This is a genomic window from Sheuella amnicola, assembly GCF_010499255.1.
Lineage (GTDB): Bacteria > Pseudomonadota > Gammaproteobacteria > Burkholderiales > Burkholderiaceae_B > Zwartia > Zwartia amnicola.
In genome coordinates this window covers 57672-163732 of the sequence record NZ_JAAGRN010000008.1, presented here as the reverse complement: position 1 = coordinate 163732, position 106061 = coordinate 57672, and the positions used below count along the sequence as shown (strand labels likewise).

Sequence of the window (106061 nt, the reverse complement as noted above, 5' to 3'; positions counted from 1 at the left end):
TACTCTCTGTATGGCTAAACCAGGTAAGCCTAGGATAGAATCGACTTGGGACATCGGTATGATCTCCATTAAAGATGTTTCTTCGCAAAAACAAGTTTAATGAATACCGTTGTCCCCCGTTAATGATGAAGAGCCATTTTCCTTTTCTTTCTCGCGCTGCTTGGCGGATGCGCTGTGACGCCCAAACCGATCACACTTGAAGAGCAGAAAGAGCTCTTGCAAGCGGATCACTTGAATGCCCGAATCAATGTCGAGCCTGTTGGCAAACACCTCGGGTTAAACGAAGCGGTTGCGCGGGGGTTGAAGCACAACCTTGACTACAGATTGAAGCTTATGGAGCAGGCAATTGCGTTTGGTATCGCAGATTTGTCCAACTATGACATGCTGCCTAAGCTCGCTGCCAATGCTGGATATAACTATCGCAACAATTATTTCATCACTTATGCGACGGGCGCCGAAACAGGTAATCCATCATTATCCGAACCGTTTATTTCATCAGCCAAGGATTACGCCATTGGCGGATTATCCCTCTCGTGGAATTTGCTCGATTTTGGAGTCAGTTATTTCAACGCACAGCAAAATGCAGACAAGATTCTGGTCGCATCCGAGCGCCGAAGAAGGTCAATGCATTTGCTTATTCAAGATATTCAGGCTGCCTATTTGAGGGCGGCCAGCGCACAGCACATTCAGTCTCAACTATTAAAAACAATTTCTGATGCAAATCAAGCACTCGGTAATTCTAGAAAAGGTGAGCAAGACGGATTGAAGAGTCCGTTAGAGGCGTTGAAATTTCGTAAATCATTGCTCGATAACGTCAAGATTCTTGAAACGATTTCCCAAGAGTTGGCATCGGCAATGGTGGATTTGAATCAGTTGATCAATCAGCCTCCGAATGCTGCTTATGCACTTGAGAATCCAGATGAAATTGTTCCTCCATTCGCCTTCAAGCAAACGGCGATTGAGGAGTTTGAAATTAGGGCTCTCGCGCACAATGCAGATTTGAAGGAAAGTATTTACAACGCGCGTATCGCAGTGTTGGAAACGAGAAAATCTTTACTTAAGTTATTACCCGGGTTGAATTTGAATATTGGTCCGCAAGCATCCAGTAACACCTACTACATCAATAAAAACTGGGTGGAAGGTGCTGCTCAGCTTAGTTTCAACTTATGGAATTTGGTAACCGCACCTGCTGCAAAGAGATTGTCCGAGGCAAATGAAGAATGGGTAAAGCACAAAAGGATGATGGTACAAATGGCGCTGATTGGTCAGGTTTACGTTGCCAGACAGCAACTTGAAAATGCCGAAACACTTTACTTGCGATCAGCTGAAATCGACGAAGTCGATACGAGAATTGCCATCATTACCTCGGACAAGGAAAATGAAGGTTCTGTAAGCGATGCCGAAAAAGTTGCGGCGAATGCCTCTGCAGTCATCAGTAAGTTGCGCAAGCATCAGGCACTGACGCAATTTTTCCTTGCGAGCGGGAAATTGCAATCAACAACCGGACTTGAACCTGATTTGGATAGTTTGAACAGCGTTTCACTTGAGGAGTTAACCAATGCGATCGGGAAGTCTTTTGAGCAATGGAATTCCGGAAAACTACCTGCAGTCAACCTGACCATGGAAGTTGAACATCCTGTTGAATCAGTCGTACAGATTGAAGAGGTCGTCCATGAATCCACCTCCAAACGACAATTCAAAAATACTTCCAAAAAAGCGGCAAAAAAATAATGCATTCATTCGGATTCTTCAGATAAGCTGCTTGAAAGCGATCTTTCGTCATGAATAGATATTTTCGTGTGATATCTTTGTTTGTCATCGCTGCGGGGTTGATCATGCTCGAATGGAGGCCCTGGCACAACGTTTCGAATACGAACAAGTCTGAAATGCATGGGGATCAGGCAAATTTCGCTCAATCTCCTGCAGCTAGTCAACCTAATGCGGTATCTCCTGAGCTTGGCACGAAATTCCAGCGAACTGAAAGCACTATTGTTTCGTCAGATAAGGCCTTACCCGTCACTCAAATTCCTGTAATTCGGGCTCAGCTGAGTCCGGTCAATTTCACGACTATCACTGCTGAAATCAGCGCCAAAGTCGAGTCGCTCGTGTTTCGTGAGGGTGAGTCCTTTAATTTGAACAGTATTCTCGTTACGTTTGACTGCAGTGTTCAACTTGCTCAGCTTGAAAAGGTCCGTGCCGCAATGGGCATTGCAGAACGTAACTACAACACGAATAAGAGGTTGCTCGCATTGGGTTCTGTCAGCCGGGTTGAAACCGAAAATGCACATTCTGAATATCTGAAATCACGTGCTGAAGTTGCCGAGCTTTCAGCAATTGTAAGTAAGTGCAAAATTTCTGCCCCATTTAACGGAAGAGTGGTTGAGCAACGAGTCCGGGTCCAGCAATTCGCTCAGTCTGGACAGCCCTTGCTTGATATATTGGACGATAGCGCTTTGGAGTTGGAGTTTGTTGCTCCATCCAAGTGGTCGACTTGGATCAAAACTGATTATCGTTTCAAAATCAGGATTGATGAGGCAGGTAAGTCATACCCGGCCAAAGTGACCCGCATTAGCCCTCGGATTGATCCAGTCAGTCAGACAATCAAAATTGCTGCTGTGATCGATGGAGAGTTTCCGGAGTTGACTCCCGGCATGAGTGGATCAATCGAAATTCTTCCCCCTGAATCATTACGATAATTGCTTCATATATTCAATGGATGAAAAGATTGGATCCTCACAGGAACATTCAGCCGCAAAATTATTAAGTTTTGCTAGGCGTGCCAGACACATTGAAGATGCAAATGCGTTGAAATTCATGTTGGTCAACGAAACATTTGGTCTTGCCAGTTTCAGGATTTCGGTTCTTTGGCTTGCTGGGCAAGGTGTTTTGGCACAATCTGGTGTCTCGCATGTAGATCCAAATTCTCCGTTCATTACCTGGTTATCGAAGGTTTGTGACACGCTAAGCGGTGCGTTTGATCATCCTGTCGTGATCGAGCCCGGTATGTTCAATGAGCAAGATGTGTTGGAGTGGGAGCAATCCTTGCCCGCACACGCGCTTTGGATTCCGTTTAATGCAGGTAAAAATTCAAAAGCGGGCTTTCTAGTTGCTCGTGATGAGACATGGAGCGAGTTGGATTTCGCCTTGCTTTCCGAATGGGTCGATATCTGGTCTTTTTCCTGGAATAGGCTTCAGGGTCCTTCATTGCAGAGCAGATTCACATATTCGTTGAATCGAATCGGATCGTTGATCCCAACTTTTTCGCAAACGGCAAAGTTTATCCGGGATGTCGGTATTGGATTGAAATACTTTTTGTTTCAAATTTTGTTGCGACCTGGTAAGTGGGTTGATGGGATTTTGTGTGCCTGCAAATCGATTGGGACGGCCATCCGACGCATGTTCGGTAATGGTGTAAAAGGTACGCTATTTAAGATAGTGGGCGCATTACTTTCGCTGTGGAAGAGTAAAAAAGTCAGGTACTGGTTGCTTTTTTTTCTGATTGTTTTCTTTCCCGTACGTTTAACTATTCTCGCACCGGCTGAATTGGTTCCTTTTAATCCCGCTGTGATTCGCGTTCCGATTGACGGAGTGGTGGATGAATTTTTCGTCTTACCGAATCAGCAAGTTAGGGAGGGACAACCGCTATTTAAGCTTGATCTGACAACGTTGACCAGTAGGCTACAAGTGGCTCAGCAAGAAATGCAGATTGCGTCCACTGAATATCGTCAAAGCTCACTGCAGTCTTTGACAGATCCGAAAAGCCGAAGTTTGCTTAATCCCCAGGAGGGCAAAGCAAGCGAAAAACAGATCGAAGCAGATTATTTGAAAAAATTGCTGGATAAGGCACAGATCATTGCGCCGCGAAATGGTATTGCTTTATTCGATGATCCATCAGCCTGGATTGGTAAACCTGTTGCGGCCGGTGAGAAAGTGATGGTGGTTGCAACTGAAGGCTTGGTTGAAATCGAAGCCTGGATTCCGTTGAACGAGGCCATCGAACTTGAGCCGAATACACCTGTGACCATGTATTTGAATACATCGCCCCTGAATCCCGTTGCAGGCATCATCCGGTATTTAGGTCACGAAGCTATTTTACGACCGGATGGGACATACGCGTACAGGATGCGTGCCCGAATCGATCAAGACGAACATTCGGCCAGAATTGGATTGCGAGGCACTGCGAAGATATCCGGAAAGTATGTACCGTTTTCTTACTGGATGCTTCGAAAACCGCTCGCAGCACTTAGACAGTTCGTCGGGTTCTGATAAATATGTCCATAGATCGGATATATCCGGAAATTTCATTGCGAGAGGATCTGACTTTGCATCGTGGTCCTATCGATCGTGATGGTGCTCCAACCTGGACTATTCACGATCCTGCTCGCAATCAATACTTTTCCCTAGACTGGAGCGCTTTTGAAGTTGTGTCCAGACTGGGACTCAAAGATCCGACGCTGATTTGCGAAACAATCAATGTTGAGACGCCGCTACATCTTGAATTGCCAGATGTCAAAATAGTGCTGGATTTTCTTGATAAAAATGAATTGATCCAGCGTCATGATATATCCGGAACTGTTTGGTTAACTTCAAAAAAGCAAAAATCAGACCAGAGTTTTTGGCAGCGAGCTATTCATAGTTATCTTTTTTTTCGTATACCCATTTTCAAACCAGACTCGATGCTTGAGTGGTTAGTGCCGAGACTTGAGTTTTTATTCAGCCGTACTTTTTTCCAAGTAACCTTACTCGCGCTTTTAATCGGACTATGGGAAGTGTCTCGACAATGGTCCGTATTTTCAGCGACACTTGTAGACACATTTAGTTGGGAAGGTCTAAGCGGCTATGCTGTTGCCCTTGTGGCCATCAGGATATTTCATGAACTTGGCCATGCGATCGTGGCCAAACGATTCAAGTGTCGCGTCCCAACGATGGGGGTTGCCTTTTTGGTCATGATGCCCATGGCTTATACGGATGTGACCGAGTCCTGGAAATTGTCTTCACATCGAAGTCGTTTGTATATCGCTGCTGCTGGAATCGCAACAGAATTGCTGATTGCAGCCTGGGCATTGATGGCGTGGGCCTTTCTACCTGAAGGTAGTTTGCGTGGCGTGATGTTTTTTCTGGCCACGACATCCCTGGCCGCAACGATATTGGTTAATGCCAGTCCGTTCATGCGGTTTGATGGTTATTTCATATTATGTGATCTGGTCGGGATGCCTAATTTGCATGCACGCTGTTTTGCCTTGGCGCGCTGGTGGATTAGGGAAACTCTGTTTTATCTGAATGATCCTGCTCCTGAGTATGTCGCACGTGGCAAGCGCGTATCGATGATACTTTTCGCTTTCGCTATCTGGATTTACCGCCTGATCGTTTTTACAGGCATCGCACTTTTGGTCTATCACTTTTTTTTCAAAGCATTGGGAGTCATTCTTTTTGGCGTTGAAGTCTGGTATTTTCTTGTTCGCCCAATTGTTGATGAGTTGGCATTCTGGTTAGCTAGAAAAAAGGATATCCAATCAGATCTTAAACATAAGCCCGGGTTTTATTTGTTTTGGCTCATCTTAATTTTGCTTATTGCTCCCTATGACTTTACGGTCAACAGTCAGGGAATGTTCAAGCCTGAAAAAAGCTTCAATATCGTAGCAAGTGTTCCTGCCGAGATAACAAACTTACCTCCACCTATCGGGTCGAAATTGAAATCGGGTCAGTCCATCATGACACTTTCTTCGATGGAATTGAATCACAAAATCGATTTGACTCGTTTAAGAATCCAGACACTGGAAAAGCAAGTTGGTGGTGCAGGATTTAGTTCCGAAAATTTACAGCAGCAGTCTATCCTGAGGGAGCAACTAACATCTGCGCAAAAGGAGTTGAAAGGAGTGTTAGAACAACGCGCACTGCTCACCCCTATTGCTCCTTTTAATGGCGAAGTTCTCGATATTCAGCCTGATGTTCATGTTGGCGATTGGGTGTCTAAAGGATTCAAGCTAGCCATATTCGCCAATACGCGGGATTGGATTGTTGATACTTATGTTGAAGAGTCCGACTTGTTGCGCTTTGAATTGGGTAGCCTCGGACGCTTTATTGCGGAAACACCGGGAATCGGAGCGATGAAACTGGAGGTTATTTCGATCGATCAGGATGCAAGCAGAACCCTTGTTGACGCTCCACTTGCCGCGAGTTTCGGAGGCCATATTCTTGTCAGGCAACAAAACAATGTGTTGATACCGGAAAGATCGATATTCAGAGTGCGTCTTAAGGTTACTTCTGAAATCGAGAATGTCGGAACAGGTTTTTTACGCGGCACAGTCGTGATTTATGGCTGGCCGCGTTCTTTAATAGGTCATTTTTTAAGATCCGGATTCGGTACTCTGATCCGCGAGCTTGGATTCTGACTTGCTAAAACCCAAGTTTCGAACCAGCTCCAAGGAGGGTGGCGATTCCAAGAATTGCGAATATTCCTGCAGCAATGGTATGCACCAGTTTCATCGGAATTTTGTTGGCAAGTTTGTCGCCGATAAATACAGCGGGTACGTCTGCGATCAGCATGCCGAGCGTTGTTCCAATGACAACGGTGAGCGGAGCTGCGTAATGCGCAGCCATCGCGACGGTTGCAATCTGGGTTTTATCGCCCATTTCTGCCAGAAAGAACGTAATCAGCGTTGCGCCGAATACGCCGAAGCGTTTTGCAACCTGAGTTTCCTCTTCTTCGATTTTGTCGGGGATCATGGTCCAGATAGCCATGCCGATAAAAGACAGTCCAAGAACCCAGCGCAGTACTTCAGGACTGACCGCGCTTGTAATCCATGCGCCTAATGCCCCTGCAAGACCATGATTGATAATGGTGGCGAGAAGAATGCCAAGAATGATCGGAACGGGCTTTTTGAAGCGCGCAGCCAGAATGAAAGCAAGTAATTGAGTCTTGTCACCGATTTCGGCCAATGCAACGACACCGGTTGAAACGAGAAGGGATTCCATGTCAGGTTCCTAGGCCGGATAAGTACGATTGACCACCGCGCATCTCCGGCCTTGTCGGATACGCTGTGGTCAAAGGTCTTGCCAGGTAAGAAACTGCTCACGCCATGATCGATGATCAAGTATGTTGACGTTAGCCTCTAGAAGAAGAGCGGCTACTCCCCAATGACACTTCGAGTATAACCGAAATGAATTTGATTAAATCTCATTCTCTCGGAATTAGACCATGGTCATAGTTTGATTAAAGCTCCTGATCACGATCCGGAGTTGAAAAGTCGTTCGATCGGGTAGTTCTTTTTTACGAACGGTGACTTGATTACGATGTAGCTGAAGTATTTGTCTATGCCGATATTTTGGTCTAGAAGCGCTTCGATAATCGATTGATAGTGGCTGACGCCGCGTGTGATGAATTTCAGCAAATAGTCGTAGCCACCACTTACGAGATGGCATTCGATAACTTCATCAACTTCGCGAATAGCGGCTTCGAATCGGATGAAGTCCTCGCGGTGATGATCCGCGAGGGTGACTTCAGTGAAAACCGTGACGGTTTCGCCGAGTTTTTCCAAACGAATCTCGGCACCGCAGCCAATGATATAACCCGCCTGCTCCAGCCGCTTGACTCTGGCAAGGCAAGGGCTGGCAGACAATCCAACCGCATCGGCCAGATCGACGTTGGTGATTCGTCCATTTTGCTGAAGCTGGCTCAGAATGCGCAGATCAAGCCGATCAATTTTTAAATGGTTAGGCATCATCGGTAGTCGGGTTCGGTTCGTTGTGCGATCCCTAGCTGAGGGCTTTTCTGACCTCCGGCAGGGCAAGGACATCATCCAGTGTTTTCTTGAGTTTGGACTTCATGATGCCGAATTCATCTTCGGTAAAACAGAGTGCAGGAGCGAATCCCAGAATATTGTCCGCAAACGCCCTGAAGATCAAGCCATTTTCATAACCGATCGAAGCGATTTTATCGGACAGATTCAAACTGGGGTCAAATCCGGCTTTGGTTTTCTTGTTGCTAACCAGTTCTAGTGCGCCAAGTAATCCTCTGTGGCGTGACTCGCCTACTAGTGGATGCTCGATCATGCTATCAAGCGCATCGGCAAAGGCAGGGGTTACGCCCTGGGCATGGGCAAGCATGCCACCTTCCTGGTAGATTCGGATAACTTCAAGTGCAACGGCGGCACCGACCGGATGGCCCGAGTAGGTCGCGCCGTGCCCTATGGCTGCGCCTTCAGGTGCGCCGTCTGCGATGCCTGCATAGATTCGTTCGGACATCAACGTCGCACCCATCGGAACGTATCCGGAGGTGAGGCCTTTGGCGATAGTCATGAGATCGGGTTCGACGCCCTCGGCATCACAAGCGAACATGGGACCTGTTCTGCCGAATCCCGTGATGACTTCATCGGCGACAAACAAAATATCCAGTTCGCGACAGGTTTGTGCCATGGCTTTGAGCCAACCTTTCGGGGGGACAATGACACCGCCTGAACCTTGAATCGGTTCAGTGAAGAATGCCGCCACATTATCCGCACCAATATCTGCAACGGCCTTTTTCAATGCAGCTACGGAACCGTTGATCACTGTTTGAGAATCAGCACCAGCTTCGTTTCTGTATGGATAAGGGGATGGAATATAGTGTTGCCATGGCTTTGGTAAGTCAAACCCACGATGAAACGCCGGAAGTGCCGTAAGGCCTGCGCCTGAAGATGACGATCCGTGATAGCCACGCTGCATTGAGATGAATTGTTTTTTCTGCGGACGTCCTACCGAGTTGTAGTACTGAGTAATCAGTCTGATGGCTCCATCAACAGCTTCGGATCCCCCCAAGGTCAAATAGGCGCGCGTCAATGATGCTGGACTGATCTCGACCAGTTTGTCGGCTAAGCGAATCGCCGGTTCGCTGCCAAAATGAAAATATCCAGTCGCATAAGGTAGCTTGCGCATCTGTTCAGCTGCGACTTGCACCACGCTTTCCTGACCATATCCGATATTGACGCACCATAGGCCGGCAAAGGCATCGAGCAGATCTTTGCCCTCAGAATCTTTCAGCCAAGCCCCTTTACCCGACTCCAGGATAGTGACGCCACGCTTTTCGTGTTTGCGCCAAGGGGCAACCGGGTGGATCAGGTGAGCTCGATCCAAGGCAACGAGATTGTCATTTTGATTCGACATGAAAGCATCCTTTAATCAGAATAGAGATACAGTCTGGATTTGTTGTAGGAGGGGATGTGTTTTAAAAATATTGCATCAAGGATAAGGCCAGTTGCTCAGCCAATGCTGCTGCATTCAATGCTTCTGTAGTGCATTGCTATCGTAATTGACAAGCTAAAAGCAGAAGCTGCTTTCTGATGACGATCCCGCTTTGAATTGCTTTATTAATATCCCCTATCACGATCAACCAGGCCGATTAAAGGCTGACCCTGTTCAAAACGTCGAATATTTTCAAGAACGGTGTCAATCGCTGTTTCGGGTTGCGTCATGCTGGCAATATGCGGTGTCACGATCACTTTCGGATGAGACCATAGCGGATCATCTGCCGGGAGTGGTTCGGGTGATGTGACATCCAGGATCGCTTCGGATAGCCGACCACTATCCAGTGCTTCAATCAAATCCTTCGGTTCAAGATGTTCACCCCTGCCGACATGAACGAGAGAAGCTCCTTCGGGCATGAGAGAGAATACATCCCTATTCAGAATCCCTTTGGTGCTTTGCGTCAAAGGAATCAGGCAAACCAGTGTGTCGCATTGCGACAAGAATGAGCCCAGCAAGTCAGTGCCATGGAATGTCGGCACTCCCTCAATTTGCTTGGCCGTGCGACTCCAACCTAGGCATCGGAAGTTCATGAGCCTGAGCTGATTCAGGACAACTTGACCGAGACGGCCCAGCCCCATCACACCTACGCGACGTTTGTTAGCCGGCCAGACTCTAAGGGCTTTCCATACCTTACGATCTTGTTGACGATGGTAGGTTGGCATGTCGCGGTGAATAGACAGTACGGCCCAAAGCACATATTCACACATTGATTGCGTCAATCCCGGCTCGATCATGCGAACAACCGGCAGGTGTTTAGGAAGTGTTTCGAAATTAATTTGATCTACGCCTGCACCGATCGAAAAAAGAATTTCCAGATTGGGAAATTGTTCGGAGATATTTTCGGGAGGCTCCCACACCGTTAGGAAGCGAACTTTTTTCGGGTCTCCGATATTTGGCCAGACTCGAAAGTCGATGTCAGGTGCTTTTTGTGCAAAAAGATCAGCCCAGATTTTTCCGCGGGTAGGTTCAGCTTTATAGATAAATGTCACGTGTTCATGCTCCGCAACCTGAATTCGCCCCGCCTACGCATAGTCATTGCTGGCGAATCTTTGATCGCTCAAATAGGTTTAGCTTATCGATCTCATTAAAACAATCAATTATGCAAATTGAATTTGTGGTTTTATGATTCATCTAACGGTTTGAGTAGTTTGATTGTTTTTTTCTAATTACTTCTCGTTACCACCTCTGGTCTTATTTTAAGGAGTCATCATGTCCCTGATCAACACGCAAGTTCAGCCATTCAAAGCACAAGCCTTTCACAACGGCAAATTCATCGAAGTCACCGAAGCCAGCCTGAAGGGCAAGTGGTCGGTCATGATTTTCATGCCGGCAGCTTTCACTTTCAACTGCCCGACCGAGATCGAAGATGCTGCTGAACACTATGCAGAATTCCAGAAAGCTGGTGCTGAGGTTTACATTGTCACGACTGACACGCATTTTTCGCACAAAGTCTGGCACGAAACTTCCCCCGCAGTTGGCAAGGCTAAATTTCCCTTGGTTGGTGACCCAACCCACCAATTGACCAATGCTTTCGGTGTGCATATTCCTGAAGAAGGTTTGGCACTGCGCGGTACGTTCATCATCAATCCTGATCTGACGATCAAGACTGTTGAAATTCACTCGAACGAGATCGCCCGTGACGTGAAAGAAACTGTTCGCAAGTTGAAGGCTGCACAGTACACCGCTGCACATCCGGGTGAAGTTTGCCCAGCCAAGTGGAACGAAGGCGCCAAGACCCTGACACCTTCTCTGGATCTGGTCGGTAAGATCTAAGACCGACTCGATGCCCTGTTAAATCAGGGCGTTGAGTGCAAGGCATACACTGGCTCAAACTGGAGTGTGCCTTACCCTCAGCCCGATTTTTTCCCATTTTTTAAAGCCAGCCGTTGCGAATGCGAACGGCATGGCAAAGTGTTGTCTGATATTGGAGATTAAGATGCTTGACGATACCCTCAAAACCCAATTGCAAACCTACCTGGGTATGCTCAGACAGCCCATTCGCCTGATTGCCTCGCTTGACGATAGTGATACGGGCTCTGAAATGCGTCAACTGTTGGAGACGATTGTCAGTTTGTCCGACAAGGTTTCGCTTGATACGACCGGCAATGATCGCCGCAAACCATCATTCGTGATTGCTCGTGAAAACGAAACGACGGGTGTGCGTTTTGCAGGTTTGCCGCTTGGCCATGAATTCACTTCGCTGGTGCTTGCCTTGTTGTGGACGGGCGGTCATCCGCCCAAAGTCGAGCAAGATGTGCTTGATGCGATTAAAGCGCTTGATGGTGATTTTGACTTCGAAGTGTACATGTCTTTGACCTGTCATAACTGTCCGGATGTCGTGCAGGCCTTGTCCTTGATGGCGATCTTCAACCCTAAGATCAAGACAGTTGTGATCGAGGGAGGCGCATTCCAGAAAGAAGTGACCGACCGTGAAATCATGGCTGTACCCATGGTGTTTCTGAATGGAAATGTTTTCGGTTCAGGTCGCATGAGTGTGGAAGAAATTGTTGCCAAGCTTGATACTAAATCCGCAGAGCGTGATGCTGCCAAACTGAATGCAAAAGATCCTTTCGATGTCCTGATCGTTGGGGGCGGACCTGCCGGAGCGGCCGCAGCGGTTTACGCGGCACGCAAAGGCATTCGTGTTGGTGTCGCAGCCGAGCGTTTTGGCGGACAAGTCAACGATACGATGGCCATCGAGAATTACATTTCGGTGCTCGAAACGGATGGACCCAAGTTTGCAGCTGCTCTTGAAGCGCAAGTGCGTCACTATGGTGTGGACATTATGAATTTGCAACGCGCTGCAAAAATTATTCCAGCACCTGCAAGCGGTGGCCTTGCTCAAGTCCAAATGGAAAATGGTGGTACGCTGAGTGCAAAGACTGTGATCTTGTCGACCGGAGCGCGCTGGCGCAACGTGAATGTTCCTGGCGAGCAGGAATATAAAAACAAAGGCGTTGCATATTGCCCTCACTGTGATGGCCCCTTGTTTAAGGGTAAACGCACTGCGGTGATTGGCGGTGGCAACTCCGGAATCGAAGCTGCAATCGATTTGGCCGGAATAGTTGAGCATGTCACTGTGATCGAATTTGCCGAGCAACTTAAGGCCGATGCAGTACTGGTGGATAAGCTGCGTAGTTTGCCCAATGTGACAGTGCACACAAATGCACAAACAACAGAAATCACCGGCGATGGCAGCGTTGTAAATGGAATCTCTTACAAAGATCGCGCAACAGGCGCACAGCATCACATCGAGCTTGAAGGGGTCTTTGTGCAAATCGGTCTAGTTCCGAATACCGAGTTTTTGAAAGGCACGGTTGATCTGACCAAGTTCGGGGAGATTGTTGTCGATGCCAAAGGGCATACGAATGTGCCGGGCGTTTTTGCGGCAGGCGATTGCACAACTGTTCCCTATAAGCAAATTGTGATTGCCGCAGGTGAAGGGGCGAAAGCTGCATTAAGTGCCTTTGATCATCTGATTCGTACGACATGAGATGTTGAATAGTTTCTTTAGTTGTACACCCTGTGTTGTACAACTAAAGAATATTCTGCTGCCTGATGGTTGAGTTAGCATTAAACATATAAACTCAATCAAAAATGCCGTTCGCTTACGGGAGGATCGGCTCAAGTATGCAGCAACTCAATCAAATTATTTTTGTGCTGTTCGCACTGATCCTGCTCGGGATTTATGTCAGCACAACTGTCGATACCAAAAGCAAGCCCGACATGTACACCAGCCCATATTGGCGCTGGTCTCTTTTGACGCGTATTGTTTCCTATTCTGCCTGGGGATTCGCTCCCCTGGTTGATGGTAGGTTATTGACCCTGGCCAATATGATGATGATGGCATCGTTGGCACTTCTTTATTTGTTATTTCGAAGTTGGCGTGTCAATGTATCGAGGCGAGTGGAGTTGCTCTGTGTCATTCTGATCATCGTGGCCACGATATGGTTCGATTATCTCAGGCGACAAGATGGTTCATTTCAGGATCGTATGGCGCTGATCGGTACGGTAGTGATTGTTTTGGATGTTTTGTCATTATTCGAACTTTTTAAGATGCACCGGTTTGATCAGTCAGGTGCATTCAAAGTTGTGGTCGGCATGATGGTCATGCAAGTTGTAATGACAGCTTCATTGGTGATTGTGACGCTTGTGCGTAATCAGCACAACGTGAACGTGCTTATTCAGCATCAGTCTTTGATCGTTCTGTGGAGCACCATGAGTGCCCACCTGCTGCTTTATATCGTTGTAAACAGTTACTTGTATCGTCGCTTGCTTTTGAGCAAAAGAAGAGTGCAAGTCGCACTACAGGAAAACAAGCAGGCACTCGATATCACTACGAAAGAAAAAGACGAAATTGCCAGACTACTTGCTGAAAGGGGAGAGTTGATACGCTCATTGATTCAAGCAAATAAAACGGCATTGACCGGGGCGTTGTCTGCGTCGATTGCACATGAAATCAATCAGCCAGTTGGTGCGATTAATCTGAATATTGAGTATCTCAAATTGAAGTTGAGAGATGATTCAGAGCAATCCTTAATGGTCATGGACGTCCTGCAAAGGATTCGTCATGATGCGGACAGGATATTCGCAATTATTTCGAGCATGAAAAAAATATTCCAACAAGAAGAGGTCGAGTCTGTTGAAACGGATTTGAATGAGGTAGTGACAACCTTAAGTCGAATTCTCCAATCGAAAGCGGATGCGAATCAGGTTCAGTGGATTCTGGAGTTAAATGCGAATCAACAAGTTAGTCTGAATCGGGAATCCTTCCAGCAAGTGATTTTGAATCTTGTGAACAATGCGATTGATTCTGCGATTTCCTCCGATCGTACCAACAAGAAAATCAGAGTTGCAACACGAGATGCAGGAGCATCGGTAGAATTAATCGTCTCGGATAACGGCCCGGGAATCTCGGAGGATCAACGAAAGGCGTTATTCAGCTTAATGCAGACCAACAAAGTCAATGGGTTGGGTTTGGGGCTTTGGCTGACACGTTATATAGTCGATAGTCATGCAGGAAGTATCCGCATCGACAACAATCCCGACGGCGGAGTGAGCGTTGTCGTCACATTGCCCGCCTGTCCTCCAGAAGCCTAAAGAGCAATTACGACCTAATCTAGGGTCGCTCCCGACTCTTTGACAACTTTAGCCCATTTTTCGGTTTCACTTGCGATGACTTTACCGAAATCTGCAGGTGTGCCCGGAATCGGTACGCCACCCAATTCAGCCAGGCGATCACGCATTTTCGGATCCGCTAATGCTTGATTGACGACCGCATTCATCCGGTCGATCGCCTCTTTAGGCGTACCCTTGGGCATGCCGACACCGAACCATGCGGTTGCTTCATAACCCGGAACAGTATCGCCCACGGTAGGAAGGTTTGGCATGGACGGTTCGCGTGCGACAGAAGTGACGCCCAGTGCTCGAATGCGTTCGTTTTTGATGTGTCCCGCAGATGAGGGCAGATTATCGAACAGCACTTGCACTTGACCACCCATCAAATCCGTTAGGGCAGGGCCAGCACCTTTATAGGGTACGTGGACCATATTGCATCCGGTCATGGATTTGAAGAGTTCTCCGGAAAGATGAACGGACGTGCCACTACCAGAAGATGCCATATTTACTTTGCCTGGATTTGCTTTGCAATAAGCCAGAAATTCTTGAACGTTTTTAACCGGCAGAGAGTTAGTCACCACCATCACGTTGGGCGTTCGAACCAGGCCGGCAACGGGAGCAATATCCTTGATGAAGTTAAAAGGCAGTTTTTTGTATAGCGATGCGTTGATGCCGTTTGCCGGATTGACCAGCAACATGGTGTAGCCATCGGCAGGAGCATTGATTACATATTCGGTTCCGATGTTATTGCCACCGCCCGGCTTATTTTCGACAACCACTTGTTGTTTCAGGTGGTCGGTCAGGTATTGAGCCATGATCCGTGCCAACACATCCGTTGTGCCACCGGGAGGATATGGCACGACCCATTTAATGGGACGGTTAGGGTAGTCGCTTGATTGAGCCATCGTCGGGCTCGATGCGATCAAGCCAATTAGACCGGCGGCGCCAAGCACCATGGTTGAGGCCAAACGCTTGGTCAATGCGGTGTACTTTTGTTGTCTCATATTTTTCCTCGAATGGTGTGCGAGTCGGGCAAATTGCTCTTTTGGCAAGCCTGCGCAATTACTATATCCTTTTTTGTATATGAAATGTCTGCTATTTATTCGATCCGAAGATTCTCCTGGATTTAAAATGGCTAATTCAACAAGTCCGAGAGAGCAATGATGAGCAATCGAGTTTCGCGTTTATTGCGCATGGCCATCGCAGGTATGGTCTTGAGCGTGCTAGCTGCATGCTCATCGGGTCCTGTCATCAGAACGGATGTGGATCCATCGGCCGATTTTGCGGAATTTAAGACTTTCGCTTTCATGGATCCGCTGGGTACGAGCAAGCCGGGGTACACGACAATATTTTCAGAACGACTGATGCGTGCGACCAGAGTCCAAATGGAATGGAGGGGATATGTTCTGGATGCTTCAAAACCAGATTTATTGATTAATTTCCATGCGAATTTGAGTCAGCGTTCGGATTATGTCCCTCCACCTCCAATGCCCTGGGGGTATGGATATATGGGATTTCCTGCCGGCGGATATTACGGGTACTGGGGCGGTTATCCTATGGCAATGGGACCGAGCGTCATTCAATACACCGAAGGCGTATTGAGGATTGATTTGGTCGATGCACGTCGGCGACAGCTTGTGTGGGAGGGGGTCAGCACTTCCATCGTTGATGATTTGCAGTCTGCGACGTCGGAACAAGGTGTGCAAAGTATTGTTGCGGCGATATTTGCTAAATTCCCTTATCGTGCGGGATTAGGTACAAAGATATCGCCGGAAAAATAAAGGATGGCTCTCTAAACCGTTCTGCGCAGCGCGGCGAAAAACAACTCGGATTGCAGTCGCTCGGCTTGGATCTGGCTGGCGACAAGTGTGGCGATTGAGTTATCGACAGGTGCGAGCGGTTTTCCGGTCGATTGAGCTAGAACCTGTGCTTGACAAGCTCTTTCGAGAAAGTACAGATCATCGTATGCGTAATCGATTCTGTCTGCGCACACAACTACACCATGATTAGCTAGAAAGGCAATGTCGGCATTGCCCATTGCGCGGGCGATGCGTTCGCCTTCAGACATATCCAGAGCCAGACCGTTGTAGTTTCGATCGATTGCCAGCCTGTTGTGAAAGCGCATCGCGTTTTGCGACAGCGTGGTGTCAAGCGCGCGATCCGTCGTCAATGTCAAGGCTGTCGCATAGGGCATATGAGTATGCATCACACAGGCTTTCTTGCAGATTCTGTGAATGGCCGTATGAATAAACATCGCGGTGGATTCGACATCGTGGCGTCCCGCCAATTTGTTGCCCTGATCATCCACCATGACGATGTCGTCCGCTTGAATTTCTCTCCATAGCAGACCACGCGGGTTCAATAAGAAGCGTCCGGACTGGTCAGGCAGTTCAAGACTGAAATGGTTGCAAACGCCCTCGGCTAGCTGGTGTAGAGACGCGGCACGAAGGGCTAGCGCAAGATTTGCACGCAATCCGTTGACGATTTCAGAGTTGAAGTCCATTTTTTGCATGTGCGTTCCGTATATGATGTGGAAAACAGTTTTAAATAAAAATTATCGGGAGACAAGTATTGTGCATGATTTATTGATTCGTGGCGCCGAAGTATTCGATGGCCAAGGCCGTCCCTCCATCATTGCAGATGTAGCGATTGATCAGGGAAAAATCACTCGCATCGGTAAAGTGACCGAATCCGCACGCCAAATAGTCGATGCGTCAGGATTATCGCTGATGCCTGGCATCGTTGATTTGCATACGCATTACGATGCGCAAATTACCTGGGACAACACCATGTCTCCTTCTCCTGCCCTGGGAGTCACGACCGCTGTCATTGGTAATTGCGGCTTTGGAATCGCGCCATGTCCCGCCGATTTGCGGGAAACAATGCTTAAGAACTTGTCGGTTGTCGAAGGAATGGATTTGCAAGCGCTTTTGACTGGCGTGAATTGGGGTTTCGAGTCCTTTGCTCAATATATGGATCAAATTCGCGAGATTGGTCCGTACGTGAATACAGCCGTGTTTGCCGGGCACTCTGTTATTCGTACTGCTGTGATGGGTGAGGCGGCTTCGACTGATGCGCAAGCCACGCCTGAGCAGCTTGAAAAGATGAGGATGCTGGTTAAAGAGGCGATGCAAGCGGGTGCGGTTGGTTTTGCTTCGTCATTTTCGCCTAACCATAGCGGATTTGGTGGTCGGCCGATGCCTTCGACTATTGCTTCGGAGCATGAGTTGCGTGCTTTGACTGATGTACTTGGCGATTGTGAAAAAGGTGTTTTCATGATGGCCACCGGTTCGCGCGCATCACCGGAAGTTATGGAATCGATTGCAGCTTCGACCAAGCGACCAACTTTTATCTCGACAGTGCTTGGAATGTATAACGAAGCCACGCCGACTCTGGGCATGGAGTATTACGAAAAATGCGCGGCGGCGCAGGATCGCGGCAATCCACTTTATATGCTGACTAGTTGCCAGCCTTTATCATTCGATTTTTCGCTGATGGATCCTTATATTTTGCTCAGTCATTCAGCGTTCGATCCGATCAAGGATATGGATGTGAAGGACATGCACAAGGTGTATGCAGATCCCGGTTTTAGAGCTGCATTTCGCGAAAATCTGCGCCATCCTAAACCCGGAATTCTGTTCCTGGGTAATTGGGCCAACATTGAAATAAACCAGGCCGCCACGAAAGAGTTTGTTGAGTTCGAAGGGCAGACAATCAAACAGATCGCCGCTAAGCTGAATGTCGATCCGCTGGATGTGTTTTTCGACATCGCCTTGAAGGAAGGACTGAAAACGCAGTTTGTGGGTAAATTTTTCAATAATAGCGATGAAGGTGTCGCTCCCCTGTTGAAACACCGCGCCGGCGTGATTACTTTATCGGATGCCGGTGCGCATCTGATTTATATGTGCGATGCGGGATTCGGTCTTCATTTTCTGGGACACTGGGTCCGTGAAACCGGACAATTTTCGCTTGCGGAAGGCATCAGGCGTCTGACTAGTCATCCTGCCGATTGTTTCAGAATCGCCGGACGCGGTCGTTTGGTCGAAGGTGCCGCGGCGGATATGTTGATGTTTGATCCCAAAACAGTTGGAATCTCAAGGCTGCAGAAACGAGCTGATCTGCCTGGTGGCGGCTCTCGCATGATTCGCGAACCCAAAGGTGTGCATGGTGTTTGGGTCAATGGAATCATGGTGCACGACGGCACAGACTATGTCATGCACAAAAAGGGTCCCGGTGCAGTTCTGACACAGTTTGACCGTTAAAGGCGCGTGCAGGTGGCAAGTTGTTTTGCCACCTGAAATTTAATCGATCCGATGGTTATCCACCCGGCAGACTGTTCACCAGCGCAATCATGCGTTTTCTAGTCTCGGCATCCGGCAGTTGGCCCACGCCACCGCCTGCATTATCGATTACGTTGGCGGGGCGGCTTGTTGCCGGGGTAATGCAAGTTACCGCCGGGTGACTTGCAACGTATTTAAGAAAGAATTGCGCCCAGGTCGATGCCCCGAACTCTTTTGCCCACGCCGGCACTTCCACGCCTTTGACTCGATTCCACAACCTAGTGCGGCCAAATGGCGCGTATACAAGCACTCCGATGCCGCGATCACGTGCCAACGGCAAAATGGTTTCTTCCGCAAACCGGTCGTCAATTGCATAGTTCGTGCCGATAAAGTCGAGTTTTTCACGCCGCATCGTATCTATCATTTCGGCATATTGGTTTTCGAACGTGGTCGTGATGCCGATGTACTTGACCCGGCCGCCCTGTTTGGCCTCACGCAAGATGGGTAGCTGCACCTTGATATCGCCCATATTGTGAACCTGAATAAGATCGATCACGGGTTTACCAATGCGTTTGAACGAGTTTTCGAGTTGATTTCTTGCGGCAACCGCGTCTGCCGGACCACCTCGCGAAGCGACGTTGAGTTTAGTTGCCCAGAATAGTTTTTGAGCAATGCCAAGCTCTTGCGCGATGCGTCCGGCTACCTCTTCCGATGCACCATAACTTGGTGCCGTATCGAAGACAGTTCCCCCCAGTTCGACCATTTTGCTCATGACCGCTTTGAGCGCCTGCTGATCTTCGCTTCGGGCGACCTGGGCGAAAGTGGCTGAACTACCTAAACCGATGATGGGTAAACGCTGTCCCGACGAGGGGATCGCACGGGTAATCAGTGCCGACTTCGAATCCTGTGCCCAGGCAAACTTGGGCGCAAGCGCCAACATACCTGCGGTGCTTGCAGTCATGCGTAACCATTCGCGGCGGGTTGTCATGTGTTGTCTCCTGTAAGTGTTTGATTTTTTCGTGCATGACCAAGCCATAGGCCAAGTCCCATCCAAATGAGGGCGAGGGGTACCGCGACTCCTGCCAAGCCGGCAAGTCCCATTCCCAACCCTTTGAGCAGACCATCGGCCTGAGATCCGATGACGTCTCCCGCTCGATAGACGAAGGTGTCGATAAATGCCTTGGACTTGTAGCGATCCGAGCGTGACAGGACAGTGAAGAGCGTTTCGCGCGCAGGTCGCATGACGCCCCGCTGCATGGCTTTGAAAGTTGCATCCAGTGCGATGAGTGCCCCTAGCGAAGCGAAAATGGCTAGTCCGATAAATCCCAGCGCAACGCTGATAGGCAGCAATGCAAGCGTGATCGCGACACCCAACTTTCTCATCAAATGGCCTGTCAGCAGTGCCTGCAGGGCGAATGTGGCGATTTGTGAAATCATGTCGATGCGTGCAAAGATTTCGGTTCGCGAGTCAGTATCCAGTCCCAGTTTGGCAACCATGTGCAGTCTGGTGAAGTAAATCAATGTCGCCATCACTGCAACAATGAGGACATAAGCGGAAATGCCAAGTAGATAAGGAGATTTGAAGACCGCGAGGCAGCCCTCCCATGCGCCGCCTCCGATCAGGGATCGGGATGTTGAAGTTGTGGATGCCTGGGTGATGACTTCATCGCGCAATCGGGTCAGATACCATGCGGACAAGACAGCCAGAATCAGAAAGACTGCCGCAACCGGAAGCAGAAACGGTGTGCCCATCGGTTTGGCTAGCAGGCTTGCCAACCAAGGGCCGAAAATTGCGCCCAAAGTCCCTCCAAGCGCGACCGCCCCAAAAAGACGTTCACTTTGTTCAGGGGTAAACCGGTCAGTCATCAATGCCCAGAACAGCATGGTCGCAAACAGATTGAAAACACTAAACCAGACGTAGAAAATCTGCCCCGATGTCTGGCCTACATTCTCGGGAGCCCAAACCAGTAATCCATAGAAAATCAGTAAACCCGCAACGAAAAACAAATAGGTCGCGGCAATGAACACCATGCGTCTAAAGTGACTGACCAGCCATCCGAACAAGGGATTGACCGCCAAGGTGATCATGACGGTGCCTAGGAAAAGCCAGCGAATCGCCTCGATGCCGCGCGCCATGCCGAGTGCCTCGCGTGCCGGGCGCACGACCATGAGTGCAGTGAGGACGCAAAAGAAGAAAAGACCCGAGACAAAGACGGGTAAAACTTCGTCTTTTCGTATATTGGTGAAGGTCGATATAAGGGCCCGCATGAAAACGTATCCTTGGTACTGTGTCTCCAAGAATACAGATAGGCGGCAAAAATTCAAGAAAATCCGCTTTACGAAGCCATTACAATGGATTTTTAGAATAAAAATCAGGAGTCCACCATGTCAGGTCCCTTATCGCATATCAAAGTTCTGGATCTTTCCCGCGTTCTGGCCGCCCCCTGGGCTGCTCAAAATCTGGCTGATTTGGGGGCCGATGTGATCAAGGTTGAGCGCCCGATCAAAGGGGATGATTCACGGGCATTTGCACCGCCTTTTCTAAAGGACGAGGCTGGAAACACGACGCGAGAGTCCGCGTATTTTTGTGCGGCCAATCGTGGCAAAAAGTCGATAACGGTCGATTTATCCAAGCCTGAAGGACAGCAGCTTATCCGTGATCTCGCGAAAAATGTGGACGTGATTTTCGAGAATTACAAGGTAGGTGATCTAGCTAGATATGGTCTGGGTTATGAGGACATTAAAAAAATCAATCCATCAATCATTTATTGTTCGGTGACGGGATTCGGTCAGACTGGTCCTGAAAAAGATCGTCCCGGATACGATTTCATGGCGCAGGGCATGGGAGGGTTGATGAGCGTTACGGGCGAGCGCGAAGATCTGCCCGGAGGCGGCCCGCAGCGAGTTGGCGTGCCGATCATCGATCTCACTACCGGAATGTACGCCAGTATTGCTGTGTGCGCAGCGATCGCGAATCGTGCGCTGACCGGGCAGGGACAATGGATTGATGTGTCTTTGCTTGATTCTTGCGTGGCATTTCTGGCTAACCAGGCGATGAACTATTTCGCCACAGGCGAGTCGCCCAAAGGTATCGGTAATGCTCACCCCAATATCGTGCCCTACCAGACCTTTAAGACGGCTGACGGGGCATTGATTCTCGCTTGCGGCAACGACAACCTTTTCAATAAATTCTGCGAAGTCGCCAATTGCACGCATCTGGCCAAAGATCCCAAATTTTCGACCAATGGGCAACGCGTCAAGCACCGGGATGAAATCACCGCGTTGCTCAACGAAATATTTTTGACCAAAACCACGCGTCAATGGGTCAAGTTGCTTGATGAGGCAGGCGTGGCCAATGGTCCCATCAACAGCATTGCCGAAGTATTCCAGGAACCTCAGGTGTTGGCGCGTGGAATGAAAATCGAGTTGCCTCATGCCGTGGCCGGAAAGGTACCTCTAGTGGGTAGTCCGATGAAGTTTTCAGGTACGCCCATCAAGCATGAAATTCCCCCACCTTCATTGGGTCAACATACCGATGCCATTTTGTCGGAAGTGTTGAAAAAATCCGAGGCTGAAATTGCCGAACTCAAACAAAAAGGGATCGTTTGATTCCGTAAAAATTAAAAAGGAGACCTTATGCTTTACGAGTTAAGAATCTATCATTGTGCGCCAGGACGCCTTCCAGCATTGAATCAGCGGTTCGAAACGATTACGCTGGATTTATGGAAAAAATACGGAATTAAACCTGTCGGCTTTTGGACGAACCTGATTGGTCCGAGCAATCAGAGTTTGACCTACATGTTGCAATGGGAAAGTCTTGCCGAGCGTGAGCAGAAGTGGAACGCATTTGCCAGTGATCCGGAATGGATCGCCAAGCGTAATGCCACCGAGGCAGAAAAAATCATTGTCCAACGCGTTGAGAATCAAATTATGACTCCAACGACGTATTCATTGATGCGTTAGTCCAGACTCCCCGTTCACAACAGTTTCGCCCAGCATGCCTAACACCCGCGCGTCGGTTTTTTCGCTGTTCAACGTTCGTAGTTTTCGGTTTCAATGGCCGGCTGATCTGTTCGCCTCGTGGGCCTTCGAGATGGAGGTGCTCATACTCGGGTGGTACGTCTTGGTCGAGTCAGAGTCCGTCTTTTTATTGGTCGTTTTCGGCGCACTGCAATATGTTGGTTCGATCGTCTCGCCTCTTTTCGGGGTGGCGGGTGACAGAATCGGATACAGGCGGTTGTTTCTGATTACCCGCGGGATATATGCTGTTCTGGCCATTTTGCTTGCTTTGTTTGCGGCATTCGATGTGTTGACGCCTGCCATTGTTCTGGTGATTGCCGGCATTTCCGGCATGATGAAACCGTCCGATATCATGATGCGTTTTGCTTTGATTGCGCATACATTGCCTGCGGGGCAGTTGATCAGCGCACTTGGCGTGTCGCGCGTGACCAGCGACTCAGCCCGGATCGCTGGTGCGCTTGCTGGCGTTGGCGTGGTGGCATCGTTTGGTTTTGATTACGCTTACATTGTCGTCACGTTGTTGTATGCGATTAGTGTATGGCTTGTGTTGGGCATTGATCCGATGCCTGTGTCTGAACACTCACAACAAAGCAAACCGACGCCTTATCACGATCTGGTTGAAGCATTTAAATATGTTTGGAAAAAGCCGGAACTGCTTGGCGCATTTTGTCTGGCGTTTCTGGTTAATGTGCTGGCGTATCCGCTTTATCTCGGGCTGCTTCCCTATGTCGCCAAGAATATCTATGAGATCGGTCAGGCCGGACTAGGCGTACTTGGTGCATCCTACGCGCTGGGTTCGTTAATCGGTTCGCTTGCTGTCAGCACAAATCGCTTTACTACGGGACCAGCTCGTCTGATGCTAGTGACATGCCTGATCTGGTTTGCGATTGATCTGATTTTTGCCCAAGTGACTAACATCTCAATTGGTCTGGTCTTGCTATTTGCGGGTGGTTTTTCCCAAAGTGTTTGTCTGACACCTTTAGCTGGTGTCATGCTTCATTGCGCCGAACCTGCATTTCGTGGGCGGGTCATGGGCATGAGAATGCTGGCGATATGGGGGTTGCCTACCGGATTGATGCTGTCCGGACCTCTTATCGATCAATTTGGGTTCGCGGCGACGGCCACGATTTATTCAGTGTTGGGATTGATACTTACACTCGTCATTGCGATGAGATGGCGAGAGTTGCTGTGGAGTCGCGATGCGCCGGCAAATCAGACGGCGCAATCGCGATGATGTGACGGTTCCTGATTAGCTAGCGAACTGGAAACCCTCATAGCCTTTGGCCGTGACATCGTTGCACACCTTGGTGTAACGAGCTAGGCCACCCGCATAGGGCATAAAGACTTGTGGTTTGCCTGGTACGTTCGCACCCAAATACCACGAGTGTTTAACTGTCGGAAGCAAAGTCTCGTTGGCCACGGCATTCACTTGCTCTTGCCAGTAGTCGCCAGATGCCTCGGTAGTTTCGATGACTTTCAGGCCTTTTTCCTCCATGTGCTTGATGCAATTCGTGATCCAGTTCACATGCTGTTCGATAGCAGGAGGCATGTTGCACAGAACCGAAGGGCTACCCGGTCCGGTGATTGTGAACATGTTCGGGAATCCAGGAACTTGCAAGCCTAAATAAGTGCGGGGACCGGCACTCCAGTAATCCTTGAGCTTGCGATGCTGGCGTCCTTCGATGTCCATCTTGACCAGTGATCCGGTCAAGGCATCGAACCCGGTCGCAAAGACAATGATGTCCACTTCATATTCTTGATCGGACGTTTTGACACCCTTGGCGGTGATCCGCTCGATTGGCGTCTTGCGCAGATTCACGAGATGAACATTTTCACGGTTATACGTTTCGAAATAGTGATCATCGACAGGAGGGCGCTTAGCGGCGAAAGGATGATCGATATCGGAAAGTAGATCGGCAACCTCAGGATTTTTAACCACTTCGCGAATTTTTTTGCGGATGAATTCCGCCGCCTTGTCATTGGCTTCTTGGCTTGTGAGAATATCCTTGAACGCCGCGCGAAACTGGAATCCGCCTTGTGCCCATAATTCTTCGAAAATCTTTTCGCGTTCTTCGTCAGACACATCGAAGATCGACCGATCCTGCATATGGAAAGGATGACCATTCGTGTTTGTGGTCATGATTTCATAGATATCGTCGGCGTGCTCTTTCGCGTACTTTTTGAACTCGCCGGAGAGTTTATGGTGGCGTGCGGGCAGGCTATAGTTGGCGGTACGCTGGAACACGGTGACATGCGCAGCCTGGGATGCAATCACAGGTATGGCTTGTATGCCCGTAGAGCCAGTGCCGATGACCGCGACGCGTTTGCCTTTGAAGTCAACGCCTTCATGTGGCCATTCACCGGTGTGATACCACTTGCCTTTGAAGTCCGAGATGCCTTCGATTTTTGGGAGGTTGGCTGACGACAGGCAGCCCACAGCTGTGATGAAGTATTTGGCGCTGTATTGCTGGCCTTTGTCCGTTGTGATCAACCAGCGATTGGTCGCTTCGTCGAACTTGGCGGTCTGCATGCGCGTGTTCAACTCGATATCAGGTCGCAGCTTGAATTTATCAGCGACATAATTCAAATATCGAAGGATTTCGGGCTGTTGAGGATAGCGTTCCGTCCATTCCCATTCGTTCACCATTTCTTTCGAAAAATAGTACATGTAGGAGTGACTCTCAGAGTCACAACGCGCGCCGGGGTAACGATTCCAGAACCAAGTTCCACCCACACCTGAACCGGCCTCCAGGACTTTGGCCGACATGCCGAGTTTGTCACGTAGACTCAATAATTGGTACATGCCCGAGAAGCCTGCGCCCACGATAATCGCGTCGATTTGCTGCACTGCTGACATAGTTTCGTCTCTCTGTTTGATGATTTTCGTTATGGGTTTCAATTTATTGAAAATTTATTCTTATCGATTGATGATACATCAACAGGTTGCATTGCACCAATAAGGTCTTAGTGCTTGCAAGCTTGCGTACGATAGGTAGAATCTTTATGGGTATCTACAAAAAAACTAAATAAGAATCAATCCACGGAGACAATATGTTTGCTGATCGTTTCATGCGATGCCTTCGCCCCGCCGCGCTGATTGCTCTGACCCTATGTGCCGCTTCTTCCGAAGCTCAAAATAACTGGCCCAATAAGCCTGTTCACCTCGTTGTGGGTTTTGCTCCCGGTGGGGGGACGGATATTGTGGGTAGGGCTTTGGCTTCCCGACTGTCGGAAAATATCGGCCAGTCGGTGGTTGTCGAAAACAAGGCGGGAGCCGCGGGCACGATCGCAGCGGACATGATTTCCAAAGCATCCCCGGACGGATATAACTTGTTGATGGGGCATTCGAATTCGAATGCAATTTCTCCGTTCGTCCTCAAAAATGTCCCTTATAACCCCGCGACGGATTTTTCTCCCATCACTTACGTCGGCTATGTTCCCAACGTATTGGTGGTGAATGCCTCGTTGCCCGTTAAGTCCGTTGACGACTTGATCAAACTCGCAAAAGCCAAACCGGGTGAGTTGACCTATGGCTCTTCGGGTATAGGAAGTACGCAGCATCTTGCCGGATCCTTGTTTTCGCAGATCACCGGGGTCAACCTGAATCACGTGCCTTACAAGGGAAGCGGCCAGGCGATCGTGGATTTGCTGGCAGGGCAGATCACGATGAATTTTGATACGTTGCCCCCGGTGCTTGAGCAGATACGGACCGGTAAATTACGTGCCTTGGCTATTTCGACACCTCAACGCTTGCCGCAGTTGCCCGACGTTCCGACATTTAAAGAAGTGGGAATTGACGGATTCAATGTGACGAACTGGTATGCCGTGATGGGCCCTAAAGGGATGTCGCCCCAATTGGTCGCAAAAATCGACGAAGCCGTAAAAAAAGCGATGCAGGATCCTGCCACCAAAAAGACCTTGGACTCCCAGGGCTTGCAAACCCAAGGGCCCGCCACTCCAGCTGCATTCGGCGAATTCATCCAGAATGAAATCGCCAAATATCGCCAAATGGTCAAGACATTGAATATCAAGTCGGATTGAAGAGTCATCCGACTTGATTGATCACTTCATTTCGAAGCCCAGGTTGTTCAGGGCCGTGACTAGCCTGTCGCGACCCGACAGAGATTCCGGACCGCGCACGCGGTGCAGCGATTGAAGCTCCCATGAATGCGTGGTTTTCATGCCTTGTTCGGTCGAAAACGCATTCATGCTGGTGTTGTAACCATCGATGACTTTGGCGTGAATAGTCGGGTCGTATTGCTCATGGTGCAATACTGACGCTTGTGGCAATCTTGGTTTGATCCCTGTGGGTTGCGCGGGATCCGGGTAGCCCACGCACATGCCGAACGTCGCAAAGCTTCGTGGAGGCAGGCCCAGCTCTTTTGCGACCTCTTCGGGCTTGTTGCGGATTCCTCCGATGTACACGGTTCCCATGCCCAGGGATTCGGCTGCTACGGCTGCGTTTTGTGCGGCCAGTGCAGAGTCTATCGTTGCAACCATCATCATTTCAAAATAGTTCAGGCCATCGTAGGCCTTCTGATTTTTGTCGCCTAGCGTCTGAAGACGGGAGAGATCGGCGATCCAGACCAGAAAGAGGGGGCATTCACTGATATGGGCCTGATTGCCGGCTAAGGCTGCCAGTCTGTCTTTGCGTCCCTGATCCTTCACTGCAACCACGCTCCAGACCTGCAGGTTCGACGATGTCGCTGCGGATTGAGCGGCAGCCACCAGTGTTTCCAGTGTTTCCGGTGGCAACGGTTGCTTTGAATAAGCGCGTACGGAGCGATGATTCAGCAAGGTTTCGATTGTTTCGTTGACGGTTTGCAATGAAGGTGGATTGGAGCGATAGCGTTCACTCAAGAGTTTTTGGGATTGTGCTGCAGATACTTGTGTCATTTTTTAAAGTCCGATTTCAATATGTGGAAGATAGTGTACATATCATTTATGAATGATTCTTATCAACGTGTAATAATTTCAGGGAGACATTTGACCTTAATTCATACTAAAACGATTCGGTTGTGAAGAAAATATTTTATGGCTGGCGCATGGTTTTTGCAGCCGCCAGCTTGCAGTTTCTCCAGGCAATGATGCTGCATCAAGCCTTTGGCGCCTATGTTGCGGTACTGATCGAACAGAAAGGCTGGAGCAAAACCTCTGTTTCAGGGGCTTCCGCGATGATGTCGATGGAAGCGGCCGTGATCGGACCGATTCTTGGCTGGTTTTTGGACAAGTTTGGTGCTCAGGGTGTAATCAAGGTCGGTGTGTTCATGTTCGGCATTGGTTTTATCCTGCTGAGCATGATCGACTCGCTCGGCCAATTTTACGGGGCCGTGGTGGTGATCGCGATAGGTGCCTCGATGGCGGGATATTTCCCGTTGAACGTTGGTGTCATTCAGTGGTTCGAAAAGAAAAGAGCGCGTGCGCTGTCCATCGTCGGCCTCGGTTTGGCGCTGGGAGGCATGTTCGTTCCAATCATTGCAGGATCGATACAGTATTTCGGCTGGCGCCAGACGGCGTTTGGTTGCGGTGTCGTTGCCATTTTGCTCGGTTATCCATTGGCCAGCATATTCAAGCGCAGGCCCGAGGATTTTGGCATGCATGTGGACGGTATCGCGCCGGCGGAACAGGAAAAAACCGATATTGACTTGAAGGACTATCGTCCGGAGCGTGAGTTTACGGCCCGTCAGGCACTGCGCACCAAGGCGTTTTGGCTGCTGTCGATCGGTCATGCGCTTGCTTTGGTTGTGGTCACGGCGGTCAACACGCATGCGATCAATCACATGCGAATTTCGCTGGATTACACCATCGGACATGCATCCGTATTCATTACTTTGATGACGTTATTTCAGGTGATTGGCGTCCTGCTTGGGGGCTATTTCGGCGATAAGTTTGAAAAAAGACGTGTTGCGGCCATCTGCATGTTGATGCATGCCGGCGGGCTGTTGATGCTGACATACGCGACCGGAGCCGCTATGCTGGTGGTATTCGCCGTGGCGCATGGACTGGCCTGGGGGATTCGTGGCCCGTTCATGCAGGCGATTCGTGCCGACTATTTCGGCCGCCGTTCTATCGGAATGATCCTTGGATTGTCGGCCATGCTGGTGGCAGCCGGTCAAGTTACCGGCCCCCTGCTTGCAGGCATGATGGGGGATGCCACTGGCAATTACCGCCTAGGTTTTACCGTGTTGGCGATTATCGCTGCAAGCGGATCTGTTGTATTCTGGATGGCTCGAAAGCCCCCGATACCAACTTGAGTTTGATTGAATCATGCATTTACACGATTTATCCGAATGGGCGCATGATCACATCTTCGATACGAGCAGCCGGGCCGCAGAAAAAAGTACGCGGCTGGTAATGTGGGTCACCCTCGTGATGATGGTGTTCGAGATCGCTGCGGGTTGGTGGTACAACTCGATGGCATTGCTTGCGGACGGCTGGCACATGAGTTCGCATGCCGTTGCAATCGGATTGAGCGCGTTTGCCTATTCTGCGGCTAGACGCTACTCGCGTGATGCCAGGTTTGCGTTTGGTACCTGGAAGATCGAAATACTGGGCGGTTTTGCCAGTGCGGTTTTTCTGTTGTGCATTGCAGGCCTGATGGTTTTCGGATCAGTCGAGCGCATAGTAGACCCGCAACCGATTCACTATCAGGAAGCCATCGTGGTCGCAGTCATTGGCCTGATCGTCAATCTCGTCTGCGCAATTATTCTTGGACGTGTGCACCACGATGACCATCACGACCATTCTCTGAGTCATTCTCACGGTCATCAACATGAACCAGCGCATGGTCATTCGCATGGCCACGCCCATCATCATGATTTGAATCTGAAATCGGCTTATGTGCATGTGATCGCCGATGCAGCCACATCGCTGTTGGCCATCATCGCTTTGTTGGGTGGGTGGTTTTTAGGCTGGTCCTGGCTTGATCCTGTCATGGGTCTTGTGGGCGCAGTGCTTGTGGCCGTATGGGCAAAAGGTTTGATACAGGATACGGGCAAAATCCTGTTAGATAGGGAGATGGATCATCCCGTTGTGAATGAAATTCGGGATGTTGTGGAAGGGATCACTAACGATGGTGAAACCAAAGTGACTGACCTGCATGTCTGGCGCGTAGGCAAAACCGTGTATTCATGCGCGTTAACGGTGGTCACGCATGACTCGACCTTAACGCCATCCATTATTCGGCAAGCTTTGTCGATTCACGAAGAAATCATTCATTCGACCATAGAAATCCATCTTTGTCCGGATGCGCATGCCTGACTTGAACTGCTGGTTATACGGATAGCGAATCCGGATTTAAAGGGGATCCAACGGAGCGTTCACTGCGGCATCAGTATGCATGACACCTCCACGAAGTCCGGGGACCACGGTGCCATAACGCTGGGCGAACACTTCGGGCAATGGCCTGGCCAATGGGGATGATAGCCAGAGACGCAGCAGATGACGTTTCTTTGCGGGGTCGCTCCAGTCTTCGAATGCGGTGCGATCGTGCAGAAGAGTATGGTTATGAACAAATTGCATGTCACCCGGTTCGAGTCGCATCAAAAAATTCAGTCTGGGATCGTTTGCAAGATGATCGAAGCAATCGAGCGCCTCGATATGCAGCGGGGTCAAGCGCATTGCATCATTGAAGCGTTGTGCCGAATCAATGTACTGCCTTTGGTATATTGTGGACATCAGTCCTTGATGCCAGTTGAAGACGGGTATTTCGAAATAAGGTTTCTGTCCGACCGGCACTTCCCCACGTCGATCGGTTGCGATCGGATCAAATAGAGCGGCAGCCAACTCGGGATGATTGCGACGCATTTCGTTATAAAGTGTGTTGGAAGAAACCAGCGCCGAATCTCCTCCCGCCTTTGCCTGTTGCAGACAAACCAGGCCGACAAGATCGCTTGAATCCGTATGATAGGTTTGTCTTTCATGCGTTTGGTAGATGCGAACATTGGGATCATCTGCTCGAAGTCCCATGTCGATCACGTGTCCCAATAAATGGCCTTTGGCGTTCTGAGGTCGAGCGTTTCCGAGATGGGATCCCAATCCATAAAATACTGCCGCCGTGGTTCTTCGGGACCATATATCGACTGGGAGTGATTTCACCAAAGCAAAACCCGGTCCGTCTATCAAGAAATCATGGATAGCGCGCAATCGAGGTGCAAGAGTCGGTAAAACAAAACGGTCGCGTGTAATGTCCGCTATATTTTCCGATTGGTCCAGGCAAGTGGATGCGGCTTGCTCAAGCTCTTTGATTTCATTGTCATTCAGAGTGAACAACCAATTGCCACTGTTTTGTATGCGCGGACCTAGCCAGGCCGAAGGTGTTTCGATTTCGGGGGGTAAATCTTCAACGCGCATAGCAAACCTCATGTATTGAATTCCGTATATTTCCGATCAATTTAAGTCAGCTCTCTGTTTTTTTCCAAATCGGGAAGAAACCAGGCGACTATCCCCAAGGCTGGCAGATAGGAGCAAAGCTGGTAAATGAAACTAATGCCTTTGAAATCGGCGATGTATCCCATACCCGCGGCGCCCAAGCCGCCAAGCCCGAAAGCAAATCCGAAAAACAAACCCGACACCAATCCGACGCGACCCGGAATAAGTTCATGTGCATAGACAAGAATGGCGGGGAAGGCGGATGCCATGAGTAACCCGATAATAATAGTGAGTACGGCAGTCCAGAACAGATCAGCATAAGGCAACATCAGCGTGAAGGGCAGGGCTCCAAGTATCGATATCCAGATCATGGGGCGTCGACCGATTCGGTCGGTGAGAGCGCCCCCAAGCAGCGTGCCGACCGCGATCGAGGACATGAAGATGAACAACTGAATCTGTGCCGCTTTGACCGTGATATCGAAGCGCTCGATCAGGTAAAACGTGAAAAAGGAGGTCAGGCTCGAGCTATAAACGTTTTTGGAAAACAACAACAGCATCAGAATGCCGATTAGAAACAAGACACGCACCTTGGGCAAATCATGTGCCTGCACTGATTTGTGCGCACCGGCTTTGCGTGCCACCGATCGGGCCCTGTACCACAGGCCGATTCGGGTCAGAATCATCATGGCGACGAGTGCTGCCAGAGACACCCAGGCTATCGCCCCCTGTCCTCGAGGCAGAACAATAAAAGCGGCAAGCAAAGGACCAACGGCCTGCCCGAGATTGCCGCCAACTTGAAAAAATGCTTGCGCCGAACCGTACATGCCACCGGATGCCATGCGAGCGACACGGGATGCTTCCGGGTGAAAAATGGCGGACCCTGTGCCGACCAGAGAGGCGGCAATGAGAATCAACGCATAGTTGTCTGCGACAGATAGCAATAACAAACCGAGCAATGTCGAACACATGCCAAAAGCCAGTGAGAATGGCTGTGGTCGTTTGTCCGTGATGAAACCGACAGTCGGCTGAAGAAGTGAAGCCGTGATCTGAAACGCAAGCGTAATGATGCCGATTTGAGTGAAATCGAGTGCGAACTGTTCTTTAAGCAAAGGATAGAGCGCCGGGATCAGCGATTGCATCAAATCATTCAGCAGATGGCAAAAGCTTAATGCGATCAGGATCGGCAGCGCAGCCGCTTGGGCGGATGCTCCTGTCGAAGCCACTTGGGGTGATGTGACATTACTCATTCAATGTTCCGGTCCGCTCGCTGGCGTCAAATATGTGGTTTCATCAAACGCTGCGTTCTCATCATGGCGTCAGATGCATTCGTCCCACTATAGGTGAAGGATGTGGTTTGTGCCAGATGTTTGAAAGCAAAAAGGACCGGGTTATAAGGTGGCACGATTCCGGTGGGCTATGATGATCGGATAGCACCCGAAAATTGTGGTGCCAAAGCATCAAGTTTTAGGATTCCAAGCATGAGTCAATCCGAGCCTATTCGTTTATCGTCTCTCGCACACGGTGGGGGATGTGGTTGCAAGATCGCTCCTGGTGTTTTGAGCGATATCCTGAAGTCGGTTCCTTTTCGTTTGCCTGACCAATTGCTGGCCGGCAATGAGAACAACGAAGATGCCGCAGTATATCGGCTCAATTCGGAGCAGGCCATCATCGCGACGACTGATTTTTTTACGCCAATCGTGGATGATCCGTATGACTTTGGACGAATTGCCGCGACCAATGCAATTTCGGACGTGTATGCGATGGGAGGCCAGCCTATCTTCGCCTTGGCATTGCTGGGGATGCCCATTAATGTTTTGCCGCTCGATGTCATTCGCAAAATTACCGAAGGCGGTCAGTCGGTTTGCGCGCAAGCCGGCATTCCTATCGCGGGCGGGCATTCGATCGACACCGTAGAGCCGATTTATGGGCTGGTTGTACTGGGTTTGGTTCATCCCGACAAACTTAAGCGCAATAATGGCGCCAAGGTGGGCGATAGCCTGATTCTCGGTAAACCGCTTGGCGTTGGCGTGTTGAGTGCAGCGCTCAAACAGCAGAAGCTCTCAGCCGAAGGCTACGCTGCGATGTTGCGTTACACCACCATGCTCAATACGCCCGGTATTGCTCTGTCTAATATGGCTGGTGTGCATGCCTTGACCGATGTGACAGGTTTTGGGTTGGCTGGGCATTTGCTTGAAATGTGCCGGGGAGCCGGCGTGCAAGGACGCGTGAACTGGTCAGATGTCCCTTTGATTCCTCAAGCTGTGGAATTCGCCAAACAAAAGGTTGTAACGGGAGCGTCGGGTCGCAACTGGCAGGGATATGGGGCCGAGGTGAGCTTGCCGGACGCGATGCAGGATTGGCAAAAGAATCTGCTGACGGATCCTCAGACTAGCGGAGGGCTTCTTTTGGCTTGTTCCCCCGATGCGGAATCTGAAGTATTGCGGCTATTCAAAGAGCAGGGCTTCGAAGACGCGCGCAAAATCGGATCGGTCGTTGAAGGCCGAGGAATCGCTGTGAATCTCTAACTATTTTGCGCGGTCCCGGATGCAGATTGGTGTTTGCATCCGGAACGAGCGCAGGTTAGACCGAAATAATCCGGCTACCGAATTTACTCTGCCTTCACATTCGCCGTTTTGATGACGGCACCCCATTTTTCAATTTCATCCTTCAAGAATACTTTGGCCTGATCTGGCGTGCTTCCGATCGGGATGATGCCAAGTTCGTTGAAACGATCCTTGATTTCTTTTGATTCAACTACCTTGGCAATCGCCTTGGACAATTTTTGGACCACTTCAGGAGGTGTATTGCCTGGTGCTAAAAACATGACCCAGCTTGAAGACTCGATGGCAGGGCCACCACTTTGGGGGAGTGTTGGAACATTGGGCGCGACAGCCAATCTGTCCTTCGCAAACATGCCCATCCCGTTCACCTTGCCGCTATTCAAGTGCGAAACCATCGAGCTTGGCACATCCACAAGCACCTGGATATTGTTAGCCATCAGGTCAGCAAGAGCAGGGGCTGTTCCTTTGTAGGGGATGTGAACCATTTTGATGCCCGCAGTGTGGGCAAGCAGTTCGGAAGTCAAATGGGCTGCGGACCCGACCCCGGATGATCCGAAGGAAACTTTGCCAGGATTAGCCTTGGCGTAAGCGATCAGTTCGCCTACGGTTTTCGGCGGAAAGTCCTTGCTTGTCGTCAGAATCAAAGGTGAGATGGCAACCAGTGAAACCGGGGCGAGTGATTTGAAATGGTCAAACGGCAATTTGCCCGCATACAGGCTTGCATTCGCGGCATGGGCGGTAATTACTGTCAGAATCGTGTAGCCATCCGGATTCGATTTGGCGACAGTATCTGCGCCGATGATCGAGTTCGCACCAGGTTTGTTTTCGACAACGATGGTCTGACCCAGCTCAGCTTGAAGTTTCGCTGTGACCATGCGCGTGACGTTGTCGGTGAAACCACCCGGGGTGTAGGGGACGACCCAGCGAATCGATTTGTTCGGGTAGTCCTGAACATTCGTGGCAGTTTGCGCACTGGCCATGGATCCGATGAGCGCGACGGCAAGGGTAACCAACGATTGTTTAAGTAATTTCATATTTGTCTCTGATGATTGGATGAGAAGGCCCAAATTATTGCGCATGAAGCGATTGAATTCAGCAAGATAAACATCATTCGGGATATCCCGCAGAAGATACCGCGAAGCTTGCCAGTCAGTAAATCGGGAATTACCATGCCTGAACGAATCAAATCTATAAAAGCCGGAGACCTGAATGCAAAATCGACGTGAGTTCTTGTTGTCTGCTAGCGCTTTAACCGCAGGGGCTATTTTGCCGTCCATGGCTATGGCTCAATCTTATCCGACTCGAACGATTAAATATATCTGTCCCTGGCCGGCCGGTGGTTCAACGGATGTTGTGATGAGAGCATTAGCCGAAAGCGTCGGAAAGATTCTCAAGCAAAATGTGATCGTTGAAAACAAGCCCGGCGCAGGGGGGCTGCTTGGTGCGGCCGAATTGGTGAATGCCAAGCCCGATGGTTATACCCTGGCGCAAATTCCCGTTGGCGCGTTTCGTATCCCGCATATGCAAAAGGTGCAGTTCGATACGCTGAACGATTTCACTTGGATCATATGTTTAACCGGATATACGTTTGGATTGGTCGTTCGCGAAGATTCTCCAATTAAAAATATCAAGGATCTGGTTGCATTCGCAAAAGCCAATCCAGACAAGTTTACTTATGGTACGCCCGGTACGGGAACCAGTCCCCATCTTGCGATAGAAGAATTTGCCCAGCGTGCGGGGATCAAGTTGTCGCACATTCCGTACAAAGGAAATGCGCAAAGTTTACAAGCGGTTCTTGGCGGCCATGTCATGGGGATGAGCGACTCGACAGGCTGGGGGCCGTCGGTGGATTCGGGCAAGCTCCGTTTACTGGCTACCTATGGAAGCAAAAGGACAACCAGGTGGCCCAATGTGCCCACGTTAAACGAACTTGGTTACGAGACGGTGTCGGACTCACCTTATGGTGTCTGCGGTCCCAAAGGGATGGATCCCAAAGTCGTGAAGATTCTTCACGATGCATTCAAAAAGACGCTGGATGATCCGGCTGTTCAGAAGATCTTCAGTCAGTACGATCAGCCCGTGATCTATATGGATACCGCCCAGTACACCAAGTTTGCCCGGGATACATTCTTTGCGGAGAAGAAAATGATAGAGAAACTTGGTTTGGCCGGCTCCTGAATCACAAATGGATGAGTGTTGACGGTCACGATGCCGGACTTAATCTTCAAAGGGCTTTTTTGATTAATTCCGGATAAGGGCCGTCACGTAGCTCGAATCGTTCGAGTACCTGACGGGCGACCTGTTTACGGCTGATCTTTCCCTGCGGGTTTCGAGGCAGAGACTCGACTCCGATAAAGTGGCGTGGCCGCTTGTGTTTGGACATATCCTTTAATAGATCGCCACACAGATCCTCCCATCCGGGTTTCTCGCCTTCAGCGACAGCGATGATGATCTCTCCCCAATAATCCGAGGCAATTGAGGTCACGCATATTTGCGCACATAAAGTGTTGTGGACCAGTTGCGCTTCGATTTCATCCGGATTGACGCGATAGCCTCCGGTCTTGATCACATCGGCGACGCGTCCGGTGAGCACCAATCGACCTTCCTGGTCAAAATGTCCCAAATCCCCTGTTTGGTGCCAACCTTCTGGGGCATGAGGAGCGAATCCTGTTTCTGTAATGAGTCCGGATGATATATGGGGCGATCGTAAATAAATTTCCCCGTCCTCTTGCTGATTTGCGGTCGGTTCAGCACTGACTGATGCATCAGCCGGTGGATGGACGATTTTAATTTCCACTCCCGGTGCGGGCCATCCGACACATGCGCCGGGTTCGATGTGATCCCGATCGAAATATCGCTGTGTTTGTGCACGATCCAATACTGCAATCGGATTGACGCATTCCGATTTGCCGTAAGTGATGCGAATGTTCGGTCCAAACATTTTGGCAGCTCTTCGATACATCGCCGGTGCTAAAGGTTGCGTGCCGGTGAATACACATTTGATGCCATCGAAGTGTCGTCCTTCGAAGGCCGAGGTGATTTTTGCCAATACGGTAGGTGGTGCAAAAATGGCCGACAAACTATTGCTGTTAAGAAGCGGTTCGATTCGGTCAGTGTGCACGCCTGGATGAATGATGATTGTCCCCCCAAAATCGCACCACGCGTAGGTGAGCAAGGATGCGCCGTGAACGAATGGGGTCATCAGCAAAATCTGTTCGCCCGCAGAAGGTATGAAAGGCATTTCGGCTTTTAGCAGTTGCTCACCCATCCAGCGCGCGGCGTGCGAGTAGCGCACGCCTTTCGGTTTGCCCGTTGTGCCTGATGTAAACAGGATACGACCTGCCTGATCGCCTGCAATGGCTGGCAGGGTTCGGAGGGGTGAATGCAGTGTTTTAAATTCAGGTGATGCCGCGAGCGTATCGATATCGATGGTTTGCAATCCGATGCTTCTTAATTCATCCTCGCGCTCCTTTTTTGTTATCACGCTGTCGAAACCGGCAAGCTTGGCGCACCATTGAATTTCATCTAGGGTATAACCCCAACTCAGTGGTGTTTCGGCTGCGCCGTTCATTCTGATACCGTATGATGCCCATACTGCCTGAACGGAGTTTGGTAGTAGGGATGCGATCGCTTTGCCGGGCAGGTGATCGCCCCGATTCAGATAAGAGGCAAGCGCATGCGCGTAAGTGCAAAGCTGTCTGAAGCTGAGCGACTCGCCGGCCATATCGATGGCGGCCGGGCGATCGCCAAAGCGTGCCGATAAAGTATTTAATGAACTGGACCAGGAGACAAACATGAAAAAAGATTCCCTTCTAGATAATGGGCATCGTGATGTGCAGCAAACGGTGAGACAGTCACGCAGAAGATTACTCGCATCCGCATCGATTGTCGCTACTGCGAGCGGCATCGGATTTCCGATGGTTGCTCGTGCGCAATCCGCGTATCCTGCCAAGCCGATCAAGATGATCGTACCCTGGCCACCGGGTCAGGCGACCGATCTTGGCGGGCGTGCGCTTGCGTTGGGTCTTGCCCGTGTCTTGGGTCAAAGTGTGGTTGTCGAGAACAAGGCGGGTGCGGGCGGCATGATCGGAACTGATATGGTGGCTAAATCACCGGGTGATGGATATACGGTTTTAGCTGCATCGAGCGGGCCGGTCACTGTGAGTCCGTTGTTGCAACCCACCGCATATAACCCGGATGCTGATTTGGTGCCTGTCTCGATGATGGGGCTATCGCCATATGTGCTGGTGACCGCGCCGGATTTTCCTGCCAAGGACGCTGCCCAGCTTGTCAAAATGATCAAGGATAACCCCGGCAAGTACACTTTTGCTTCGTCCGGTACGGGTGCAACTGCGCATTTGATTGCAGAATCATTTAACTCAGCACTTGGCCTTAAAGCCGTTCATGTCCCGTACAAAGGCTCCGTGCCTGCTTTGACCGATGTGGTGAGCGGTCGCGTGACTTATTGTCTGGAGACGGCGGCTTCAACCATGCCATTCGTGAGGGATGGGCGCGCCAAGGCTTATGGCGTGTCTTTACTCAAGGGGAGTGTGGTGACGCCTGGTATTCCACCTTTGGCGACGGCAGCGGGTATTCCAGGGTTCGATCTAGGTGCCTGGCTGGGAGTGATGGTGCCGCGAGGCACCCCGGCTGAGATCGTGGCCAAATTAGATGACGCCGTCAAAATGACGATGCAATCGCAGGACGTCATTGAAATCTTCCTGCGAATCGCTGTCGAAAATGATTATCGATCCACGGAAGATTTCAAACGATACCTTAAAGACATCACCAAGCAGTTTGCTGATGTGATCAAGCAAAACGACATTAAGATCGAAAAAACCTGATCACGTCTTTGAAATATCTTTCGAAATGATGTTCGAAATAAACCCTTCAGGCGTTTCAAGTTCGAACATCAGCGAATAATGATTGAGATTTTCAAGAATATGGAGCCCCACCTTACAGCCTTGGCGCTTGAGGTGGTCGGCCATATTTTTTGACTCACCGATCCAGTCGCGCGGTTCGGCACCACCGACAATTACTTCATAATCGATGCTCGGATCGAATTTGTAGTTGATCGGACTCATTGCCTGTACTTGATCAGGCCTGAGTTTGACCTCCTCATTCACGCTGATGTGCAACACCGGCTCGACATTGTAGACGCCACTGAGCAGATAGGCTTTCTTGATGATGCCCGGGGCCAGTTGATAGGGTTGACCTGTCTGAGCCAGAACAGCGGCAATCAGATGCGCGCCGGCGGAGTGACCGAATACGAAAATGTTCTTTGCATCAAAACCCCAGGCATCGGCCTGGGCGGCGATCCACTCAAGGCCTTCTTTAATTTGCAGCACGATGTCGGGCAACTCGACTTTCGGGCACAGATCGTAATTCATCACCGCTACGGCACAACCCGATGGCATCAATCCGTTGGCCACAAAGGTGTAATCTTTTTTGTCTCGTCCGCGCCAGTAACCACCGTGAATGAAAATGGCCAAGGGACTACCGCGTTTAACGGAAGGAAAGAAATCCAGATCGGCTAATGGTCCCTTGCCGTATCTGACATCGCTTTCGAAAGGGTAGCGTTTGCGCGCCGTTTCGCTTTGCTCCTCGCCGCGACGTATGTAAATATCGACGTCCGGTACTGTTGTTCTGGGGTTGTACTGCAGTTCGATCTTCTCAATCATTGCTAAGGGCCTTGATGTGACGGGGTAAAAAAAAGCATGACTCGAAAGTCATGCTTTTTTAAACTAAAAAACGATTTAAAGCAGCAATCTTTATGCTGCAGCCGCTTCTTTTACGGCCTGAGTTTCTTTCATGCCTTCTTTGACTTTGCACTTGAATGTGCTGCAACCGTTGATGAGGTTGAAGTTTTCAAGGGTGCCACCGCAACTGAAGTGGTCCGTGAACATGTTGCCAACTGCGTAAGTAATGCCGGCAGACGTGGCTGCCAACGCAGTGCCAGCAAGCAACAAGCCGATACCTGGGACGACTTTCATCGTAGTGGATGCCAGTACCGGAGCGAGCATACCCGCACCCAGACTGCTGATCAGACTAATCACAATGGGACGCGCCAGCGATTTGTTGAAAGGAACGTCATATGCCAGGCACAATTCATTGATCATTTTGAGCTGCACGCCGGTGATGGCGACCAAGTCAAAGCCGGGAACTGGAATCAATCCGGCGCCTGCCGACCAAGCGACGTTGTTTTTGACGATTTCTTTGGCTTTTGCCAATTGGGCTTGGGCATCAACCGGAGTTTTCTCAATTTCAACTGCGGTGACGTCGATTGTCGAGTCAGACATGAGTATTTCCTTTAAATTGGGAGGTAGGTCTGGCTAAAAAATACAGCGAGAAAGTAATTAATTTAAATAGCTAATCACGGTAGTACGACATTTGGCTTAGATTAACATGAACCGATTGAAAAAAATCAATTTTTTCAATTGCTTGAATAAAAAATGCCTGGATATCTTCCAATGAGAAATCAACTTGTGGGATTTTGGCCCGAATCTCAGTGGAATTGAGCGAAAAAGGTGAGCCGCATCAAGCATATTTGGTTGTTTTGTATATAGAATAGAATGGTTCTATCCGTCGGTTATGAATGGAGTTAGACAAAAAAAATGATTAGGGAAGAGAGATGAGCAATATGCGTTTTGAATCGCCCACAACAGCTGAGGCAGCCGCAGCACTGCTAGCAGGTTCATCGGGGCTTGCAAAAGTGCTTTCCGGAGGGACTGACATACTAATCCAGATGCGTGCGGCAGTTGTCAAGCCTGAGTTGCTTGTCAATGTCAAAGGCATTGACGAAATGACCTCCGTGAAGATTGAAAACGGCGGCTATCGATTTGGTGCCGCCGTCCCATGCATGTCGCTGGTCGAAAACAAGGAATTTGCAAGCACCTGGCCGGGCGTGATCGATGGCGTCAACCTGGTGGGGTCCGTTCAGGTGCGCGGGCGTGCCTCGGTGGGTGGCAACCTTTGCAATGCTTCACCTGCGGCTGATACGGTACCAGCCATGATTGCGGCTGGTGCAGTGGCAACGGTTGTGGGGCCCAACGGGCGTCGCGATATTCCGGTTGAGCAAATTACAACCGGTCCCGGCAAGACTTCGCTGGCAAAGGGTGAATTGGTTGCTTCATTTTATTTGCCCAAACGTCCCGCTCGCTCGGGTGATGCGTATATGCGCTTTACGCCGCGATCTGAGATGGATATCGCGGTGGTGGGAGTTGGCATCAATCTGACGCTCGACGAGAAGGGAGTTTGCACTGCCGCGCGCGTCGCGCTGGGTGCAGTGGCTGAAAAGGCGCTGCTGGTCCCCGAGGCAGCTGCAGCGCTGATCGGAACGACTGTGGATGAAGCTGCACTGGATAAGCTGGCAGCTGCTGCGAGTGCCGCTGCACGTCCTATCGATGACAAACGAGGAACCAAAGTGTTCCGTATCAAAATTGCTGGTGTGCTGGCTCGCCGTGCGGCTGTTGTGGCACTGAACCGTGCCCGGGGGAACAAATAAATGTCTAAGCAACACGTTACTACCACTATCAATGGCAACGCCGTTGAGTTTCTGTGCGACAACAAAGATACGCTCTTAAACGTCTTGCGCAATGATCTGAACATGACCGGCACGAAAGAGGGGTGTGCAACCGGTGATTGCGGCGCGTGTAGTGTCACGATCGATGGTCGTTTGGTTTGTTCCTGTCTTGTGCTTGGCGTCGAAGCCGAAGGCAAGAAAATCGAGACGATCGAAGGTATGTCCAACGGTACGGAATTGCATGTTTTGCAGCAGAAGTTTCTCGAGCATGCCGCGCTACAGTGCGGTATCTGCACGCCAGGTGTCTTGATTGCTGCTCGTGCGCTGCTTGAGCGCAATCCCGATCCGACCGAAGAAGAGGTTCGCTTCTGGTTGGCCGGAAACCTGTGCCGCTGCACGGGATACAACAAGATCATTGAAGCGGTACTGGATGCCGCTCGCGAAATGCGCGGAGCCTGATCATGCTGACACAAACCAAAAACGTCGCCAAGAAGTTGAAAGTTGTTGGAACCAGTCCGATTCGTCCGGATGGTGTGCCCAAAGTGACCGGTCTTGCACAGTATGGTGCGGACTATTCATTGCCTGGCATGTTGTGGGCCAAGGTCTTGCGTTCACCCCACGCTCACGCCAATATTCGCTCGATCAATACCGCCAAGGCGTTGGCTTTGCCCGGCGTGAAGTGCATCATCACCGGCCCGGATTTGCCTGAGCAAAAATTCGGTTATCAGGGACCAGATCGTGTAGCCGTCAATTACTGGCACATGACTCGCAACATTCTTGCACGCGAAAAGGTGTTGTATGAGGGACATGCTGTTGCTGCGGTTGCCGCGACCACGCAAGAGATTGCCGAGCAGGCCCTTGGGTTGATCGAAGTCGATTACGAGGTGTTGCCGCATGTGATCGATGTGGATGAAGCCATGGCAGAAAACGCGCCTTTGCTCTTTCCCGACATGATCACGCGTGACGTCGAGCCTGTACCAACTAAACCCTCCAACATCGCCAAGCGCACAGAGTTTTCGATCGGTGATCTTGCCGCAGGTTTTGCGTCAGCCGATGAAATCGTCGAGATGAGTTTCAAGACCGCGCCTGTTCACCAAGGCTATATCGAACCACATGCTTGTTTAGCTCGCTACGGAGCGGATGGCCAGGCCGAGCTGTGGTCATCGAGTCAAGGTCATTTTGTCGTGCGCGGTTACACCGCAAAGTTGCTGAACATCAACCTGGCTAATTTGCTGGTCCATCCTGCCGAGATTGGTGGTGGATTTGGCGGCAAGACGGTGGTGTATGTCGAACCGATTGCCCTCGAACTTTCTCGTCGCGCCGGTCACCCCGTTAAATTGCAGATGTCGCGAGAGGATGTATTCAAGGCTACCGGTCCGACTTCGGGTGCATCCATGACGGTCAAAATCGGCGTCAAGAAGGACGGCACTATTGTCGCTGCTGACGGTTTGTTCAAGTTTCAGGCTGGTGCATTCCCGGGGTCCCCGGTAATTAACGCAACAATGTGTTCGTTTGCGCCTTATGAAATCCCCAATGTGCGTTCAGTAGGATACGACGTCGTTTGTAATCGTCCTAAATCTGCCGCTTATCGTGCTCCGGGATCGCCTATTTCGGCTTTCGCCGTGGAAAGCGTGCTTGATGTGCTGGCGCACAAGATCGGAATGGATCCGATCAAATTGCGACTTAAAAATGCTGTCAAGGCCGGTTCGCCCACATCATGGGGACCGAAGCATTCCCACGATGGTTATGCCGAAACACTTAAGGCGTTGCTCGACCATCCCGAATACAACAAGCCATTGGGCAAGAATCAGGGGCGTGGCGTTGCTTCCGGTTATTGGTTCAATGGCGGTGGCGAGTCGACAGCCAGCGTACACATCAACGAAGATGGATCGGTAGCGATCGCCACAGGCAGTATGGACGTTGGTGGTTCGCGCGCGTCGATGGCATTGATGGCTGCCGAAACACTGGGCATCAATTACGAAGATGTGCGATCGACTGTGGCTGACACGGCAACGATCGGGTACAACCATGTGACGGGCGGCTCTCGTGTGACATTTGCCACCGGTAAGGTGGTCGTGGAAGCTTGCGAGAAGATTATTGATGAATTACGTTTGCGTGCCGCACTCATGTGGGATGTGGATGTGACCGGTGTGATCTGGGAAGATGGATATGCCAAGCCGGCAGACAAGAGTGTTGGTGATTTCGCTCCACTCTCGCTCAAGGAAATTGCGGCTAAAAAGGCCGTGACGGGTGGACCGATCGGCGTTGAAGCTTCCATTAACGCAAGCGGTATGGCACCGGGATTCGCGTCCCAGTTCGCCGATGTCGAAGTGGATCCTGAAACCGGTGCTGTCAAGATTCTTCGTATCGTCTGCGCACAGGATGTGGGTCGTGCGATTCATCCCAAGTATGTTCAGGGGCAGATACACGGTGGCGTCGCGCAAGGTATCGGTTGGGCTCTGAACGAGGAATATATATACGACAAGAATGGCCGTCTGGCCAACGCAGGTTTCCTGGATTACAGGATTCCGGTTGCCTCCGACCTTCCCATGATCGAAGCGCTGATTGTTGAAGTGCCTAACCCGAATCACCCTTATGGTGTCAAAGGAGTTGGTGAGGCTAACATCGTTCCGCCCATGGCTGCGATCGCCAATGCGATCAAGGCCGCAACGGGTTGTCGCCTGACCGAGCTGCCTATGTCGCCGCCACGGGTGCTTGCCGCGATCGATGCGCATAATGGTCGTTGAGTCTGTCCCCGAAAGTTCGATCCGGGTCGTACTGCTAGGCGGTTTTAGCCGGGCGTGGACTAACGGGGTCAAAGAGTTCACCGTTCACGCGAAAAGCGTGCGCGGTGTTCTCAACGCCATGGATAAGATGTATCCGGGAATGGGCGAAGCGCTGGAAGAAAATGCCAACATCGCGATTAACGGCGTGATTCACGAAGTGGTGTATACCGAACCCGTTCCTCCCGGAAGTGAAGTGTTTTTTATTCCCCGAATCGAAGCGGGTTAATAAAAGCAATCGGACAATCCAACGGCTGGAACAAAAAATGGCCCGTGATTCATTATGAATCACGGGCCATTCGTTTGAAGAATCAGGCAGTCAAACCGCCTGATTCATGATGCTTATTTCTTGGAAAAATCGATGTGTTTGTCAAACACAATCTTGCCGCCTACGTTTTTGACAATGTTGTAGCCATGCAAGCCATCGCCATTCTTGTCAAAATTGTAGGTGCCTTCTACACCCTTGTATCCTTGAATGGCATGCAATGCCGCTTTGATCGCGTCTGGCTTGGTGCTCTTGGCGTTATTGATTGCCATGGCGTAGAGCTTCACTGCGTCGTATGCCCAAGCTGAATACAAGTCGGCTTCGACTTTGTATTTGGCTTTATATTTATCGGCATATTCTTTAGTCACAGGGCTTGAATCGACCGCGTAATCCGCAATCGAGTAGGTGCCGTGAAGCGCATCACCCGCGAGTTTCATGGCGGTATCGGTCGACAGTGATGGCGATCCAACCCAGATGGCCGACACACCGAGCTGTCTTAACTGTTTAGCGAAAATGCCCACATCGGTCGAGTTGGCGATATAGCTTGATACGATATCCGCACCGGACTGTTTGATGGCCAGCACGATCGGAGTGAAGTCTTGCGAGTTGCTGGTGAACCCTTGAATCGTGACCGGGGTGATGCCCATGGCCTTGAGTGCTTCAACCAGATTGTTCTTGCCGCCATTGCCGAATGCATCGGTCGAGTGGACAATCGCCCATTTCTTGAGCTTCAGAGTGTTGACGCCATAGTCGGCGATCACTTTAGCCGAGTAGCCGTCGTTAGGACGCGCGCGGAATATCCAGGGATTACCAGCCATGGTCAGGCCCAGATCGGTGCCGCCGACAATCATCGGCAGACCTGCTTTTTTAACGGTGGGTGATACGGCCTGGATTTGCGTACTGCGAACTGATCCGATGAGCGCAGCGATATCGCCACCGCTGGTCAGTTTTGAAATCGCAAGCACGGAGCCGGGATTTGTACTCTGATTGTCTTCAGTTTTTAATTCGAGTGGACGTCCGAGCACGCCTCCTGCTGCATTGACTTCCTCGATGGCCATTTTGGCGCCGTTAACCTGATAGATGCCGGCCTCGGCATTTGGTCCCGTCGTCTCGGCCATCATGCCGATTTTGATCGGATCCGCGGCATGCGCATTGATGCCCAGTGCAATGAGTGCAGCCGCAGCGCCTAACGAAAATAATTTAGTTTTCATGCTTATGTCTCCTGACTTGCTTTTAAACTTCAATCAGATGGTGACTACGTTAAAAAAGAATGCAATCAATGACCGCCGCCAAGATATGCTGAGCGTACCTCCTCGTTATTCAATAATTGTTCGGGCGTTCCTTCCACAGTAAGATTGCCGGTGACAAGTACATAGCCCCGATCGGCAACAGACAGCGCCATGTTCGCATTTTGCTCGACCAGCAAAATTGTCATGCCTCGCTCGCGGATTTTTCTGATGGTCGCGAACAATTGCTGAACAATCAAAGGCGCCAGACCTAGCGATGGTTCGTCCAATAAAAGCAGTTTTGGTTTTGACATCAGTCCACGTGCGACCGCGAGCATTTGCTGCTCGCCTCCGGATAGGCTCCAGCCCAGCGCGTTGCGCAAGCGTTCGAGTGGAGGAAAAATTTCGAACATTTCCTCGACTTCATTTTCTAGTTCCTTGCGCCCAACGTTTTTACGGGCCGAACTCCCGATCATGATATTTTCGGTGACAGTCAGGCCGGGAAAGATTCTCCTACCTTCGGGCACATGCGCGATTCCGCGGGCTACGACTTTTTCCGAGGGTACATTCAGAACAGTTTGACCATCGAAAATAATATCGCCGCTGGTGACATTGACAAGCCCCGAGATGCTTCGAAGCGTCGTGCTTTTGCCGGCACCGTTCGCCCCGAGCAGAGTGACGATTTCACCCTGATTGACGTGCATCGAGATGCCTTTGAGCGCCTGAACATTACCGTAGTAGCTTTCGACATTTTTAAGTTCAAGCAGCGCCATGTGAGCTCTCCCCCAGATAGGCAGTGATGACATCCGGATGGCGCAACACATATGACGGTTCGCCTTCGGCGATTTGTTTGCCAAAGTTCAGGCAGGTGATTTTGTCGGATACTTGTTCGATCAGGCCGATGTCGTGTTCGATCAGGAAAATGGTTAATCCGTGTCCACGCAACCTCTTCAACAAGTTAGCCAGTTCCTGTTTTTCGGTTTGATTCAAACCGGCCGCCGGTTCATCGAGCAGCAGAAACTTGGGATGACCTGCAAGGGCTCGGGCGATTTCAACGAGTCGCTGATGGCCGTATGGCAGATTTTGTACGATCACCTCGGCATTTTCGGCCATGCCGACGAACTTGAGCGCCGACAGTGCGCGTTCGCGTAATGCAGCTTGACCGGATTCGATCGGATTGTTTTCCCGTTGAGCGCCAACCATTACGTTTTCGACAACAGACAGGGCCGGAAACAGGCGAATGTTCTGGAAGGTTCTTCCCATGCCGAGGCCGGCGCGCTCGAAAGGTGCTTTGTCCGTTATGTCCTGGCCATCGAATAGCATTTTTCCGATAGTCGGTTTGTAAATTCCGCTCAGGACGTTCAAGGTAGTCGTTTTTCCCGAACCGTTCGGGCCGATCAGAGCATGAACAGTGCCGCGTTCGACTGCCAGCGTAATCCCATCGACCGCTTTAACCCCGCCAAAGTGTTTTTGCACATTATCCAGAATCAGGATTGGTTCGGGGTTGGTGATTGGCACCGTAACATCCAGGTCGGCGATGGTGTTCAAATCTATAGTTGGTTGTTTCTTGAACTTGGCCACGCGGGCGCTGATCAATCCCCAGATTCCGGTTGGCAGAAACACCATGATCAGGATCACGGCCAAACCATATGCGGCCAGATAAATTTCTTTCAGGAATCTGAGCCATTCCGGCAGCAAGATCAAAAGGCCTGTACCAAGGACTCCGCCAAATGCCGACTGAGATCCGCCTAGCAGGACCATGGTCAAAAATTCGATCGAGCGGGCGAAGTTGAAGTTATCAGGACTGATATAGGCGAAGCCAGCGGCATAGAGTACGCCACCAAGCCCCGCCAGACCTGCGCTGATGGTGAACGCAATGACTTTTACCTTGAGGCTATTGACACCGCTGACCTCGGCCGCCAGTTCATTTTCCCGGATCGCGCGCATCGCGCGACCAGTACTTGTTTGTGGCAGTTTCCAGACAAAATAGATTGCGGCATAGAGCACGACAGCACAGAGAAAGAGATAGTCTCGATCGTCCGTGAGTGCGAAGCCGAACAGATGTGGGCGTTCAATTCCGGCGATACCATCTGGGCCACGAGTGAAGTCGATCCAGTTGTTGAGCACCAGGTCGAAGATCTGCTGAAAACTGATCGTGATCATCGCCAGGTAATGACCCTTCAATCTTAAGGTGGTTAATCCCAGGATAAATCCGGAAAGCGTTGCAACGCCGATGCCGAGTATGAGCGTGATCCAGAAATTCATACCGCCATCGACCGTACCAAGTCCGACGACGTAAGCACCCAGTCCGAAGAATGTGGCCTGAGCCAGATTGATCTGACCGGTGTAGCCTAGAACGACGGTCATCCCCAGAACGGCGATTGAGTAGGTAGCCGCTTGCATGAAAATATTCAGCACATAGGGAGAGATCTTGAAGAAATAGGGGATGATGGCAAGAACGATCCCAAGCGCGAGTAGTGCGATAATCTTTTTCATGCTTTCTCCGATATCTTTTCACCGAAAATGCCTTGTGGTCTCACAAGCAAAAAGATGAAGAGCAAGAGAAAAGCGAAAGCGTCCTTGTACGGTACCGAAATGTAATGGGCACCGAAACTTTCGACTACACCAAGCAAAAGTCCTCCGACAATTGACCCGGTTACGTCGCCAAATCCACCGATGACCGTTGCGGAAAACGCTTTGAGAGCGATGATCGATCCCATTCCGATCGAAACGAACAGAACCGGGGACACTAGAATGCCGGCCACGCCACCCAGAATCGCGCTGTAGATGAAAGTAAATGCAATCATGGTGGCAACGGGGATGCCGACCAGTCTGGCCATGTCTTTATCCTGGGAAGTTGCCTGCAGTTTTTTGCCGAACAGTGTTCGCTCGAAGAGAAAATATTGGAAGGCGACCGCAATCGCTGTAACACCCAAAATAGTCAGGTATTGCGTATCCATAAATACGCCACCGATTTCGATGCCTGATGTTTTAAAAACTTTCTCCATCGGCCTGGGTTGAGGGCCGAAAAAATAAAGCACGATGTTTTGCATGAATATCGAAGCACCAAGGGTGCTGATGATCACGGGAAGATAATTACGGTGGCGTAAAGGGTAGTAGACCCCCAGGTTGAAAATCAATCCGAATATCCCCATGGCGACAAGGGCGCAAGGGATTGCGATCCAGTAAGGTACGCCTGTGGCCAGAAAAGCGACCATCGCGAATCCGCCAAGCATGGCGAAATCGCCTTGAGCGAAGTTCACGACATTCGTAGCCCGAATGATCAGGACAAAGCCGAGTGCGACTAGTGCATATATTGATCCGAGCGCAAGGCCGGAAAAAAGCACTTGAAAATTGATCACAATAAAATCAGTCACCTTGTCTCCCGTTTGAATTACTTTTTATAAGCTATCGGTCATTATTTTTTTTTATTATCAATGAAAATGACTTTAAACAACCATCTTGAATACGAGGGTTTGCCCTGAATTGCCCGTGACGGCATCCCGAAAAAAAAACGACGCATATTGCGTCGTCATTTTTAAGCTGGTTAAAGGTTTGGTCCCCAAGGTGCGCCTAGCAGTATTTTGTTTTCCTGTTTTTGCAGAAGCGGGCGCAATTGCCTGGCGAAATTCATGAAAGCAGGATCGTTGAATACACCGGCCCAGAATGCGCGCCGGTCGGCATCATCCTTGAACTTCCATAGGTGGACGATTTGATTCAATGCACCAATATCACCCGTGAAATAGCTGCATAGACGATCAGGGTGTTTTGATAGCGCGGGCCATCCTTCACTTTGATACAGTGCGATCACATCGTTCATTTTTCCGACCGTGACCGTGTAGGTTCGCAGTTCATAAATTGCCGTCATTTTTTATCTCCTTTTATATTTATGTATCAGATCGGTTTTGACCTGTTTCCTTTCATAATGATTGAGCACCTCGAATCAAGCGCCCCGGAAGTTCTCCGGTCGCTTGACCGTTGCGATAAGTGACAACGCCCGAGACAATCGTTGCGCGATAGCCATCCGCACGTTGTCCAAGTCTGCGCCCGCCGGCAGGTAAGTCATATGTGATTGTCGGACCATGCAGATGCAAGTTTTCGAAATCGATAATATTGATGTCAGCCTTATAGCCGGGCTTGAGTAGCCCGCGATCGTTCAGTCCAACGGTCGCCGCGGTATCTTGTGTTTGCATCTTGATCAGTAGTTCAAGAGGGATTTTTTCTCCGCGCGATCGATCTCGCGCCCAGTGGGTCAGCAGATACGTTGGAAAACTTGCATCGCATATAAAACCATAATGGGCACCACCATCGCTTAAGCCCGGCACAGTATCCCGATCCATCAGCATTTCGCGCAAGACATCCAGATTTTTCTCGAAGTAGTTGTATAGAGGGCGGTACAGCATCGATTTGCCGTCATTTTCGAGTAGATAGTCGTAAGCATATTCGGCGGCCGATACGCCGGCTCGCGAGGCGAGTGCCGCAAGACTGTCTTCGGGTTTGGGTTCATACTCTGGCGGGTCGCCCAATTTGTAGAGATTTTCGAAGTTCGCAACGCGACGCTTATACATTTCTTCGTGATGCTCTTCGGCCAGAATCGCAGCGCGCACCTCAGGGTCACGTAGTTTGGTCATCCTTGCCTCATGAGGCAAATCTTTCAATGCCTCATAAGAAGGCAGTTGCGAAAACGGGCATAAAGTCAGCGCAAAACTGAATATCAATGCTACCGGACGGGCTCCGCATTGCGCTTTCATTTTCAAGCCGGCATCGGTGGCATCGTGCATGTGTGCCATCACACGGCGCCAGCGATCCGGCAGATGCTCATGCTGCAACAGCGTGAGCGACAAGGGACGTCCCGATTGTTCGACGATTCGACGCAGCATGGCAAATTCGGCATCGACGTCATCAAAGTCTGTGACCAGCTGCAAAGTCCCTTTGCCGATTTTTTTCAAGCCCATGGCAATTCCGGCGAGTTCTTTCTCGGCCGCACCAAGTGTGGGGGTGTGCATGCCATCGCTGCTTTTGTGCAAAATTGTTCGAGAGGTACTAAAGCCAAGCGCCCCGGCCTCGACCGCTTCAGCTGCGATTCTTGCCATGGTTTCGATGTCTTCGTCGCGAGCGGGTTCACGAGCTGCCCCCCGGTCGCCCATCACGTGAATACGCAGAGGGGCATGACCGATTTGGGTGGCGATGTCGATATCGTAGGATCTTGCATCCAACGCATCCAGATATTCCGGAAAGCTTGACCAGTTCCAGGGCAGGCCCTCTTGCAATACGGCACCTGGAATGTCTTCAACCCCTTCCATGAGTCGCATCATGATGTCGCGATGCTCTGGATTGCAGGGGGCAAAACCAATGCCACAGTTGCCCATCACCACCGTGGTGACGCCGAGTTGCGATGAGGATGCAACTTGATTGCTCCAGGTAACCTGGCCATCGTAATGCGTATGTATGTCTACAAATCCAGGCGTGACGAGTAATCCTTTCGCGTCGATTTCCTGATCTGCCGTGCCGGTGACAACACCGACCTGATCGATTTTTCCATCGACAATCTTGATGTCTCCAGTGAACGCAGTGTGACCGGTTCCGTCAACGATAGTGCCGCCGCGGATAATGAGTGTGCTTGGTTTAGTCATGATTTTTATATTTAATTTAGTTTGTTGTTGAGTATGTCTCCGTCACCGGCTGCTTTCCCCCCGCAGCCGGTTGTCACTGCTGTCTCAAGGCATCTGAGCGATCACTTGAGCGACAGCCGCAGTAAGTTTTTTAGCATAAGGAACATGTAAAAACTCATTGGGACCGTGGGCGTTGGACTTTGGACCCAGTACACCGCAGACCATCATTTGCGCGGTCGGAAATCCTGCGCTCAGCAAATTCATCAGCGGGATTGTGCCTCCCTGTCCGATGTAGCCGACCGGAGCGCCAAAATGGGCGCGACTGGCGTCATTGAGCGCCTGTTCGAACCAGGGTTTGGTCTCGGGGGCATTCCATCCGCTTGATGCGCTTGCACCCTCGAAAGTCACTTTTGCCTGATAGGGGGCGTTGTCTTCCAGCAGTGTTTTAAGTTGTTGCACAGCTTGGTCTGCATCGATTAGGGGGGGAAGCCTGAGGCTTAGCTTGAACGCAGTGTAGGGACGCAAAACGTTTCCGGCATCTTTCAATGCAGGAAAGCCCTCAGCACCAGTCACGCTAAGCGTTGGTTTCCATGTTCGGCGAATCAGCGCCTCCACCGGGTCGAGCGTAGTCGGTAACGCAAAAAGCGTCGAGCCACCGCAGTCGTGATGCGCCCAGGGGAAGCGTTTATAGATTTCTTCGCCGAGAATGCCCGCCGTGGCTTGCGCTTGCGCTAATCGTTCAGCGGGAACCTCGCAATGGAAGCTGCCGGGGAGCAGTCGCCCCGTTGCGCTATCTTCAAGGCGGTCCAGTACCTGACGCATAATCCTGAAACTGGATGGGACGAGCCCGGAAGCATCTCCCGAGTGAATGCCTTCAGTGAGAATTTCGACTTTTAATACCCCCGAAGCCATGCCGCGCAGGCTGGTCGTCAGCCACAGTTGATCGTAATTGCCGGCACCACTGTCCAGGCAGATAACCAGGCCTACATCGCCCATTCGCGCACGAAGCGCATCGACATAAGGCAGCAGGTCGGGCGAACCACTTTCTTCACAGGTTTCGATGAGGCCGACTATGCGTGGATGCTCGACATTCTGGTGTTTGAGCGCCTGGATGGCCGTAATGGCTGCGTAGGCGGCATAGCCATCGTCTGCGCTACCGCGGCCATATAACTTGCCATCAATGTATTTGGGAGTCCAGGGGCCCAATCCAGCACGCCATCCGTCGAATTCGGGTTGTTTGTCCAAATGTCCGTACATCAGTACTGTTTGACTGTTTTGCGCAAGCGCTCGGGTGGACTGCACCTCGAAAAATAAAACTGGCGTACGGCCTGGCAAGCGAATGATTTCCAGTTTCAGTCCAGTCACGTTTTGCGCTTCTATCCAGCGAGCGGCGCGCTCGATCACGGTATCGAGCAATCCGGTTTTCGCCCAGTCGGGATCAAAGGCGGGGGATTTGGCCGGAATCTCGATATATTCGCTTAACTGATGAACAAGATCATTGTCCCAGACTTGGCTGACTTCAGAGAGGACTTGCGCGGTATCTAGATTCGGAACTCTTGCGTTCATGGTTTGTCCTTGCGGCGAATTGATTCTGATTGCCTTTTTTGCGGCTGGTGTTTTCGATTATTTATTGTTTTATCACTAATTCGGGCAAAAAAAATAATGGCACCGCAGGTGCCATTATTTTCATGAAAAGTCGTTGTATCAAACGCCGGCTTTGACCTTCAGGCGCCAAGCATGCAGTAAGGGCTCTGTGTATCCACTAGGTTGAACCAGACCTTTGAACACCAGGTCACAGGCGGCCTTATATGCAGAAGATGAGTCAAAATCGGGGGACATCGGTTTATAAAGCGGGTCGCCGGCATTTTGTCCGTCGACAACCTTGGCCATGCGCTTAAAGGTTTCGTTGACTTGGGCTTCTGTGACAATGCCGTGCAGCAACCAGTTGGCGATATGCTGGCTGGAAATGCGTAATGTGGCGCGATCTTCCATGAGTCCGACGTTGTGAATATCCGGAACTTTGGAGCAGCCTACACCTTGATCGATCCAGCGGACAACGTAGCCTAGAATACCTTGTGCGTTGTTATCCAATTCTTGCTGAATTTCAGCTGGGGTCCATGTCGGTTTGACAGCCACAGGCACTTGGAGGATTTCATTCAGGAGACGATCGATTTCCGTCTTGGCATCCACTTTTTCGAGATCTTTCTGGATATCCGATACGCTGACCTGATGGTAGTGCAGGGCATGCAACGTGGCTGCCGTCGGTGAAGGTACCCATGCCGTATTGGCCCCAGCCTTGGGGTGGGCGATTTTTTGTTCCAGCATGGCTGCCATTAAATCAGGCATGGCCCACATGCCCTTGCCGATTTGCGCACGGCCGCGAAGTCCGCACGACAGTCCGGTCAGTACGTTGCTACGTTCGTATGCCGACAACCAGGCGCTGGATTTCATGTCGCCTTTGCGGATCATCGGGCCTGCGTGCATGGCAGTGTGCATTTCGTCGCCGGTGCGATCGAGAAAACCTGTATTGATGAATGCGACGCGAGCACTAGCGGCATGAATACAGGCTTTGAGGTTTACGCTGGTACGGCGTTCTTCATCCATGATGCCAAGTTTGACCGTATTGGCCGGCAATCCGAGAACCTGTTCAACGCGACCAAACAACTCGTTGGCAAATGTCACTTCGGCAGGTCCGTGCATTTTTGGCTTAACCAGGTAAACCGAACCGGTACGCGAATTTCCATAGGCGTGATCCTTGGCACGTTTCAGATCGTGCATGGCGATGGTGACAGTGACCATCGCATCCAGGATTCCCTCGAAAATCTCGTTGCCGTTGCCATCGAGAATGGCAGGGTTGGTCATCAGATGGCCGACATTTCGCAAAAATAGCAATGAGCGACCATGTAGTGTCACGACCCCATTTTTGGCATCGACGGCACCGACCCCAGCTGTGTAAGAACGATCCTTATTCAGCGTGCGATCAAATGTTTTTCCGTTTTTGGTGACGCTTTCGACAAGCGTGCCCTTGAGAATGCCCAACCAGTTGCCATAAGCGAGCACTTTATCGTCGGCATCGACCACGGCAACCGAATCTTCCAGATCGAGAATGGTGGATAGCGCAGCTTCGATGACGATGTCATTGACGCCCGCGGCATCGTCTTTGCCGATTCCTTTGGAGTTGTCGATCTGGATATCGATGTGCAGCCCATGATTGGCCAGTAACACGGAAGACGGCGCTGCCGGCTGGCCTTGATAGCCGATGAATTTGTTTTCATCGACGAGGCTTGTGTGATTGCCGTCTTTTAACGTGACGAATAATTTGCCGTTCTGGACGCTGTAGTGCGTTGCATCCGAGTGCGAGCCTTTCACCAATGGCGCAGCCTGATCCAGAAACTTTCGACCGAATGCAATGACTTTGGCGCCGCGAATCGGGTTGTAGCTTTTGCCGTCGGCAGATGATTTCGTCGCACCGTCGGATTCAGGGATGGCATCGGTACCGTATAGTGCATCGTAAAGCGAACCCCACCGTGCATTGGCGGCATTTAGTGCATATCGCGCATTCAATACGGGCACGACGAGCTGCGGTCCGGCTTGAAGCGCAAGTTCCGCGTCGACGTTTGTCGTGGTGGCGGTCGCATCAGCCGGAACGGGTGCAATGTAGCCGATGGCTTCTAGCATGCTTCGATAAGCGGGCATGTCCTTGATCGGTCCCGGGTTGGCACGATGCCACTTATCCATTTCGACCTGTATGCGATCGCGTTCAGCCAGAAGCGCGACATTACGGGGTGTCAAGTCGTGGACTAATGCATCGAAACCTTTCCAGAAAGTTGAGCTGTCGACACCCGTACCCGGAAGAACACTGTCTTCGATAAATCGATAGAGTACAGTTGCGACTTGAAGGCGATGACATTGAGTGCGGGCAGTCATGTTGTTTAATCCACGTATGAACGAATTGTTGAGTATTTTACTAATATTTAAACTATTAAAAGATTTTTTATGTCGTAGTCTGTTTAGCGTATTCGATGTGTATGATCTGAAGAATCATTCATGAAGTTCTTTCACATGGAGTTGTTATGAAATTTGTCAAAGTGGTTGTCAAAATCGTCCCCGTTTTAGGTGCGGTTTTTTATGCGGGGCTCACGACTGCACAAACTGTTTACTGCACCAGCCCCGGGCTACCGGTTGGGTGTGTTGTACGACCAGCCAATGTTGGCGCTCCTGGGGTGGGTGTTTTACCCGGCCCCGGCGCTGGGGCACCAGGCCCGGGAGTCGCACCCGGAGTCGGAGCGCCTGGAGTCGGTGGGCCTGGTGCTGGAGCTCCGGGAGTGGGCGTCGCGCCTGGTGCGGGTGCAGGTGCCGCTGGCCCCGGCTTGAAACGCGCAGGCCCCGGAGCGGATGGTGCGGCCAATCGTGGTGGTCCGGTCGATCGCGCTGGTGTGCGGTAATTGGAACAAAATCAGCAAGGCTGGTTGGATGTCGGGCGTGGCCACGGCATCCACTGGCAATCCAGCGGCAACCCTGACGGCGTGCCTGTAGTTTGGCTGCATGGTGGTCCGGGCAGTGCCTCAAGTCCTGCGCATCGAAGGGTCTTCGACCCATCGTATTTTCATATCATCCAGTTTGATCAGCGCGGTTGCGGCAACAGCCGTCCGGCAGGTGAGTTAGAACATAATCGTACGTCCGACCTGGTTTCAGATATTGAAAAGCTCCGACATTTTCTCGGCATCTCAAGCTGGAATGTCGTAGGGGGATCGTGGGGAGGCGCACTTGCACTTGCCTATGCGCAGCAACATCCTGAGATGATTCGCCATTTACTGTTGCGCAGCACTTTTTTGTGCAGTGTGCATGAAATTGATGCCTTCATGAAAAGGCCACCCGAGTCATGCCGTGAAATATGGTCGGATCTGATGGCTCATGTTCCTGCGACCGGGGAAGACTTGCTCGGGTATGGCTATAGGGTGTTTTGCCTGGAAAATAACAAGCTGGAGCAGGCCGCGCTGGCACTTGCCTGGGCGCGCTATGAATCTGCACTTAATGCATATCCAATGACTGCTCCGGACTTTGAGTTGACTGTAGGCGATTCCCTAGTTTCACGTTACCGCGTCCAGTGCCATTATCTGAGGCATGGTTGTTTTACGACACGCGAGGCTTTGCTTGATCCTAAAGCATTGCAAGGATTGGATGCTGTGTTGGTTCACGGTATCAATGATGCCGTGTGCCCTTACGAAAACAGTCTGGCGATCAAGCGTGCAATGCCGCAAGCCAAACTTGTCGGCATACCTGATTGCGGTCACGATCTCACGCATCCGGCGATGTTTGCGGCTGTGACCCGGGCGATCGCTCAGTGGCAAAAATAGAGGCTCGTCTTTATGACGAGCCGTATTGTTGGATCATCAAGTTTCGAGCTTGAACGCTTCCAGGCCAGCTTGAATCAGGTCGGTTGGGAAATCCAGAGCCCATGCAGCTGCAGCGGCAGCCATGACGCATCGGATCTGTTCCGGCTTGCTCCCATTTTCAGTGACCGGAATTTCGGCCAAGTCGCACAACGCAGTTTTGACTGAACCTTCGGCAAGAATCAGTTTGCCGTTTTCGACCAATATCGCGCGCTTGCCCTCCGACAGGTGGTCAATCACCATAGGCAGATTGGGGTCCAGACTGTACAAGGTGACCGAACCGCCACTGTACTGGGCAATTTCGGCGACATTCGGGTCTTGCGCATTCAAAACCGAACAACCATCTTCGAGAACAACATCTGCCTGGGTTCTGTAAACCTTCACAAGATCCGAAGCCTCTTCGAAGTCATGGTAGGCAATATCCGGACGTTTCATCTCGTCCGTATAAATGATGTTTGTGACGATACCTACAGTACATTTTTCGTAAGCGAGACCATTTTTGATGATTTCCATCCCGCTATTTTCAATAACGGCAGCTTCGACTTCACAGTTCAACAGCAGGCGACGTGCATCATCCCAGGTAGCGCAATTGCCGGCACGTAACTGTCTTTGTCCGATCGCTAAGCCTTCTGTGCTTGCAATGCCGGTTTTCAGTCCACGCAGACTCAACAGGCTGTGGACAATTCTGGCGACCAGAGTCGTGCCTTCGGATCCGGTGATACCGACTAGTGGCATGATACCGTGTTCGCCCTCGGGAAACATATGATCCAGAATGATTTTTCCGACCGGTTGCGGCTCGCCTTCGGCAGGCTTTAGGTGCATCAGTAAACCGGGCCCGGCATTGACTTCGACAATCGCACCGCCTTGCTCATTGAGAGGACGTGAAATATCAAGTGCGACCAGATCGATGCCTGCAACATCCAGCCCTACGGCTTTGGCTGCGAGTGCTGCCATGGCAGTCACCTCGGGGTGAACATCCTTGGTGCAGTCGAACGCAACGTTGCCGTTGCGCTGAATCAGGACCTCAACTCCCGCAGCCGGAACAGCGTCTGCATGCAGCCCCTGACGTTCAAGTTCAAGTCTGGCGGCAGAATCAATACGCACGGGATTGAGCGGCTGATCTTCATCCGACCCGCGGCGGGGATCGGAATTGATCTGAATTTGTATGAGTTCATGAACGGTATGCTTTCCGTCGCCGATTACCGATGCGGTTTGGCCTTTTGCCGCAGCAGCAAGCTTGCCGCCGACAATCAGCAGGCGATGTTCATTGCCGAGGATAAAGCGCTCGACCAGTACGCCTGAACCTTCGTCCACGGCGACATCGTAAGCCGCTTCTACTTCTTTTTGCGTCAGCAAATTGGTGAATACGCCGCGACCATGATTGCCATCGACTGGTTTAACCACGACGGGCAAGCCCAGATCCTGAGCTGCATCCCAGGCATCGGCGGCGCTATCGACAGCACGACCCTGAGGAATCGGCACGCCGCAGGCCTCTAGCAATGACTTGGTCAGGTCTTTATCGCGAGATATGGTTTCCGCAATCGCACTGGTGCGGTCGGTTTCAGCTGTCCAGATGCGGCGCTGCTTGCAGCCATAACCGAACTGGACCAGATTGCCGGTGTTTAGACGGATTACAGGGATTTCACGGTCTTCAGCAGCAAAAGTAATGGCTGCCGTGCTGGGACCCAGGCAGTGCTCCTGGACCAGCTCGCGCAGGTGGGCCAATCCGGCCTGAAGGTCATAAGGCGTGTTTTCCATCGCGGCGAGAACAAGTTTGCGACCCTCGAAAAGAGCGGCTTTCGTCACCTCGAATTGCCATGCGCTGACGACGACTTTGTATACGCCGCTTTTATTCGTTTCGCGGGCTCGTCCGAAATGTCCGGGTACGCCTGCAAGATCTTGCAGTGCGATGGTGACATGTTCGAGAACATGGCAAGGCCATGTGCCTGTGCGCAGTCGTTGAAGAAAGCCGCCTCGCACGCCGGGGCTACAGCGGTGCTCGATCAGGCTGGGCAGCCATTCGACCAATCTTTCGTACATGCCGGGAACTTTGTCTGAAGGGCATTCTTCAAGCTCGCCGATATCGATCAGCGATTCAAGGGTCGGAATGTAGCTCCAGAGATTGGGGCCGCGTAGGTGTACGATGCTCTGGATGTCGATATCACGTTTACTCATGTCGCGCTTAATCCCGGTGCGATGCAAATTGAACTCTAATGTTCAAGATTATCGCAGTAAAAAGCCGGGACGTTGGGCGTAGAGTAATCGGTTGAAACGGATACCTTCGCTTTGCAACCTAGTTGCGGGGTTTTCTTCCCTGGATCGGATATTGGGGATCAACGAATCCATGGGTGGATGCGTAGCCCTGGGGCACCAGACGATCGACTAGTGCCTCGTCTTCAGCCGTTAGCTGGACATTCAAGGACAAAACATAGTCCTGCCATTGATCAAGCGTTCGGGGGCCTCCGATCACTCCGCTGATGCATCGGTTGTTTAGTGCCCAGGCAATGGCGAATTGGGTCGGACTCAGACCGCGGCTTTGGGCATATGCTTTAAGCTCATTAGCGACATTCATGGACTCAGGCCTGAATTCAGTCTGGTGCATGCGTCGATCGCCTCGCCCGGCCCGGCTGTTGGCGTCGGGAGCCACATCGGGTTGATATTTCCCGGTCAACACCCCGCGTGCAAGCGGGCTGTAGGCCACCACGCCCACTCCATAATGGTTGCAACTTGGAATCAGTTCGGTTTCGATCAGGCGCGTGACGGCGCTATAAGGGGGCTGGCAGACAATTGGTTGGGGCACTCCCATGCGGCGCGCGGTTTCAACCATACGTGCCACACGCCAGCCACGAAAGTTAGACACACCGTAATAACGGATTTTGCCAAGCTCGATCAGACGGGCGAAAGTCGACAGCACCTCTTCAATCGGGACGGATTCGTCATCCCGATGCATGTAGTAGACATCGATGTAATCGGTGGCCAGGCGTGACAAGCTGTTGTCGACTTCGCGCATGACCCAGTGTCTGGATGTGCCGCGATCATTCGGCTCGTTGCCGATTGGATTGGCGACTTTGGTGGCCACTACCCAGCGCGAGCGATCTTTTGCGATCAGTTTTCCGACCATCTTTTCGGATTCACCGCCGGCGTAGTTATCTGCGGTATCGATTGCATTCAGGCCGGCATCACGCGTGACGGCCACCATTTCGCGAGCGACTGCCTCATCGGTTTGGTCACCGAACATCATGGCCCCAAGCCACAGGCGAGGTACGCGCAATCCGCTTGCGCCAAGTGTTTCGTAAACAGGTGGTTTGTCAGTTGCCATGATGCATATCCGGGTCGGTGGTCAAGTATTCGAAAAGCTTACATGACGGCGACCCGATATGGGAGGCATTTTTTTAGTCCAATTCAATCGACGATGAGCTTGATCTGTTTGGTCAGGGAGCCAAACTCAAGCAGTTCTTCATCGATCTGGGCCTTCATTTCGGCCGGAGTGTTGCCAATTGGTTCAGAGCCCATTTCCAGTAATTGCTTGCGAACTTCGGGCATATGGACGATTTTGATGATTTCGTTGCTCATTTTGGTGATGACGTCGGTGGGGGTGGCCGCAGGCGCCAAAATTCCGAACCAAGTGCCAAAGTCAAAGCCGGGCAAGACCGTTTCGCTCAATGTCGGAACATTCGGAAGGGCGGACGATCGTTTTGCTGTTGTGACAGCCAGGGCTTTGGTTTTGCCGGCATTGATCTGGGGGAGCGCCGATGAAACCGTATCGAACATCACCTGTACCTGGCCACTGACCAGATCTGCCACTGCGGGAGAACTGCCTTTGTAGGGGATATGAACAAGTTGGGTACCGGCTTTAAGATTGAATGATTCACCCAGCAAGTGATGCGCGGTTCCGGCACCGGCCGAGCCGTAGTTCAATTTTCCGGGTTCCTTTTTAGCCAAGGCGATCAGATCCTGGATGTTGTTGACCGGAACCTTTGCGTTGACCACAACCACATTGGGGATCATGGCGACCATGCTGACCGCCGCAAAATCACGTCCAAAATGATAGGGAAGGTTTTTGTAGACGTTTTGCGCGATCGTATGGTGAGCTGCGCCCATCAGAACGGTGTAGCCATCGGGCGTGGATTTGGCGACATAGTCGGCGCCAAGCGTGGCTCCGGCGCCGGGCTTGTTTTCGACAATGACGGTTTGTCCCCAGGAGGCGGTTAGCCGTTGCGCGAGCAGGCGGGCCAGTGCATCGGTCGATCCACCGGGTGCGAACGGGACGACGATTTTGACTGTCCGATTAGGAAAGTTCGCTGCACTTTGCGCTTGCGCAGCTAAGGGGATGCCGGTGATAGTTAACGCGCAAAGAAATAGACCGGTGAATATTTTTTTCATGTGGATTGCCTCGCTTGTTTCTGCACGAATCGGTTGAATGACTGTTTAAACATAACACGCAGAAATCGGCCGCGTAAGCATTTAAACCGGATCGTAACGAATTCGTAAAGGATCGTTTGGCAAAACCCCTTAAAATCGCGGCATGAACGCCTCTAATCCATTTTCGACGCCTCACGCCAAGCTTTCGGTTGCGCAGCAACTTACCCTCATGTTTCAGCAAGGGCTCGACCTGCATCAACAGGGTCGATTGTCCGAAGCGCGCTCGTTGTACGAGGCTGTGCTGAAAAAACAACCCAAGCATTTTGATGCTTTGCACATGTTGGGTGTTTTGTGTTTTCAGTCCGGACAACTGGACCGTGCTGCGACCTTGATCAAAAAAGCCATCGCACTGGTGCCGGATTTTGCGCAAGCCCACAACAACCTCGGAAACGTTCTACAAGATCAACGCTTGTTCGATGCCGCATTGGTCAGTTACAACAAGGCATTGGCCCTGGATCCGGGTTTTGCCGAAGCGCATAACAACCGTGGTGATTTGTTGCAGGTTCTGGGGCGCTGGGATGCCGCTCTGGCTAGCTATGACAGAGCCATCGAACTGGATTCTTCCAACGCAATTGCGTTATACAACAGAGGAAATGCATTAAAAGCCATCGCTCGTTACGACGATGCGATCGCCAGTTACGACCGGGCAATCGAGCTTGTTTCCGATTATGCCGACGCCTGGCATAACCGTGGCCACGCTTTGGCTGAACTTCGAAAATTCGAACAGGCAGTGCAAAGTTACGATCGGGCACTTGCATATCGAGATGATATTCCCGAGCTTGCAGGCACGCGCCTGAATTTGAAGATGCATATGTGTCAGTGGTGTGACTTCGATCGCGAACTTGCGTTGTTGCTTGATCAGGTTGACGCCGGCAAGAAGGTATGTCCACCGTTTCCCTTTTTGGCCCTGTGCGATGATGGCGCACGACAACGCAAGTTGGCAGAGCGTTGGGTGCGGGATCGTTTCCCTAAGAAATCGCCGGCCAGTCCGATTCCTAAGCGGGGCAAACATGAAAAAATCCGTTTAGGTTATTTTTCCGCCGATTATTGGAACCATCCTGTTGCCTATCTAATCGCGGGTGTTTTCGATCATCATGACAGGTCTCGATTCGAGGTGCATGCGTTTTCAAGCGGACCCGATACCCAGGACGCAATGCGCAAGCGGTTGGAACAGAGTTTTGATCATTTTCATGATGTGCGCGAAAAATCCGCCAAAGACGTTGTTGCGTTGGCCCGCAAGCTCGAAATCGATATCGCCATCGATCTGAGCGGGTTGACTAAAGGATGCCGTCCGGATTTGTTCGCTGCACGCGTGGCGCCTATCCAGATTAACTATCTGGGTTATCCAGGTACGATGGGCGCAGATTTCATCGACTATGTGATTGGGGATCCGATTCTGATCCCAACTGAAATCAATCAAGCTAAAAATGGCTCGCCTGAAACGCAATTGCCCGATAGCCTTTCTTTTTATAGCGAAAAAATCATTTTTCTTCCGCATAGTTATCAGGCCAATGACAACAAGCGCCCCATTGCGAATCGAACCTTCAATCGAGCTGAACTGAATCTTCCGGAATCCGGTTTTGTCTTCTGCTGCTTCAATAGCAATTACAAAATTCTGCCTGCAACATTCGACAGCTGGATGACTATTCTAAAAGCGGTGCCGGACAGTGTGTTGTGGCTGTTGCAAGGTAGCGATCAGACACAAAGCAATTTGCGTCATGAAGCACTCTCTCGGGGCGTGGACCCATCGAGACTTGTTTTTGCACAAAATATGCCCGTTGAACTGCATTTAGCCAGGCAACGTGCCGCTGATCTATTTCTGGATACATTGCCGTATAACGCGCATACGACAGCAAGTGATGCATTATGGGCAGGCTTGCCAGTGCTCACCATCGCAGGGCAGTCATTTGCAAGTCGGGTCGCGGCCAGCTTGTTGCATGCCATCGACTTGCCGGAATTAGTGACAACATCTGCCTCTTCGTTCGAGGCACTGGCCATCGAGCTGGCCGGTAACCCCGAAAAATTGAGAGGGATTCGCGACAAGCTCGCCCAAAATAGATTATCGAGTCCTTTATTCAATACCGGCCTGTTTACGCATCACCTCGAATCGGCCTTCGAGTCTATTCACGCGCGTCGACTGGCCGGTCAAACGGTTGATCACTTGCGGGTCAACCCTTGATTAGCGCAGTTTTTCGGGAAAGGGTAGTGGCTTGTCCGCGGGCGATGGTTCGTTTCCTAGACTCAATAACATCGCGATCGTGACATATGTTCCGCTGACCGCGATCAGATCAACCAATTGTTGTTCGCCCAATACAGCTTTTGCATGTTCGAACAGCTCATCGCTGATTTCGTGCGTCTTGGTCATCGTCATGCAGACATCGTAGACGACCTCTTCATCGGGTTGCATATTGCGTGGGCGAATATTGGCTTTGAGGTCATCGGCGATCGAGGCGGGTAACCCTGCCTTCAAGGCGATTGGGTAATGCGCGAACCATTCAACCTGAGAGGTCCAAATTCTCGCCTGGATCAGAATTGCAAACTCGTTCAGTCTTTTCGGAAGTGACGAGCCAAATCGCAAGTAATCGAGCAAGTGTTTGATGCGTGCAGCGAACTCGGGGCTACGCAGCATGACATTGTAGGGACCACCCAGGCCGATGCTTGAAATATCCAGAATCTCTTGCGCTAGTCCGCGCGATTGCGGTGGCACTGTGTCCAAGGTTAATTGTGCAAAGCGCTTTTCTTTTTGTTGATTGCCTGTGGTCATGCGTTGTCTCCCCTAGTTCGATTGAGCGTGATTTTCTTATAAGGAAATAAGAAATCGATTGTTCGCAAATTTGAATTGCGTCTCTATGATTGTAGTCATGAAAAAGACACATTCAACCACTCGTTATCGCAGTTACTTTTTTCGTGCTGTTGCGATCGTCTGCATGCTGTACGGCGTATCTCTGATCGCCGATACAGCTGCGGCGGCAACTCTGTCGCGATTGATTTAGATCATCTTTTGCTGCCAGGGCGAAAGCGTTCCGTCTTGCGCGCCCTGATAGTGTCCCGCGAAGGGACGCAGTATGTTTTCGGCCAGTTCCGAGGCACCCGGATCCGGAATGTGAAAGTGTGTGAAACCAACACGTTTCAGAAGAAACACGATTTCCTGATTGATTTCGCCAAGCGCGTGTAATTCAGCACTAAAACCTGCTTCGCGCAGTCTTGCCGCTATGGAGTATGAACGTCCATCCGTGAATTTTTCGAACCGGATACCGATTGCTTTGGATTGTTTGAACTCTTTCGCTATTTTTTCGATTCGTCCGGTCAACGAATCGCCATCCTGGCGAGCCAAGAGTTCGACCGGATCAATGACGATATCAATTTCTCCTTTGTAATCCAGGCGTTGTCCTTTGTTGTCGAAAACAAAATGATTGGTTGTATTCATGTCGGTTTCCTCATGTCTTGTTCCAAATGTCGGTTCAACCAAAGGCGATTGCTTGCGTGATGGCTTTATCAAGAGGTGCATTTGCGCAAAACGGATCCGACTGCGATTCCGATTCTGATTGAACCTTGGCTAGTCCAAGGGCCTCTCCGACCAGTAAGCTAACAGGCCCTGCATAATGTTCTAGGCCGTTTTGTGCGATGTCGGCCAATTTCAATTTCAATCGCGCGCCTGAGCGGCTGGCCGATTCAACCACGCAAACAGGCGTATCGGGATGACGACCACCCTCAATGAGCAATGTGCCAACCTCTTTGGCCTGTGTGCCGGCCATGTAAAGCACTACGGTTTCGGCGACAAGCGCGCATCTTAGCCATTGTTGATCATTGTCGGTTTCACGCCGTCCAACGCGAGGCGTCACGAATGCCACACTTCTGGATACACCTCGCAAAGTCAGGCTGGTTTGTAAATCAGCTGCGGCAGAGCAGGCCGCGGTGACACCTGGAACGATTTCGATGTCTATGCCATTTTCCCTGCACGCGCGGATTTCTTCTGCCGCACGTCCGAAAATCGATGGGTCGCCACCCTTAAGGCGCACAACATTTAACCCCTGTTTGGCGTAGCCAACAAGTGCCCGACAGATAAAGGCCTGCTCAACCGATGGTTGGTCATTGCGCTTTCCAACTTCCACCCATTTCGCGTTGAGGTTTGCCATCTTCATGCCCTCAACGTCCATTAGGGCATCATGCAGGATGACTTCGGCTTGGCTCAACAACCTCCAGGCTTTGCGCGTGATGAGTTCAGGATCGCCCGGACCCGCGCCTATCAGCCAGACTTTCATGCGATGTCTCCCGCCGTTTCTGTTGCGTGCACATCATCACGTTTTTTTGCAGGTTTGCGAATTGCGTCCGCTGCGTTGGCGAATATTTGTTTGCCTAGCCTCTCGACCGCCTGACGAAAAGTCTCGCCCGCAAGCCGGTTTTCCAGATAAGTGTCGATGACTTCTTCGACAGCGTCTGCGATTTCGTCTTCGGCAAAAGCTCGGCCGATAATGGTGCCAAGCGCGGCAGGGGCGCCATGTCCGGAATGACCACCAAGCAGCATTTGATAAAAGGCAGCACCATCTTTGTCTACGCCGAGAATGCCGATATGACCGACATGATGATGACCACAGCTATTCATGCAACCTGATATCCTGAGGTCCAGCGGGCCGATGTTCTCTTGTGCGTCTAGCGAGTCGAATCGTGAAGCGATGTCTTGAGCGACCGGAATCGAACGCGCATTGGCCAGCGCGCAAAAATCGCCACCGGGACAGGCAACCATTGCGCCGATTAGCCCGCCAACGGCATGATGGAGATTGATCTCGCGCAAAGCTTCGTAGAGTCGCGGCAAATCCTTTTCCTTCACAGCAGGCAAGACAAAATCCTGTGTATGACTGACGCGGATAAATCCCTGACTGAACCGGTCGGCAATATCGGCAAGCGCCTCCATCTCATCGCTTGTCACATCCCCTGGTGGTCGGGTTTTGGCTTTAAGCGGAACAAGTATCGCTGCAAATCCCTTGTGACGGTTTGCTAATCTGTTTTTTGACAGCCAGCGCTCGAAAGATTTCTGATCCTTGTCTTCAAAGACTCGATATAAGTTAGGATGGAGTTCGCCCGCTGACCAATCCGGTTCCGCGAACGATTCCTTAACGCGTTCAAGTTCCGCTGCAGGCAATTTGTGTACCCCATGGCGCAAACGTTGCCATTCCTGTTCAACCATTTCCCTGAAGGTTTCCAGCCCAACTGTGCGCACCAGGATTTTGATGCGTGCCTTAGTTAAATTGTCGCGCCGCCCCAGTTCGTTATACACACGCATCACAGCATGGGTGTAAGTCAGCAAGTCCCCCCAGTCCAACCGTTCTTTGATGACAGGACCGAGAATGGGCGTTCTACCCAGCCCGCCGCCCACGCGTACGCGAAATACTGCAGGTTCGGCCTGAACAACTTCAAAAGCCATGTCGTGGATTTGAACCAATGCCCGATCTTCCGGCGTACCTGTCAGTGCGACCTTGAATTTGCGCGGCAAGAAGCAAAGCTCCGGATGAAAAGTGCTCCATTGCCGCAACAGTTCCGCATAAGGGCGTGGATCGAGTATTTCTTCCGGAGCGATACCGGCCAAAGCATCGCTGGTGATGTTACGCAAACAGTTTCCGCTTGACTGAATGCCGTGTAATCCAACTTGGGCCAAATCCGACAGGGCTTTGGGTGCATCATCCAGTGATATCCAGTTCAGCTGCATGTTCTGGCGCGTCGTTAGATGTCCGTAGCCTTTGTCGTAGCGTCGAGCCACATCGGCGAGTGCCCGCAATTGCCGGCTGTTGAGCATCCCGTAGGCAATGGCGATTCGCAACATGGGCGCATGACGCTGAATATACAAACCATTTTGCAAACGCAGCGGTTTGAGGTGATCATCGCTCAGTTTTCCCTGCTGGTTGCGACTGATTTGTCCCGCTAGCTGGTTGGCACGCTCCTGAAGGCGAGCGGTGTCGAATGCATTGAGTTGGTACATATGTCTGACCTGGCAAATTTCCTGAATCAGCTAGGCTAGGTCTTGAGTCTCGAGAGGTCAAAGATTCATTTTTTGTTTGCTTATAACTTTCAAAAGGGAAGTTGGGCTTGTTCAGCGTTTTTTTGCGAACTTTCTTGCGATAAGGGCGACAAGCCTGATGCCCTCACTCCAAGCAGGCGTATTTTCTGGCTCAGTTCAACGCGCTTGAGACATTCTCCCGCCACCTTGCGGATAGCCTCACCGGTATGAATGTCGTTTTTTAGCGTGATGTCGCGTGTGACAACCTGAAAATCCGCGAATTTCAGTTTGATCCCGATCGTTCGGCATCCGTATCCCTTGCGAAGCAAATCGCCGGCCAGGCGCATGCAAAGGTTGGTGAAAATTTCCGTCAGCACCGTGCGATCGGTTTTCACGTGCAAATCCCTTTCAAACGTGGATTCCCGACTGATCGACTTGGGTTCGGACCATGTCACGACGGGCCGGTCGTCGATGCCATGGGCTGCCCGATTCATCCATGTGCCAGTGCTACGACCAAAATGCGCGATGAGCAGTTCGAGCGGGGCGGCGGCTAATTGACCGATTGTGTTGATATTCAGGCTTTCGAGCTTCAGATTGGCTTTCGGACCGATGCCATTGATCTTTTTGGCGGCCAAAGGCCAGATGCGCGTTTGAATGTCCTCTTTGGCCAGGATTGTGATGCCATCGGGTTTTTGCAAATCCGAACAAATTTTGGAAAGCAACTTGTTCTCGGTGATTCCGATCGAACAGGTCAGCCCTGTGGCTTCGAGCACGCGCGCCTTGATGCGCCGGGCAAGCGTGAGCGTGTCTTCATCGATTTCGGTCAAATCCACATAAATTTCATCAATGCCCCGATCTTCAATATGAGGGGCAATGCTTGCAACGGCCGATTTGAATAATCTGGAATAGTGGCGATATGCTTCGAAATTGGCTGGCAGCAAAATGGCATCTGGCGCAAGTGCAGCCGACTTCATCAGCCCCATGCCCGAAAACACGCCAAGTGCCCGTGCCTCGTAGGTCGAAGTCGTAACCACCCCCCGACCCGCATATTCTTTTAATCTGGCGAATCGGGCTTGGCCCGCATCGTCGCGACTTACAACGGCGTTGCGTCCGCCCACCACAACGGGTTGACCTCGCAGTTCTGGATAACTCAATAATTCGACGGAAGCGAAGAAGGCATCCATGTCGATATGAGCGATACGGCGCGCACTTGACATAGCTAAAGTGTATTTGAAGATCGGCCTTAAAATGGGTGCTACGCTAGGTTTCTTTTCAATCCTGAATCAATACACCGCTTTTTGCGCCATCCTAAATGACCATGACGACCGCACCCCTCATCGATAACCTGCACGTTGCCGCCTTTCATCCGATGCCCACCCCTGACGAGGTGCATGCCAAGTTGCCTATCACCAAGTCGGCCGAGGCGACGATCGAAAAAGGCCGTTCGGATCTGATCGATATTCTTCAAGGCAAGAGTCCGCGCCGCATTGTTGTGGTCGGACCCTGCTCCATCCATGATCCGGTTGCGGGACTCGAGTATGCGCAACGACTCAAGAAGCTATCGGATGAAGTCTCCGATGTGCTGATGATTATCATGCGGGTCTATTTTGAAAAGCCTCGCACCACTGTGGGGTGGAAGGGCTATATCAACGATCCGCACATGGATGACTCATTTCGGATCGATGAGGGAATGTTGCTGGCGCGACAGTTTTTACTCACCATTAACGAGCTCGGCCTGCCAGCAGGCTCCGAAGCGCTTGATCCGATATCCCCTCAATATCTGGGCGATCTGATTACCTGGACTGCGATCGGAGCCCGCACAACCGAGTCACAGACTCATCGCGAAATGTCCTCGGGATTGTCCACGCCGGTCGGTTTCAAAAACGGAACCAATGGTGATGTTTCGATCGCGATTAATGCCATTTTGTCTGCCGCCCGGCCGCACCGATTCATGGGGATCAACGGCAACGGTCAAGTTTCGATTGTGCACACTACCGGCAACCCCTATGGCCATCTCGTTTTGCGCGGTGGCGACGGTCGTCCGAATTACGATACCGTGTCGATTTCATTGGCCGAAGAGGCTATGAAAAAAGCCAAGCTTACGCCTAACATTGTTGTCGACTGTTCGCATGCCAATAGCTACAAAAAGCCGGAATTACAACCTCTTGTGATGTCCGACGTGATTAGTCAGATCGTTGCCGGAAACCGATCGATCATAGGCATGATGATCGAATCGAATTTGGTGGCTGGCAATCAGCCTATCCAGGCTGATCGCAGCAAGATGATTTATGGATGTTCGGTTACGGATGGTTGCGTGGATTGGGCAAGCACCGAAATGATGATCCGGGATGCGGCCACCCGCTTGCGTGGGCTGCAGGCCGCCAGAGATTGAGTGATCTCTGGGGTTAAGCGGCTTCGAATCCGTAAAGCGAAGCCGGATTGTCCACCAGAATTTTCCGTATCACGTTTGTATCCTGTGTCCAACGATCAAGAAGATCAATCAGCAAGGCATCGTCAGGTTTGTCTTTTTCGGTGGGGTGGGGCCAGTCGCTACCCCAGACCAGTCGATCGGCCCGCGCTTGAATCCAGCTTCGTGCAACCGCATCGATGTCACGATATTCGCCTTGCGCACCTTGCTTCGAATCCAAGTATGGACCTGATAGTTTGAGCCAGGTGCGCCCTTGATCCAATAACTTGCGAATAATGGCGTGTGCCGGATGCGAAACGCCAATAGGTTGAGGCATTCTGCCCATGTGATCGATCACGATCGTGGAGGGCAAGCGCATGAGCATGGCCTCGTGTTGCGCGTACTGATCCGCGGTCCAGTGCAATTGAACATGCCAACCCAGTTCGTGAACTCGGCGAGACAAAGGTTCGACCATTTCGAAGCTCACAGCGGCGTGTGCAGGAGTGTAGAGCGAAAACCTGATGCCTCGAATGCCGCCGTCATGCAGTTCTTGCAGAGTGCGATCGGTCACATCGTCACGCAAAACAGCGACACCGCGAGTGTCCTTGATCCCAAGTTGTTTGATCGCATCGAGTGTTACCCGATTGTCTGTGTCGTAATTGCGGGGCGTCACAACCACGGTGCGCGATGTGCCCAATCTTTTTTGCAGCAATTTGTATTCTGCGACCGAAGCCAGTCCGGGCAGAGTTGCCGCATCAGCCGCGCGAGGAAATTTTGCATCGTAGATATGCATATGAGAGTCGCACGCGTGGCGAGGAACTTGCATGCTCGGAGGGTTGGTTCCCGTTGAGTTTGGAATGTTCATATTTCTAAGGTTTATTTTTTGTCGGATCGGATTCGTCTAGAACGGCATCATTATGCTGACCAAGCGTTGGAGCGGTAAATGCCTCCGGTCCTGGTGTGCGGCTAAATTGGATGGTGCGCTTGAGGCCACGATAATTTCCAACTACCGGGTGCTTGAACTGTCCGATCATGTCTTGCGCAAGGACCTGTGGATGATCGAACATATCTTCGACGCTGCGCGCCGCGGAGCTTGGAACCTCTTCGCCAAAAATCGCTTCCCATTCGAGGGCGGATTTTTTGGCCAGCGCCTCGCGCAATATCGGCACAATCACGCTTTGCTGTTGCGCACGTTTGCGCACGGTGTCGAACCTCTCGTCATCCGCAAGTGCATCCAGGCCGACTTTATGGCAAAGCGCTCTCCAGAAATGCGCCGTATTGGCTGAAATGTATAGATACCCGTCTTTTGTCGGGTGCAGGCCTGTGATTCCCCCGGAGCGCATATCCCTGCCTACATCGCGACCTTCGCTCTCGGCCCAGATGAGCCTTGCCGACTGCATGGTGAGCGCGGCGGTCAACAAGGATACGCCGACAAATTGTCCGATGCCGCTGCGCTCCCGCTCGTAGAGCGCGGAAGACACGCCTGCCGCGACTAGCGCGGCGGCATAGTAGTCGACAACGGAGCCGTACAGAATTTCGGGGGGGCCATCTTTTTTGCCCTGCATGGTGCACATGCCGGTCATAGTTTGCAACACCTGGTCGTAACCGGCTTTTTCTTTAAGCGGACCAGTTTCGCCATAACCACTGACTGCGCAATAAATCAACCTGGGATTGATCGCATGCAATTGTTCATGACTAATACCCAACCTGGGCGCCACGCTGGGCCTGAAATTGTGCACAAGAACATCCGCCGTACGAATCAGCATCATCAGTCTGGCCAGATCCTTCGGATTTTTCAAATCCAGCATCACGCCGAATTTACTGCGATTCACGCCCAGAAACGCACGGCTTTCGGTTTCAAGCGTCGAGGGGTATTTGCGCAGATTGTCGCCTGCCGGGGGCTCGATTTTGATTACCTCGGCGCCTTGGTCAGCCAGTAAAGAGCAACCGTAAGGGCCGGCGATGTATGCGGATAGGTCCAGAACACGCACACCGGTCAGTGGGCCGGTTGCCCCTTTGCGGTTGAGCCTGTTTGCCATGTTGGGCTGAGCTGAAGTTGTCATGATGAATTAAAGAGTATGTCGACGTCTATTCGGGTTGAATGTCAGCGGTTGCGGCGATGACTTTCCATCGCTTGATTTCATCTGCCAGATGTTTGCCGAAATCAGCCCGCGATTTCAGCACAGGCAAGGCGCCTTCTTTTAGGAAAAATGCCTTCATGTCGTCCGACTGCAAAATGCGGTCGATCGAATCGTGTAGCCGATCCAGAATAGGATCTGGAGTGCCTGCGGGCGCCAGAACGCCCCACCACAAATCCACCGAGCCTTTTTTATATCCGGATTCTTTTAATCCGGGCAGATTCGGGGTGACAGGTGATCGTTCTGCGGTCGTCACTGCGATGGCGCGAATTTTATCCCCCTTGACTTGTGAAAGTAGGGAGGGTGCGCTTGCGATCAGCAGGTCGATTTGACCACCAATTAAATCAGTCACGGCCGGGTTCATCCCTTTATAAGGGACATGAGTCAACTTAATACCGGCAGCATCGCTGAGCAACTCGGTTGCAAATTGATTGATGCTTCCCACCCCCGAAGTGCCATAGTTCAGTTTGCCAGGGTGTTGTTTTGCGTAACTCACCAGATCGGGGATTGTTTTAATCGCCGTTTGTTTGCCGACGGTCACCAGCAAAGGGCCAGAGGCCATCATGATCACGGGCGCAAAGCTTTTTCCGGCGTCATATGGCAAATTCGTCCGGATTGCAGCGCCTGTCGTGAATGTCGAGGACACCACAGCGAGCGTATAGCCATCCGCAGGCGCTTTGGCCAATAAGCTATTGGCCAGAATGCCACCGGCCGCGGGCTTGTTCTCAACGACAACGACTTGGCCCAGGGCTTGTTGCAAAGGCTTGGCAATCGCGCGAGCAAACGTGTCGTTCGAGCCTCCCGGAGCACTTCCGACCAATAAGGTGATAGGTTTACTTGGATAGCTTGAACCGGCTTGAGCCAGGCAAGTTGCATGTACGGCGACAGACGCTATCAGGGCTGGAATGAGTTTGATAAGCATATTGATGCATCCGGATATGGTTATTCGATCAAGCCCATTTGACGTGCTTGCGCAACCAGTTTCAATGCGCTTTGGACAAAGGGTGGGTCAATCATTTTGCCATCGACTACATAAGCGCCTAAACCTTCTGCGTCGGCTTTTTCGGCGGCTTGGATCACTTTGAGCGCGTGCGCGATCGACGCATCGTCGGGGCGGAAAGCCTCATTAGCCATGGTAATTTGGGTCGGATGGATGCAGCTTTTGCCGGTGAATCCCAATCTGGCCGCAAAAGCGGCTTCCGCCCTGAAGCCCTCGGTATCCTTGATATTTGCAAATGCTCCATCAAATGCAGCAATTCCGGCTTCAGTTGCAGCCATTTTGACTTGCATCATTGCATAATGGACCGCGAATGTTTCGTTTCGTGAAATCGAGGCAGGTTCAAATAAATCGGCAAGCCCAAGCTGTAGTCCAGAAACGCGGGGATGGGCACTCGCCAGTTCATAGGCGATCCTCAACGCTTTTGGCGTCTCAATGTTAAGCAACAATTGGACGGCGGACGATCCGTCGCGATTAACCTGGTTTCTTTTTTCGGCTTGTTCGATCAATTCAATAGCCTCCAAAACAGCTTGCGCGCTATCCGGCTTGGGCAGATTGATCATGTCGAGCCCGGGCTGAACGATTTCGGCGATATCCCGCTCGAAATAAGGTGTATCCATGGCATTGACCCGAACAATGATGACTTTTTGGCTGTTGCGCGCCGCGCAAGATTGCAGCCATGTTTTAAGCGTCTCGCGAGCTTCATCCTTTTTGGCCGCGGCGACCGCATCTTCCAGATCGAACGAAAGGCCATCGGCCTGACTGTTCAATGCTTTATCGAATAGTTCGGGTCTGGAGCCCGGAACGAAGAGTTTGCTGCGCATCGGTAGGTGAATCCTTTAATCGGAAATATCTAGGCATCTGGAGGTTTATAGAATAGATTCGTCCTTCTCACCACAGATTTAGGCACGACAAGATTCCGAGCAAGGATATTTCTCCGACCCGATTCGGAGCTTCGATCAAGAAGAGGGGACAAATTGAATATTCATATTTCGAAATTAAAAACACTTTTGGCAGTGGTCCTTTTTGGTGTCGGACTCAATCCTGCCCTAGCGCAGAATGAATCTTCGACTAGATTTCCGACCAAGACGATCAAATTGGTCGTCGGTTTTGCGCCAGGTGGGGGAACCGATTCATCGGCACGCACGATTGCAATGAAGATGTCCGAGCTGCTCGGACAGTCGGTCGTCGTTGAAAACCGTGCCGGAGCAGGAGGGAACATTGCATGCGAAATCATCGCGCGCGCTACTCCGGATGGCTACACGATCGGACTGGCCAATATCGGCTCCTTGGCGGTCAATCCGCATGTGCAAGGCGGTACCAGCTACAACACACTCAAGGATTTCGAAATGATTTCCGGCGGTGTTGCGTTTAGCAATGTGCTGGTTGTGCGTTCCGATAATCCGATTAAGAGTCTGTCTGATTTCGTTAAGGCGGGTCAAAGCAAGGATAAACCGCTCTTTTATGGCTCTGCCGGCATAGGAAGTGCCGGCCACCTGTCGGGAGAGCTCTTCAGAATGAAGACCGGCATGAACACGGAACACATTAATTACAAGGGTGGTGGCCCGGTGATGACGGATCTTCTGGCAGGCAACATCGAGGCAGTGTTTGCCAGCGCCCCAACGGCGGTTCCATTGGTGAAGTCCGGACGACTTCGCGCACTGGCTGTGACAGGAGCGCAACGCGCTCAAGCGTTGCCCGATGTTCCGACTATTGCCGAACTCGGGTATCCGGGCTATCAGGCAACCAACTGGTACGGATTTATCGCACCCGCCCATACTCCGAGGGAAATCATCGATAAGCTGAATAAGGTCATTGTCACCGCATTAAATGATCCCGCCACCAAAGAGCGATTGCTCAATAGTGGCATGGAACCTGATCCCACGACTCCGCAGGCCTTTGCCGATTTTGTCAGGCAAGAATATGGCACCTGGGGCAAAGTGGTGAAAGATTTAAAGTTGTGAGGAACTGATGGGCTTAACGATTGTTGAAAAAATCCTTGCCCGGCATGCTGGCAAAACATGCGTTAAAGCCGGAGAGGTCGTAGTTGCCGAAATCGATTATGCGATGGTAACTGATACGCGAGCCATCAACACGATCAAAATGATCGACAAATTTGGCGATAAGCCTTTGCGGTTCGCCGACAAGACATCGTTGGTTCTGGACCATTATTCTCCGCCCCCGACTCTGGAGGCGGCTGAAATCCACAGCGAAATGCGCCGCTTTGCACAAGAGCGCAAGACCAATCTGTATGACCTCGGGGATGGAATTTGCCATCAGGTCCTGCCGGAAGGCGGGCACCTGACTTGTGGTGATCTGGTTGTAGGCACGGACACGCACAGCGTGACCTACGGAGCGTTCAATGCCTTCGGAACCGGGGTTGAGGGTACTGATGTCTCAGCAGTCATGATGAGCAAAAAACTTTGGTTCAAAGTGCCCGAAACCGTTCGAATCGAGTTGCAGGGACGTCTTGCTCCAGGCGTATGGGCCAAAGACATTACGCTATCGATGTTAGGCAGATTCGGCGCCGAGGGGTTGAACTATCGTGCGATCGAGTATGTCGGAAGTGCTGTTTCGGCGATGGATATCGATGACCGTATGACGCTTTGCAATCATGCCGCCGAACTTGGAGCCAAAGCAGCCATTCTCGAGCCGGATGAAAAAACCTTTGCGTGGCTCAAAGCACACGGCGCCCGGGAGCCCTTGCCCACCTTCGCAGATGGGGATGCGCAATATGCGCAACGCTTTGTTGTGGACGCATCGTCGCTCGCACCTCAGGTCGCGCGTAAACATGAGGTGGATGATATCGTTGCCGTGACTGAAATCGAGCGTCAGGCGATCCGGTTTGCCCTGATCGGGACGTGTACGAATGGACGACTGGACGATATTCGGCAGGCGGCAGCCGTTTTGAAGGGGCGCAAACTTGCCCCTGGTGTCCGCATGATTGTGACCCCGGCTTCCAGGCAGATTTATCTGGCTGCATTGCGCGAAGGTCTGATCGAAACACTCATCGCGGCCGGCGCGTCATTCGAGGCCGCAGGTTGCGGTACTTGTGTCGGTATCACCAATCATCTTGTGCCCGGTGATGGCGACACAGTGATTTCCACAGCAAATCGTAACTTCAAAGGCCGTCTGAACAACAAGAATGCGGATATCTGGCTAGGTTCGGCCGCCACCGTTGCTGCATCCGCATTGACTGGCTTTATTACCGATCCGAGAACGGTCGAGGGTGGAACCTGGAGGTCGGTGGCATGAAAATTCAAAACGCATTGATTTTTTCCGGCAAGGCCTTCGTGTTGGGTGATGACGTCAATACGGATATCCATTGTTCGAATAAATATATGCCCGGCAAGGATGTCGCTTACGTGGCTGCCCATGCTTTTGAGCAACTGGACTCGGCGTTGGCTGGTGATGTTGCCGCGCAAGGCGGTGCAATCCTGGTCGCTGGCGATCATTTCGGCATTAATTCCTCGCGCGAACAGGCTGTGCATGTCATGCGTACGATGAATATCCGGGCAATTGTCGCCAACTCTTTTGGTCGTCAGTTTTTTCGAAACGCGATCAATAATGGCTTGCCAGTATTTGAGTGCGACACGCGTCATGTGCGGGCCGCTCAGATGATTGATGTCGATTTCGTAAGTGGTTCATTGAAGGTCGATGGTGTCCTGCATACAAAAGTTGAACCTTTGCCACAAGAAATCTTGGCCATTTTGTCTATGGGAGGGCTGATCCCATTCCTTCAAAAATATCCCGATTGGAATTTTGCCTGATGAATATGACTCCTTCGCTTAAGCGCAAACGACTGCGTGCATTGCTCAATGCCCCTTATGCCCTTCAGGCACCGGGAATTTATGACGGATATGGCGCAAGGCTAGTACAAGATGCGGGTTTTGAAGCTTGTTACATGACCGGCAATGGGGTGTCGGCTGCATTATTGGGGCGCCCGGATGTAGGTCTCGTTGATTTGACGATGATTGCCGATCATGCCCGGCGCGTGGCTTCATGTATCGATATCCCTCTGGTCTGCGACGCCGACACAGGGTATGGCAACGTTGTGAATGTGCGTCGCACGATCGCCGAGTTCGAAGCTGCCGGCGTGGCGGCTATTCACATCGAGGATCAGGTATCGCCAAAACGTTGCGCCCAGCTGCCGGGTGATCGCACAGTGCTGGATTTCAGCTCAGCCGTGGGTAAGATTGCCGCAGCCAGCGCAGCCCGTAGCGATTCGGATTTTGTGCTGATCGCGCGAACGGATTGTGTAGGGGCTTTTGGTATTGATGAAGCTGTTCGTCGAACTCGGGCCTTTGCAGCCGAAGGCGCGGATGTCGTGTTTGTCGAGCTCAAGAATAATCCGGATATTTTGCGGCAAATTCGCTATCTCAAAGACAATGTTCAAGTGCCGATGGTCATTAACATGGATACCGGAGGTGCAGTCAGGCAATTGCGCGCGGCTGAGCTCAAGCAAGCCGGAATCGATCTGGCTATTTATCCTGCCTTGGCGCGCGGCGTATTTGGATACGCCATGACACAAGCTTTAAATCATTTAAATACGCATGGAAATATAGAGAATTTTGCTCAAACCAGCATGTTTTCTTCGGCGCAATATAACGCCGCCCTAGGGTTGGAAGACATTGAGCAATGGGAGTCTCGATTTGATAAAAGTTTGTAACAAATTGTGAAAGATCCTCTGATTTGTTTGACTTTTGATTTTTGAGATTTTAGACTTTGCCCCGTACCTGAAATGCTTCATCGCAAGCGTTTTTCAAGGGGAGTAGCCAGTCGGTCAACCAGCTTGACTGATGATGTGTTCGTCAATACGTGACAGATCGGTATGCGATCGTCTCCGGGCACATCGGATATCGACATCTTAGATTCGTTATTTAGGCAAGACCTTGGCGGCTGATTGCCGGCAAGGGCCTTTTGTTGCGCTCGCCCTTACTCGTCCAATCCATGCCGCCTGGTTTTCCATTTTTTTGAGCGCGCAGGAGCAATGCATGGACATCTTTTCAATAGAATTTCTGACCGCTCTCGGTGCGATCATTTTGATCGACCTGGTATTGGCAGGCGATAACGCACTAGTCATCGCGATGGCGGCCAGAAGGCTGCCGCCGGCGGATCAGAAAAAGGCGATTGTCTGGGGAACCATCGGGGCAATCGTAGTTCGTTCGATCATGACATTGGGGATCGTTTGGCTGCTCAAGATTCCCGGCCTGTTACTAGTAGGTGGGGTGTTGCTTATCTGGATATCGATCAAATTATTGATTTCGTCCGACTCCGACGAGGATTCCGACTCACACCAGGCCTCTACCACGCTGATGGGAGCGATGAAAACGATTGTGATCGCTGACGCGGTTATGGGAATTGATAACGTACTTGGTGTTGCTGGCGCTGCGCAGGGCAGTTTCCTGTTGGTCATACTGGGTCTGTTAATCAGCATTCCAATCGTTGTCTGGTGTAGTGGCCTGGTGCTTAAGCTGGTTGATCGCTACCCTCAGATTATCTATATCGGCTCCGCTGTTCTGGCCTGGACCGCTGCAGGAATGATCTTGAAAGAGCCTTTGGTGAGTGACTGGATTGCGCCTGTAGTGAATTGGTCCTGGGCGTTTACGATTGTTGTCGTTGCCGCAGTTATGTTGATCGGCTATACGAGCAACAAGAAGTCAAAATGAGCAAACAACCTTTAAACTCAGCTAACAAGCAAACACTAACGCTTAGACCGCTGATGCAATAATCGTTTAATGCTCCGAAAGAGAAAACGCCGTACAGATTAATCTGTACGGCGTTTTTTGTATCGACCGGCCAAGCTGACCAGTCAATATTCAGGATGTCAGGCAGCTGAATGCGCAGCCAGCTTTCTGGATCCCCAAGTTTTGCCGATTAGCAATACGAGAGCTGCGCCGACAGCGGGACCGGCGTAGTGAAGCCAATGCCCGTTCGCATCTACCCAGGCGCTAACAGCAGGATCCGTCACGGCCATTTCACCGGCAACCCAACCCAACAGGGCCGCACCGATGGTAATGATGACTGGAAACCGTTCCATCAGCTTGAGCAGCATGGTTGCGCCAAAAATCACCAGGGGGATACTGATGGCCAAACCGATAATCAACAGCAACATGTTATTGTTTGCGGCCCCGGCAACTGCAATCACGTTATCCAGGCTCATGACCAAATCGGCAAGCAGAATGGTTTTGATTGCGGTCATCAGGTTGCTGCTCGATTCGATGTTTTCTTCACCGTCTTCGGGTAGCAGCAATTGAATACCGATCCAAAGCAGCAAAACCGAACCGATTAGCTTGAGATAAGGCAGGCCAAGCAACTGAACGGCAAATATGGTCAGCACGATTCGCATGACAATGGCGGCACCGGAGCCCCACATAATCGCCTTTTTCTGCTGTTCTGCCGGTAGCGAACGCGCGGCAAGCGCAATCACAACCGCGTTATCGCCCGAGAGTACGATGTTGACGCCAATAATCTTTAAAAGAGGCAGCCAAAAATCAGTGAGTGAAAATTCCATGTTATGTCTTGTGTTCAGTGGTTGGAAACATCCCGTATTTGGCATACGGAGCAGTTAGTGGTGATCAGTTTACACCTTAAGTTACAAATTAATACAAATAGAGGTTTTTAGTTACATAGATGTTAAAAAAATGCTGCGACGCATATTGCGTCGCAGCATTTTGATTGCTGAATTGTTGATCGTTTATTGTTTGAAAACCTTGCAACCTGGTAGTGGTGTATCAATCTAGAAATCGAGTAAAACCTGATACTGGTTCACGTTCACTGATCAGGCTGTTTTCGATGCGGGAGTGATCGGCGTAACCCAAAGCCATGCCGCAAATGACCAGTTCGCTCTCGGGGATGCCTGTGACCGATCGTATAACAGGGTGAAACCGGTTAAATGCGGCCTGGGCGCAGGTGTCTAAGCCGCGACCGCGAGCCGCCACCATGAAGTTTTGCAGAAAACACCCGAAATCCAGCCAGGAGCCAGTGTTCATCGTGCGATCCATCGTAAATATCAAGCCGACTGGCGCATCAAAAAAAACATAGTTTCGGCCGTGTTGCGCTTGCATGCCGGCTTTATCGTCTTTGCCTAGCCCGAGAAGCTTGTACAAATCCAGACCGACTTTGCGACGACGCTCAATGTAGGGTGATGCCCACTGATCGGGGTAGTAGCGATATTCTTCGGTCAAGGATTCGAATTTTGCTTTGTCAGAATAGACCTTGAGGATTTCGTCGGACAACCGGGTTTTGATGGCGCCGGTCAGCACATAGACTTTCCAGGGCTGGGTGTTCGAGCCCGATGGTGCGCGGGCCGCGACCTCCAGCATGCGTTCAATATCTTCACGCGCTACGGGCGTAGGCAAAAACGCACGCATGGAATGACGGGACGTGATAGCCTCGTCGACGATTTGCTGCTCTTTTGTTTGAATCATTTTTATTGTCTCACTCGAAACGTTGGCCACTTTGGGCTTTTTGGATCAGAAGGGTGGGCGGTTCGAACCGCGCACCGTATTTTGCCGCAAGTTCACGCGCACGGGCGACGAATTCCGGCAGACCATACTGATTGATGAATTGTATGGTGCCACCCGTCCAACGCGGAAACCCGATTCCGAGTATGGATCCAACATTGGCGTCGCGGGCCGATTCCAGTACTCCTTCTTCCAGGCAGCGCACGGTTTCTATCGCTTGCACGAATAGAATTCGGTCTTTCATGTCCTGGTAGGGGATCGCAGTTTTACCTGCTCCAAAATGCCGACCCAGATCGGGCCAGAGATATTTCTTACCATCGGCAGGATATTCGTAGAAGCCGCCCCCTGCGGCGCGACCCGGACGCTTGAACTCGTTGACCATCTTCTCGACGACGGCATCGGCGGCATGGGGTATGTATTGTTTACCTTCGGAGGCCAGATCGATTTTTGTCTGTTGCACGATGGAAAGCGACAAGGCCATGGACACCTCGTCAGCGACGGCAAGCGAACCAACCGGCATGCCGACCTGGAGACAGGCGTTTTCGATCATTGCGGGGTTGGCGCCATCGGCGAGCATGCTGATGCCTTCATTCCTAAAGGTGCGGAACACTCGGGACGTAAAGAATCCGCGGCTGTCATTGACTACGATCGGGGTTTTGCCGATCTGCATCACATAGTCATAGGCGCGAGCGAGCGTTTCGGGTGAGGTTTTTTCTCCTTTTATGATTTCAACAAGAGGCATTTTGTCTACGGGAGAGAAAAAGTGCAGGCCGATAAAGTTTTCCGGTTTTGCCGATGCCGTAGCTAATCCGGTGATCGGCAATGTGGATGTGTTCGAGGCCATGATCCCATGAGCGGCCAGGCAGGGTTCGGCTTCGCGCGTGACTTGCGCCTTGAGGTCGCGTTTTTCGAAAACAGCTTCAATGATCAAGTCACATCCCTTGAGGTCGTCGACACGATCGGTCGGGGTGATCAACGCGAGAATGGACGCGCGTTTTTCGGCGCTCATCTGGCCTTTTTCGACACGCTTGTCCAGCAACTTTTCCGTGTAGGCGCGTCCCTTCATGGCGGCCTCCATCGATACATCCTTCAAAACGGTTGGAATGCCGCGCATCACGTTTGCATAAGCAATGCCTGCGCCCATCAAGCCGGCTCCGAGCACGCCCACGCGGGTGAATTTCGCAGTCGTAAATCCGGCCGGACGGCTTTTGCCGGACTTGATTTCGTTCATGTGGAAAAAGAACGTGTTGATCATGTTCTTTGCCACAGGGTTGATTACCAGGCTAGTCATGTAGCGGGCTTCGATACGCAAAGCAGTGTCGATATCGACCATCAGCCCTTCGATCGCGCAAGAAAGAATTGCCTCTGGCGCGGGCAGACAGCCGCGCGTTTTTTTCTGCAGAATCGCCGGTGCGGTACGCACGAAAGGCAGAAGCTCGGGTGAGTTCGGCTTGCCGCCCGGAATCGAAAAGCCTTCCCGATCCCAAGGTTGCGCGGGTGAAGGATTAGCGTGAATCCAGGCGCGTGCAAGCGACATCAGTTCATCGACATCCTTTGCCGTACCGTTCAATAAGCCCGACTTCAGGCCTTCGGATGGCTTGAAAATCTTTCCTTCCATGACGTAGGGCAGGGCGGCTTTCAGGCCGAGCATGCGCGTCATCCGCACAACGCCACCGGCACCCGGCAGCAATCCCAAAGTGACCTCGGGCAAACCAAGCATGATCTTGTCATCGTTCAGGGCGAAGCGGGCGTGACTCATCAGGCAAAGCTCCCATCCACCACCCAGAGCTGTTCCGTTGATCGCTGCAACAACGGGCTTACCCAGCGTTTCAAGAAGACGATGCTCCATTTTCGTGACGATGGAGCGTTGATAGAACGTTTCGGCCTCTTCAGGTTTGACGGCGATCAGATCCTTGAGGTTGCCGCCTGCGAAAAATGTTTTCTTGGCCGAAGTCAGAATCACGCCTGTGATCTTGTCTTTTTCTGCGACGAGTCGATGAATCGTTTCGCTGAACGATTGCTTGAATGCCGCGTTCATCGTGTTGGCCGATTGATCGGGCGCATCGAAGGTAAGGGTGACGATGCCGTCTGCGGCTTGTTCGAATTTGATTGGATTCATATTGGCTGTATTCGTGGTCATCTGCTGTTGTTGATTAAACGCGCTCGATAATGGTCGCGATACCCATGCCGCCGGCAACGCACAGCGTGACAAGGCCTCGTTTGAGATTGCGGCGCTCCAGTTCATCAAGCAATGTGCCTAGCAGCATGGCGCCGCTGGCCCCTAGCGGATGCCCCATCGCGATAGCGCCTCCGTTGACATTCACTTTTTCGGCCGGAACATTCATTTCGCGCATAAAGCGCATGACCACGGACGCAAATGCTTCATTGACTTCGAACAGATCAATATCATTAACCGTCAATCCGGCTTTGGCGAGAGCTTTCTTGGTTGCGGGGGTTGGTCCGTCGAGCATGATGGTCGGTTCGGCACCAACGACGGCAGTCGACACCACGCGAGCCCGAGGCTTTAATCCGAGCGACCTGCCTTTCGCTTCGGATCCGACCAGAACAAGTGCTGCGCCATCCACGATGCCGGAGGAATTGCCTGCGGTATGGATATGGTTGATGCGATCGACCTGTGGATAAGCAAATTGCGCCATCGCGTCATACATTGCTTCGCCGGGTACTTGGAATGCGGGTTTGAGCTTGGCAAGTTTTTCGAGAGTCACATCGGGTTTGATTGTTTCGTCCTCAGCCAGAATCGTGATGCCATTGATGTCTTTGACCGGGACGATCGACTTGCCAAAGTAGCCTTGGGCGCGGGCATGCGCCGCTTTTTGTTGTGAATGCAAGGCAAAAGCGTCTGCCTGCTCACGCGTGAAACCATCAAGCGTGGCGATCAGGTCTGCACCGATCCCTTGCGGAACCGAATGCATCTTGAGCAGCACAGCTGGCGCATCTTTCGATCCGAGCATGCTTCCCATCGGAACGCGGGACATCGATTCAACTCCGCCCGCAACGACCAAATCTTCCCAGCCCGAGCGTATTTTCATCGCGGCAAGATTGATTGCTTCCAGTCCCGAGCCGCAATAACGATCCAGTTGCAGACCGGATACCTGCCAGTCCCAGCCCGCGGCCAGGGTAGCGGTCTTGCCGATGCAGCTTGCCTGATCACCCCAGGGTTGTACGCATCCAATCACCACGTCATCAACTTGCTTCGTATCGAGATCGTGACGCGAGGCCAGTGCCTGCAACAGGCCCGTCAACAGTTGAACCGGCTTGACTTCATATAGCGCGCCATCCTGGCGACCCTTTCCCCGTGGAGTGCGAATCGCATCGAAAATCATTGCTTCTGTCACTTTTTGGCTCCATTTCGACTCATTTATACGGATCGATCATAACAAGGTGCATGGAACTCCACTCAGTGAATGAGGTGGGTTTTATAGGTCGCCGAGCGAGACCTGCGAAGGATGGCTAAACTGATGGAAAATACTTGTTTGAATTTTGCTTGCGCCTGTAGTGATTTGAAGCTAATAGGGCGCACCATAGATACACAGGGGACATGATGACGGGACCATTGAAAGGCGTGAAAGTGATCGAAATGGCCGGCTTGGGGCCAGCTCCTTTTGCCGCCATGATGCTTGCCGATCTGGGCGCCGAGGTGATTTGTATCGATCGCCCGGTTCGCTCCGTATCCAAGGGAGAAAAGCAATCCTCCGCCCCTAAAACTGAAATTTTGAGGCGTGGAAAAAAATCCATCTCCCTTGACATGAAGCAGCCCGCCTCGGTTCAGGCCGTCCTTCAATTGATCGAGAGCGCGGATGTTTTGCTTGAAGGCTTTCGCCCAGGCGTGATGGAAAGGCTCGGATTGAGTCCGCAAGTCTGTCATGCGCGAAACCCCAAGCTTGTGTACGGAAGGATGACCGGTTGGGGGCAAACAGGCCCTCTTTCCCATGCTGCGGGCCATGATTTGAACTACATTGCTTTGTCGGGTGCGTTGCATGCCATAGGCACCGCGGATCAACCAGTGGTTCCCTTGAATCTGGTCGGGGATTTTGGCGGAGGCGCCATGCTGCTGGTTGCCGGTGTATTGTCCGGAATCATTCAGGCACGTTCAAGTGGGCGCGGACAAGTCGTTGATGCAGCCATGACGGATGGCTCGGCATTGTTGATGAGCATGATGTACGGTTTCATGGCTTCAGGCGACTGGAAGGACCAGCGCGCGAGCAATATGCTTGACGGCGGAGCCCATTTTTACGGCACGTATCGTTGCTCTGATGACAAGTGGGTGGCGATCGGCTCTATCGAGCCCCAGTTTTATGCCTTGCTGGTCGAAAAGTCCGGAATCGCTGATGTGGACCTGTCAGCTCAGCGCGATCCGAATACCTGGCCGGACATGAGAAAACGTTTCGAGCACATTTTCGCTCAGCGCACACGTGCCCAATGGTGCGAAATCATGGAAGGGACGGATGTATGCTTTGCGCCGATCATGGGCATGCGCGAAGCCGCTGGCCATCCGCACAATCAGGCTCGCAAAACTTTTTCCGAGGTGGATGGCGTGTTGCAACCATCACCCGCGCCCCGGTTCAGTGTGACGCCTCCAACGATTGCGCATGGTCCTGTTGGAATTGGCGCAAATACGAACGAAATACTTCAGACGCTTGGCTTGTCGGATGAGCAGATCCGCACCATATCAGGCATCAACAGCTAGCTATGCATTAATCATTTTTAAAATTTCACATAATTAATCAAAATACGGGAGAATTTTTATGAGTCATGACGCCATCGAAGCTTTTCGAGATAGCGCACGGGATTATCTGAGTCGTTCAAACACGATTAGTCGATTGCGTGCATTGCGTTCAAGCGATACCGGATTTGACCGGCAGGCCTGGCAGGAAATCGCCAACTCTGGCTGGCCCGCGCTATTGATCCCCGAGGACGATGGTGGCATGGGGTTGGGGCTGCGTGAAATGGCAGCGATCGCCGAAGAGGTTGGACAGCACTTGTTGCCCGAACCCTATCTTGCGGTCGCGGTGCAGGCGGCAACGGCATTGTCCAGATCGCCACGCGGTGCGTTGCGTTCGCTTTTGCTCGAGCAGCTGGCAACCGGTGAATTAATCGCGGGCTTGGCCTGGCAGGAAAAGCTGGGACAGATGACAACCGATGACATTTCGACAACGGCTACCGCCGCCGCAGACGGTTGGGTTCTCAATGGCGTCAAACGCTTTGTCTTGCCGGGCACTGGTGCAGATGGCTGGATCGTGTTGGCTAAACACAATGCCAAGCCGTTGCTCTGCTGGGTTCCCGCTGGCACGCAAGGCCTGGGCGTCACCACTCAGCGCTGCGTGGACGGGTCGGTGATGGCGGATCTCACATTGAATCAAGTGCCTGTTGCGGCAACGCACGTATTGGCGCAAGACTACGGCGCATTGCTCGCCGTTGCAGACGCGAATGATTTCACGCGCGTGATCCAGTCGGCCGAATTGCTTGGCGTGATGCGTCGCGCCCTTGCTGTAACGATCGAATATCTGAACACGCGCAAACAGTTTGGTCGTGCCATTGGAAGTTTTCAGGCTTTGAAGCATCGCACGGTAGATGCCTATGTTCAGGTCGAGTTGTCGTCAGCGTCCCTGAACGAGGTGCTTGGGCTGCTCGAGCAAGGTGGCGCCGCTTCGACATTATCGAGTCGCGTCAAAGCGCGTTGCGCGCATGCGGCATTGATGGTGACGCGCATGGCGATCCAGTTTCATGGTGCAATGGGCTATACGGATGAATGCGATATTGGCTTGTATTACAAGCGCGCCATGCAACTCTCATCCTGGCTGGGCAACGTGGATGCGCATCGGGCCCGTTATCTCAAAGAAGCGCCACCTGAACAGAAAGCCAGTGATGAATCGTCAGCTCATGACTTCCCTCGCGATGCGGATTGGGAAAACATGCCGGAGGCTGACTTCCGCAAAATGTTGCGCGCTTTCTATGCCAAAAATTATCCCGAACATATGCGCAATGTTCCAAGGCGCTTGCATTGGAATGAAATCAAAGACTGGTACATGACTTTGTCCAAGCAGGGTTGGGTGGCGCCTGCGTGGCCCAAGCAGTTCGGTGGTATGGGCTTGCCTCCTGCGAAAATGATCGCCTATGTGGAAGAGCAGGAAGAGTACGGCGTGGCGCGCGCGCCTGATATGGGCATCGTCATGATCGGCCCATTGCTGATTCAGCGCGGCACACCCGAGCAGCAACAAAAGTTCTTGCCGAAAATCATCGCCGGCGAACATATTTGGTGTCAGGGTTACTCTGAACCCGGAGCCGGATCAGATCTTGCATCCTTGCGAACCGAGGCGATACAGGATGGCAACGAGTTCGTGGTCAATGGCCAGAAGATCTGGACCACGCTGGCCCAGGACGCAACCCATATGTTTACCCTTGTCCGCACGGACAAAGAGGCTAAGAAACAGTCCGGCATCAGTTTTTTGCTGATTGACCTTAAAACGCCCGGCATCACGATTCGCAAGATCAAAGATATCGGTGGACACGAAGAGTTTTGCGAAGTGTTTCTCGATAATGTTCGCGTCCCCGCGGAAAACCTGGTTGGGCAGATGAACGAAGGCTGGACCATCGCAAAAGCGTTGCTTGGGTTCGAACGTATTTTCCTGGGTAGTCCTAAGCAATCGCGTTACGCATTGAGCCAGCTCAATTCGTTGGCGGTGCATCAGGGATTGTTCTCGGATCCCTTGTTTGCTGCGCAATACGCCGAGCTGGCTATTGACGTGTCCGACCTTGTGGCAGCCTACACACATTTTGCCGATATCGTTAAGCGTGGAGAAGTGTTGCCGCCCAGTGTGTCATTGCTCAAGATCTGGGCAACCGATACATATCAGCGAATTTGTACATTACTGGTCGAGGCTGCCCAGGAGCATGGTTGCACGGGCTACACCAAGGATTTTGGTCCGGCCGGGCTGGATGTGCCTGCCATCATGTTCAACGCAATTCCTTCGACGATCTACGGCGGAAGCACTGAAATCCAGAAGGAAATCATCTCGAAAAACGTACTCAGATTGCCCGACTGATGTGACGATGCAAATATCGAAAACGCAAAGAGTGGATTGGAGGTTTTCAATTGGAAACAATTAATTTTGAAGTGGAGGATGGCGTCGCCACATTGACGCTTAATCGTCCCCAACGCAAAAACGCAATCGATGCGGTGATGCGGGAAGAATTGAAGGAAGTGGTTTTTTCGCTTCCTCGGCGTCGCGACCTGCGTGCGCTGATCATTACCGGCGCGGGAGGTTCGTTTTCGGCTGGAGGCGATATCAGCGTCATGGGGCAGGGGACACTGACGCCCGAAGAAGGACGCGACAGAATGCGTCACGATTATCTGTCCTGGATCGAAGCGATATTGCGCCTCGAAATCCCCGTGATCGCGGCCGTCGATGGTCCTGCCTTCGGCGCGGGATTCAGCCTCGCATTGACGGCGGACATTGTCTTGGCTACCCCCCGAAGTCGTTTCTGCCTCTCTTTCATGCGCTTGGGGCTGGTTCCTGATTGTGCGGTGTTCTATACATTACCTCGCATAGTCGGGCAACAGCGGGCCAAAGAGCTCGCGTTTTCGGCTCGTGATTTTGATGCGGCCGAAGCGCAGCGCATGGGTATTGTGTTGGAGGTGACACCTGAAGGTCGTGTCCTTGAGCGTGCCCAACAAATGGCGCGTTGTTTTGCCAATGCCGCTCCGGCGGCTTTGGCAATGACGAAACGCGCCTTCAATGTGTCGATGAACAGCACACTTGAAACCATGATGGATATCGAAGCGGCGGGTCAGGCTGTGGCGCGAACGACGCAATGGCACACGGATGCAGTTCAACGATTCCTGAACAAACAGCCTTCAGCCTTTCAGTGGCCATCTAAACTGGACTGAAGTGTTCTTTGCAACATCCCGGCAATTAGGTCGAATTCCCGTTGTTGCCATCACTGGCGCACCGGGAAGCGGCAAAACGACTTTTTTGAACAGGTTGTTGCAAAAGCCCGAACTCGCCCGCACGGTTGTACTGGCAACCACGGGCGAAAACAGGACTGCATTCGAATATGACCGTGTGCTTTATCTGCCCGCAACCGATTTCATATCCGAAGCGGGTTGCCTGTGTTGCGATATGCGCAGCGCACTCGGAGACACGTTGCGCGATCTGTTTCTGAAAGCGTTAGCTAAAAAAGTCTCGCCAATCGATCGAGTCTTTATTGAGACTCCCGCACTGGATCCATCGCAGCTTAAGTTCACTTTGCGCCACGCACCATTTCTAGGTCAGCGATATGTGTATCGAGGCACATTTTTCGTTCTGGACGCAGTGCGAGCCATCAATTCCGGCCTGGATCAACAGGATCAAGACGCCATTGCTCATGCCGACCGGTTGATATTGGCTAAAAATGATCTCGCCAATACAGCGGACCTGAACAAGCTTGAGGCGTCTTTGCGAATGATTCGAGCCGATCTGGCGGTTCTCGGATCGGACCGAGCGTCTCAAGTCTTGATCCCAACTTCCTAATACGGTACACTGGCCGTAGTGCAGGTTGAGTTAAAACCGGATTGCCAATTTCATTTCAAACCTAGGACCTTAAGCAGGTTCCGGTAAGCGCGATCCAGGATGTTTCGTTTTTTTAGATTTGTCGGCCATATTTACTGACTTCCGGGGCCTGACGCGTTAAACGAAACCGATGTGTCAACCGCAGTGTTCAATTTTGTTCTACCCGTTTGCGGCACGTGCGTTTGCTTCGCCTGTTGTATGCGCAATCAATTTCCGATACTGGATTTTGAATTGTGCGCAGGCACAGTGTCATTTGCGATGACGCGAATTCGAAACGAGCAAGGTTGAATCGGAAATCTTGAGTATGAAAGCCAGGAGTGGAAATAAAAACTGGCCGAGCGCTAAAGCGATCGACCAGTTGGATTTGGTTGCGGGGGCAGGATTTGAACCTACGACCTTCGGGTTATGAGCCCGACGAGCTGCCAGACTGCTCCACCCCGCGTCTGATGAAAAGAAGTATAGCGCATATAACGATCCGGTACAAGTTACTGGTGCGAAAGAAGGATGTAAAAACCGCTTATGAATGATCAAGAAGCTACGCTAGTGCTTGAAGCCGCGTTGTTGTGCTCGGCTTCACCTATGTCGTTGACGGAGTTGCGCAAACTGTTCGATGAAGATGATGAACTCACCTCCGTCCGCATACAAGAGATGTTGCAGGCGCTGCAATTGAGCTGGGTGGGGCGCGGCATGGAGTTGGTCGAGTTGGCTAGCGGATGGCGCTTTCAAAGCACCGAGGCGATGCAAAAATATCTCGAACGACTTAATCCCGAGCGTGTGCCTAAATATTCGCGTGCAGTGATGGAAACACTTGCAATCATCGCATGGCGTCAGCCTGTTACCCGCGGCGATATCGAAGATATTCGTGGCGTGACGGTCTCATCTCAAATCGTCAAGACTTTGGAAGATCGTGGCTGGATTGAAGTCATCGGACATCGCGATGGGCCAGGCAGGCCCAGTTTGCTTGGTACCACTAAACAATTTCTGGATGATCTCGGGCTGCGTGCGCTGGATGAATTGCCTGCGCTGGGACAAGCTGAGATTACCGAAGCCATACAAGCACTGACGGTCGATGGTGCGCCACTTACCGCAGATGAAATCGCGGCGGCAGGCCAAGGCAGTCTGATTGAGGAACCGGGAGCAGTAACCGAAGAGGGTGCAGCTGCGCAAGCAGCAACCGAAGCCGAAACGACAAATGAGGCCGAAGTATCAGCCGGAACTGAAACAACAGCCAAGACCGAAGCCAGGGTCGACTTAACTGCCGAGATTGATTCAGAAAATGCGGTGGAAAAAGACGAATCGATTGATATTGAAGAAACTTTTATCGAGGACACCTCGATCGACGATATCGCCATTGAATCAATTGACTCGCAGGTGGACATGAATGTCGAGGCTTTTACAGATAGTGTCGAAGACATCAACGACAACCTCGAAAACACAAACGACAGCGTCGAAAACACAGATCAAACAACCGGGGCTGAATCCTCGGTGGAACAACACGAATTTAAACCGGAGTCCAAGTGACCAATTCCAATTCAGAACAAGACAATACGAATAACCCCGTGTTGCATGATGCGCCCGGCATCGAGCGCGATGAGCAACCATCAGGCGAGACGGTTGTCGGCAAGCCCCGCGGCCGTAAATTGCGCACACCATTCAGGCGTCGCCGAAGCGATGCGCCTGCCGTGGTTGAGGGTGATGTCGTCGCAGGATCTTCAGTTGCATCAGAAGCAGTTGGCGGTGAAACGGATAACCAAGTAAGCGAATCTAGACCTTCTCGCGCACCCAGAGCTCCGCGCGCCCCACGTGCAGCGCATGGCTCGCCGGAGTCTCGGGTTGGTCGTGGTTCGCGCGGCCCGCGTAAACCACGACCCGAACATGATGTAGCCACAGAGGCGGACTTCAGCGCCCATGATATCGAAGATGCTTTTGATCTTGGAGATCCGGTTGAGGCTGAAAAAGAAGCCGAGCAGGCCTTGTCTTATTTAAGCGGGGCACAACGCATCGAACAAAGGCTAAACAAGTATTTGAATAGCGATGTTCTGATGCCCAAGCTACATAAAGTGCTGGCCGATGCAGGCATTGGTTCTCGTCGCGAGATGGAGGAGCTCATCGTTGCCGGACGTGTGTCGGTCAATGGCGAACCTGCTCACATCGGACAGCGCGTCGGCGCAAACGATCTCGTGCGAGTCAATGGTAAGCCCATCACGCGAACCAATGCACGCAAGCCTCCTCGTGTCATTCTCTATCACAAGCCTGCCGGCGAGATCGTCAGTCACGACGATCCTGGCGGTCGTGCCAATGTATTTTCGCGCTTGCCAAAACTGAAAGTCGGGAAATGGCTATCGATCGGACGTCTGGATTTGAATACGGAAGGTTTATTGATTTTGACCACTTCCGGAGACCTGTCAAATCGAATGTTGCACCCTCGCTATGGCAACGAGCGCGAGTATGCAGTTCGTGTGCTGGGTGAGCTGGGTTCCGATCAGCGTCAGTCTTTGCTTGACGGGGTGGTGCTTGATGATGGCCCTGCTAGTTTCGGTTCGATTGAGTTTCTTGGGGGCGAGGGAAGCAATCGCTGGTATCGGGTAACTCTGAATGAAGGGCGTAACCGCGAAGTGCGTCGCATGTTCGAGGCGGTTGGGTTGACGGTCAGCCGATTGATCCGTACGCGTTTCGGCGACATCATTTTGCCGACCAACTTGCGTCGCGGGCGGTGGGAAGAGCTCGACCCGAAAATCGTCAACGCTTTATTGGTGCAAACCGGATTGTTAAGAGACGAAGAAGATGGCCCCAGGGGGCGTACACGCGGTCCCCGTCAGCCCGTTTCGCATGACAGTGCTTTGCCGCCAGGATTCGGCACCATTGATCGAAATGGAATGAATGGTGCGCGCGTGGGGCGTAAAGGGAAAATTCAGGGGGGTCGCACTCCTCAGGCATCCGGGTATGGCCATTCATCCGAGTCCGTTCCCGCCGTGTTGACTGTAGGTGGCGGTTACGCAAATGGCCACCCTCAGAGCAAAGGCGGGAAGGGCCAACGGGGCAAAGGCCCGGGTCAGGGACGGACAGGACAAGGTCGCCTGGTCTCGGCCGATGGGCAACCCGGCGCTCGCCCAGCCACAGGGCGTCCAGTGGGTCCGTCCCATGGTCCGCGTCCGGCGAAGGCAGGAGGTCGCGGGCCCGGTAAGTCCGGCCCGGGCGCACCGCGGCCTAAATCTCCTCAGGGACGCCCGGATCGAGCACGTGCCGCAGCACGCGGCGATGACTGGCAACCCAGTGGCGCCTCGGCGCATGAGTCCAGGCTCGGTTTCACCAAATCCTCGCGTGGTAACAGGTAACTGATAAAAAGTTGGGTTGCCGATCCAAAATATGTCGTAAATGATTGGCAACACAAGATATTTTTGTCAAATTGTGCTAGAATTTACGGCTTGACGGATAGTTGGTCTGTCTGTTGTATGAATGGGCTGGCTTTCAGCCCATTTTTATTTTTCGAATTTGTATGGCCGATCTTTTTACTCTTGCGCAACAAGCACTTGCATCGATGGACGTTGAACTTGTCGACGTCGAATGGGGTGCGCTCGGCCTATTGCGTGTCACGATCGATCGACCTGAGGGCGTCCGGATTGAGGATTGCGAGCAAGTGTCGCGCCATCTCTCCCGTGTGTTCGAGGTTGAGAACATCGACTATCGTCGACTCGAGGTTGGTTCGCCGGGTGTGGATCGTCCTCTGAAGTCCGAAGCTGATTTTCAACGCTTCGTTGGTGAACACGTAGAGGTCAAGTTGCGCAATGCGGTCGAAAATCGCAAGGTGTTTTCTGGTGTACTGGTCAGCGTATCACCGCAAGCCGGCACCACAGGTTCTGATGCTGCAGCGCCATGCTTCGGTGTCGAGTTTGAGGCAAAAAAGGGCGAAACCCAGGTGGTGACTTTCACGTTTGCGGACGTTGATCGCGCCAAGCTGGATCCCGTTCTGGATTTCAAGGGCAAAAAGCGATGAGTCGCGAAATTCTTCTTCTGGTAGACGCTTTGGCGCGTGAAAAAAACGTCACGCGTGATGTGGTGTTCGATGCACTTGAGGGTGCGTTGGCATCCGCAATGAAAAAACGCTTCAAGGAAGATGCGGATATTCGCGTCTCCGTTAATCGCGCCAATGGCGATCATGAAGGTTTCCGCCGTTGGTTGGTTGTCCCTGACGAGGCCGGTTTACAAGAGCCCGATAAGCAGGAAATGCTCTCCGATGCACGCGAGATCGTTGCCGATATCGAGGCTGGCGAGTACATTGAAGAGCCGCTTGAGCCAATCGAATTTGGTCGCATCGGGGCGCAGGCGGCTAAACAGGCCATTTTGCAGCGTATTCGCGATGCCGAGCGCGAGCAGGTGCTGAATGATTTCCTGGATCGTGGCGAAGCAATTGTGTCTGGTTCCATCAAGCGCATGGACAAGGGCGATGCGATTGTTGAAACCGGCAAGATAGAAGCACGCCTGCCGCGCAGCGAAATGATCCCGAAAGAGAACCTTCGCATTGGCGACCGTGTTCGCGCCTGGGTGCTCAAGGTCGATCGTACCGCACGCGGTCAGCAGGTGATTCTTTCGCGCACCGCTCCGGAATTCATTCAACAACTGTTCGAAAACGAAGTGCCTGAAATCGAACAGGGTCTTCTCGAAATCAAAGGTGCTGCGCGCGATCCCGGCGTTCGTGCCAAAATCGCCGTGGTGGCGTACGACAAGCGCATCGATCCGATCGGAACGTGTGTTGGGATGCGTGGTTCGCGTGTCACCGCAGTGCGTAACGAGTTGGGTGGCGAACAGGTCGATATCGTTTTGTGGTCCGAAGACCCTGCCCAGTTCGTGATTGGCGCCCTGGCTCCGGCCAATGTCGAATCGATCGTCGTGGACGAAGATCGTCACGCGATGGATGTTGTGGTTGATGATGAAAATCTGCCCAAGGCAATTGGTTCGAAAGGGCAAAACGTGCGTCTGGCTTCAGAGCTGACGGGTTGGCAAATCAATATCATGACTCCCGAGGAAAGCCAGAGTCGTCAGGAGCAGGAGCGTGCTGGATTGCGTTCTATGTTTATGAGCCGCCTGGACGTCGACGAAGAAGTGGCGGACATCCTGATAGATGAAGGATTCACGGGGCTTGAGGAAATCGCTTACGTCCCCATGCAAGAACTACTCGAGATCGAAGCCTTCGACGAAGACACGATCAATGAGTTGCGTACGCGTGCCCGTAATGCGCTGTTGACTGAAGCCATCGCTCAGGAAGAGCGTGTCGAAACCGCGCAGGATTTGTTGAGTCTTGAGGGAATGACGGCTGATTTGGTCGCCAAACTTGCCGAAAATAACGTGCATACGCGTGATGATTTGGCTGAGCTGGCAACGGATGAGCTCGCTGAAATGGTCGGTATTGACGAAGCTGCTGCCAGTGAATTCATCATGGCGGCGCGTGCGCACTGGTTCGAAGACCAGTAAGTCGCCTGGATTGAATTTGTTGATTTGCCGGAAGTTGTAACGCAGTAAAAAGGTAAGAGAGAGCCTAATGTCGAGTAATACAGTCGCCCAGTTCGCCATCGAGCTGAAAATGCCTGCCAACGTGCTGCTTGAACAGTTGCGCGCGGCCGGCGTCGAACTCAAGTCGGTGGAAGACAAAGTCACGGACAGCGACAAAGCCAGGTTGCTGGAGTCGTTGCGCCGTTCGCACGGTGCGACCGAAGGTAAAAAAATTACGCTAACGCGCCGTCAAACCTCTGAGATTCGTCAAGCAGATGGCTCAGGACGTTCCAGAACCATTCAGGTCGAAGTGCGTAAAAAGCGTGTCTTCGTCAAACGTGATACACCCGAAATCGGTGAATTGCCTGTTGGCAATGAGGCTCAGGCTCCCGTTGAAACTCCGGCCGATGATCAGCAAGTTGTGCAGACCGTCACGCCCCAGTCCGTCAGCCCGGCCCCTTCAGACGTTGTAGTCGATGCAGCTCAGACCGTTGAGGCATCAGCACCTCAGCCGACTGTTGTGGCTGAAGAGCCGGCAGTCGCCGAGCAGGAGCCTGCAGTTGTTGTAGAGTCTGCCCAGGATACGCAGCCTGTTGTTGCTGAGGCTCAACCCACCGAGACTGTTCAGGTCGAGGCGCCTGTCGCTCAGGATGTTGCGCAGATTGTTGAGTCTGCGCCTGTACAAGCTCCGGCTGCTGATATCGAACCCGTTCAGGCTGTTACTGCAGATCAAGCTGAAGCACAATCCCCCGTTCAAGAAGAAACTAAAGCCAAGGCTGAAAACGCACCTTCACCCACACCGTTCGTCAAGCAACCATTCAAAGCCGCGCGTGGACGCGTCGCCCCTGTTGTCGCATCCACAGTAAGTAGCGGATCCGATCAGGATCGTGATCAGGCGCGTCGGGCTTCGGAAGCCGAAGCGGCCGCTTTGCGCGATATGCTCAATCGTCCGCGCAGAGTGTTGAAAGCCGTTGAGCCTGATGCGGCAGCACTGTCAGGGACCTTGCATAAACCTGCCGGCGGCAAGGGGTCTAAAAAAGACAAAGACGGTGCCGCCTCGGACAGTGGTGGCAAAAAGGTCATTAAATCCGGTGAAGTTTCATCGACATGGTCCGAGGATTCTTCTCGTAAAAAACCTGCTGATAAACGCGATGCTTTGGCAGCGAACGCAGGTCGAGAAGGCTGGCGCGCCGGCGGCAAGGGTAAGGCGGGTGGTAAAAAAGGTGCGCGTGGCGCAGCTGCCGCTCAGACCCCCGATCGTCGCGAACCGGCTGTGGTTGAATTTATTGCCCGAGAAATTCACGTTCCCGAAACCATTAGCGTCGCCGATTTGGCGCACAAAATGTCGGTTAAGGCCGGGGAAGTGATCAAGCATCTTATGAAACTGGGTCAAATGGTGACCATTAACCAGGTGCTTGATCAGGAAACCGCAATGATCGTGGTCGAGGAACTCGGCCATAAAGCAATTGCAGCCAAGCTGGATGATCCGGAGGCCTTCCTTGATGAGGAAGCAGCTCATGAGGATATCCAACTGTTGCCGCGTGCGCCGGTCGTGACCGTAATGGGACACGTCGATCACGGCAAGACCTCGCTGCTTGACTACATTCGTCGTGCAAAAGTCGCATCCGGCGAAGCTGGTGGTATTACCCAGCACATCGGTGCATATCATGTTGAAACCGAACGTGGCATGGTGACTTTCCTCGACACTCCCGGCCACGAGGCATTCACGGCCATGCGTGCCCGCGGAGCCAAGGCAACCGACATTGTGATTCTTGTTGTTGCTGCGGATGACGGAGTCATGCCCCAGACGAAAGAGGCGATTCACCATGCGAAAGCAGCTGGTGTGCCCTTGGTTGTCGCGATCAATAAAATCGATAAGCCTGATGCCAATCCCGATCGCGTCAAGCAGGAACTCGTAGTTGAAGAAGTCGTTCCTGAAGAGTACGGCGGCGATGTGCCGTTTGTACCGGTATCGGCCAAGACCGGTCAGGGGATCGATGATCTGCTTGAAAACGTTCTTTTGCAGGCTGAAGTGCTCGAACTAACCGCTCCGATTGATGCACCTGCCAAGGGGCTGGTGATCGAAGCGCGTCTTGATAAGGGTCGTGGCCCCGTTGCAACCATTCTTGTGCAGGGTGGTACGCTAAACCGTGGTGATGTGGTGCTGGCCGGTGCGAGCTATGGCCGTGTGCGCGCCATGCTGGATGAGAACGGCAAGCCGATTCAGACCGCTGGCCCTTCCATCCCCGTTGAAATACAGGGTCTGACCGAGGTGCCTTCGGCTGGTGATGAATTGATGGTATTGGCTGACGAGCGACGCGCTCGTGAGATCGCCTTGTTCCGCCAAGGTAAGTTCCGTGACGTGAAGTTGGCTAAACAACAGGCCGCCAAGCTCGAGTCTATGTTCGATACCGCGGTTGAAGGTTCGCAAACTTTGTCGCTGATCGTGAAAACGGATGTTCAAGGCTCTCAGGAAGCTTTGGTCAATTCCCTGCTCAAATTGTCCACCGATGAAGTTCGGGTTCAAGTTGTGCACGCAGCGGTGGGTGGTATCTCCGAAAGCGACGTCAACCTGGCGATTGCATCGGGTGCAGTGATTATCGGATTTAACGTTCGAGCCGATGCGAGTTCGAAGAAACTTGCTGAATCCAACGGTATCGACATTCGCTACTACAACATCATTTATGACGCGGTCGACGAGGTCAAGTTGGCCATGTCTGGCATGTTGGCGCCTGAAAAACGCGAGGAAGTCATCGGCATGGTCGAGGTGCGCGAGGTTTACACGATCTCCCGTATCGGTACCGTTGCCGGTTGTATGGTCACCGAGGGTCTGGTTCGTCGCGACTCGCAAGTTCGTTTGTTGCGCGGCAACGTTGTCCAATGGACTGGCTGGCTCGACTCGTTGCGTCGTTTCAAGGACGATGTCAAAGAGGTCAAGTCCGGTTTTGACTGCGGTATCACTTTGCGCAACAACAACGATCTGCAAGTTGGCGATCAGCTCGAAATTTTCGAAATCAAGGAAGTGGCCCGCTCGCTTTAAATTTATCCATGAGTCGCCATAAACAGAAAACCGCCCCCGGCCGTAATCTCAGATTGGCCGACCAGATCCTGAAGGATCTGGCGATCATCATCCAGCGCGAAATCGATATGAGTCGCGCCGGGTTGATTACGCTGTCGGGCATTGAGCTTAGCGCCGACTACGCTCATGCCAAGGTTTACTTCACGGTGCTGGGCGCAGAGCCTGAACAGGCCACTCGGTTATTGAACGAAAAAGCGGGATGGTTTCATTCTCTATTGTTCAAGTTGTTGCACATCCACACTGTGCCGACGCTTCATTTCTATCATGACCCGCAGCTTAAGCGCGGCATTCAGATGTCTGCCCTGATCGATCAGGCCAATTTGCCCGGTCAGTATACGGGTGTCCCAGACGAGCCTTTGGACAAGCCCTGAGGGCTATCGTCTTTTTCTTGGATATTTGACGATGGCTAAGCGACGCGGGCGCGTGCTCGATGGTGTGTTGTTGCTTGATAAACCAGTAGGTTTATCGAGTAATCACGCTTTACAGCGCGCCAAAAGGGCGCTGGATGCCCAAAAAGCTGGACACACCGGAACGCTCGATCCTTTTGCGACCGGTTTGCTGGTGTGCTGTTTGGGACGTGCGACCAAAATATCGGGGTCGATGTTGAATGCCGACAAGGCTTATCGTGCCACGATCGCATTCGGACAGGAAACCGATTCAGGTGATTTGACCGGAATCGTGGTGAATCAGGCGGCAGCTGGATTTGAAGGCGTATCCCGCAATCGCCTGCAGGAAGTATTGGATAGTTTTTTAGGCACGCAAATGCAGATTCCTCCCATGGTGTCGGCATTGAAGCGTGACGGTAAGCCCCTGTATGAATATGCCAGACAGGGAATCGTTTTAGAACGTGAACCACGAGAAATCACGATTCGTAACATTGAATTGTTATCTTTCACGCCAATGCAGGCGGAAATTCATGTTCACTGCACCAAGGGTACGTATATTCGGACGCTTGCGCAGGATATCGGACGCATGCTTGGTTGTTTTGCCCATCTATCGGCTTTGCGCCGAACGATGGTTGGGCCATTCAAACTCGAGGATGCGATCGAACTCGAAGCATTGCAGACTATGGATGCTCCGGAATCAGTTCTGATCGGAATCGACACCTTGCCCTCGGGCTTGATGCCGGCGCCCAAAGTACAAGTAAAAGCGGTCGACTCGTCCGCACCCGTAAACGCACTATCAGCAGACGCCTCGTCTGCGTCGACTATTTAAAGGACTCTGTATGTCACGCGCTTTGCGTAACGTTGCCATTATCGCCCACGTTGACCACGGCAAAACCACTCTGGTGGATCAACTCCTTCGCCAGTCTGGTACATTCCGTTCAAACGAAAAAGTGGCCGAACGCGTCATGGACTCGAACGATCTTGAAAAAGAACGCGGTATTACCATTCTTTCTAAGAATTGCGCGGTCGAATATGATGGCACCCATATCAATATCGTCGATACGCCCGGACACGCCGATTTCGGTGGCGAGGTCGAACGCGTCCTTTCGATGGTCGATGGCGTGTTGTTGCTAGTCGATGCCGTCGAAGGCCCCATGCCGCAAACGCGCTTTGTTACCAAAAAGGCGTTGGCCCTCGGTCTGAAGCCCATCGTTGTGATCAACAAGGTCGATCGTCCCGGTGCTCGCTGCGATTTCGTGATCAACGCGACATTTGAGTTGTTCGACAAGCTCGGCGCGACCGAAGAGCAGCTCGATTTTCCGGTTGTTTTCGCCTCGGGTCTGAATGGCTACGCCGGGTTGACCGAAGACGTCCGCGAAGGCGATATGCGCCCCTTGTTTGACGCGATCCTAAAGCACGTGCCTATGCGTGAAGATGATCCGAACGCACCTTTACAACTGCAAATTACCTCCATCGATTACAGCACCTACGTCGGCAAGATCGGTATCGGACGCATCAAGCGTGGCCGAGTTAAAACCGGCATGAACGTGATGTGTGTCGATGGGCCGGATGGGACCCCTTACAGCGGCAAGATCAATCAGGTTTTGAAGTTCAAGGGATTGGAGCGCGAAGTCGTGGAAGATGCGATTGCGGGCGATATTGTGCTGATCAACGGCATCGAAGATATCGCGATCGGTACGACGATTTGTGCTCCGGATCAGGTGGAAGGGTTGCCCTTGCTTAAGATCGATGAGCCAACCCTGACGATGAACTTTATGGTCAACACCAGTCCGCTAGCCGGTCGTGAAGGTAAATTCGTCACTAGCCGTCAATTGCGCGAGCGACTGGATCGCGAATTGAAGTCGAACATGGCCTTGCGCGTGCGCGATACGGATGACGATACTGTGTTTGAAGTCGCTGGTCGCGGTGAATTGCATCTGACTATTCTGGTCGAAACCATGCGTCGCGAGGGCTACGAGCTGGCCGTATCGCGTCCGCGCGTGGTGTTCCATGAAGAAGATGGCGTCATGATGGAACCCTACGAAAATCTGAGTATCGATCTTGAAGACAACACTCAGGGTGCCGTCATGGAAGAGCTGGGTATTCGCAAGGCCGAGCTGCTCGATATGGTGAGCGATGGCCGTGGCCGCACTCGTCTCGAATACCGTGTCCCCGCGCGTGGTTTGATCGGTTTCCAGGGCGAATTCATGACGATGACCCGTGGTAACGGCTTGATGAGCCACACGTTCGACTCTTATGGTCCCGTCAAGGAAGGCATGCTGGGCGAGCGTCGCAACGGTGTGCTGATTAGTCAGGATGATGGTCACGCTGTTGCGTATGCGCTTTGGAAGCTTCAGGATCGCGGTCGTATGTTTGTATCGCACAACGATCCGGTCTACGAAGGCATGATCATCGGTATACACAGTCGCGATAACGATCTGGTCGTCAATCCGATCAAGGGCAAGCAACTGACTAACGTTCGCGCATCGGGTACCGATGAAGCCGTTCGTTTGGTTCCGCCAATTGCCCTGAACCTCGAATATGCGGTTGAGTTCATCAGCGATGACGAATTAGTCGAAGTCACGCCTAAGAGTATCCGCCTGCGCAAGCGCTTCCTGAAAGAGCACGAGCGCCGTCGCAATCGTTAATCGTTCACCGGAGATCATCTCCGGTACCGGTCAGGATCAAATCGGCTTATTCCCGACTTGCTTAGCCAAGTCGGGATGCGTCCGATAGAATTCCTTTAAATGGTCAACGATTTTTACCGGATCGTCCTCGATAAAAAACAAATCGGGATCGATCGGGTTGATCAATTCAAGTCCGAGCAATTGCTCGCGAATCCAGTCGAACATCCCCCCCCAGAAAGATTTGCCCACCAGTATGACTGGTCCGGGTGGGACTTTGCCGGTCTGGATCAGGGTCAAAGCTTCAAAAAGTTCGTCTAATGTTCCAAAGCCACCCGGCAAAACGACGTAGGCCGTGCTGTGCATGAAAAAGGTGGCTTTGCGCGATAAAAAATGCTGGAAAGGCAAGTCGATAGAAAGGTAACTATTTGATTTTGCTTCTCTTTTAAGCTTAATGTGCAGCCCGACGCTGGTTCCCCCCGACTCGAAGGCGCCTTTATTGGCAGCCTCCATCAAACCCGGGCCACCTCCGGCAATCACGACGAATCCCGCCTGGGCTAAACCTTTGCCCAGGGCTTCACCCAAAGCATAATAAGGCGATTCGGAAGTGATGCGTGCGCTACCAAATACACTGACAGCGATTCCAATTTTTTTCAATGTGTCAGCGGCATGAAGCATCTCTGACATAATTTCGTTTGTTCGCTGAATAGTCGGCGTTGATATTTCTTTGTTGCCACTCATGAAAAAAACCTTATTGCTTGTAGATGGATCAAGTTATCTGTATCGCGCATTTCATGCGATGCCCGACTTGCGCAATGCCCGAGGGGAACCCACCGGGGCGATCTACGGCGTCGTCAATATGATGCGTAAAATGGTACAGGACTTTCAAGCCGATTATGCGGCTTGCGTGTTCGATGTGCGTGGTAAAACCTTTCGTGAAGAGATTTATCCCGAGTATAAGTCTCACCGTCCTCCCATGCCCGAGGATCTGGCATTGCAGATCGAACCGATTCATCATGCGGTTAGAGCTTTAGGCTGGACCGTTATCGGCGTTGAAGGTGTTGAGGCTGATGATGTGATCGGTACGCTTGCGCATTGGGCAACCGACCATGATGTTCACACGGTCGTATCAACAGGAGACAAGGATCTGGCCCAACTAGTGACTTCTCACGTCACGCTAGTCAACACCATGTCCAACGAAAAGCTGGACCCTGAGGGAGTGGTCCGCAAGTTTGGCGTGACGCCCGATCGCATCGTTGATTATCTGATGCTGGTTGGAGATGCTGTCGACAATGTACCGGGGGTCCATAAAGTCGGCCCGAAAACAGCTGTGAAGTGGCTAAACGAATATGGTTCAATCGATGAATTGACTCGGCATGCAGTGGATATCAAAGGTGTGGCGGGCGATAACTTGCGCGAGGCTATGCCCCGTTTCGCTTTGACTCGCGAACTTTTGACAGTCAAAACGGACTGCGACCTCTCATCGATTGTGCCTGACATTGAAATGCTCAAGCCAAAGGCACCCGATCAGTCCGATTTGATAGCTTTATACGAACGATATGGTTTCAGGACCTGGCTGCGCGAATTGACGGGCGAGCCAGATCGGGTGCCGCAAGGGGATCACCGCGTTGCGCCAGTTCAGTCCAGACCCGTGGCTCCGCAAAGTGTCGACTACCAAATGGTGACCGATATCCACCAGCTGGATCAATGGATCGAGCGACTCAATCGCGCGGATACGGTTGCCCTGGATACGGAGACAACTTCGCTAGATTCCATGCAGGCCCGACTTGTCGGCATTTCTTTATCGATCGAAGCAGGGCAAGCCTGCTACATACCTGTGGCGCATCGCGGACCGGACTCGGGTGCTCAGCTCCCTATTGCGGATGTCTTGCGCAAACTAAAGCCTTGGCTTGAAGACACGCGTCCGACAAAAGTGCTGCATCACGCAAAGTATGACACGCATGTTTTCGCCAATGAAGGCATCAATCTGCAAGGCATTCTGGGCGATACGATGCTTCAGGCGTATGTGCTCGAGTCACACCGCAGTGTCGCGCTGCATGACTTGTCACAGCGTGTTTTGGGATTAAAGGGTCTGTCATACGAAGAAATCTGCGGTAAAGGCGCGAGTCAGATCGGTTTTGATGAGGTTGATCTCGAGCGCGCCACTCAGTACGCTTGCGAGGATGCTGACTATACATTTCGCCTGAACCAGGCTTTGCTTGGGCAAGTCAAGGCGATATCAAAGCTTGATGATATCTATCAGCTTGAGCTGCAGGTTTCTCGGGTTCTGTTCGAGATTGAGCGAAATGGCGTCAGAATCGACTCGGCCGAACTTGGGCGTCAAAGCCATGCGCTTGGACAGGAAATGTTGCGTTTGGAACAGCGCGCCTTTGAACTGGCCGGACAGCCCTTCAATTTGAACTCTCCCAAACAGTTGGGCGAGATTTTGTTCGGCAAAATGCAATTGCCCGTAGTTCGTAAAACCGCGGGTGGTGCGCCTTCAACCGATGAAGAAGTTCTGACGAAATTGGCGGAAGATTATCCGTTGCCGCAAGTGCTTCTCGAGTATCGAAGCTTGGCAAAGTTGAAATCCACTTATACCGATAAGCTTCCTAAAATGGTGAATCCGCGCACAGGTCGCGTTCACACGCATTATGGCCAAGCTGCGGTGATTACCGGGCGCCTGGCTTCATCCGATCCGAACTTGCAGAATATTCCTGTGCGATCCGAAGCCGGACGCAAAATTCGCGAGGCGTTCATTGCGACCAATGGGATGATTGTCTCTGCCGACTATTCGCAAATCGAGTTGCGCGTCATGGCGCATGTATCAAATGATCCAAGCCTTCAGCGCGCCTTTGCTGCGGGCGAGGATATTCATCGCTCAACGGCTTCGGAAGTGTTTGGCGTGCCGATTCTGGAAGTCAGCAGCGATCAGAGACGTGCGGCCAAGGCCATCAACTTTGGCTTGATATACGGGATGGGGGCCTTTGGCTTGGCCAGCAATCTTGGCATCACGCGCGATGCCGCTCAATCCTATATCGATCGATACTTCGCGCGCTATCCCGGCGTGGCTCAATACATGGCCGAAACGCGCTCGCTTGCGCATGAACAAGGTTACGTCGAAACTGTGTTCGGACGCAGGTTGTGGCTCACCGACATTAACGCGGCAGGGGCGCGGCGAGCCGGAGCCGAACGTGCCGCGATCAACGCGCCGATGCAAGGCACTTCGGCTGATCTCATTAAAAAAGCGATGGTGGCCGTTCAGAACTGGCTTGAAAAAGAAAAACTTAAAACCATGATGGTGATGCAGGTACACGATGAACTTGTGTTGGATGTCCCCATGGATGAACTGGAGCAGGTTAAGATCAACCTTCCTCGCCTGATGTGCGATGTTGCCAGCTTGAGGGTGCCGCTGGTTGCAGAAGTCGGAATCGGCCCCAACTGGGAACAGGCGCATTGATATGTTGTTGATTTGGATTGTGTTGGCTGCGGTTGCCGGAGGCATGTTCGCCCTGATGGTCGCGCATTGGCTTGCTTACAAGGCGTTTGCGGGCTATTTGCACCACATGGTGAGTTTGTCGGTAGGTGTACTGCTGGCCGTCACTTTTTTGCATTTGCTGCCCGAGGCGTTTGAAACTTTGCATGATGCGCACGCACTGTTTTCCACGATGCTTGCTTCGATCATTGGCTTTTTCGTTCTTGAAAAAATCGCGCTCCTGCGGCATAGCCATCATCATGAAGGTGATGGCCACCACCATCACCATGGCCATGACAGACACGAGGCTGGCAAGGGCGGCAAGCTGATCCTGATCGGCAGTTCACTGCATAACCTGGTCGACGGAGTGTTGATTGCCGCGGCATTTCTGGTCGAGCCCTGGCTCGGCGTGCTCACCGCGGCTTCCATCATTCTGCATGAAGTTCCGCACAAGTTGAGCGATTTCGTTGTGTTGATCAATGCCGGGTTGACCCGCAATAGGGCGTTTTCGTTAATCATGTTCAGCAGTCTGTGTTCGGCAATCGGCGGTGTTGCCGGGTATTTTGTTCTCGAGCATATGCAAGCCGGTTTGCCTTATTTGCTTGTCGTTGCGGCAAGTAGTTTCATGTATATCTCCGTGGCTGATTTGATGCCTCAAATGCATTCGCGCAGTTCACTCAAGGAGGCCGTGCCACAACTGTTGCTTGTCGCCTTGGGTGTCAGTATGATCTACGCGGTGACGCAGCTTATGCACGCTGGACATTCTCACTGAATTTGATTTTCATCCGGAGCAATGACGATGAAGACTTCCTCTACATCACAAGCGATCACGACGCCCGTCAATGGTCTTAAAGAGGGGGATTTCAAGCTTCCTGTCGAAGATGGCTCCATCGATGCTTATTTCGCGGCACCTGATACTTCAGGGCGTTTGCCTATCGTTTTGGTCGTACAGGAAATTTTCGGTGTGCACGAGCATATCCGGGACATTTGTCGTCGCTTTGCGCATGCCGGATATCTGGCCATCGCGCCCGAGTTATACCAGCGTCAGGGTGATGCTCGCACTTATACCGACATTGCCACCCTGATTTCCGAGCTAGTGGCGAAAGTGCCGGATGAGCAGGTCATGGCGGATCTGGATGCCTGTCTCGTCTGGGCTGGTTTGCATGGCGGAAATTTGTCCAAAGTCGCTGTGACCGGATATTGCTGGGGCGGCAGAATCACCTGGATGTATGCCGCCCATCAACCCAAGGTGAAAGCGGGCGTGGCGTGGTACGGCAAGCTTGCTACTGGACATGGCCCATTGATCAAACAGAATCCGGTTGATATTGCCGCAAAGCTGCATGCGCCGATTTTGGGATTGTATGGAGGACAGGATGCCAGCATTCCAATGGATACGGTTCAACAGATGCGCGAAGCGTTGTCCAAGGGCAATATCAATGCGCAAGCTTCGCACATCCATGTATATCAGGATGCAGGACATGCGTTTTATGCTGATTATCGGCCAAGCTACATCAAGTCTGTCGCCGATGATGCCTGGAAAAGATGCCTGGCCTGGATGTCCAAAAATTTGGGGCTTTGATTTCTCAAAGCCCCGGTCGTAATAGATATGGCCGTAAATTTCGGCTAGCTTAAGACGGTCAGGCCACGCGCATTTCTTGAAGCGCGCGTATGCGGGCAGGAATGGGAGGATGGGTGGCAAACATGGCCGCAAGGCCTTCAGCACCGCTGATTCCGGATGCTTCAAAGCTTTTCGGTAATTCGCCCGGAGTTAATCCGCCCAGCCGCGCAAGAGCGCGCATCATGGGTTCTCTAGAGCTCAGCAGAACAGCAGAACCGGCATCTGCGCTAAATTCCCGACGACGCGAAAACCATGCCACAATCAAACTCGCCAGCAGACCAAATGCGATTTCGCAGATCACCACCGTAATGTAATAGCCTGGACCGGTGGATTTGTCGTTTTTGAGGACGACGCGATCGACAAAGTAACCCACCACGCGGGCCAGAAAGACAACAAAAGTGTTCACGACACCTTGAATCAGCGTCAGAGTCACCATGTCGCCATTGGCAATGTGCGCAACTTCGTGTGCCAGCACGGCAGTCACTTCTTCTTCAGTCATGCTGTCAAGCAGGCCGGTGGAAACCGCCACCAGTGATTCATTGCGAAACGCTCCGGTGGCGAATGCATTAGGCTCACCCTCATAGATGGCGACCTCCGGACGGCCTATTTTGGCGCGATCGGCGAGTTGGTTGACAGTGTCGAGCAACCACGCTTCACGGGGACCGTTGGGGGCTTGAGGGTCGATCACCGTGGCGCCTGTGCTCCACTTTGCCATGGGTTTGCTAATCAGCAGCGAAAAGATTGCGCCGGTAAAACCGACGATCAGAGAGAAAACCAACAACATCTGAACATTCAGGCCTTGCTGTGACAAGAAGCGATTAACGCCCAGAATCTGCAAAGTGGCGCTTAGAACCAGCATCACCGCCAGGTTGGTCAGAATAAAGAGAACGATTCGTTTCATATGTGTGGAAATTCAATCGAGAGTAAGGGAGTATGTTTGGACTTCAGAAGTGATAAAAAGTTCTCGT

At 51.8% G+C, this 106061-nt stretch carries 88 protein-coding genes, 1 tRNA gene, 1 pseudogene and 1 riboswitch; of the genes and pseudogenes, 47 read left to right on the top strand and 43 right to left on the bottom strand.

Annotation, left to right across the window (positions count from 1 at the left end):
* Positions 1-174 precede the first annotated feature (174 nt).
* The 4 genes from G3I67_RS12390 to G3I67_RS12375 are packed head-to-tail and all read left to right on the top strand — an operon-like array spanning position 175 to position 6392.
* Positions 175-1731 carry a TolC family protein gene (locus tag G3I67_RS12390; RefSeq protein WP_163655795.1) on the top strand — a complete coding sequence of 519 codons (1557 nt, stop codon included), beginning with the start codon at positions 175-177 and terminating at the stop codon, positions 1729-1731.
* A 50-nt stretch (positions 1732-1781) separates the two neighbouring features.
* Positions 1782-2696: an efflux RND transporter periplasmic adaptor subunit gene (locus G3I67_RS12385; protein ID WP_163655793.1), complete on the top strand. Its 915-nt coding sequence runs from the start codon at positions 1782-1784 to the stop codon at positions 2694-2696.
* A 16-nt stretch (positions 2697-2712) separates the two neighbouring features.
* Entirely contained in the window at positions 2713-4266 is a 1554-nt protein-coding gene (locus tag G3I67_RS12380; protein WP_163655792.1) for an efflux RND transporter periplasmic adaptor subunit, read from the top strand.
* 5 nt (positions 4267-4271) lie between these two features.
* Complete coding sequence (locus G3I67_RS12375; protein WP_163655790.1) at positions 4272-6392, top strand: site-2 protease family protein; 2121 nt, start codon at positions 4272-4274, stop codon at positions 6390-6392.
* A gap of 4 nt (positions 6393-6396) precedes the next feature.
* Here the strand turns inward: G3I67_RS12375 and G3I67_RS12370 are convergent, their stop codons facing one another.
* The 4 genes from G3I67_RS12370 to G3I67_RS12355 form a co-directional block, all read right to left on the bottom strand.
* Positions 6397-6975 (bottom strand): TMEM165/GDT1 family protein, encoded by a 579-nt coding sequence (locus G3I67_RS12370; protein ID WP_163655788.1) that lies wholly within the window; start codon positions 6973-6975, stop codon positions 6397-6399.
* A 3-nt stretch (positions 6976-6978) separates the two neighbouring features.
* A riboswitch (yybP-ykoY riboswitch) is annotated at positions 6979-7148 on the bottom strand.
* Between the two features lie 78 nt (positions 7149-7226).
* Positions 7227-7721, bottom strand: coding sequence for an Lrp/AsnC family transcriptional regulator (locus tag G3I67_RS12365; RefSeq protein ID WP_163655834.1), 495 nt, complete (start codon positions 7719-7721; stop codon positions 7227-7229).
* Positions 7722-7755: 34 nt separating this feature from the next.
* Positions 7756-9141 (bottom strand): aspartate aminotransferase family protein, encoded by a 1386-nt coding sequence (locus G3I67_RS12360; RefSeq protein ID WP_163655786.1) that lies wholly within the window; start codon positions 9139-9141, stop codon positions 7756-7758.
* A gap of 203 nt (positions 9142-9344) precedes the next feature.
* On the bottom strand, positions 9345-10271 hold the full coding sequence (locus tag G3I67_RS12355; protein ID WP_163655784.1) for a 2-hydroxyacid dehydrogenase: 927 nt from the start codon (positions 10269-10271) through the stop codon (positions 9345-9347).
* Between the two features lie 220 nt (positions 10272-10491).
* Here G3I67_RS12355 and ahpC point away from each other — a divergent pair, with 220 nt between their 5' ends.
* The 3 genes from ahpC (at position 10492) to G3I67_RS12340 (ending at position 14382) form a co-directional block, all read left to right on the top strand.
* Entirely contained in the window at positions 10492-11055 is a 564-nt protein-coding gene (gene ahpC / locus G3I67_RS12350) for an alkyl hydroperoxide reductase subunit C (RefSeq protein ID WP_163655782.1), read from the top strand.
* A gap of 163 nt (positions 11056-11218) precedes the next feature.
* Positions 11219-12775: an alkyl hydroperoxide reductase subunit F gene (gene ahpF / locus G3I67_RS12345; protein WP_163655780.1), complete on the top strand. Its 1557-nt coding sequence runs from the start codon at positions 11219-11221 to the stop codon at positions 12773-12775.
* A 137-nt stretch (positions 12776-12912) separates the two neighbouring features.
* The gene (locus G3I67_RS12340; protein ID WP_163655778.1) at positions 12913-14382 is read left to right on the top strand and encodes a sensor histidine kinase; all 1470 of its coding nucleotides are present in this window, start codon (positions 12913-12915) and stop codon (positions 14380-14382) included.
* Between the two features lie 14 nt (positions 14383-14396).
* Here G3I67_RS12340 and G3I67_RS12335 read toward each other — a convergent pair whose 3' ends face one another.
* The gene (locus G3I67_RS12335; protein WP_203583647.1) at positions 14397-15404 is read right to left on the bottom strand and encodes a Bug family tripartite tricarboxylate transporter substrate binding protein; all 1008 of its coding nucleotides are present in this window, start codon (positions 15402-15404) and stop codon (positions 14397-14399) included.
* 156 nt (positions 15405-15560) lie between these two features.
* Here G3I67_RS12335 and G3I67_RS12330 point away from each other — a divergent pair, with 156 nt between their 5' ends.
* Complete coding sequence (locus tag G3I67_RS12330; RefSeq protein WP_235931901.1) at positions 15561-16181, top strand: DUF4136 domain-containing protein; 621 nt, start codon at positions 15561-15563, stop codon at positions 16179-16181.
* Between the two features lie 11 nt (positions 16182-16192).
* On the opposite strand, the gene G3I67_RS12325 is transcribed toward G3I67_RS12330, so the two are convergent.
* On the bottom strand, positions 16193-16912 hold the full coding sequence (locus G3I67_RS12325; RefSeq protein WP_163655776.1) for an aldolase: 720 nt from the start codon (positions 16910-16912) through the stop codon (positions 16193-16195).
* A gap of 61 nt (positions 16913-16973) precedes the next feature.
* On the opposite strand from G3I67_RS12325, the gene G3I67_RS12320 reads away from it, so the two are divergent.
* Complete coding sequence (locus tag G3I67_RS12320; RefSeq protein WP_163655774.1) at positions 16974-18662, top strand: N-acyl-D-amino-acid deacylase family protein; 1689 nt, start codon at positions 16974-16976, stop codon at positions 18660-18662.
* Between the two features lie 55 nt (positions 18663-18717).
* On the opposite strand, the gene G3I67_RS12315 is transcribed toward G3I67_RS12320, so the two are convergent.
* The gene (locus tag G3I67_RS12315; protein ID WP_163655772.1) at positions 18718-19668 is read right to left on the bottom strand and encodes an aldo/keto reductase; all 951 of its coding nucleotides are present in this window, start codon (positions 19666-19668) and stop codon (positions 18718-18720) included.
* Positions 19665-20948, bottom strand: a complete 1284-nt coding sequence (locus tag G3I67_RS12310) for an NTP/NDP exchange transporter (protein WP_163655770.1) — start codon at positions 20946-20948, stop codon at positions 19665-19667. Before G3I67_RS12310 ends, G3I67_RS12315 begins: the two co-directional genes overlap by 4 nt.
* Positions 20949-21065: 117 nt before the next feature.
* On the opposite strand from G3I67_RS12310, the gene G3I67_RS12305 reads away from it, so the two are divergent.
* Genes G3I67_RS12305 through G3I67_RS12295 form a run of 3 tightly spaced genes read left to right on the top strand, consistent with a single transcriptional unit; the run spans position 21066 to position 23934 of the window.
* Positions 21066-22289 (top strand): CaiB/BaiF CoA transferase family protein, encoded by a 1224-nt coding sequence (locus G3I67_RS12305; protein WP_163655768.1) that lies wholly within the window; start codon positions 21066-21068, stop codon positions 22287-22289.
* Positions 22290-22316: 27 nt separating this feature from the next.
* Positions 22317-22643: an NIPSNAP family protein gene (locus G3I67_RS12300; protein WP_163655765.1), complete on the top strand. Its 327-nt coding sequence runs from the start codon at positions 22317-22319 to the stop codon at positions 22641-22643.
* 34 nt (positions 22644-22677) lie between these two features.
* A complete protein-coding gene (locus tag G3I67_RS12295; RefSeq protein ID WP_163655764.1) occupies positions 22678-23934 on the top strand; it encodes an MFS transporter in 1257 nt (418 codons plus the stop codon).
* Between the two features lie 15 nt (positions 23935-23949).
* Here the strand turns inward: G3I67_RS12295 and G3I67_RS12290 are convergent, their stop codons facing one another.
* Positions 23950-25557, bottom strand: a complete 1608-nt coding sequence (locus tag G3I67_RS12290) for a flavin-containing monooxygenase (protein ID WP_163655762.1) — start codon at positions 25555-25557, stop codon at positions 23950-23952.
* A 194-nt stretch (positions 25558-25751) separates the two neighbouring features.
* On the opposite strand from G3I67_RS12290, the gene G3I67_RS12285 reads away from it, so the two are divergent.
* The gene (locus tag G3I67_RS12285; RefSeq protein WP_163655760.1) at positions 25752-26741 is read left to right on the top strand and encodes a Bug family tripartite tricarboxylate transporter substrate binding protein; all 990 of its coding nucleotides are present in this window, start codon (positions 25752-25754) and stop codon (positions 26739-26741) included.
* 21 nt (positions 26742-26762) lie between these two features.
* Here the strand turns inward: G3I67_RS12285 and G3I67_RS12280 are convergent, their stop codons facing one another.
* On the bottom strand, positions 26763-27596 hold the full coding sequence (locus G3I67_RS12280; RefSeq protein WP_163655758.1) for an NADPH-dependent oxidoreductase: 834 nt from the start codon (positions 27594-27596) through the stop codon (positions 26763-26765).
* Positions 27597-27718: 122 nt separating this feature from the next.
* Here G3I67_RS12280 and G3I67_RS12275 point away from each other — a divergent pair, with 122 nt between their 5' ends.
* Positions 27719-28954, top strand: coding sequence for an MFS transporter (locus G3I67_RS12275; protein WP_163655756.1), 1236 nt, complete (start codon positions 27719-27721; stop codon positions 28952-28954).
* Between the two features lie 13 nt (positions 28955-28967).
* Positions 28968-29960, top strand: a complete 993-nt coding sequence (gene dmeF / locus G3I67_RS12270) for a CDF family Co(II)/Ni(II) efflux transporter DmeF (RefSeq protein ID WP_163655754.1) — start codon at positions 28968-28970, stop codon at positions 29958-29960.
* Positions 29961-29996: 36 nt separating this feature from the next.
* On the opposite strand, the gene G3I67_RS12265 is transcribed toward dmeF, so the two are convergent.
* Positions 29997-31064 (bottom strand): TauD/TfdA family dioxygenase, encoded by a 1068-nt coding sequence (locus G3I67_RS12265; protein WP_203583646.1) that lies wholly within the window; start codon positions 31062-31064, stop codon positions 29997-29999.
* A gap of 29 nt (positions 31065-31093) precedes the next feature.
* Positions 31094-32317, bottom strand: a complete 1224-nt coding sequence (locus tag G3I67_RS12260) for an MFS transporter (protein ID WP_163655752.1) — start codon at positions 32315-32317, stop codon at positions 31094-31096.
* 231 nt (positions 32318-32548) lie between these two features.
* Between G3I67_RS12260 and selD the strand changes: the two genes are divergently transcribed.
* Positions 32549-33595 carry a selenide, water dikinase SelD gene (selD, locus tag G3I67_RS12255; protein WP_163655750.1) on the top strand — a complete coding sequence of 349 codons (1047 nt, stop codon included), beginning with the start codon at positions 32549-32551 and terminating at the stop codon, positions 33593-33595.
* Positions 33596-33678: 83 nt separating this feature from the next.
* Here selD and G3I67_RS12250 read toward each other — a convergent pair whose 3' ends face one another.
* The gene (locus G3I67_RS12250; protein WP_235931900.1) at positions 33679-34665 is read right to left on the bottom strand and encodes a Bug family tripartite tricarboxylate transporter substrate binding protein; all 987 of its coding nucleotides are present in this window, start codon (positions 34663-34665) and stop codon (positions 33679-33681) included.
* 175 nt (positions 34666-34840) lie between these two features.
* Between G3I67_RS12250 and G3I67_RS12245 the strand changes: the two genes are divergently transcribed.
* Positions 34841-35809 (top strand): Bug family tripartite tricarboxylate transporter substrate binding protein, encoded by a 969-nt coding sequence (locus G3I67_RS12245; RefSeq protein ID WP_163655748.1) that lies wholly within the window; start codon positions 34841-34843, stop codon positions 35807-35809.
* Between the two features lie 46 nt (positions 35810-35855).
* Here the strand turns inward: G3I67_RS12245 and G3I67_RS12240 are convergent, their stop codons facing one another.
* Entirely contained in the window at positions 35856-37427 is a 1572-nt protein-coding gene (locus tag G3I67_RS12240) for a class I adenylate-forming enzyme family protein (protein ID WP_163655746.1), read from the bottom strand.
* Between G3I67_RS12240 and G3I67_RS12235 the strand changes: the two genes are divergently transcribed.
* On the top strand, positions 37426-38475 hold the full coding sequence (locus tag G3I67_RS12235; RefSeq protein ID WP_163655744.1) for a Bug family tripartite tricarboxylate transporter substrate binding protein: 1050 nt from the start codon (positions 37426-37428) through the stop codon (positions 38473-38475). The two genes, G3I67_RS12240 and G3I67_RS12235, sit on opposite strands and share 2 nt — an antisense overlap.
* Here G3I67_RS12235 and G3I67_RS12230 read toward each other — a convergent pair whose 3' ends face one another.
* Positions 38476-39312, bottom strand: a complete 837-nt coding sequence (locus G3I67_RS12230) for an alpha/beta hydrolase (protein WP_163655742.1) — start codon at positions 39310-39312, stop codon at positions 38476-38478.
* A gap of 90 nt (positions 39313-39402) precedes the next feature.
* The gene (locus G3I67_RS12225) at positions 39403-39930 is read right to left on the bottom strand and encodes a YcjF family protein (protein ID WP_163655740.1); all 528 of its coding nucleotides are present in this window, start codon (positions 39928-39930) and stop codon (positions 39403-39405) included.
* A gap of 332 nt (positions 39931-40262) precedes the next feature.
* Between G3I67_RS12225 and G3I67_RS12220 the strand changes: the two genes are divergently transcribed.
* From G3I67_RS12220 to G3I67_RS12205, 4 genes are read left to right on the top strand one after another with little or no spacing between them, the layout of a single operon-like run.
* Entirely contained in the window at positions 40263-41135 is an 873-nt protein-coding gene (locus G3I67_RS12220) for an FAD binding domain-containing protein (protein ID WP_203583645.1), read from the top strand.
* Positions 41136-41612 carry a (2Fe-2S)-binding protein gene (locus G3I67_RS12215; RefSeq protein ID WP_163655738.1) on the top strand — a complete coding sequence of 159 codons (477 nt, stop codon included), beginning with the start codon at positions 41136-41138 and terminating at the stop codon, positions 41610-41612.
* Between the two features lie 2 nt (positions 41613-41614).
* On the top strand, positions 41615-43900 hold the full coding sequence (locus G3I67_RS12210; protein WP_163655736.1) for a xanthine dehydrogenase family protein molybdopterin-binding subunit: 2286 nt from the start codon (positions 41615-41617) through the stop codon (positions 43898-43900).
* Positions 43881-44165, top strand: a complete 285-nt coding sequence (locus tag G3I67_RS12205) for a ubiquitin family protein (protein ID WP_163655734.1) — start codon at positions 43881-43883, stop codon at positions 44163-44165. The genes G3I67_RS12210 and G3I67_RS12205 overlap by 20 nt, the downstream gene beginning before the upstream one ends.
* A 113-nt stretch (positions 44166-44278) precedes the next feature.
* On the opposite strand, the gene G3I67_RS12200 is transcribed toward G3I67_RS12205, so the two are convergent.
* The 8 genes from G3I67_RS12200 to G3I67_RS12165 all read right to left on the bottom strand — a co-directional run bounded on the left by G3I67_RS12200 (position 44279) and on the right by G3I67_RS12165 (position 54966).
* Complete coding sequence (locus G3I67_RS12200; RefSeq protein WP_203583644.1) at positions 44279-45412, bottom strand: ABC transporter substrate-binding protein; 1134 nt, start codon at positions 45410-45412, stop codon at positions 44279-44281.
* A 65-nt stretch (positions 45413-45477) separates the two neighbouring features.
* The gene (locus G3I67_RS12195) at positions 45478-46194 is read right to left on the bottom strand and encodes an ABC transporter ATP-binding protein (protein ID WP_203583650.1); all 717 of its coding nucleotides are present in this window, start codon (positions 46192-46194) and stop codon (positions 45478-45480) included.
* Entirely contained in the window at positions 46187-47923 is a 1737-nt protein-coding gene (locus G3I67_RS12190) for a branched-chain amino acid ABC transporter ATP-binding protein/permease (RefSeq protein ID WP_163655730.1), read from the bottom strand. Before G3I67_RS12190 ends, G3I67_RS12195 begins: the two co-directional genes overlap by 8 nt.
* Positions 47920-48804, bottom strand: coding sequence for a branched-chain amino acid ABC transporter permease (locus G3I67_RS12185; protein WP_311197109.1), 885 nt, complete (start codon positions 48802-48804; stop codon positions 47920-47922). Before G3I67_RS12185 ends, G3I67_RS12190 begins: the two co-directional genes overlap by 4 nt.
* A gap of 170 nt (positions 48805-48974) precedes the next feature.
* Positions 48975-49295, bottom strand: coding sequence for an NIPSNAP family protein (locus G3I67_RS12180; RefSeq protein ID WP_163655728.1), 321 nt, complete (start codon positions 49293-49295; stop codon positions 48975-48977).
* A 52-nt stretch (positions 49296-49347) separates the two neighbouring features.
* Positions 49348-51060 (bottom strand): N-acyl-D-amino-acid deacylase family protein, encoded by a 1713-nt coding sequence (locus tag G3I67_RS12175; RefSeq protein ID WP_163655726.1) that lies wholly within the window; start codon positions 51058-51060, stop codon positions 49348-49350.
* Positions 51061-51144: 84 nt separating this feature from the next.
* Complete coding sequence (locus G3I67_RS12170) at positions 51145-52605, bottom strand: M20/M25/M40 family metallo-hydrolase (protein WP_163655724.1); 1461 nt, start codon at positions 52603-52605, stop codon at positions 51145-51147.
* Positions 52606-52743: 138 nt separating this feature from the next.
* Positions 52744-54966 carry a malate synthase G gene (locus tag G3I67_RS12165; RefSeq protein WP_163655722.1) on the bottom strand — a complete coding sequence of 741 codons (2223 nt, stop codon included), beginning with the start codon at positions 54964-54966 and terminating at the stop codon, positions 52744-52746.
* A 146-nt stretch (positions 54967-55112) separates the two neighbouring features.
* Between G3I67_RS12165 and G3I67_RS12160 the strand changes: the two genes are divergently transcribed.
* Both G3I67_RS12160 and G3I67_RS12155 read left to right on the top strand, forming a co-directional pair.
* Positions 55113-55484 (top strand): hypothetical protein, encoded by a 372-nt coding sequence (locus G3I67_RS12160; protein WP_163655560.1) that lies wholly within the window; start codon positions 55113-55115, stop codon positions 55482-55484.
* Positions 55485-56396, top strand: a complete 912-nt coding sequence (locus tag G3I67_RS12155; RefSeq protein ID WP_163655720.1) for an alpha/beta fold hydrolase — start codon at positions 55485-55487, stop codon at positions 56394-56396. It begins immediately after the preceding gene.
* 51 nt (positions 56397-56447) lie between these two features.
* Here G3I67_RS12155 and G3I67_RS12150 read toward each other — a convergent pair.
* The 3 genes and pseudogenes from G3I67_RS12150 to G3I67_RS12140 form a co-directional block, all read right to left on the bottom strand.
* Positions 56448-58607, bottom strand: a pseudogene (locus tag G3I67_RS12150) (cyanophycin synthetase); the annotation flags it as partial.
* A 118-nt stretch (positions 58608-58725) separates the two neighbouring features.
* On the bottom strand, positions 58726-59751 hold the full coding sequence (locus G3I67_RS12145; protein ID WP_163655716.1) for an aldo/keto reductase: 1026 nt from the start codon (positions 59749-59751) through the stop codon (positions 58726-58728).
* Between the two features lie 83 nt (positions 59752-59834).
* A complete protein-coding gene (locus G3I67_RS12140; protein ID WP_163655714.1) occupies positions 59835-60815 on the bottom strand; it encodes a tripartite tricarboxylate transporter substrate binding protein in 981 nt (326 codons plus the stop codon).
* A 142-nt stretch (positions 60816-60957) separates the two neighbouring features.
* Here G3I67_RS12140 and G3I67_RS12135 point away from each other — a divergent pair, with 142 nt between their 5' ends.
* Positions 60958-63033, top strand: a complete 2076-nt coding sequence (locus G3I67_RS12135) for an O-linked N-acetylglucosamine transferase, SPINDLY family protein (protein WP_163655712.1) — start codon at positions 60958-60960, stop codon at positions 63031-63033.
* On the opposite strand, the gene G3I67_RS12130 is transcribed toward G3I67_RS12135, so the two are convergent.
* Entirely contained in the window at positions 63034-63618 is a 585-nt protein-coding gene (locus tag G3I67_RS12130) for a carboxymuconolactone decarboxylase family protein (RefSeq protein WP_235931898.1), read from the bottom strand.
* A 97-nt stretch (positions 63619-63715) separates the two neighbouring features.
* Here G3I67_RS12130 and G3I67_RS15100 point away from each other — a divergent pair, with 97 nt between their 5' ends.
* The gene (locus G3I67_RS15100) at positions 63716-63847 is read left to right on the top strand and encodes a hypothetical protein (protein ID WP_260074494.1); all 132 of its coding nucleotides are present in this window, start codon (positions 63716-63718) and stop codon (positions 63845-63847) included.
* On the opposite strand, the gene G3I67_RS12125 is transcribed toward G3I67_RS15100, so the two are convergent.
* The 4 genes from G3I67_RS12125 to dinB all read right to left on the bottom strand — a co-directional run bounded on the left by G3I67_RS12125 (position 63844) and on the right by dinB (position 68063).
* A complete protein-coding gene (locus G3I67_RS12125; RefSeq protein ID WP_163655711.1) occupies positions 63844-64281 on the bottom strand; it encodes a DUF934 domain-containing protein in 438 nt (145 codons plus the stop codon). The genes G3I67_RS15100 and G3I67_RS12125 overlap by 4 nt on opposite strands.
* A gap of 34 nt (positions 64282-64315) precedes the next feature.
* On the bottom strand, positions 64316-65116 hold the full coding sequence (gene cobA, locus G3I67_RS12120; protein ID WP_163655709.1) for a uroporphyrinogen-III C-methyltransferase: 801 nt from the start codon (positions 65114-65116) through the stop codon (positions 64316-64318).
* Positions 65113-66828: a nitrite/sulfite reductase gene (locus G3I67_RS12115; RefSeq protein ID WP_163655707.1), complete on the bottom strand. Its 1716-nt coding sequence runs from the start codon at positions 66826-66828 to the stop codon at positions 65113-65115. The genes cobA and G3I67_RS12115 overlap by 4 nt, the downstream gene beginning before the upstream one ends.
* Before the next feature lie 89 nt (positions 66829-66917).
* Entirely contained in the window at positions 66918-68063 is a 1146-nt protein-coding gene (dinB, locus tag G3I67_RS12110; protein WP_163655705.1) for a DNA polymerase IV, read from the bottom strand.
* A gap of 101 nt (positions 68064-68164) precedes the next feature.
* Here dinB and G3I67_RS12105 point away from each other — a divergent pair, with 101 nt between their 5' ends.
* Positions 68165-69238 (top strand): 3-deoxy-7-phosphoheptulonate synthase, encoded by a 1074-nt coding sequence (locus G3I67_RS12105; protein ID WP_163655818.1) that lies wholly within the window; start codon positions 68165-68167, stop codon positions 69236-69238.
* Between the two features lie 13 nt (positions 69239-69251).
* On the opposite strand, the gene G3I67_RS12100 is transcribed toward G3I67_RS12105, so the two are convergent.
* Genes G3I67_RS12100 through G3I67_RS12085 form a run of 4 tightly spaced genes read right to left on the bottom strand, consistent with a single transcriptional unit; the run spans position 69252 to position 73212 of the window.
* Positions 69252-70079 carry an amidohydrolase family protein gene (locus tag G3I67_RS12100; protein ID WP_163655703.1) on the bottom strand — a complete coding sequence of 276 codons (828 nt, stop codon included), beginning with the start codon at positions 70077-70079 and terminating at the stop codon, positions 69252-69254.
* Between the two features lie 43 nt (positions 70080-70122).
* Entirely contained in the window at positions 70123-71316 is a 1194-nt protein-coding gene (locus G3I67_RS12095) for a CaiB/BaiF CoA transferase family protein (protein ID WP_163655701.1), read from the bottom strand.
* Between the two features lie 25 nt (positions 71317-71341).
* Complete coding sequence (locus G3I67_RS12090; protein WP_163655699.1) at positions 71342-72313, bottom strand: tripartite tricarboxylate transporter substrate binding protein; 972 nt, start codon at positions 72311-72313, stop codon at positions 71342-71344.
* A gap of 20 nt (positions 72314-72333) precedes the next feature.
* Entirely contained in the window at positions 72334-73212 is an 879-nt protein-coding gene (locus G3I67_RS12085; protein ID WP_163655697.1) for an HpcH/HpaI aldolase/citrate lyase family protein, read from the bottom strand.
* A 153-nt stretch (positions 73213-73365) separates the two neighbouring features.
* Here G3I67_RS12085 and G3I67_RS12080 point away from each other — a divergent pair, with 153 nt between their 5' ends.
* From G3I67_RS12080 to G3I67_RS12060, 5 genes are all read left to right on the top strand, one after another.
* Positions 73366-74352, top strand: coding sequence for a Bug family tripartite tricarboxylate transporter substrate binding protein (locus tag G3I67_RS12080; protein WP_163655695.1), 987 nt, complete (start codon positions 73366-73368; stop codon positions 74350-74352).
* Positions 74353-74359: 7 nt separating this feature from the next.
* Positions 74360-75643 carry a 3-isopropylmalate dehydratase large subunit gene (locus G3I67_RS12075; RefSeq protein ID WP_163655693.1) on the top strand — a complete coding sequence of 428 codons (1284 nt, stop codon included), beginning with the start codon at positions 74360-74362 and terminating at the stop codon, positions 75641-75643.
* Complete coding sequence (locus tag G3I67_RS12070) at positions 75640-76158, top strand: LeuD/DmdB family oxidoreductase small subunit (protein ID WP_163655691.1); 519 nt, start codon at positions 75640-75642, stop codon at positions 76156-76158. The genes G3I67_RS12075 and G3I67_RS12070 overlap by 4 nt, the downstream gene beginning before the upstream one ends.
* On the top strand, positions 76158-77057 hold the full coding sequence (locus tag G3I67_RS12065) for an isocitrate lyase/PEP mutase family protein (protein ID WP_163655689.1): 900 nt from the start codon (positions 76158-76160) through the stop codon (positions 77055-77057). Before G3I67_RS12070 ends, G3I67_RS12065 begins: the two co-directional genes overlap by 1 nt.
* A 325-nt stretch (positions 77058-77382) precedes the next feature.
* Positions 77383-78057, top strand: a complete 675-nt coding sequence (locus G3I67_RS12060) for a TerC family protein (RefSeq protein ID WP_163655687.1) — start codon at positions 77383-77385, stop codon at positions 78055-78057.
* A gap of 158 nt (positions 78058-78215) precedes the next feature.
* Here G3I67_RS12060 and G3I67_RS12055 read toward each other — a convergent pair whose 3' ends face one another.
* The 4 genes from G3I67_RS12055 to G3I67_RS12040 form a co-directional block, all read right to left on the bottom strand.
* Entirely contained in the window at positions 78216-78902 is a 687-nt protein-coding gene (locus G3I67_RS12055; protein WP_163655685.1) for a TerC family protein, read from the bottom strand.
* A gap of 220 nt (positions 78903-79122) precedes the next feature.
* Complete coding sequence (locus G3I67_RS12050) at positions 79123-79818, bottom strand: nitroreductase (protein WP_163655683.1); 696 nt, start codon at positions 79816-79818, stop codon at positions 79123-79125.
* A 10-nt stretch (positions 79819-79828) separates the two neighbouring features.
* Entirely contained in the window at positions 79829-82099 is a 2271-nt protein-coding gene (locus G3I67_RS12045; RefSeq protein ID WP_311197108.1) for a 3-hydroxyacyl-CoA dehydrogenase NAD-binding domain-containing protein, read from the bottom strand.
* The gene (locus G3I67_RS12040; protein WP_163655681.1) at positions 82008-83210 is read right to left on the bottom strand and encodes an acetyl-CoA C-acetyltransferase; all 1203 of its coding nucleotides are present in this window, start codon (positions 83208-83210) and stop codon (positions 82008-82010) included. The genes G3I67_RS12045 and G3I67_RS12040 overlap by 92 nt, the downstream gene beginning before the upstream one ends.
* 206 nt (positions 83211-83416) lie before the next feature.
* Here G3I67_RS12040 and G3I67_RS12035 point away from each other — a divergent pair, with 206 nt between their 5' ends.
* From G3I67_RS12035 to G3I67_RS12020, 4 genes are read left to right on the top strand one after another with little or no spacing between them, the layout of a single operon-like run.
* Entirely contained in the window at positions 83417-84562 is a 1146-nt protein-coding gene (locus tag G3I67_RS12035; RefSeq protein WP_311197110.1) for a CaiB/BaiF CoA transferase family protein, read from the top strand.
* A gap of 58 nt (positions 84563-84620) precedes the next feature.
* Positions 84621-86918 carry an acyl-CoA dehydrogenase family protein gene (locus tag G3I67_RS12030; protein WP_163655677.1) on the top strand — a complete coding sequence of 766 codons (2298 nt, stop codon included), beginning with the start codon at positions 84621-84623 and terminating at the stop codon, positions 86916-86918.
* 50 nt (positions 86919-86968) lie between these two features.
* On the top strand, positions 86969-87763 hold the full coding sequence (locus tag G3I67_RS12025) for an enoyl-CoA hydratase/isomerase family protein (protein WP_163655676.1): 795 nt from the start codon (positions 86969-86971) through the stop codon (positions 87761-87763).
* Position 87764: 1 nt separating this feature from the next.
* Positions 87765-88385, top strand: a complete 621-nt coding sequence (locus tag G3I67_RS12020) for a GTP-binding protein (protein WP_163655674.1) — start codon at positions 87765-87767, stop codon at positions 88383-88385.
* 404 nt (positions 88386-88789) lie between these two features.
* Here G3I67_RS12020 and G3I67_RS12015 read toward each other — a convergent pair.
* Positions 88790-88866 (bottom strand) — tRNA-Met (locus G3I67_RS12015).
* A gap of 77 nt (positions 88867-88943) precedes the next feature.
* On the opposite strand from G3I67_RS12015, the gene scpB reads away from it, so the two are divergent.
* From scpB to typA, 8 genes are all read left to right on the top strand, one after another.
* On the top strand, positions 88944-89945 hold the full coding sequence (gene scpB / locus G3I67_RS12010; protein ID WP_163655672.1) for an SMC-Scp complex subunit ScpB: 1002 nt from the start codon (positions 88944-88946) through the stop codon (positions 89943-89945).
* The gene (locus G3I67_RS12005) at positions 89942-91759 is read left to right on the top strand and encodes a pseudouridine synthase (protein ID WP_311197107.1); all 1818 of its coding nucleotides are present in this window, start codon (positions 89942-89944) and stop codon (positions 91757-91759) included. Before scpB ends, G3I67_RS12005 begins: the two co-directional genes overlap by 4 nt.
* A gap of 161 nt (positions 91760-91920) precedes the next feature.
* Positions 91921-92418 carry a ribosome maturation factor RimP gene (gene rimP, locus G3I67_RS12000; RefSeq protein WP_163655670.1) on the top strand — a complete coding sequence of 166 codons (498 nt, stop codon included), beginning with the start codon at positions 91921-91923 and terminating at the stop codon, positions 92416-92418.
* Positions 92415-93893: a transcription termination factor NusA gene (gene nusA, locus G3I67_RS11995; RefSeq protein WP_163655668.1), complete on the top strand. Its 1479-nt coding sequence runs from the start codon at positions 92415-92417 to the stop codon at positions 93891-93893. The genes rimP and nusA overlap by 4 nt, the downstream gene beginning before the upstream one ends.
* A 67-nt stretch (positions 93894-93960) precedes the next feature.
* Entirely contained in the window at positions 93961-96951 is a 2991-nt protein-coding gene (gene infB / locus G3I67_RS11990; protein WP_163655666.1) for a translation initiation factor IF-2, read from the top strand.
* Positions 96952-96959: 8 nt separating this feature from the next.
* Positions 96960-97361, top strand: coding sequence for a 30S ribosome-binding factor RbfA (gene rbfA / locus G3I67_RS11985; protein WP_163655664.1), 402 nt, complete (start codon positions 96960-96962; stop codon positions 97359-97361).
* A gap of 31 nt (positions 97362-97392) precedes the next feature.
* Complete coding sequence (truB, locus tag G3I67_RS11980; protein ID WP_163655662.1) at positions 97393-98205, top strand: tRNA pseudouridine(55) synthase TruB; 813 nt, start codon at positions 97393-97395, stop codon at positions 98203-98205.
* Between the two features lie 10 nt (positions 98206-98215).
* The gene (gene typA, locus G3I67_RS11975; RefSeq protein WP_163655660.1) at positions 98216-100024 is read left to right on the top strand and encodes a translational GTPase TypA; all 1809 of its coding nucleotides are present in this window, start codon (positions 98216-98218) and stop codon (positions 100022-100024) included.
* Between the two features lie 36 nt (positions 100025-100060).
* Here typA and G3I67_RS11970 read toward each other — a convergent pair whose 3' ends face one another.
* Positions 100061-100741 (bottom strand): LOG family protein, encoded by a 681-nt coding sequence (locus G3I67_RS11970; RefSeq protein WP_446033327.1) that lies wholly within the window; start codon positions 100739-100741, stop codon positions 100061-100063.
* Between G3I67_RS11970 and polA the strand changes: the two genes are divergently transcribed.
* Genes polA through G3I67_RS11955 form a run of 3 tightly spaced genes read left to right on the top strand, consistent with a single transcriptional unit; the run spans position 100740 to position 105054 of the window.
* Positions 100740-103460, top strand: coding sequence for a DNA polymerase I (polA, locus tag G3I67_RS11965; protein WP_163655658.1), 2721 nt, complete (start codon positions 100740-100742; stop codon positions 103458-103460). The genes G3I67_RS11970 and polA overlap by 2 nt on opposite strands.
* A gap of 1 nt (position 103461) precedes the next feature.
* Entirely contained in the window at positions 103462-104247 is a 786-nt protein-coding gene (locus tag G3I67_RS11960) for a ZIP family metal transporter (protein WP_163655656.1), read from the top strand.
* Between the two features lie 27 nt (positions 104248-104274).
* Complete coding sequence (locus G3I67_RS11955) at positions 104275-105054, top strand: dienelactone hydrolase family protein (protein ID WP_235931897.1); 780 nt, start codon at positions 104275-104277, stop codon at positions 105052-105054.
* A gap of 58 nt (positions 105055-105112) precedes the next feature.
* On the opposite strand, the gene htpX is transcribed toward G3I67_RS11955, so the two are convergent.
* Positions 105113-105994, bottom strand: coding sequence for a protease HtpX (gene htpX / locus G3I67_RS11950; RefSeq protein ID WP_163655652.1), 882 nt, complete (start codon positions 105992-105994; stop codon positions 105113-105115).
* Positions 105995-106061: the final 67 nt, after the last annotated feature.

Bases quoted from the DNA above. Each gene is read 5' to 3' on its own strand.
- scpB (WP_163655672.1), top strand. From the start codon at position 88,944: ATGAATGATCAAGAAGCTACGCTAGTGCTTGAAGCCGCGTTGTTGTGC.
- G3I67_RS12095 (WP_163655701.1), bottom strand. From the start codon at position 71,316: ATGACAACTTCAGCTCAGCCCAACATGGCAAACAGGCTCAACCGCAAA.
- G3I67_RS12250 (WP_235931900.1), bottom strand. From the start codon at position 34,665: ATGAAATTACTTAAACAATCGTTGGTTACCCTTGCCGTCGCGCTCATC.
- ahpC (WP_163655782.1), top strand. From the start codon at position 10,492: ATGTCCCTGATCAACACGCAAGTTCAGCCATTCAAAGCACAAGCCTTT.
- G3I67_RS12180 (WP_163655728.1), bottom strand. From the start codon at position 49,295: ATGACGGCAATTTATGAACTGCGAACCTACACGGTCACGGTCGGAAAA.
- G3I67_RS12285 (WP_163655760.1), top strand. From the start codon at position 25,752: ATGTTTGCTGATCGTTTCATGCGATGCCTTCGCCCCGCCGCGCTGATT.
- G3I67_RS12325 (WP_163655776.1), bottom strand. From the start codon at position 16,912: ATGCAAAAAATGGACTTCAACTCTGAAATCGTCAACGGATTGCGTGCA.
- G3I67_RS12170 (WP_163655724.1), bottom strand. From the start codon at position 52,605: ATGAACGCAAGAGTTCCGAATCTAGATACCGCGCAAGTCCTCTCTGAA.
- G3I67_RS12305 (WP_163655768.1), top strand. From the start codon at position 21,066: ATGTCAGGTCCCTTATCGCATATCAAAGTTCTGGATCTTTCCCGCGTT.
- G3I67_RS12045 (WP_311197108.1), bottom strand. From the start codon at position 82,099: ATGAACTGGAGCGCCGCAATCTCAAACGAGGCCTTGTCACGCTGTGCG.
- G3I67_RS12335 (WP_203583647.1), bottom strand. From the start codon at position 15,404: ATGAGACAACAAAAGTACACCGCATTGACCAAGCGTTTGGCCTCAACC.
- cobA (WP_163655709.1), bottom strand. From the start codon at position 65,116: ATGAAAGTCTGGCTGATAGGCGCGGGTCCGGGCGATCCTGAACTCATC.
- G3I67_RS12290 (WP_163655762.1), bottom strand. From the start codon at position 25,557: ATGTCAGCAGTGCAGCAAATCGACGCGATTATCGTGGGCGCAGGCTTC.
- G3I67_RS12060 (WP_163655687.1), top strand. From the start codon at position 77,383: ATGGACATCTTTTCAATAGAATTTCTGACCGCTCTCGGTGCGATCATT.
- G3I67_RS12380 (WP_163655792.1), top strand. From the start codon at position 2,713: ATGGATGAAAAGATTGGATCCTCACAGGAACATTCAGCCGCAAAATTA.
- dinB (WP_163655705.1), bottom strand. From the start codon at position 68,063: ATGTCAAGTGCGCGCCGTATCGCTCATATCGACATGGATGCCTTCTTC.
- G3I67_RS12100 (WP_163655703.1), bottom strand. From the start codon at position 70,079: ATGCAAGTTCCTCGCCACGCGTGCGACTCTCATATGCATATCTACGAT.
- G3I67_RS12105 (WP_163655818.1), top strand. From the start codon at position 68,165: ATGACGACCGCACCCCTCATCGATAACCTGCACGTTGCCGCCTTTCAT.
- rbfA (WP_163655664.1), top strand. From the start codon at position 96,960: ATGAGTCGCCATAAACAGAAAACCGCCCCCGGCCGTAATCTCAGATTG.
- ahpF (WP_163655780.1), top strand. From the start codon at position 11,219: ATGCTTGACGATACCCTCAAAACCCAATTGCAAACCTACCTGGGTATG.
- G3I67_RS11960 (WP_163655656.1), top strand. From the start codon at position 103,462: ATGTTGTTGATTTGGATTGTGTTGGCTGCGGTTGCCGGAGGCATGTTC.
- G3I67_RS12090 (WP_163655699.1), bottom strand. From the start codon at position 72,313: ATGCTTATCAAACTCATTCCAGCCCTGATAGCGTCTGTCGCCGTACAT.
- G3I67_RS12055 (WP_163655685.1), bottom strand. From the start codon at position 78,902: ATGGAATTTTCACTCACTGATTTTTGGCTGCCTCTTTTAAAGATTATT.
- G3I67_RS15100 (WP_260074494.1), top strand. From the start codon at position 63,716: ATGAAAAAGACACATTCAACCACTCGTTATCGCAGTTACTTTTTTCGT.
- G3I67_RS12215 (WP_163655738.1), top strand. From the start codon at position 41,136: ATGTCTAAGCAACACGTTACTACCACTATCAATGGCAACGCCGTTGAG.
- G3I67_RS12205 (WP_163655734.1), top strand. From the start codon at position 43,881: ATGCGCATAATGGTCGTTGAGTCTGTCCCCGAAAGTTCGATCCGGGTC.
- G3I67_RS12260 (WP_163655752.1), bottom strand. From the start codon at position 32,317: ATGAGTAATGTCACATCACCCCAAGTGGCTTCGACAGGAGCATCCGCC.
- G3I67_RS12330 (WP_235931901.1), top strand. From the start codon at position 15,561: ATGATGAGCAATCGAGTTTCGCGTTTATTGCGCATGGCCATCGCAGGT.
- G3I67_RS12300 (WP_163655765.1), top strand. From the start codon at position 22,317: ATGCTTTACGAGTTAAGAATCTATCATTGTGCGCCAGGACGCCTTCCA.
- dmeF (WP_163655754.1), top strand. From the start codon at position 28,968: ATGCATTTACACGATTTATCCGAATGGGCGCATGATCACATCTTCGAT.
- G3I67_RS12210 (WP_163655736.1), top strand. From the start codon at position 41,615: ATGCTGACACAAACCAAAAACGTCGCCAAGAAGTTGAAAGTTGTTGGA.
- G3I67_RS12130 (WP_235931898.1), bottom strand. From the start codon at position 63,618: ATGACCACAGGCAATCAACAAAAAGAAAAGCGCTTTGCACAATTAACC.
- G3I67_RS12075 (WP_163655693.1), top strand. From the start codon at position 74,360: ATGGGCTTAACGATTGTTGAAAAAATCCTTGCCCGGCATGCTGGCAAA.
- G3I67_RS12225 (WP_163655740.1), bottom strand. From the start codon at position 39,930: ATGTCTGACTCGACAATCGACGTCACCGCAGTTGAAATTGAGAAAACT.
- G3I67_RS12140 (WP_163655714.1), bottom strand. From the start codon at position 60,815: ATGAAAAAAATATTCACCGGTCTATTTCTTTGCGCGTTAACTATCACC.
- selD (WP_163655750.1), top strand. From the start codon at position 32,549: ATGAGTCAATCCGAGCCTATTCGTTTATCGTCTCTCGCACACGGTGGG.
- G3I67_RS12165 (WP_163655722.1), bottom strand. From the start codon at position 54,966: ATGACTGCCCGCACTCAATGTCATCGCCTTCAAGTCGCAACTGTACTC.
- polA (WP_163655658.1), top strand. From the start codon at position 100,740: ATGAAAAAAACCTTATTGCTTGTAGATGGATCAAGTTATCTGTATCGC.
- G3I67_RS11955 (WP_235931897.1), top strand. From the start codon at position 104,275: ATGAAGACTTCCTCTACATCACAAGCGATCACGACGCCCGTCAATGGT.
- G3I67_RS12385 (WP_163655793.1), top strand. From the start codon at position 1,782: ATGAATAGATATTTTCGTGTGATATCTTTGTTTGTCATCGCTGCGGGG.
- G3I67_RS12030 (WP_163655677.1), top strand. From the start codon at position 84,621: ATGAGTCATGACGCCATCGAAGCTTTTCGAGATAGCGCACGGGATTAT.
- G3I67_RS12360 (WP_163655786.1), bottom strand. From the start codon at position 9,141: ATGTCGAATCAAAATGACAATCTCGTTGCCTTGGATCGAGCTCACCTG.
- G3I67_RS12295 (WP_163655764.1), top strand. From the start codon at position 22,678: ATGCCTAACACCCGCGCGTCGGTTTTTTCGCTGTTCAACGTTCGTAGT.
- G3I67_RS12375 (WP_163655790.1), top strand. From the start codon at position 4,272: ATGTCCATAGATCGGATATATCCGGAAATTTCATTGCGAGAGGATCTG.
- G3I67_RS12035 (WP_311197110.1), top strand. From the start codon at position 83,417: ATGACGGGACCATTGAAAGGCGTGAAAGTGATCGAAATGGCCGGCTTG.
- G3I67_RS12280 (WP_163655758.1), bottom strand. From the start codon at position 27,596: ATGACACAAGTATCTGCAGCACAATCCCAAAAACTCTTGAGTGAACGC.
- G3I67_RS12240 (WP_163655746.1), bottom strand. From the start codon at position 37,427: ATGTTTGTCTCCTGGTCCAGTTCATTAAATACTTTATCGGCACGCTTT.
- typA (WP_163655660.1), top strand. From the start codon at position 98,216: ATGTCACGCGCTTTGCGTAACGTTGCCATTATCGCCCACGTTGACCAC.
- htpX (WP_163655652.1), bottom strand. From the start codon at position 105,994: ATGAAACGAATCGTTCTCTTTATTCTGACCAACCTGGCGGTGATGCTG.
- G3I67_RS12160 (WP_163655560.1), top strand. From the start codon at position 55,113: ATGAAATTTGTCAAAGTGGTTGTCAAAATCGTCCCCGTTTTAGGTGCG.
- G3I67_RS12265 (WP_203583646.1), bottom strand. From the start codon at position 31,064: ATGAGGTTTGCTATGCGCGTTGAAGATTTACCCCCCGAAATCGAAACA.
- G3I67_RS12125 (WP_163655711.1), bottom strand. From the start codon at position 64,281: ATGAATACAACCAATCATTTTGTTTTCGACAACAAAGGACAACGCCTG.
- G3I67_RS12115 (WP_163655707.1), bottom strand. From the start codon at position 66,828: ATGTACCAACTCAATGCATTCGACACCGCTCGCCTTCAGGAGCGTGCC.
- G3I67_RS12200 (WP_203583644.1), bottom strand. From the start codon at position 45,412: ATGAAAACTAAATTATTTTCGTTAGGCGCTGCGGCTGCACTCATTGCA.
- nusA (WP_163655668.1), top strand. From the start codon at position 92,415: ATGAGTCGCGAAATTCTTCTTCTGGTAGACGCTTTGGCGCGTGAAAAA.
- G3I67_RS12085 (WP_163655697.1), bottom strand. From the start codon at position 73,212: ATGCGCAGCAAACTCTTCGTTCCGGGCTCCAGACCCGAACTATTCGAT.
- G3I67_RS12230 (WP_163655742.1), bottom strand. From the start codon at position 39,312: ATGATTGAGAAGATCGAACTGCAGTACAACCCCAGAACAACAGTACCG.
- infB (WP_163655666.1), top strand. From the start codon at position 93,961: ATGTCGAGTAATACAGTCGCCCAGTTCGCCATCGAGCTGAAAATGCCT.
- G3I67_RS12220 (WP_203583645.1), top strand. From the start codon at position 40,263: ATGAGCAATATGCGTTTTGAATCGCCCACAACAGCTGAGGCAGCCGCA.
- G3I67_RS11970 (WP_446033327.1), bottom strand. From the start codon at position 100,741: ATGAGTGGCAACAAAGAAATATCAACGCCGACTATTCAGCGAACAAAC.
- G3I67_RS12245 (WP_163655748.1), top strand. From the start codon at position 34,841: ATGCAAAATCGACGTGAGTTCTTGTTGTCTGCTAGCGCTTTAACCGCA.
- G3I67_RS12135 (WP_163655712.1), top strand. From the start codon at position 60,958: ATGAACGCCTCTAATCCATTTTCGACGCCTCACGCCAAGCTTTCGGTT.
- G3I67_RS12175 (WP_163655726.1), bottom strand. From the start codon at position 51,060: ATGACTAAACCAAGCACACTCATTATCCGCGGCGGCACTATCGTTGAC.
- G3I67_RS12050 (WP_163655683.1), bottom strand. From the start codon at position 79,818: ATGATTCAAACAAAAGAGCAGCAAATCGTCGACGAGGCTATCACGTCC.
- G3I67_RS12065 (WP_163655689.1), top strand. From the start codon at position 76,158: ATGAATATGACTCCTTCGCTTAAGCGCAAACGACTGCGTGCATTGCTC.
- G3I67_RS12190 (WP_163655730.1), bottom strand. From the start codon at position 47,923: ATGAAAAAGATTATCGCACTACTCGCGCTTGGGATCGTTCTTGCCATC.
- G3I67_RS12340 (WP_163655778.1), top strand. From the start codon at position 12,913: ATGCAGCAACTCAATCAAATTATTTTTGTGCTGTTCGCACTGATCCTG.
- G3I67_RS12310 (WP_163655770.1), bottom strand. From the start codon at position 20,948: ATGCGGGCCCTTATATCGACCTTCACCAATATACGAAAAGACGAAGTT.
- G3I67_RS12235 (WP_163655744.1), top strand. From the start codon at position 37,426: ATGAAAAAAGATTCCCTTCTAGATAATGGGCATCGTGATGTGCAGCAA.
- G3I67_RS12070 (WP_163655691.1), top strand. From the start codon at position 75,640: ATGAAAATTCAAAACGCATTGATTTTTTCCGGCAAGGCCTTCGTGTTG.
- G3I67_RS12370 (WP_163655788.1), bottom strand. From the start codon at position 6,975: ATGGAATCCCTTCTCGTTTCAACCGGTGTCGTTGCATTGGCCGAAATC.
- G3I67_RS12315 (WP_163655772.1), bottom strand. From the start codon at position 19,668: ATGACAACCCGCCGCGAATGGTTACGCATGACTGCAAGCACCGCAGGT.
- truB (WP_163655662.1), top strand. From the start codon at position 97,393: ATGGCTAAGCGACGCGGGCGCGTGCTCGATGGTGTGTTGTTGCTTGAT.
- G3I67_RS12365 (WP_163655834.1), bottom strand. From the start codon at position 7,721: ATGCCTAACCATTTAAAAATTGATCGGCTTGATCTGCGCATTCTGAGC.
- rimP (WP_163655670.1), top strand. From the start codon at position 91,921: ATGGCCGATCTTTTTACTCTTGCGCAACAAGCACTTGCATCGATGGAC.
- G3I67_RS12145 (WP_163655716.1), bottom strand. From the start codon at position 59,751: ATGGCAACTGACAAACCACCTGTTTACGAAACACTTGGCGCAAGCGGA.